Annotated in this window: 70 protein-coding genes, 2 pseudogenes and 1 riboswitch (1 of these 73 running past the window's edge); of the genes and pseudogenes, 25 read left to right on the top strand and 47 right to left on the bottom strand. The window is 72.7% G+C overall.

Features of this window, described 5'->3' with window-relative positions; all coding sequences use genetic code 11:
* Positions 1 to 432: 432 nt before the first annotated feature.
* Positions 433 to 882, top strand: a complete 450-nt coding sequence (locus tag ACF1DX_RS22485; RefSeq protein WP_391792899.1) for a PTS glucose transporter subunit IIA — start codon at positions 433 to 435, stop codon at positions 880 to 882.
* A 77-nt stretch (positions 883 to 959) separates the two neighbouring features.
* The gene (ptsP, locus tag ACF1DX_RS22480; RefSeq protein WP_391792898.1) at positions 960 to 2,630 is read left to right on the top strand and encodes a phosphoenolpyruvate--protein phosphotransferase; all 1,671 of its coding nucleotides are present in this window, start codon (positions 960 to 962) and stop codon (positions 2,628 to 2,630) included.
* 81 nt (positions 2,631 to 2,711) lie between these two features.
* Here the strand turns inward: ptsP and ACF1DX_RS22475 are convergent, their stop codons facing one another.
* Both ACF1DX_RS22475 and ACF1DX_RS22470 read right to left on the bottom strand, forming a co-directional pair.
* A complete protein-coding gene (locus tag ACF1DX_RS22475; RefSeq protein ID WP_391792897.1) occupies positions 2,712 to 3,599 on the bottom strand; it encodes a hypothetical protein in 888 nt (295 codons plus the stop codon).
* Between the two features lie 98 nt (positions 3,600 to 3,697).
* Positions 3,698 to 5,674, bottom strand: a complete 1,977-nt coding sequence (locus tag ACF1DX_RS22470) for an acetoacetate--CoA ligase (protein WP_391792896.1) — start codon at positions 5,672 to 5,674, stop codon at positions 3,698 to 3,700.
* A gap of 213 nt (positions 5,675 to 5,887) precedes the next feature.
* Between ACF1DX_RS22470 and ACF1DX_RS22465 the strand changes: the two genes are divergently transcribed.
* Positions 5,888 to 8,266: a glycoside hydrolase family 31 protein gene (locus ACF1DX_RS22465; protein WP_391792895.1), complete on the top strand. Its 2,379-nt coding sequence runs from the start codon at positions 5,888 to 5,890 to the stop codon at positions 8,264 to 8,266.
* On the opposite strand, the gene ACF1DX_RS22460 is transcribed toward ACF1DX_RS22465, so the two are convergent.
* Both ACF1DX_RS22460 and ACF1DX_RS22455 read right to left on the bottom strand, forming a co-directional pair.
* The gene (locus ACF1DX_RS22460; protein WP_391792894.1) at positions 8,257 to 8,793 is read right to left on the bottom strand and encodes an NUDIX domain-containing protein; all 537 of its coding nucleotides are present in this window, start codon (positions 8,791 to 8,793) and stop codon (positions 8,257 to 8,259) included. The genes ACF1DX_RS22465 and ACF1DX_RS22460 overlap by 10 nt on opposite strands.
* 45 nt (positions 8,794 to 8,838) lie before the next feature.
* Positions 8,839 to 9,648 carry a M15 family metallopeptidase gene (locus tag ACF1DX_RS22455; protein WP_391792893.1) on the bottom strand — a complete coding sequence of 270 codons (810 nt, stop codon included), beginning with the start codon at positions 9,646 to 9,648 and terminating at the stop codon, positions 8,839 to 8,841.
* Between the two features lie 390 nt (positions 9,649 to 10,038).
* On the opposite strand from ACF1DX_RS22455, the pseudogene ACF1DX_RS22450 reads away from it, so the two are divergent.
* Positions 10,039 to 10,143: pseudogene (locus tag ACF1DX_RS22450) on the top strand (aquaporin family protein); the annotation flags it as partial.
* 121 nt (positions 10,144 to 10,264) lie between these two features.
* On the opposite strand, the gene ACF1DX_RS22445 reads toward ACF1DX_RS22450, so the two are convergent.
* From ACF1DX_RS22445 to ACF1DX_RS22425, 5 genes are read right to left on the bottom strand one after another with little or no spacing between them, the layout of a single operon-like run.
* Positions 10,265 to 10,870 carry an ATP/GTP-binding protein gene (locus ACF1DX_RS22445; RefSeq protein ID WP_391792892.1) on the bottom strand — a complete coding sequence of 202 codons (606 nt, stop codon included), beginning with the start codon at positions 10,868 to 10,870 and terminating at the stop codon, positions 10,265 to 10,267.
* Positions 10,851 to 14,534: a hydantoinase B/oxoprolinase family protein gene (locus ACF1DX_RS22440; protein ID WP_391792891.1), complete on the bottom strand. Its 3,684-nt coding sequence runs from the start codon at positions 14,532 to 14,534 to the stop codon at positions 10,851 to 10,853. Before ACF1DX_RS22440 ends, ACF1DX_RS22445 begins: the two co-directional genes overlap by 20 nt.
* A gap of 24 nt (positions 14,535 to 14,558) precedes the next feature.
* Positions 14,559 to 14,954 (bottom strand): DUF742 domain-containing protein, encoded by a 396-nt coding sequence (locus tag ACF1DX_RS22435; RefSeq protein ID WP_030867943.1) that lies wholly within the window; start codon positions 14,952 to 14,954, stop codon positions 14,559 to 14,561.
* Between the two features lie 9 nt (positions 14,955 to 14,963).
* A complete protein-coding gene (locus ACF1DX_RS22430) occupies positions 14,964 to 15,398 on the bottom strand; it encodes a roadblock/LC7 domain-containing protein (RefSeq protein WP_391792890.1) in 435 nt (144 codons plus the stop codon).
* Entirely contained in the window at positions 15,395 to 18,388 is a 2,994-nt protein-coding gene (locus ACF1DX_RS22425; protein ID WP_391792889.1) for a nitrate- and nitrite sensing domain-containing protein, read from the bottom strand. The genes ACF1DX_RS22430 and ACF1DX_RS22425 overlap by 4 nt, the downstream gene beginning before the upstream one ends.
* 418 nt (positions 18,389 to 18,806) lie before the next feature.
* Here ACF1DX_RS22425 and ACF1DX_RS22420 point away from each other — a divergent pair, with 418 nt between their 5' ends.
* Both ACF1DX_RS22420 and ACF1DX_RS22415 read left to right on the top strand, forming a co-directional pair.
* The gene (locus tag ACF1DX_RS22420) at positions 18,807 to 19,388 is read left to right on the top strand and encodes a hypothetical protein (RefSeq protein ID WP_391792888.1); all 582 of its coding nucleotides are present in this window, start codon (positions 18,807 to 18,809) and stop codon (positions 19,386 to 19,388) included.
* Between the two features lie 106 nt (positions 19,389 to 19,494).
* Positions 19,495 to 20,292 carry an IclR family transcriptional regulator gene (locus ACF1DX_RS22415; protein WP_391792887.1) on the top strand — a complete coding sequence of 266 codons (798 nt, stop codon included), beginning with the start codon at positions 19,495 to 19,497 and terminating at the stop codon, positions 20,290 to 20,292.
* A gap of 23 nt (positions 20,293 to 20,315) precedes the next feature.
* Here the strand turns inward: ACF1DX_RS22415 and ACF1DX_RS22410 are convergent, their stop codons facing one another.
* From ACF1DX_RS22410 to ACF1DX_RS22395, 4 genes are all read right to left on the bottom strand, one after another.
* Complete coding sequence (locus ACF1DX_RS22410; protein ID WP_391792886.1) at positions 20,316 to 24,968, bottom strand: hypothetical protein; 4,653 nt, start codon at positions 24,966 to 24,968, stop codon at positions 20,316 to 20,318.
* A 34-nt stretch (positions 24,969 to 25,002) separates the two neighbouring features.
* The gene (locus ACF1DX_RS22405) at positions 25,003 to 25,884 is read right to left on the bottom strand and encodes a hypothetical protein (protein WP_391792885.1); all 882 of its coding nucleotides are present in this window, start codon (positions 25,882 to 25,884) and stop codon (positions 25,003 to 25,005) included.
* Positions 25,885 to 25,933: 49 nt separating this feature from the next.
* Positions 25,934 to 27,460, bottom strand: a complete 1,527-nt coding sequence (locus tag ACF1DX_RS22400; protein ID WP_391792884.1) for a hypothetical protein — start codon at positions 27,458 to 27,460, stop codon at positions 25,934 to 25,936.
* 69 nt (positions 27,461 to 27,529) lie between these two features.
* A complete protein-coding gene (locus ACF1DX_RS22395; protein ID WP_391792883.1) occupies positions 27,530 to 28,246 on the bottom strand; it encodes a GntR family transcriptional regulator in 717 nt (238 codons plus the stop codon).
* A 135-nt stretch (positions 28,247 to 28,381) separates the two neighbouring features.
* Here ACF1DX_RS22395 and ACF1DX_RS22390 point away from each other — a divergent pair, with 135 nt between their 5' ends.
* Genes ACF1DX_RS22390 through ACF1DX_RS22370 form a run of 5 tightly spaced genes read left to right on the top strand, consistent with a single transcriptional unit; the run spans position 28,382 to position 32,845 of the window.
* Positions 28,382 to 29,701: an MFS transporter gene (locus tag ACF1DX_RS22390; RefSeq protein ID WP_391792882.1), complete on the top strand. Its 1,320-nt coding sequence runs from the start codon at positions 28,382 to 28,384 to the stop codon at positions 29,699 to 29,701.
* Positions 29,698 to 30,543 carry a putative hydro-lyase gene (locus ACF1DX_RS22385; protein ID WP_391792881.1) on the top strand — a complete coding sequence of 282 codons (846 nt, stop codon included), beginning with the start codon at positions 29,698 to 29,700 and terminating at the stop codon, positions 30,541 to 30,543. The genes ACF1DX_RS22390 and ACF1DX_RS22385 overlap by 4 nt, the downstream gene beginning before the upstream one ends.
* 39 nt (positions 30,544 to 30,582) lie before the next feature.
* Entirely contained in the window at positions 30,583 to 31,341 is a 759-nt protein-coding gene (locus ACF1DX_RS22380) for a LamB/YcsF family protein (protein ID WP_391792880.1), read from the top strand.
* On the top strand, positions 31,338 to 31,961 hold the full coding sequence (locus ACF1DX_RS22375) for an allophanate hydrolase subunit 1 (protein WP_391792879.1): 624 nt from the start codon (positions 31,338 to 31,340) through the stop codon (positions 31,959 to 31,961). Before ACF1DX_RS22380 ends, ACF1DX_RS22375 begins: the two co-directional genes overlap by 4 nt.
* The gene (locus tag ACF1DX_RS22370) at positions 31,958 to 32,845 is read left to right on the top strand and encodes a biotin-dependent carboxyltransferase family protein (protein WP_391792878.1); all 888 of its coding nucleotides are present in this window, start codon (positions 31,958 to 31,960) and stop codon (positions 32,843 to 32,845) included. Before ACF1DX_RS22375 ends, ACF1DX_RS22370 begins: the two co-directional genes overlap by 4 nt.
* A gap of 85 nt (positions 32,846 to 32,930) precedes the next feature.
* On the opposite strand, the gene ACF1DX_RS22365 is transcribed toward ACF1DX_RS22370, so the two are convergent.
* The 5 genes from ACF1DX_RS22365 to ACF1DX_RS22345 form a co-directional block, all read right to left on the bottom strand.
* Positions 32,931 to 33,782 (bottom strand): SGNH/GDSL hydrolase family protein, encoded by an 852-nt coding sequence (locus ACF1DX_RS22365; protein WP_391792877.1) that lies wholly within the window; start codon positions 33,780 to 33,782, stop codon positions 32,931 to 32,933.
* Positions 33,779 to 34,960: a glycosyltransferase gene (locus ACF1DX_RS22360; RefSeq protein ID WP_391792876.1), complete on the bottom strand. Its 1,182-nt coding sequence runs from the start codon at positions 34,958 to 34,960 to the stop codon at positions 33,779 to 33,781. The genes ACF1DX_RS22365 and ACF1DX_RS22360 overlap by 4 nt, the downstream gene beginning before the upstream one ends.
* Entirely contained in the window at positions 34,957 to 36,081 is a 1,125-nt protein-coding gene (locus tag ACF1DX_RS22355; protein ID WP_391792875.1) for a glycosyltransferase family 4 protein, read from the bottom strand. Before ACF1DX_RS22355 ends, ACF1DX_RS22360 begins: the two co-directional genes overlap by 4 nt.
* Before the next feature lie 162 nt (positions 36,082 to 36,243).
* A complete protein-coding gene (locus tag ACF1DX_RS22350) occupies positions 36,244 to 37,662 on the bottom strand; it encodes a HEAT repeat domain-containing protein (protein WP_391792874.1) in 1,419 nt (472 codons plus the stop codon).
* Positions 37,663 to 37,962: 300 nt separating this feature from the next.
* Positions 37,963 to 38,355, bottom strand: coding sequence for an ankyrin repeat domain-containing protein (locus ACF1DX_RS22345; RefSeq protein WP_030867898.1), 393 nt, complete (start codon positions 38,353 to 38,355; stop codon positions 37,963 to 37,965).
* Between the two features lie 261 nt (positions 38,356 to 38,616).
* Here ACF1DX_RS22345 and ACF1DX_RS22340 point away from each other — a divergent pair, with 261 nt between their 5' ends.
* Both ACF1DX_RS22340 and ACF1DX_RS22335 read left to right on the top strand, forming a co-directional pair.
* Positions 38,617 to 38,811 (top strand): hypothetical protein, encoded by a 195-nt coding sequence (locus ACF1DX_RS22340; protein ID WP_030867896.1) that lies wholly within the window; start codon positions 38,617 to 38,619, stop codon positions 38,809 to 38,811.
* Between the two features lie 49 nt (positions 38,812 to 38,860).
* Positions 38,861 to 40,530 (top strand): annotated as a pseudogene (locus ACF1DX_RS22335) (hypothetical protein).
* A 325-nt stretch (positions 40,531 to 40,855) separates the two neighbouring features.
* Here the strand turns inward: ACF1DX_RS22335 and ACF1DX_RS22330 are convergent.
* Positions 40,856 to 42,355, bottom strand: a complete 1,500-nt coding sequence (locus ACF1DX_RS22330) for a PLP-dependent aminotransferase family protein (RefSeq protein WP_391792873.1) — start codon at positions 42,353 to 42,355, stop codon at positions 40,856 to 40,858.
* Positions 42,356 to 42,385: 30 nt separating this feature from the next.
* Between ACF1DX_RS22330 and ACF1DX_RS22325 the strand changes: the two genes are divergently transcribed.
* The 4 genes from ACF1DX_RS22325 to ACF1DX_RS22310 all read left to right on the top strand — a co-directional run bounded on the left by ACF1DX_RS22325 (position 42,386) and on the right by ACF1DX_RS22310 (position 45,933).
* Positions 42,386 to 43,120 (top strand): YitT family protein, encoded by a 735-nt coding sequence (locus tag ACF1DX_RS22325; protein WP_391792872.1) that lies wholly within the window; start codon positions 42,386 to 42,388, stop codon positions 43,118 to 43,120.
* Positions 43,117 to 43,884, top strand: a complete 768-nt coding sequence (locus tag ACF1DX_RS22320; protein WP_391792871.1) for a glycerophosphodiester phosphodiesterase — start codon at positions 43,117 to 43,119, stop codon at positions 43,882 to 43,884. The genes ACF1DX_RS22325 and ACF1DX_RS22320 overlap by 4 nt, the downstream gene beginning before the upstream one ends.
* Positions 43,885 to 43,934: 50 nt before the next feature.
* Positions 43,935 to 45,281: an MFS transporter gene (locus tag ACF1DX_RS22315; RefSeq protein WP_391792870.1), complete on the top strand. Its 1,347-nt coding sequence runs from the start codon at positions 43,935 to 43,937 to the stop codon at positions 45,279 to 45,281.
* Positions 45,282 to 45,558: 277 nt separating this feature from the next.
* On the top strand, positions 45,559 to 45,933 hold the full coding sequence (locus tag ACF1DX_RS22310) for an RNA polymerase-binding protein RbpA (protein WP_003977404.1): 375 nt from the start codon (positions 45,559 to 45,561) through the stop codon (positions 45,931 to 45,933).
* Positions 45,934 to 46,043: 110 nt separating this feature from the next.
* Here the strand turns inward: ACF1DX_RS22310 and fxsA are convergent, their stop codons facing one another.
* The 4 genes from fxsA to ACF1DX_RS22290 form a co-directional block, all read right to left on the bottom strand.
* A complete protein-coding gene (fxsA, locus tag ACF1DX_RS22305; RefSeq protein ID WP_391792869.1) occupies positions 46,044 to 46,625 on the bottom strand; it encodes an FxsA family membrane protein in 582 nt (193 codons plus the stop codon).
* A gap of 81 nt (positions 46,626 to 46,706) precedes the next feature.
* Entirely contained in the window at positions 46,707 to 47,579 is an 873-nt protein-coding gene (locus ACF1DX_RS22300) for a polyprenol monophosphomannose synthase (protein ID WP_391792868.1), read from the bottom strand.
* A 547-nt stretch (positions 47,580 to 48,126) separates the two neighbouring features.
* On the bottom strand, positions 48,127 to 49,731 hold the full coding sequence (locus ACF1DX_RS22295; protein ID WP_391792867.1) for an amidohydrolase: 1,605 nt from the start codon (positions 49,729 to 49,731) through the stop codon (positions 48,127 to 48,129).
* A gap of 244 nt (positions 49,732 to 49,975) precedes the next feature.
* Positions 49,976 to 50,416: an Lrp/AsnC family transcriptional regulator gene (locus ACF1DX_RS22290; protein WP_030867874.1), complete on the bottom strand. Its 441-nt coding sequence runs from the start codon at positions 50,414 to 50,416 to the stop codon at positions 49,976 to 49,978.
* Positions 50,417 to 50,683: 267 nt separating this feature from the next.
* On the opposite strand from ACF1DX_RS22290, the gene ACF1DX_RS22285 reads away from it, so the two are divergent.
* Entirely contained in the window at positions 50,684 to 51,118 is a 435-nt protein-coding gene (locus tag ACF1DX_RS22285) for a hypothetical protein (protein ID WP_391792866.1), read from the top strand.
* Positions 51,119 to 51,450: 332 nt separating this feature from the next.
* Here ACF1DX_RS22285 and ACF1DX_RS22280 read toward each other — a convergent pair whose 3' ends face one another.
* From ACF1DX_RS22280 to ACF1DX_RS22265, 4 genes are all read right to left on the bottom strand, one after another.
* The gene (locus ACF1DX_RS22280; RefSeq protein ID WP_391792865.1) at positions 51,451 to 52,623 is read right to left on the bottom strand and encodes an acyl-CoA dehydrogenase family protein; all 1,173 of its coding nucleotides are present in this window, start codon (positions 52,621 to 52,623) and stop codon (positions 51,451 to 51,453) included.
* 274 nt (positions 52,624 to 52,897) lie between these two features.
* Entirely contained in the window at positions 52,898 to 53,554 is a 657-nt protein-coding gene (locus ACF1DX_RS22275) for a TetR/AcrR family transcriptional regulator (RefSeq protein ID WP_391792864.1), read from the bottom strand.
* 94 nt (positions 53,555 to 53,648) lie between these two features.
* Positions 53,649 to 53,789, bottom strand: a complete 141-nt coding sequence (locus ACF1DX_RS22270) for an SCO1431 family membrane protein (protein WP_107062155.1) — start codon at positions 53,787 to 53,789, stop codon at positions 53,649 to 53,651.
* Positions 53,790 to 53,931: 142 nt separating this feature from the next.
* Complete coding sequence (locus tag ACF1DX_RS22265) at positions 53,932 to 55,314, bottom strand: peptidase C39 family protein (protein ID WP_391792863.1); 1,383 nt, start codon at positions 55,312 to 55,314, stop codon at positions 53,932 to 53,934.
* A gap of 152 nt (positions 55,315 to 55,466) precedes the next feature.
* Here ACF1DX_RS22265 and ACF1DX_RS22260 point away from each other — a divergent pair, with 152 nt between their 5' ends.
* Both ACF1DX_RS22260 and ACF1DX_RS22255 read left to right on the top strand, forming a co-directional pair.
* Positions 55,467 to 56,225: a uridine kinase gene (locus ACF1DX_RS22260; RefSeq protein ID WP_391792862.1), complete on the top strand. Its 759-nt coding sequence runs from the start codon at positions 55,467 to 55,469 to the stop codon at positions 56,223 to 56,225.
* 429 nt (positions 56,226 to 56,654) lie between these two features.
* On the top strand, positions 56,655 to 58,517 hold the full coding sequence (locus ACF1DX_RS22255) for an AAA family ATPase (protein WP_391792918.1): 1,863 nt from the start codon (positions 56,655 to 56,657) through the stop codon (positions 58,515 to 58,517).
* A gap of 166 nt (positions 58,518 to 58,683) precedes the next feature.
* Here ACF1DX_RS22255 and ACF1DX_RS22250 read toward each other — a convergent pair whose 3' ends face one another.
* The 9 genes from ACF1DX_RS22250 to ACF1DX_RS22210 all read right to left on the bottom strand — a co-directional run bounded on the left by ACF1DX_RS22250 (position 58,684) and on the right by ACF1DX_RS22210 (position 66,101).
* Complete coding sequence (locus tag ACF1DX_RS22250) at positions 58,684 to 59,760, bottom strand: hemolysin family protein (RefSeq protein ID WP_391792861.1); 1,077 nt, start codon at positions 59,758 to 59,760, stop codon at positions 58,684 to 58,686.
* The gene (locus tag ACF1DX_RS22245; protein ID WP_391792860.1) at positions 59,757 to 61,094 is read right to left on the bottom strand and encodes a hemolysin family protein; all 1,338 of its coding nucleotides are present in this window, start codon (positions 61,092 to 61,094) and stop codon (positions 59,757 to 59,759) included. The genes ACF1DX_RS22250 and ACF1DX_RS22245 overlap by 4 nt, the downstream gene beginning before the upstream one ends.
* Positions 61,095 to 61,362: 268 nt before the next feature.
* Complete coding sequence (locus tag ACF1DX_RS22240) at positions 61,363 to 61,833, bottom strand: PH domain-containing protein (protein ID WP_030867854.1); 471 nt, start codon at positions 61,831 to 61,833, stop codon at positions 61,363 to 61,365.
* Positions 61,834 to 61,852: 19 nt separating this feature from the next.
* Complete coding sequence (gene hisG / locus ACF1DX_RS22235; protein ID WP_391792859.1) at positions 61,853 to 62,701, bottom strand: ATP phosphoribosyltransferase; 849 nt, start codon at positions 62,699 to 62,701, stop codon at positions 61,853 to 61,855.
* Between the two features lie 47 nt (positions 62,702 to 62,748).
* Complete coding sequence (locus ACF1DX_RS22230; RefSeq protein WP_029383007.1) at positions 62,749 to 63,021, bottom strand: phosphoribosyl-ATP diphosphatase; 273 nt, start codon at positions 63,019 to 63,021, stop codon at positions 62,749 to 62,751.
* 34 nt (positions 63,022 to 63,055) lie between these two features.
* The gene (ribH, locus tag ACF1DX_RS22225; RefSeq protein WP_391792858.1) at positions 63,056 to 63,541 is read right to left on the bottom strand and encodes a 6,7-dimethyl-8-ribityllumazine synthase; all 486 of its coding nucleotides are present in this window, start codon (positions 63,539 to 63,541) and stop codon (positions 63,056 to 63,058) included.
* 21 nt (positions 63,542 to 63,562) lie between these two features.
* Positions 63,563 to 64,852, bottom strand: coding sequence for a bifunctional 3,4-dihydroxy-2-butanone-4-phosphate synthase/GTP cyclohydrolase II (locus ACF1DX_RS22220; protein ID WP_391792857.1), 1,290 nt, complete (start codon positions 64,850 to 64,852; stop codon positions 63,563 to 63,565).
* Positions 64,849 to 65,490, bottom strand: a complete 642-nt coding sequence (locus ACF1DX_RS22215) for a nicotinamide riboside transporter PnuC (RefSeq protein WP_391792856.1) — start codon at positions 65,488 to 65,490, stop codon at positions 64,849 to 64,851. Before ACF1DX_RS22215 ends, ACF1DX_RS22220 begins: the two co-directional genes overlap by 4 nt.
* Positions 65,487 to 66,101 (bottom strand): riboflavin synthase, encoded by a 615-nt coding sequence (locus ACF1DX_RS22210; protein WP_391792855.1) that lies wholly within the window; start codon positions 66,099 to 66,101, stop codon positions 65,487 to 65,489. Before ACF1DX_RS22210 ends, ACF1DX_RS22215 begins: the two co-directional genes overlap by 4 nt.
* A gap of 144 nt (positions 66,102 to 66,245) precedes the next feature.
* Positions 66,246 to 66,376, bottom strand: a riboswitch (FMN riboswitch).
* A 222-nt stretch (positions 66,377 to 66,598) separates the two neighbouring features.
* Here ACF1DX_RS22210 and ACF1DX_RS22205 point away from each other — a divergent pair.
* Both ACF1DX_RS22205 and ACF1DX_RS22200 read left to right on the top strand, forming a co-directional pair.
* The gene (locus tag ACF1DX_RS22205) at positions 66,599 to 68,920 is read left to right on the top strand and encodes a chitinase C-terminal domain-containing protein (protein WP_391792854.1); all 2,322 of its coding nucleotides are present in this window, start codon (positions 66,599 to 66,601) and stop codon (positions 68,918 to 68,920) included.
* 215 nt (positions 68,921 to 69,135) lie between these two features.
* Positions 69,136 to 69,894 (top strand): SDR family oxidoreductase, encoded by a 759-nt coding sequence (locus tag ACF1DX_RS22200; protein ID WP_391792853.1) that lies wholly within the window; start codon positions 69,136 to 69,138, stop codon positions 69,892 to 69,894.
* Between the two features lie 257 nt (positions 69,895 to 70,151).
* On the opposite strand, the gene ACF1DX_RS22195 is transcribed toward ACF1DX_RS22200, so the two are convergent.
* Positions 70,152 to 71,342 (bottom strand): ROK family transcriptional regulator, encoded by a 1,191-nt coding sequence (locus ACF1DX_RS22195; RefSeq protein WP_391792852.1) that lies wholly within the window; start codon positions 71,340 to 71,342, stop codon positions 70,152 to 70,154.
* A 132-nt stretch (positions 71,343 to 71,474) separates the two neighbouring features.
* Here ACF1DX_RS22195 and ACF1DX_RS22190 point away from each other — a divergent pair, with 132 nt between their 5' ends.
* Positions 71,475 to 72,680 carry an MFS transporter gene (locus ACF1DX_RS22190; RefSeq protein ID WP_391792851.1) on the top strand — a complete coding sequence of 402 codons (1,206 nt, stop codon included), beginning with the start codon at positions 71,475 to 71,477 and terminating at the stop codon, positions 72,678 to 72,680.
* Here ACF1DX_RS22190 and ACF1DX_RS22185 read toward each other — a convergent pair.
* Entirely contained in the window at positions 72,640 to 73,098 is a 459-nt protein-coding gene (locus tag ACF1DX_RS22185; protein ID WP_391792850.1) for an acyl-CoA thioesterase, read from the bottom strand. The two genes, ACF1DX_RS22190 and ACF1DX_RS22185, sit on opposite strands and share 41 nt — an antisense overlap.
* Positions 73,099 to 73,273: 175 nt before the next feature.
* Here ACF1DX_RS22185 and ACF1DX_RS22180 point away from each other — a divergent pair, with 175 nt between their 5' ends.
* Entirely contained in the window at positions 73,274 to 74,677 is a 1,404-nt protein-coding gene (locus ACF1DX_RS22180) for a uracil-xanthine permease family protein (protein ID WP_391792849.1), read from the top strand.
* On the opposite strand, the gene ACF1DX_RS22175 is transcribed toward ACF1DX_RS22180, so the two are convergent.
* On the bottom strand, positions 74,659 to 75,795 hold the full coding sequence (locus tag ACF1DX_RS22175; protein ID WP_391792917.1) for a glycoside hydrolase family 6 protein: 1,137 nt from the start codon (positions 75,793 to 75,795) through the stop codon (positions 74,659 to 74,661). The two genes, ACF1DX_RS22180 and ACF1DX_RS22175, sit on opposite strands and share 19 nt — an antisense overlap.
* A gap of 173 nt (positions 75,796 to 75,968) precedes the next feature.
* Here ACF1DX_RS22175 and ACF1DX_RS22170 point away from each other — a divergent pair, with 173 nt between their 5' ends.
* Entirely contained in the window at positions 75,969 to 76,655 is a 687-nt protein-coding gene (locus tag ACF1DX_RS22170) for a DUF5995 family protein (protein ID WP_391792848.1), read from the top strand.
* A gap of 21 nt (positions 76,656 to 76,676) precedes the next feature.
* Here the strand turns inward: ACF1DX_RS22170 and ACF1DX_RS22165 are convergent, their stop codons facing one another.
* The 8 genes from ACF1DX_RS22165 to ACF1DX_RS22130 form a co-directional block, all read right to left on the bottom strand.
* Entirely contained in the window at positions 76,677 to 78,374 is a 1,698-nt protein-coding gene (locus ACF1DX_RS22165; RefSeq protein WP_391792847.1) for a flavin monoamine oxidase family protein, read from the bottom strand.
* Positions 78,375 to 78,421: 47 nt separating this feature from the next.
* Positions 78,422 to 79,210 carry a carbon-nitrogen hydrolase family protein gene (locus ACF1DX_RS22160; RefSeq protein ID WP_391792846.1) on the bottom strand — a complete coding sequence of 263 codons (789 nt, stop codon included), beginning with the start codon at positions 79,208 to 79,210 and terminating at the stop codon, positions 78,422 to 78,424.
* Positions 79,211 to 79,728: 518 nt separating this feature from the next.
* Complete coding sequence (locus tag ACF1DX_RS22155; protein WP_391792845.1) at positions 79,729 to 80,922, bottom strand: MFS transporter; 1,194 nt, start codon at positions 80,920 to 80,922, stop codon at positions 79,729 to 79,731.
* Between the two features lie 160 nt (positions 80,923 to 81,082).
* Complete coding sequence (locus tag ACF1DX_RS22150; protein ID WP_391792844.1) at positions 81,083 to 83,254, bottom strand: bifunctional polysaccharide deacetylase/glycosyltransferase family 2 protein; 2,172 nt, start codon at positions 83,252 to 83,254, stop codon at positions 81,083 to 81,085.
* A complete protein-coding gene (locus tag ACF1DX_RS22145; protein ID WP_391792843.1) occupies positions 83,254 to 83,973 on the bottom strand; it encodes a hypothetical protein in 720 nt (239 codons plus the stop codon). The genes ACF1DX_RS22150 and ACF1DX_RS22145 overlap by 1 nt, the downstream gene beginning before the upstream one ends.
* Positions 83,974 to 84,002: 29 nt before the next feature.
* Complete coding sequence (locus ACF1DX_RS22140; RefSeq protein WP_391792842.1) at positions 84,003 to 84,455, bottom strand: Lrp/AsnC family transcriptional regulator; 453 nt, start codon at positions 84,453 to 84,455, stop codon at positions 84,003 to 84,005.
* A 10-nt stretch (positions 84,456 to 84,465) separates the two neighbouring features.
* Positions 84,466 to 85,944, bottom strand: a complete 1,479-nt coding sequence (locus ACF1DX_RS22135) for an amino acid permease (RefSeq protein WP_391792841.1) — start codon at positions 85,942 to 85,944, stop codon at positions 84,466 to 84,468.
* Between the two features lie 274 nt (positions 85,945 to 86,218).
* A protein-coding gene (locus tag ACF1DX_RS22130) for a GuaB1 family IMP dehydrogenase-related protein (protein ID WP_391792916.1) crosses the window boundary here: on the bottom strand, positions 86,219 to 86,679 show its 3' portion. It continues 982 nt past the right edge of the window; 461 of the gene's 1,443 nt are visible here — the last part of the coding sequence; its start codon lies beyond the right edge, outside the window; its stop codon occupies positions 86,219 to 86,221.

Raw genomic sequence — 86,679 nt, 5'->3', positions numbered from 1 at the left:
CTGGCGTTGACTTTTGGCACGCTGTTGAGTTCTCAAGGAACGGACGCTTCCTTCGTACTCACCCTCGCGGGCTTTCCTCCGGGCGCTTCCCTTCGTTGTTTCCAACTCTACCAGTGTTTTTCCGGCCCTCTGACCACCGTCCCGCAGACATGCAGAAGATGATCCAAAGTTAGGATCTGACAAGTTGGATTGCTGCCGAGTCGGGGGCGTCTGTTCGCGCCGCTCATCCCGAGCAGGAGTACGACTCTACACGGGGTCGCGGACCACGCGCAAATCGATTAGAGTGCGTGGTCTAGACCTCTCGTCTAGACCACTGATCCGGACCTGTCCCCCGGAACCGGTACGTCCTATGACATACGCTGCTGAACAGCGCGCCGGAGGCAGGCAGTGACGGCGGCGTACGTACAGATCTCCACGCCTGGGAGGCTCCCCATGACCACCGTGACGTCCCCGCTCGCAGGACGGGCCATCGGACTGGCGTCCGTGCCCGACCCGGTCTTCTCCGGGGCCATGGTCGGCCCGGGTACGGCGATCGACCCCGCGCGGGAGCCCTCCGAGGCCGTCTCCCCGGTCGACGGTGTGATCGTCTCCCTGCACCCGCACGCGTTCGTCGTCGTCGACGAGAAGGGACACGGCGTGCTCACCCACCTCGGCATCGACACCGTGCAGCTCAACGGCGAGGGTTTCGAGCTGCTCGTCAACAAAGGCGACACCGTGACGCGCGGACAGAGCATCGTGCGCTGGAACCCGGCCGCCGTCGAGGCTGCCGGCAAGTCCCCGGTGTGCCCGGTCGTTGCCCTGGAGGCCACGGCGGACGCTCTCTCCGAGCTTCGTGACGACGGTGATGTGAAGGCCGGCGACACCCTCTTCCTCTGGAAGTGACGCGGCGCCGTCCCGTGACGGCCACCAGGACAACCAACGCGGCGGCGGAGCCCGCCGCTCTACCGGAGACGGGTGAGATGGAGACAACGCTGCGAGGCGTCGGTGTCAGCCACGGTGTGGCGATCGGCGAGGTACGGCACATGGGTACGGCGGTGCTCGAGCCGCCGGCGAAGCAGATCCCGGCGGAGGAGGCGGAGCGCGAGCAAGGGCGCGCCCGCAAGGGCGTGGAGGCGGTCGCGGCCGATCTGACGGCGCGCGGCAATCTCGCCGGGGGCGAGGCCCAGGCGGTTCTCGAGGCGCAGGCCATGATGGCTCAGGACCCCGAGCTGATGGCCGACGTGGAACGGCGCATCGCCGTCGGCAGTACCGCTGAGCGTGCGGTGTACGACGCGTTCGCCGCGTACCGCGAACTGCTCGCGAATGCCGGTGAGTATCTGGCGGGCCGCGTGGCCGACCTCGACGACGTGCGGAACCGTATCGTCGCGCGGCTGCTCGGGGTGCCGATGCCGGGTGTGCCGGACAGCGACGAGCCGTACGTCCTCGTGGCCCGTGATCTCGCGCCGGCGGACACGGCGCTGCTCGACCCGACGCTGGTGCTCGGCTTCGTGACCGAGGAGGGCGGCCCGACCAGCCACAGCGCGATCCTGGCCCGCGCTCTCGGTGTCCCGGCCGTGGTCGCCCTGCCGGGTGCCGGTGAACTCTCCGAGGGCACGCTGATAGCCGTCGACGGCAGCACCGGTGAGATCTTCGTGAACCCGAGCGACGAGAAGAAGGCCCGGCTCGAGGCGGCGGCGGCCGAGCGCAAGGCGGCGCTGGCGGCGTCGACCGGGCCCGGTGCGACCGCCGACGGTCACAAGGTGCCGCTGCTGGCCAATATCGGTGGCCCGGCGGATGTGCCGGCCGCCGTCGAGGCGGGCGCCGAGGGGGTCGGTCTCTTCCGTACCGAGTTCCTGTTCCTGGACGACGACAAGAAGGCTCCTTCCGAGGAGAGGCAGATCGCGGCCTACCGTCAGGTACTCGAGGCGTTCCCCGAGGGCCGTGTCGTGGTGCGGGTGCTGGACGCGGGCGCGGACAAGCCGCTGGACTTCCTCACTCCGGCGGACGAGCCGAACCCGGCGCTGGGCGTGCGTGGTCTGCGGACGCTGCTCGACCACCCCGAGGTGCTGCGTACGCAGCTGACGGCGCTGGCCAAGGCCGCCGAGGGGCTGCCCGTCCACCTCGATGTCATGGCCCCGATGGTGGCGGACCGGACCGATGCCAAGGCTTTCGCGGACGCCTGCCGGGAGGCGGGGCTGCGGGCGAAGTTCGGCGCGATGGTCGAGATTCCGTCGGCCGCGCTGCGGGCGCGCTCGGTGCTGCAGGAGGTGGAGTTCCTGTCGCTGGGCACGAACGACCTCGCGCAGTACACGTTCGCCGCGGACCGTCAGGTGGGTGCCGTCTCCCGGCTGCAGGATCCGTGGCAGCCCGCGCTGCTCGACCTGGTGGCGCTGTCCGCCGAGGCGGCGAAGGCCGAGGGCAAGAGCTGTGGTGTCTGCGGTGAGGCCGCTTCCGACCCGCTGCTCGCGTGTGTGCTGACCGGTCTGGGGGTCACCTCTCTCTCCATGGGGGCCGCGTCCATTCCGTACGTAAGGGCGTCACTGGCTAAGTTCACGCTGGCGCAGTGTGAGCGGGCCGCGGCGGCGGCCCGGGCGGCGGACAGTGCCGCGGATGCCCGTGCCGCCGCTCAGGCGGTGCTGTCGGGCGAGTAGCCGGACCCGGGCCGGTCGGCGATGGGTGTCCCCCGAGGGGTGCCCCACCTCCAGGTGGGGCACCCCTCGGGCGTTTCCGGCTCAGTGGCTGTGGGCTTGGCCCGGTCCCTCGCCGAGGTCGGGTGGCGCGCAGTAATCGACGTTGGACTCCGGGGAGATGAGGTCTCCGGACTCGGCATCGGTGCAGTAGGCGTCGAAGACCTCGCCGGCGGTGAGGGGTTCGAGGCCGTAGGCGCGCAGTCGCCAGCCGTGGACGCGGTCGGGCCTGCCGGGTTCGCTGATCCGCATGACCAGTCCGCCGGGGCTCCCGGTGGCGAGGCCGACGGCCAGGACGGTGGTGAATTCGAGGGCTTCGGACTCGTCGAGTTCCATACGACCGGCGATGTCGTCGGCGTGCAGGACGGCGACGAGCGTTTCGGGTGGTCCGGAGACGCTGCACACGAGGTGCCGCTCGCCGGGCGGGGCCGTGTCGAGGATGCGGACGAGGAGGTGCGAGGCGCGGATGAAGGCGGCGCGGCCCAGGTCCTCGCCGCACGAGGCGCAGGTGCCGAGGCGGGCGAGGAGCGTGGTCGCGTACTCCCAGGTGGCGTGACGTACGGCCTCGTCGACGAGGGTGGGCAGAAGGTCGGCCAGTGGGCGGCCGTCGTAGGGGACCGTGGGGCCGGTGGAGGCGAGTGCGGCCGTGAACCGTGTGCGGCTGGTGTGGCTGTCGGGGTCGAGGCCCGTCTGCGCGCAGTACTCGGCGTAGTCCTCGGGGTCGAAGAGGGCCACCGTGGTGTGGGTGCCCTGCAGCGCGCGCGTCCTGAGGAGGGCTTCCATGTGTTTGAGGTAGGTGGTGTGGTCGTCGAAGACGAAGCTGTCGTAGCCCCGCATGGCGCGGAAGTCGTGCTCGTCGGCCAGCAGGCCGATGGTGCCCGCGACTTCGCGGCGCAGGGCGCGTCGCAAGGTTCGGTGGTCGGTGTAGGCCATGTCTCCCCCTGTGCACAGTCGATCAATGCTCACTCACAGTAATCGGCGGCACTGACAACGCGTGGGCAGAGGGGGAGCCGGTCCTGTTCCCGGGACCGTCAGGCGCGTTTGCGGGCGAGTTCCTCGTAGAAGGCGAGCAGGTCGAGGTTGTCGATGGAGCCCGGGTTGACCGCCTTTTCCAGCGGGGTGCCCTGGAGGAGCCGCTTGACCGGGACCTCGATGCGTTTGCCGGTGAGGGTGTGCGGGACGCCGGGTACCTCGATGATCTCGTCGGGGACGTGACGCGGTGACAGTTGCTCGCGGATGGCCTGCTTGATGCGGCCGCGCAGGTCGTCGTCGAGGGTGGCTCCGGGTACCAGGTGGACGAACAGGGGCATCCAGTAGCCGCCGTCGGGTTGTTCGACGCCGATGACGAGGGACTCCCTGATCTCGGGGAGGCGTTCCACGGCTTCGTAGATGTCGGCGGAGCCCATGCGGACTCCTTGACGGTTGAGCGTGGAGTCGGAACGGCCGTGGATGACGACGGAGCCGCGGGAGGTGATGGTGATCCAGTCGCCGTGCCGCCAGACGCCGGGGTAGGTGTCGAAGTAGCTGTCGTGGTAGCGGGTGCCGTCGGGGTCGTTCCAGAAGTGGATCGGCATGGAGGGCATCGGGTTGGTGACCACGAGTTCGCCGACCTCGTCGGTCAGGGGCTTGCCGCTGGGGTCCCAGGACTGCAGATCCGTGCCCAGGCCGGGGGCCTGGAGCTCGCCGATGTGGACGGGGAGGGTCGGTACGGCTCCGGCGAAGCAGGAGCAGACGTCCGTGCCGCCGCTGACGGAGGCGATCCACAGGTCGGCCCCGTTCTCGGCGAACTCGTCGTGCAGCCAGCGGAAGCCGTCGGGGGGCAGGGGGGAGCCTGTGGTCGCGACGCACTTCACCGCGGAGAGGTCGAAGTCGCGCGAGGGGTGCACGCCGGCCTTGCGGCAGGCCATGACGTAGGCGGCGGAGGTGCCGTAGAGGGTGGCGCCGGTGCGTTCGGCGATGCGCCACTGGGCGCCCGTGTCCGGGTGGCCGGGGCTGCCGTCGTACAGGACGATCGTCGTTCCGGTCAGGAGGCCGGAGACGAGGAAGTTCCACATCATCCAGCCCGTGGAGGTGTACCAGAAGAAGCGGTCCTCGGGTCCGAGGTCGCAGTGGAGTCCGAGCTGCTTGAGGTGTTCGACGAGGATGCCGCCTTGGGACTGGACGATCGCCTTGGGCAGTCCGGTGGTGCCGGAGGAGTAGAGCACCCACAGCGGGTGGTCGAAGGGCACCTGCTCGAAGACCGGTTCGGCGTCCGCGGCGGTGAGGGCGGACCAGTCCAGGGCCCCGTCGGGGGCCTCGGTGCCGAGCAGGGGGATGTGTACGACGGCGCGCAGGGTGGGCAGTTCGCGGCGGAGTTCGGCGACGATGTCGCGGCGGTCGTGTTCCTTGCCGCCGTAGCGGTAGCCGTCGATGGTGAACAGGACGACGGGTTCGACCTGCTGGAAGCGGTCGAGGACGCTGCGGGCGCCGAAGTCGGGGGCGCAGGAGGTCCACACGCCGCCCACGGCCGCCGTGGCGAGGAGGGCGACGACGGCCTGCGGGATGTTCGGGAGGTAACCGCTGACGCGGTCTCCGGGGCGTACGCCGAGGGAGCGCAGCTCGGCCGCCAGGGAGCCGACCTGGCGGCGCAGCTCGGCCCAGGTGACGGGTCGGGGGTCATGGGTCTCGTCGACGTACAGGAGCGCGGCTTCGTCCGCGCGGGAGGCGGTGGCGCGCAGCGCGTGTTCGGCGTAGTTCAGCGTGGCTCCGGGGAACCACTGGGCGCCGGGCATCGAGCGGTCCCCCAGCACCCGCGCGCAGGGAGTCGAGAAGCGGACGTCGAACCACTCCGTGACCGCTTTCCAGAAGGTGTCCAGCTCGTCCACGGACCAGCGGTGGAGTGCCGCGTAGCCGCCCCCGGCGGGGGCGCCGTGGTGTTCGGCGGCCCATGCCTGGAACGTGGTGATCCGTGCCTGGGCGATCTGGTCCCGGCTCGGCTGCCAGAGCGGCTGGGGGTTCACGGTCGACATGGGGCGGCTCCCGGACTGTGCGCGTCGTGTGCGTCCTCCGCGCACGGGCTGGGGTGTGCGCGTGACGCGGCTGACAGGGACGATGCCATGTGATCGACTTCCGCACCAGGGCGTCCCCCACATACTCCGTGTCGTGAAGATGTGGTCCGATCACGGGTGAACGGCAGTTGAACGACACGCACGCGGGGCGCGGTCAATGGCAGGGTGAGCAGCATGGACGGTCGTGACCTGGTGCGTTCGGTGAAATCGGTCGATTCGTTGGGGGCGGCTCAGGGGTTGCGTACCGTACGAGCAGCGTGGCGCAGGCGGCGGGCCGACGCCACCGGGCTGCCGCCGCGGGGGCCGGTGCGGGCGCGGGTGCCCGGGACCGTGCGGGAGGTGGAGCCGGGGCTCGGTGGGGGGCTGGTCAGGTTCGACCGCTCGGAGCTGCGGATCTTCGTGGCGGTGAACGGGGCGGTCTTCTGGGGCTGGGACGGGGCTGCTCCGGAGCCGTCGTACGCGCTGGCCGGCCGCTGTCCCGATCCGGATCCGCGGGCCGCGCTGGAGCCGGACAAGGACGGTGGCTGGCGGGTGGTGGCCGAGCGGGTGACGGTGGGGGTCTCGCGGCACGGTGCGGTGGAGGTGCTCACCCCGGGGGGTGTGATGCTGCGGCGTGATCTGCCGCCGCGGTGGTGGGAGCCGGCGGGTGGTGGTGCCGCGCACTGGATGCAGCGATCCGAGGTGCCGGCCGACGCGCGTTTCTTCGGGCTCGGGGGGCGTACGTCGGGTCCCCGCCTGCGGGACGGCACGTACAGGTTGTGGAACACCGCGCCCGGTCGTGCCGTCGGGCCTGGTGACGATCCGTTGTCCGTCACGATGCCGGTGCAGATGGTGGTGGCCGACGCGGGCACACACCTGGTGTTCTACGACAACGCGTGGGACGGCACCGTGACGCTGCGGGAGGGCGAGGAGGGCGCCGGTTCGGGACATGACCGGGCCGGGACGAGTGAGCTGCGCGTGGGTGGCGGCCCGCTGCGCTGCTGGGTGATGGTGGGTGCTCCCGCGCGGGTGCTGCTCGCCTGGGCCTCGCTCACCGGCGCGCCGGCGCTGCCGCCCGCGTGGGCGCTCGGTCACCATCACGTGCGGGGGTCTTCCGGCGGCGAGGAGGAGGTGCGGCGGATCGTCGCGGGGTACCGGGAGCACGGGCTGCCGCTCGACGCCGTGCACCTCGGCGCCGAGCACTTCGATGCCCGTCGGGTGTTCACCGTGGACCAGGAGCGGTTCCCCAAGCTGCCGGTTCTCGCGGACGAGCTGCGGCACGAGGGGGTCAGGCTGGTATCGGTCGTCGGTCCGGCGGTCGGCGCGGCGCCCGGCATCCCCGTGTACGACGAGGGGGTGGAGCGGGACGCGTTCGTACGGGACGCCTCCGGAGAGGTCGTGGAGGGGGTCGGGTGGGCCGGGGAGGTGGTCTTTCCGGACTTCACGCACGCGCGCGTGCGTGCGTGGTGGGGCGGCTTGTACACGGAGCGGCTGGCGCAGGGATTCGCGGGCGTCTGGCACAGCATGGACGAGCCGACGTCCTTCGCGGCCTTCGGTGAGCCGACGCTGCCGCGGTCGGCGCGTCATGCGCTGGACGGGCGCGGCGGTGACCATCGTGAGGCGCACAACGTGTACGGGCTGTGCATGGCCCGGGCGGCGTACGAGGGACTGCGGGAGCGGGCGCCCTCCGAGCGGCCGTTCGTGCTCTCGCGTTCCGGGTGGGCCGGTATGCAGCGTCACGGCGGGGTGTGGTCGGGCGGGGTGATGGCGGGGTGGCCCGGGCTGCGGGCTGCGTTGTCGCTGGTGGTGGGGCTGGGCCTGTGCGGTGTTCCCCACGCGGGCCCGGACGTCGGCGGCTTCGACGGGGAGGTGTCGCCCGAGCTGTATCTGCGCGGGCTCCAGTTGGGGGCCTATCTTCCGTTCTTCCGCACCCGTGCCGGTGCGCGGGCGGGCCGGGGTGAGCCGTGGGAGTTCGGCGCGGACGTGCTCGAGCACGTGCGCGCGGCGCTCGTCGAACGTCGGCGGCTGCTGCCGTACTTCATGACGCTGGCGCATCTGGCCCGGCGTACCGGAGCGCCGTATGTACGGCCGTTGTGGTGGTCGGCGGCCGAGGAGCGCGCGTTGCGCGACTGCGAGGACGCCTTTCTGCTCGGTGACTGTCTGCTGGTGGCGCCGGTGCTCGCGCCGGGTGTGGAGCGGCGGGCGGTCCCGCTGCCGCGCGGGCGGTGGTACGACACGGCGACGGGACGGGCGTACGACGGGCCGGCCCGGGTGTGGGTCGACGCGCCGCTGGGGCGGATACCGGTGTTCGCGCGCGGGGGCGCCGTTCTTCCGGTGCTGGGGGAGGACGGTGGTCCGGAGCTGGAGGTGTGGGCACCGGCCCGGGGGCGGACCGGGGGCGGGCTGGTGGTGCCGGATGCCGGCGAGGGATGGGAGGAGCCGGAGATCGAGCGTTACACGGTGCGGTGGTCGGGTCCGCGGGTCGTCGTCGAGCGGGAGGGCGAGGACGGCGGGGTCGAGCCGTCCTGCCCGGTGCGCGTCCGCGGGGCGGGCGCCGACGGGGGTCAGATGTAGCGGCCCTCGAACCAGGCCCGTACGGCCAGGGTGTGCAGGGGGAAGGCGAGTTCCTCCGGGCGGCGCAGCAGGTGGCGGTCCTCGGTCTCGTCGGTGGCGGTGAAGGGCGGCAGGTCTTCCGCGGGGCGTTCCGGGAGGAGTCCGAACAGCAGCAGGTGGCCGTCGGGCGAGCTCATGGCGTCGGCGAGCCGTACGTCGCGGCTCGCCGCGCTGATGCCGGTCTCTTCCTCGAGTTCACGGACGACGGCCTGGCGCCAGTCCTCCCGGTCGTCGATGTAGCCGCCGGGCAGGGCCGTACGCCCGCGCGCGGGTGCGATGGTGCGGGTGATGACGACGAGGCCGGTGCCCTGCGTGTCGTACACGGGCTGGAGGGCGACCGCGACCGGCAGCGGGTTGCGGTAGGTGACGGTGCCGCAGGAGGGGCAGGTGCGGGGCCAGCCGGAGACGTCCTCTCCGAAGGCCGTGCCGCAGCTCGAACAGTGGGAGTCCGGCGCGGCGTTGGGAGCCATGGCATGAGTTTCGGACACGCGCGGACTGTATCCGATCACGGTGGGGGCGTCTTCGGGGGCCGGTCAGTTGTGGCCGGTGAGTGACCTCCGGGACACCGTGAAGTCGAAGTAGGTGTCCGGGTGGGCCTCCGGCTTGAAGGTGTAGTGCCACCACTCCTCGGCGAGGTTCACGAAGCCGAGGTCCTCCAGGGTGCTCTTGAGGAGCAGCCGGTTGGCGCGTTGTTCGCCCTGGACGCGTGGGTCGAGGGTGTGGCTGAGGGTGTCGAAGCAGTCGTAGCCGGTGCCCATGTCGACGGAGGTGTCGGGGAACCGCTCGTCCTCGGGGGCGAAGCAGGGGGTGAGGGGCTGTCCGGGCCGGTAGGGCTTGGTCGGTTTCGTGGGGAGTTCCACGAGGGTGAGGTCGACGGTCGAGCCACGGCTGTGGCCGGATTTCTCCGCGATGTAGCCGTCGGTGAACAGCCGGGTCTTGTCGACGTTCGGGTAGAACTCGGCCTTCGTCCTCTGGTCGTCGAGGTCCTCGGCCCAGCGCACGAAGTGGTCCACCGCGCGCTGTGGCCGGTAACAGTCGTAGACCTTCAGGGAGTAGCCCTGGCGCAGCAGTTGCTGTTGCGCCGTGTGGAGGGCCTCGGCGGCGGGGCGGGTGAGGATGCACAGCGGCTGCCGGTAGCCGTCGATGGGTTCGCCGACGAAGTTGTGCGGGGTGAAGTAACGGATCTCCTGGATGATCGTCGGGTCCACGCTGTTCAGTGCCACGAAGTCGCGGGGCGCCTTGGGTTCGGGCTTCGCCTGGGCGGTGGCGGAGGCGGCGGTCGTGGCGAGCAGGGCGGTGACGGCGGTGACCAGACGGCGTACCGCGTGGGAGAGTCGTGTCATGTCTCCTGCATCTACCAGGAGTCGGCTCCTCCGGGGAAGGACCCGTCCCCTGGCCGCCGAGTGTCCGCGCCACCGCGGAGGTGACGCTTCCGGCCGGGTGGCCGATAACCGTTGCGGTCGGCGACCTTGACGCCCCCTGAGCGCCGGTGAACACTTCCCGGTGTCAGTCGACATCGCCGTACATCTCGGTGCATTCCGGCACGTCGCCGCTGAGGCCTCCTGCGGCACGGCCCACTCCCCCACGGGGCGATTCGGCTGCGACGGCACGCTCGTCACGGACGCCGGGCGGGGCGCGGATCCTCCCTGCCTCCGGCTGAAGTCGCCATGGGAAACGCACCCTGCACGCGAGGTCGGGGGCGGATCGTCCCGGGCCGGGGCCCAGGAGCCGCCATGAGCAACGGAGACATATTCGTCGGGGAGATCATCGGCACCGCGATCCTGATCCTGTTCGGCGCCGGAGTGGTCGCCGCCGTCGTCCTCAACTACTCGAAGGCGGGAGAAGGGCTTCGGCTGGATGGAGGAGGGTGACGGCTGACCACGCGCGTGGTGCGTCACTCTCCGCGCCGCGGCCCGTGCTCCGGTCGGCGGGAGTACGGGCCGCGGGCCTGCCGGCGTATCAGGTGGTGACCGTCTGGCGTCGCTGCGCGGCCTGGGCCATGGCGTGCTGGACGACGCCGATGAGAGTCTCCTTGACCGACTCGCGGTCCCGCGCGTCGCACATCAACAGCGGTACATGGTCGTCGAGGTCGAGGGCGCGGCGGACGGCGTCGGCCGGGTAGCGCGCCGCCCCGTCGAAGCAGTTGACGCCGACGAGGAACGGTATGGCACGTCGCTCGAAGTAGTCGATGGCCGCGAAACAGTCCTCCAGGCGCCGGGTGTCGGCGAGGACGACGGCTCCGAGGGCGCCCTCGGACAGCTCGTCCCACATGAACCAGAACCGCTCCTGGCCGGGCGTGCCGAAGAGGTACAGCACCAGGTCCTCGCGGAGCGTGATGCGGCCGAAGTCCATGGCCACGGTGGTGGTGTTCTTCGCTTCCACACCGGAGGTGTCGTCGACCGGGCGCCCGGCCTCGGTGAGGAGTTCCTCGGTGCGCAGCGGCCTGATCTCGCTGACCGCGCCGACGAGCGTGGTCTTGCCCACCCCGAAGCCGCCGGCCACCAGGATCTTGAGCGTGACGGGCTCGACCGGGGGCTTGCCGCGTTCAGAACGCCCGAAGATCATCGATCTCTTCTCCTGCTTGATGGGGGTCGGGCGGCGGGCCGTATCCCCCGCCGCCGGGGGTTTCGATGACGAGTACGTCGCCGGCGCCGACGTCCGCCGAGTCGCTGCCGGCGAGCGGGACGACCGTGCCGTCCGCTCGCTCGACCCGGTTGGCGCCCGGTGCGCCGGGGGCACCGCCCGCCATGCCGTACGGGGGCACCCTGCGGTGCTGGGACAGTGTGGAGACGGTCATCGGCTCCAGGAAGCGGATCCGGCGCACGGCCCCGTCCCCGCCGCGCCACCGTCCGGCGCCGCCGCTGCCGCGGCGCACCGCGAACTCCTCGAGGCGGACGGGAAGTCGCCACTCCAGGATCTCGGGGTCGGTGAGCCGGGAGTTGGTCATGTGGGTCTGCACGACGGAGGCGCCGGGGAAGCCGTCTCCGGCGCCCGAGCCGGAGGCGACGGTCTCGTAGTACTGGTGGCGGGCGTTGCCGAAGGTGACGTTGTTCATGGTGCCGGAGCCCTCCGCCTGGACGCCGAGGGCCGCGTACAGGGCACCGGTGATGGCCTGGGAGGTCTCCACGTTGCCCGCGACGACGGCTGCCGGCGGCTCGGGGGCCAGCATGGAGCCCGGCGGCACGATGATGTCCAGCGGGCGCAGACAGCCGTCGTTCAGCGGGATGTCGTCGGCGACCAGGGTGCGGAAGACGTACAGGACGGCCGCGTTGACGACCGAGAAGGGGGCGTTGAAGTTGGTGGACAGCTGGGCGGAGGTACCGGTGAAGTCGATGGTCGCGCGGCGGTTCTCGCGGTCCACGCGGACGCGTACGCGGATGACGGCGCCCGAGTCGGTCTCGTAGGCGTACGCGCCGTCGTCGAGGGCGTCGACGACGCGGCGCACCGCCTCCTCGGCGTTGTCCTGGACGTACTTCATGTAGGCCTGGACGACGTCGAGGCCGAAGCCGTCGATCATGCGGCCGACCTCGTCGACGCCCTTGTGGTTGGCGGCGATCTGGGCGCGCAGGTCGGCGAGGTTGGTCCTCGGGTTGCGGGAGGGGTGGGGGGCCTCGGTGAGGAGGCGGAGGGTCTCCTCCTCGCGGAATCGGCCGTTCTCGGTGAGCAGCCAGTTGTCGAAGAGGACGCCCTCCTCGTCGATGGTGCGGCTGCCGGCCGGCATGGAGCCCGGTGCGATGCCGCCGATCTCGGCGTGGTGGCCGCGTGAGGCGACGTAGAAGAGGACCTTCCGGTCACTCTCCGTGCCGTCGGTGGCCCCGGTGCCGAAGACCGGGGTGATGACGGTGACGTCGGGCAGATGGGTGCCGCCGTGGTACGGGTCGTTGACGGCGTAGGTGTCGCCGGGGCGCATGGCCGGGCCGCGCCGCCGGATGACCTCCTTGACGCTCGTGCCCATGGAGCCCAGGTGGACGGGGATGTGCGGGGCGTTGGCCACCAGGTTTCCGTCGGGGTCGAAGAGGGCGCAGGAGAAGTCCAGGCGTTCCTTGATGTTGACGGACTGGGCGGTGGACTCGAGGCGGGCGCCCATCTGTTCGGCGATGGACATGAAGAGGTTGTTGAAGACCTCGAGCAGCACCGGGTCCGCTTCCGTGTCCGCTTGGGAACTCTGCGTGACCGCGACGCGTTCCATGACCAGATGCCCGTCGTCGGTCGCCGCGGCCCGCCAGCCGTCGTCGACGACGGTCGTCGCGCCAGGCTCGGTGATGATCGCGGGTCCGGTGACGGTTTCGCCGGGGGGAAGGTCCTCGCGGCGGTGGAGGGGTACGTCACGCCAGGCGCCGCCGGTGTGGAGGCGGACGGTCCGTGGGTTTTCGGCGCGGCGGACGGGGGTGCCTTCGTAGGGAGCGAGGGCGGAGAGATCGGGGGGTTCGGTGATGCCGGTGGCTTCGACGGAGAGGGCTTCGACGACGATCGGGCGGTCCAGCGTGAAGGAGTACGTGGCGCGATGACGTTCTTCGAAGGTGTGCCGCATCGTGCCGGGATCGGTCAGTTCGACGGTGAGGGTGGTGTCGGTGCCGTCGTAGCGGAGCTGGGCACGGCGGGTGACCTCGATGCGCTCCTCGGGAACGTCCTCGGCGAGGAGTTCCGCGCGGGCCGCCGCTTCGAGGTCGTCGGCGGTCCGGTGGACGTCGGGCATGGAGGACGGTTCCAGGGGGGCCTCGACGGAGCGTTCCCGCATGGCCGTGGTGTCGGCGAGGCCGATGCCGAGCGCGGACAGGACGCCGGCCATGGGCGGGACGAGGACGGTGCGGATGCCGAGGGAGTCGGCGACCATGCACGCGTGCTGTCCGCCCGCTCCGCCGAAGGTGGTGAGGGCGTACCGGGTGATGTCGTGACCCTTTTGCACGGAGATCCGCTTCACGGCGCCGGCGATGTTGGCGACGGCGATCCGCAGGTAGCCCTCGGCTGCCTGCTCGGGGGTGCGGTCGTCGCCGGTCTGCTCGTGGATCTCGCGGGTGAGGTCCGTGAAGCGGTCGCGGACGAGCGCGGCGTCGAGGGGCTGGTCCCCGTCCGGGCCGAACACCGTGGGGAAGTGGGCGGGCTGGATACGGCCGAGCATGACGTTGGCGTCGGTGACCGTGAGCTGGCCGCCGCGCCGGTAGCAGGCGGGGCCCGGGTCCGCGCCCGCCGAGTCCGGCCCCACGCGGTAGCGGGATCCGTCGAAGTGGAGGACCGAGCCGCCGCCGGCGGCGACGGTATGGATGTCCAGCATGGGCGCGCGCAGCCGGACCCCGGCGATCTGTGTGGTGAAGACGCGTTCGTACTCGCCCGCGAAGTGCGAGACGTCGGTGGAGGTGCCGCCCATGTCGAAGCCGATGACGCGGTCGAAGCCGGCGAGCTGCGACATGCGGGCCATGCCGACGATGCCGCCGGCCGGCCCGGACAGGACGGCGTCCTTGCCGCGGAACTGGCCGGCTTCGGTGAGGCCGCCGTTGGACTGCATGAACATCAGCCGTACGTCGTCGAGTTCGTCGGCGACATGGCGGACGTAGCGGCGCAGCACGGGCGAGAGGTAGGCGTCGACGACGGCGGTGTCGCCGCGCGGGACGAGCTTCATCAGGGGACTGACCTCGCTGGACAACGAGATCTGCGGGAAGCCGATGCGGGCGGCGAGTTCCCCGACCGCCTGTTCGTGGGCGGGGTGGAGATGGCTGTGCACACAGACCACGGCGACGGCCCGGATGCCGTCGTCGTACGCCTGTCGCAGCGGCCCGGTGAGGGCGTCCAGGTCGGGTGCGCGCAGGACGGTGCCGTCGGCGGCGATGCGTTCGTCCACCTCGACGACCCGTTCGTGCAGCAGTTCGGGCAGGTCGATACGGCGGGCGAAGATGTGCGGGCGGTTCTGGTAGGCGATGCGCAGCGCGTCGCGGAAGCCGCGGGTGACGACCAGCAGAGTCCGTTCGCCCTTGCGTTCGAGAAGGGCGTTGGTGGCGACGGTGGTCCCCATGCGCACGGCGTCGACGGGGTCGTCGGATCCGGCCAGCAGTGCGCGGACGCCCACGACCGCCGCGTCGGTTCCGCGGGTCTCCCGGCTCCCGCGGTGCCGGGGGTGTTCCGGAGCCGGGTTGTCGGACAGCACCTTGTGTGTCAGCAACCGGCCGTCGGGGCGCCTCGCGACGATGTCGGTGAAGGTGCCGCCTCGGTCGACCCAGAACTGCCAGCCTGTCACGTCAGTATCCCGCTTCCGCGCCGGTCACAGCGCCCGGAGGCCGTTGATCACGTCGCGCAGAATACTCTCGTCCGGCAGCTCGGCCGGGGGTACTGGCCGGTTCACATGGACCCATTCCGATTCCACGAGGTCTCCGACGAGGACCCGGACCACTCCGATCGGCAGATCGAGTTCGGCGGAGAGTTCGGCGACCGTCTGCGAGGTGTCGCGGCACAGTTCGACGATGTCCACATGCTCCGGGGAGAGTGTGGGATCGTCCTCCGGATCGCCCGCGTGCGGCTCCGTGACGACCACCGCGATCAGGTCGAGGCGGTGCTGGGCCGCACTGGTGGTGCGGCCCCGCGTCATGGCGTACGGACGGACGACCGGTCCGGCCTCGTCGTCGAACCAGTGGCTCCTGCCCTGACCGTCAGCGCTCATGTCATCCCACTACCCGCCCGAGGGCAGATCGGTGCGCGGAGCGGCGCCCAGATGCACACCGACCCGCTTCACGAGGAGCGTCATCTCGTAGGCGACCTGTCCGACGTCCGAGTCGGCGTCCGCGAGGACGGCGAGGCAACTGCCGTCGCCGGCGGCGGTGACGAAGAGGAACGCCTCGTCGAGTTCGACGACGGTCTGCCGGACGTCGCCTGCCTCGAAGTGGCGGCCCACGCCCTTGGCGAGGCTGTGGAAACCGGAGGCGACGGCGGCCAGATGCTCGCTGTCCTCCCGAGTGAGGTCCTTCGACGCGCCCGTGGGCAGACCGTCGCCGGAGAGCACGATCGCCTTGCGGATGCTGGCGACGCGGTCCACCAGGTCGTCGAGGAGCCAGTTCAGCTCCCCCTTGTCGGTCGTGGTGTGGCCGGTGGCCCTCGGTTCGGTCATCGACCGTCCCCCTTGTTCGTTCGTCGTGGTGCTGTGCCGCTGTCGGCTTCTTCGCCGGCGGCGTTCTCCTCGCGGCCGCGCTGCCAGCCGCGCTGGAGCGAGGCCATGCGGCTGCGGACTTCGTCGGCATCCCGTTCAACGGGCCGGGCCCTGTCCTCGTTCCGAGGTTCGGCACTGCGCTTGAGCTGCGGGGCGAGGCTGGCCTGCCGTACACGCCGGGGCAGCGATCCGCCGTCGGGCCGTACGGCGTCGGTGTCCGTGCCGTCCGCGGCCGACGAGGAGTCGTCGGGGCCGCTCGCCGCGACGGCGGGGCGGCGGATGCGCTGGGGCAGGCCGTCAGGAGGCTCCGGCCGGTCGTCGCGCACGGGGCCGGGGGGCGCCGGAGTGTCGCTCCGGTCCCCGGTTCCGGTCCCGGGGCGGGAGGGGTCGGGGCTCCGTCGGCGGGCGGGCAGCGGAGGCAGTGACTCCGCGTCCGGTTGTTCGCGCTCGGTATCGGAGGAGAGCCGTTCGGTGCGGCGGCGTGCGAGGAGCGGGGAGCGTGCCTCCGCACCCGGGCGGCCGGGACCTCTGCGTCCCGCGGGGTCCTCGCCGCGGTGGCGGACGGGCAGCAAAGACGCCGCTTCCAGGTCGGGCCGGGTGGACGCGGCGGGCGTGCCCTCCTCGTCCGTGCGCTCCGCACGGGCGCGTGCGTCGCGGACCGGACGCCCGTGGGAGCTGACCAGCTTGGGTGCTCCCCTGCGGGTCAGCGGGACCGGGGCGCTCCCGTCGTTCCCACCCGGGTCCGTGCCCTCGGGCGTGTCGGAGGTCTGCTGATGGTGCTCGCGGCCGGGCCGCTCCTCCTGGGTGCCGGTGAGGGAGCGTCGGGGGCTGAAGAGGCCGCCGCGCCGGCTGTCCTCGGCGCCCAGGGCACCGGGGAAGCCGTCGAGCGCGTCCAGGTCGACGGGGGCCTCCAGTTCGACCGGCCCGTCCAGCAGCGAGGCGGGGAGCCGGGGCAGCTGTACGGGCACCTGGGAGAGCGCGGCGCGGCGGCTCTCCTCCGGTTCGCGGTCCGTGGAGCGCCGGGGGCGGTCGAGGCGGAACCCGACGCCGTTGGTGTCCGGGACGTCGTCCGTCAGCAGCGCGTCGGGGATGAAGACGACCGCTGTGGTGCCGCCGTACGGGGAGGGCTGCAGGGAGACCCGGACGTTCTGGCGCTGGGCGAGGCGGCTGACCACGAACAGTCCGAGCCGGTCGGTGTCGGAGAGTTCGAACTCGGGGGTCTCGGCGAGTCTGAGGTTGGCGTCCAGGAGGGCGTCGGCCGTCATGCCGAGCCCGCGGTCGTGGATCTCCAGAGTGAAGCCGTTGGCCACGCGCTCGCCGAGGACCTGGACGGCGGTGTGCGGCGGGGAGAACACCGTGGCGTTCTCCAGCAGTTCGGCCACGAGGTGGGTGAGGTCGGCGACGGCCGGGCCGGTGACGGCGACCCTCGGCAGCCGGCGGACCTCGATGCGTTCGTAGTCCTCGACCTCGGCGACGGAGGCGCGTACGACGTCCATGAGCTGGACGGGCTTGCGCCACTGCCGGGAGGGCGCGGCGCCGGAGAGGATCACCAGGCCCTCGGCGTGCCGGCGCATGCGGGTGGTGAGGTGGTCCAGCCGGAACAGGTCGGCGAGTTCCTCGGTGTCCTCGGTCCGGCGTTCCATGGTGTCCAGCAGGGTGAGCTGCTTGTGCAGCAGGACCTGGCTGCGGCGGGCGAGGTTGACGAACACCTCGGAGACACCGGCACGCAGTTCGGCCTGCTTGACGGCGGCCTCCACGGCGGCGCGCTGGAGGGTGTTGAGGGCCTGGCCCACCTCTCCCATCTCGTTCTTGTCGTACTCCAGGCGCGGGACCTCGGTCTCGACGTCGACCTGTTCGCCCGCCGAGAGGCGGCGCATCACGCTGGGCAGCCGCACACCGGACGCCTCATGGGCCTCCAGGCGCAGCTTCCTGAGGTCCCGGACGAGTCCGCGGCCCACGCGCACGGAGAGGACGAGGGAGACCACGAGGGCGATCAGGCCGAGGACACCGGCGATGACGGCCTGGGTGATGACGCCCATGGCGACGGGGCGGACGCGGTCCTGGTAGCGGTCGGCGGCCCGGTCGTTGAGGGTGCCGAGTTCGGAGAGCACATTGCCGGCGGCGATGTCCCAGCTCTTGGCCGTGATCCCGCGGGGCTCCCCGGCGCCGGAGGAGACGACCGCCTCCTCGCCGACGCGCAGCGGGGCGGACGCGGCGTTCTTCCAGAAGGTCTCGTAGCGGTCGCGTTCGGACGCGGGGAGCTGCGGCAGACCGGCGTCGTACATCAGGGTGCGCTGGGCCACGAGGTCGGAGATTTCCCGCACTTCGGCACGGGACAATTCGCCGACGATCAGGGCGGAGCCGAGCAGGGCGTCCTCGCGGGAGAGTAGTTCGCGGGCGCGGGCCAGACCGACCAGGGCGCGGTACTGCTTGTCGAGCTCGACGTCGTCGACCACGTGCAGACTGGCCAGCAGGATGTAGCACGGATCGATCAGCCGGTTGTAGAGGTCGAGGGCCTGGGAGCGGTTGACGGTGCCGTCCTCGACACTGCGGCGCAGGGACTCGATGCCCTCGAAGGAGTCCAGTACCGCGCCCAGTTCGTCGGAGTCCCCGTGCATGGCCTCGCGCACATCGATGTCCGTCGCGCTTCTGCGGACGCCGGCGACCGCGTCGTCGGTGGCGGAGCGACTGCGCCGGAGTGCGGCGAGGCCGTCGGAGGCGCGGGGGTCGGCGAGATAGACGAGGGTCTGCCGGCGCTCCTGCTGGAGGACGCGGACGGTGTCCTCGACGGGGTAGCCGACCTCCTCCATCACCGACGACACGTCGAAGAGGTGGCTTGCCTCGCGGCCCGTGAGCACCGTGGTGAAGGCCCAGATCGTCGTCAGGGACAACAGCGGCACGAGAAGCAGCGCCACGATCTTCCGGCGGATGGACTTCCCGCGAAAGCGCATGGCCTCCCCCAGCTCGGCCCCCGACCGGACGGGGGTACACATGTGCGTCAACAAACGGCGCGAGCCTACTACCGCGCCGGGGCGAACTCGAAGAGCCGTCCGGAAGCTGTAGTTCCGTACCGGGGACGGGAGATGGGGAGTTGTCCGGGCATTGCGGGAGATTGCCCACCGGAACCGGGGGCATCTTCCCGGGGCCGATCTCCGGGACAGGAGAGGACGGTTGGCCGGTTTCTTTCCCGACCGGGAATCTTCACGTCGTGCCGTTCGTCCTTCTCTGTGGGAAATGGGGGCGGAATCGGCCACAAGAGCCGTGTCCCGCACCTGGGCGGCGTAGAACGGCGCAAGCCGGGCAGCCACTGGAGAACCGGGTCTTCGGACACGAGTGAGCGGTCTGCTGGCGGTGGGGAGTGACACGTTGATGGGCACGGCGGAGCGGCGTGAGGCGCCCGAGGAGGGCGCGGCGGCGCAGGTGACGACGCGGTCGGATGCCGGGGCGCCCGGACCCGGTGCAGCCGCGTCCGGGCGCGGACCGGCCGGCGCACGCGGCGCCGCGGCGCGGGAGAGCGGAGGGAGCACAGGCGGGCCCGGCGGCTTCAGCGGGAAGGCCTCCTACCGGCCACTGTGGGTCGAGGAGCCGGCCCGGCGGCGCCGGCTGCCGGATCCGGTGCGGACGGCGGCCGTGCGGGCGGTGCTCGTCATCTCGGTGACGCTGATTCAGGCCATGGTGGCCTTCCTGTGCACGCTGGCCGAGTCCTGGCTGGCGTTCCCCATGGTCATCAGCAGTGTCGTCAGTACGATCCTGGCGACTTGGGGAGTCCTGGACGTCTGGGTGACCCGTCAGGTCTGGAATCAGCGCAACGGCGTGGTGTCCGCGCCCAGCAGCACCGCGCGGGCCCTGCGGCGCGAGCGGCGCCGCGCCCGCCGTCAGCAGCGGGCAGCCCAGCGGACACAGGCTCGAATACGCCGGCGGGGCGGGGCCGGGCAGCTGTCACACCCCTGAGACCGCTCGCTCGCCGGTACGCGGGCCCTCGGTACGCTGAAGTCGCGCAGGGCGCGCCGGCAGGCGCCCTGCGCGACGGTTACCGACAGATGGTGAGAGCCGAGCCATGACCGGCGAGCGGAAACAGCCCGGGGGGAACGGGAGGGGCACGACGAGTGCCGTGCAGTCGGTGGACCGTGCGGTGAGCGTGCTGGAGATCCTGGCGCGGCACGGCGAGGCGGGTGTCACGGAGATCGCCGGCGAGCTGGACGTGCACAAATCCACGGCCTTCCGGCTGCTCGGTGTCCTGGAGAACCGCGGTCTGGTGGCCCAGACGAAGGACCGCGGCAAGTACCACCTGGGTGCCGGTGTGCTGCGCCTCGCGGGGGCGGCCGCCGTGCGGCTGGACATCTCGCAGGAGGGCGTCCCGGTCTGCCGGGAGCTCGCCGACGAGCTGGGCGAGACGGTGAACATAGCGGTGCTGGACGACGACGCCGCCGTCAACATCATGCAGGCCCGGGGCACGGCGTCGGTCACCGCGCAGAACTGGCTCGGCAGGCGCACCCCGCTCCACGCCACCGCCGGCGGCAAGGTGTTCCTGGCCCACCTGCCACCCGCCGCTCGTGAGAGCCATCTCGCGCGCCCGCTGCGCCGGTTCACGGAGCGGACGATCGTCGCGGCGTCGGAGCTGCGCGGTGAGCTGGAGACGGTGGTCGAGCGGGGGTACGGCGCCACGCTGGAGGAGCTGGAGCTGGGACTCGCGGCCGTCGCGGCACCGGTCCGCTCGCACGACGGCACGGTGATGGCGGCGATCAGTGTCTCCGGGCCGGTGTACCGGCTGCGTGCGGACCGGCTGCTCGAGTTGGGCAGCCGGACGGCGACGGCGGCGGCCGAGCTGTCCCGGCGCATGGGCTACGGCTTCTGAGCCTCGTCCGGGGTGCCGCCTGATCAGCCGCTCGCCGCCGCGGGCCGCTTGAACATGCGGGTCGCCGTGATCTCGCTGTGCGCCTCCTCGGCCGGGTCCTGCTGCGGGAGCCCCGGCCGGAGGTGTTCCTCCACGCTGATGTACTTCAGGCCGGCCCGCAGGTCGGCGTCGTTCCGCAGTCGGATGACCAGCGGGAACTCCGCGAGCGCCGTGGTGTCGAACAGACCGGTGGTGTACAGGAGCTGGACGCCGAGCGCGTCGGAGACCGCGCGCTGGAGTTCCAGGAGGTAGGTGGCGTTGGCGCGGCCGATGGGGTTGTCCAGGAACAGCGTGCCGGCGTGGCGGTGCTTGTCCCGGCCGCGGTCGTTGGAGCGCAGCGCGGCCATCGTGCAGTACAGGGCGATGGCCGCGGTGAGCAGCTGGCCGCCGGAGAACACGTCGCCCATCTGGCCGACGGGTACGCGTTCGGCGCGCAGTACCGCGTCGGGCTTGAGGATCTCGACGGCGACGCCCTTGGGCTGGAGGGCGGCGGCTACCCCACGCAGCAGCAGGGACATGCCGTCGCGCCGCAGGTCGGAGTTCTTCTTCACGGCCGCCCGGGTCGCCTCGTCGACGACCTCGCCGAGCCGCTCGGTGAGGGTGGCCTGGTCGGGTTCCTCGAAGCGGATGCGCAGGAACTCCTGTCCGGACCACTCGCCGAGCCCTTCCGGCAGCCGGGACAGCCGCTGGGCGGAGCGGAGGGTGGCGAGGGCGGACTCGACCAGGCCCCGCAGCCGGTCCACGATCGAGTCGCGGTTGCGCTCCAGCTGCTCCAGCTCGTCGGTGAGGACCCGCAGCCGGGGGGCGAAGGCGTCCGCCCACTTCTGGGCGTGCTCGGGCAGCGCGGAGGCGGGCAGTTCGCGGATCTGCTGGCGCGCGGGGGTGCGGACCTGCTCGTAGCGCGTGGAGTTGGCGTGCCGGACGAGGACGTCGCTCGCCTCGCGCACGGCGGACTCGGCGGCGGACAGGTCCGCGGCGCAGCCGCGCAGGGAGCGGCGGGCTTCGGCGGCGGACTGCCGGGCGTCCTCCAGGCCGCCCGGATAGGGCTCGGGCTGCTCCTGCTCCTCCTCGCCCGCGTGCTCGCGCAGCAGATCGCGGAGCATGGCGGCGATCTCGTCGAAGCCGCCGGCCGCGTCCTCGGCGGCGCGGTGCGCGTCGAGCAGTTCGGCGTGGGCCTCCCGTGCCCGGCTCAGGGCCTCGCTGCGGGAGGCGAGTTCGGTGGTGGCGGTGCGCAGGAGGGCCTGCGCGTGCTCGGCGTCGCGCGGTACCAGTTCCTCGGGGAGTTCGGTGTGCGCCTCGCCGTCCTCGGGCGCGAGCCGTTCGGTCTCGCCGCGCAGTCGTCCGAGCTGCTCGCTCGCGCTGGACATGCGGGTCTCCAGGAGCTGCACCAGCTCCTCGGCGCGGGCGGCGGCGGCCTGCCGGCTGGGTCCGTCGGAGCCGTCGGGCGACTGGAGCAACTGCTCGGCGCGGGTGCGGACCTTGTTGCTGAGCCGGTCCAGTTCGGCGCGGGCGGCGCTCTCGTCGCTCTCCGCGCGGGCCTGTTCGGCGCGCAGGTCGGCGCCGACGCCGACCTTCTCGTACACCTGGGACGCGGCGCGGTAGGCCTCGCGCAGGGCGGGCAGGGACGCCTGCGGCGCTCCGGTGCCGTCCTCGGGCACGTCGTCGGGGGCGCCCGCGATCTCGGAGCGCTCGGCGCGCAGCGCGCGGGCGGTGCGCCGGGCGTCGTCGGCGGCCCGCTGGGCGCCGCGCCGGTCCTCGTCGGCGGCGCGCGCCCTTTCCAGGCAGGTCTGGGCGCGGGCCTCCGCCTCGGTCGCGTCGTCGGCGAGTTCCCGCAGCTTGACCTGCCAGCCGGCCCGTTCGCGCAGCCGGAAGGCGAGTCCGGCGAGGGCGTCGGCCGCGCGCCGGGCCTTCTGCGCGGCTTCCTGCCGCTCGTCACGGACGCCGACGGCCTCGGCGGCGGCCTCCTCGGCCTCCGCCCTCGCGGTGCGTGCCTCGGCCAGCTCGGCCTCGGACTCCTCGGCGAACGCCCGTGCCTCGTGGGCCGTGGCGGCCAGCTCCGTGAGCCGCCCGGCGGGGCAGCCGGTGCGCCAGGAGGCGAGCCGCGCGGCCAGCTCCCGGTCCTTGCCGAGCCGGGCGGCGAGCGCGCGGATCTCCTCGTCCCGCTCGGTGGCCCGGGCACGCAGGGTCTGCCGTTCCTCGTCGGCGGCGTGCTCGTCGTGCATGGCCGGGTTCGGCGGTACGAGGAAGACGTCCCCGGTGTCCGTGTCCGGCGCGGGGGTGGGGGCGAGCAGGGCGGCGGCGGTGCCGACGGCGACGGCGGACCGGGGCAGCAGGGCGGCGTCGCTCAGTGCCTCGCGGGCGCGGAGGTGGGAGTCGGGGTCGGTGATGACGACGCCGTCGACGAGTTCGGGGCGGGCGGCCAGCACGCGCGCGTGGTCGGCGGGGGCGACGGCCTGGGCGAGGTAGCGCCATCCCGGGAGGGCCGGGATGCCGTGTTCGCCGAGGAACTCGACCGTGGCCAGCACGTCCGGGCCGGGCGGCAGCAGCCCGCCGTCGCCGAGGGCGCCGAGGATGCGGGCGTCGTCCGCGGCGGCGGTCCGCAGGTCGAACAGCTGCCGCTCGGCGGAGGAGACGGCGTCGTCGAGCAGTTCGCGCAGCTCGTCGGCGAAGCGGTCGAGTTCCTCGGCGGTCAGGGCGCCCTCGCCCTGGGAGGACCCGGTGCCGGGATCACCCGCCGCGCGGTCGGCGTCCGTGCGCCGGTCCGGTACACCGGCCCGCTGCCTGCCGGTGGCTCCCGGCAGGCTCAGCAGTTCCGCCAGTCGTTGCTCTGCGGCGAGGTCCTCGGCCGTGCGGCGCTCGCCCTCGTGGGCGCGCTCGGCCGCCGTGGCCGCGTCCGCCGCGCGGGCCGCGGTGAGTTCCGCGCGGCTCTCGGCGGCGGCCGCCTCGCGCGCGTGCTCGGTGGCCCGGCGGGCCGCCTCGCGGGCGGTGTCCCAGGCGGCGACCGCCGTCTTCTCGGCGTCGCTGGCCGCGAGCGCGGCCCTGGCGGGGTCGGCGTCGGGGGCGCTGTCGTCGAGCCAGCCGGCCCGCACGGCCTCGGCGGTCTCCTGCTCGACCTCGGTGAGCCGCTGCCGCAGGTGCCCGACCTCGCTGCGGGCCCGCTGTGCCTCGGTGGCGGCGGCGGTGGAGTCGCGGTAGGCGCCGTCGCTGACCTCCTGGAGGGCGGCGGAGCGCTCCTCCTCCTCGTTGGCGAGGTTCTCGGCGTTCCGCGCGGCCGCGTGCAGGGCGCGGACGAGGTCGACGGCGGCCTTGGCGCGCGCGGCCAGCGCGGGGGCCGCGTCCCGCTCGGCCTCCTGGATGGCGGCGGACACCCTGGCGACACGGTCGGCGGCGGCGCGGTGGCGCAGCACGGCCTCTGCGGCCTGCCAGGCCGAGTACAGGGTGCGCGCGTCGGCGAGTTCGCGTTTCTGGGCGGCGGCGGACTTCTCGGCGGCGGCGAGCGCCAGGGAGGCGTGCCGATAGGCGAGTTCGGCGGAGATCAGCGCGCTGTGCTCGCGTGCCGACTCGGCGTGGGTGACGGCGTACGCGGCGGCGGTGACCCGCTGCGCCAGGTCGGCCGCGCGGACGCGTTCCCGGGCGCCGCGCGCGGAGAGCCTGCGGGCCAGGGTGCGGGTGCGGCGCTCGGCGGCGGTGTAGATCTCCCGCGCGCGGGTGCGGGCCTCGGCGGCCTCGACGATCCGGCCGAGCAGGTCGACGGATCCGGCGGTGAAGTCGCGTTCGGCGATCAGTTCGGCGCGCCGGCCCAGTTTGTTGCCGAAGCCGCCGACCAGGTCGGCGAGTCCGTCGGTGTCCCGGGTGTCGGTGACGGCGCGCAGCAGCAGATCGGTGAAGTCGGAGTCCTTCTTGACCGCGAAGAGACCGGCTGCCTCACCCTCGTCGGCGTTCATCTCCCGCTGGTAGCGGAAGAGTTCGGGGTCGAGTCCCAGCTCGCCGAGGTGTTCGGTCCAGCGCTCGTGGATCTCCTCCCAGTGCACCTCCAGGTGCGGGTAGTTCTTGCCGGCCTCCGTGAGGGCGTCCCGGAAGCCCTTCATGGTGCGGCGCCGTCCCCGCGCGCCCGACTGGCCCTCGACGGGCGGCCGTACGGCCGTGGACTCGGCGACGGGGAGGTTGTCCAGGCTGAGACCGGGGCCGGGCCGGAAGGAGTACCAGGCCTCGGCGAACTTCCTCGGGTCGTTGGAGACCTGGCGGCCCCGCCACTCACTGGCCTTGCCGACGACGACGCACTCGCCGGTCTGCACGTGCTGCCATTCCAGTGCCACATGGCCGCAGTCGTCGGCGAGCAGGAACTTGCGCAGCACACCGGAGCTGGCGCCGCCGAGGGTGTTGCGGTGGCCCGGGAGCATCACGGAGAAGATCAGCTTCAGCAGGACCGACTTGCCGCCGCCGTTCTCCAGGAAGAGCACCCCGGCGGGCGCCGGCCGGCGCGGCGGGCCGACGGGCTCCTCCTGGAAGAACTCCGCCTGCGTCGGCGCGGGGTCCGGCACGGGCCCGCCGACACCGCGCAGGTCGAGCACGGTGTCGGCGTAGCGCGCACCGGCCGGCCCGATGGAGTAGAGGCGGACCCGGGACAGCTCGTACATGGCGGACTCTCGTGAGGCTTCGTGAGACGGGGGTTCAGGCGGAGTGGAACGGCAGGCCGGCGTCGGCGACCAGTTCCAGGGCGTCGCCGTCCTCGGGCGGCAGCAGGGTGGGCGTGCCGTCGGTGACCGGGACGACGCCCAGCTCCAGCAGCTCGGCCATGGCGGCGCTGCCCGCCATGTCGCGGACCTGGAGCTGGTAGCGGGCCGTGGTGCGGTACGTGCCGCCGTTGTCGTCGCCGGTGCGCTGCAGGAAGCCGGAGTCGGTGAGGAAGCCGACGGCCTTGGCGACGATGCCGGTGGTCGATCCCGCGAGGCGGCGCGCGTCCTTGGTGGCGCCGGTCGAGCTGCGTCTGGCCCAGATCCGCCACGCGGCCTCCAGGCCGGGGGCGTCGCTGGCCGGGTCGGTGTTCTCGCCCTGCTCCGCGGCCCGCTCCTCCAGGCGGTGGCAGGCCTGGCGGACGAAGGAGTCGACGCCGTTGACCGTGACGCGCCCGATGTAGCCGTCGTCGGCGAGGTCCTCGGGGCGTGGGAAGGCCATGGCGGCGACGGCGAGGTGGGCGAGCCCGTGCAGGAACCGGTCGCCGCCGTCGGCGGAGGTGCGGCGCGCGTAGTCGCCCATGCGGACGGCGAAGACGGAGTCCTCGGCGGCGGTGACGGCCATGCCGGCGCGCGGGGACACTTCAAGCACGATCAGTCCGAGGCCGGTGGCCACGGCGTCGGCGAGCCGCGCGAACGGCGGGTCCTCGCGGTAGCGGCGCAGCAGGTCGGCGTACTCCTGGTCGCGGGCGGGCTGGAGTTTGGGCTGGAGGCCGAAGGCGACGAGCCGTGCGGCGTCGGCGGCGTCGGCGGGTGTGACGGCGGCGCTCGCCGGTGCGGCCACGGCCTCCGGCTCACTCCACTCGACGTGCTCGGTCACGGTCGGGACTCCTTGCTCTGGGACAGCTCGGTACGGACTGCTTGCTCCGTCATGCCGCCTCCGACCGGTCCGCGGCCATCCCCGCCGCGTCCAGCAGGGCCGTGCCGACGATGAGGTCGGCGCCGCCGAACTCGGGGTCGTCGAGTTCGGTTCCGTCGTCCACGGCGAACAGCAGTTTCGGTTCGCCCTGGCGGTAGGCGGTGCCGACCGGGGGGCTGGCGGCGTGGATGGCCAGCAGGGCGACCAGGTAAGGCAGTTCGGGGTCCTGGCGGCGGGCGTCGGCGAGCAGTCCGGACAGCCGGCGCGGTGCGTCGGCCGGCAGGTCCAGCAGCTCCGTGGCGGCCGCCAGCTGCTCCTCGCTGAAGCGGCTGTCGTCGGGCGTGGCGATCAGGTCGGGCTCGGGCATCTCGGCACCGAGGTGTTCGCGCTCCACGGGCGGTGTCAGCAGGATCTCGACGAGGTCGGCGACCCGGACGGAGACCGGGGTGCGCAGTCCGGTGCCGTGGGCGAAGAAGGCGTCGGTGACCCGGGCCGCCCGCTCCACGGGCAGCGGCAGCAGGGGCGCGAGGAGGTGGCCATAGAGGTCGGTGCCCGAGACCGACGTGGGGGTGGCGAAGGCCTGCCGGTCCTGTTCGGCGCGGAACAGCGGGCCGGCCTCCAGCAGCCGTGACTGCAGCTGGGTGTGGCGCCGGATGCAGTCCTTGACGATGTCCACCAGCTCGGCCGCCCGGCGCTTGTGCTCGGGGTCCTCGGACTCGTCGCGCGCCTTGCGGATGTTGGTGAGGATCGCGTTCTCGTGGCGGTAGCGGTCCGCCACGTGGTCGAGGGCCTCGGCGATCATGTCGGGCACGGCGCTCAGCCAGTCCACCGCGCGGACGTTGCGGCGGGTGGCGTCCAGGGCCCGGCGCAGGGTCTCGGAGTACTGCACGGTCCGGTAGCGGGCCTGCTCGGCGGCGAGCTGTGCGTCGGCGAGCCTGCCCCTGCTGATCAGCACCTCCAGCTTGACCTCGGCGGCGATCTGCGCGCTGGTGACATCGGTGTCCAGGGCGCCGACCAGGACGTTGACCGCCTCGTCGGTGGTCCTCAGGTACACCGTGCCGCCGGGGCCGGGGACCTCCTCGATCAGCTTGAAGTCGTAGTCGCGGCGCACATAGGTGCCGTCCGCCCCGAACATGCCGTACACCGCGCGGAAGCCGCGGTCGACGCTGCCGACGTTGATCAGGTTCTCCAGGACCCAGCGGGCCACCCGCTCGTGCTCGGCGGCGGGTCGGCGCGGAGCCTGGGCGGCGATGCGCGGGACGATCCGGGCGACTATCTGGTCGTGGTCCGCGCCCGTGTCGAAGTCCATGTTCAGGGTGACGAGGTCGATGGCCGCGAGGGCGATCTCCGCCATGCCGTACACCGAGTACTCGCCGGCGAGGTTGGCCTTGCGCGCGTCGAGGTCGTGCAGCGGCGCGGTGCACGCGAGCGCGCGCAGCCGCCGCGCCAGCCCTTCGTCGGCGGCCGGGCCCGGCGCGGGCCGCGGCCCCGCGCTGAGCTGGGGCGGAACGCTGTCCGTCGATGCAGGCGAAGTCACGGTGCACAGACTAGGTCCTCGGTCTGACAACGACCCAAACGACCGTGTTGCGCCCCGGCGCGACGGTCGTCACACTGTCGGCCGGCCGTCCTGTCCGTCCTCGCCGACGCGCCGCCGGTACACCTCGACGACCCGTTCCAGCGAGACCTCGAGGTAGGCCGCCAGCAGCGCCTCGGCCTTGTCGCGGTCCCCGTCCTGAAGCGCCTGAAGAATACCGATATTACGGGCGATATACGGTTCGTGCAGTCGCCGGGGTTCGTCCACGACGTGGAAGGCGAGCCGCAGCTCGGCGAAGACGCTGCGCATCAGCTCGTCCGTGCGCTCACTGGCGGCGAGGGCCACCAGTTCCCGGTGGAAGTGGATGTTGGCCGTACCCACGCCGTTCCAGTCACCTTCGCGCGCCGCCGTACGCCCCTGCTCCACCACCTCGGTGAGCGCGTCGAGCGCGTAGGGCGGGTCGCCCAGCCCGCGCACGACGGCGCACTCGACGAGGCGGCGGGTGCGGTAGATGTCCTCGACGTCCTCGACGGTCAGCACCCGGACGAACACGCCCCGGTTCAGCTCGTGGACGAGCAGCCGTTCGTGCGTGAGCAGCCGGAACGCCTCGCGCAGCGTGTTGCGGGAGACGCCGAGCGCACCGCCGATGCTGTCCTCCGACAGCCGCGTACCGGGCGGGAAGTAGCCCTCGGCGATACGGCTCCTGAGAATGTCCGCGACCCGCTCGGCGGTGCTGGTACGGCCCAACAGGGCACGATCGTCGGCCAGTCCGCCCATCTGCTCTGCCATGCCGGAATTCAATCGCACGAGGAAGTACGAGACAACATAGGTATTGAAGGATCGTTCAACGATCCTCTACCTTGCTGGGCAGTGGCACGGCTCACCCCTTCCCGCACCCTCCGTCCTCTTCTCTGCGAGGTGCCCATGAGCACGCCCCCTCCACCGCGGGCCCTGACCGACACCCCACGCCCCGTACCGCCCGAACACGCCGCCGGAGACGGGGCGTTCGGCTGGCTGCGCGCACTGGGGCCGCGCGGCCGGCGCGCCTTCGGCGGCGCGTTCGGCGGCTATGCCCTGGACTCGTACGACTACTTCACGCTGCCGCTCACGATGGTCGCGCTGTCGGCGTACTTCGGTCTGAACAGCGGCCAGACCGGTCTGCTCACGACCGTCACCCTGGTGGTGTCCGCGGTCGGCGGCGCCCTCGCCGGTGTGCTGGCGGACCGCATCGGCCGGGTCAGGGCACTGCTGCTGACCGTGATCACGTACGCGGTGTTCACGGTGGCCTGCGGCTTCGCGACCGACTACGAGACGCTGCTGGTGTTCCGCGCGCTGCAGGGTCTCGGCTTCGGCGGTGAGTGGGCGGTCGGCGCGATCCTGGTCGCCGAGTACGCGAGCGCCAAGCACCGGGGCCGCACCCTCGGCGCGGTCCAGAGCTCCTGGGCCGTCGGCTGGGCGCTGGCCGTGATCGTGTACACGGTCGTCTTCTCGCTGGCCGGCGACGACCTCGCCTGGCGCGTGATGTTCTGGACCGGTGCGCTGCCGGCGCTGCTCGTGGTCTGGGTGCGCCGCAGCGTGCAGGACGCTCCCGAGGCGGCCGCCGCGCGGGAGACGAGCGCCCGGAAGGGCTCCTTCGCGACGATCTTCCGGCCGGGCCGGCCGGGAGCACCGGGCCTGCTGCGCACCACGCTCTTCGCCGTGCTGCTCTCCACCGGCGTCCAGGGCGGCTACTACACCCTCGCCACCTGGGTGCCGACCTATCTGAAGACCGAGCGCGACCTGTCGGTCGTCGGCACCGGCGGCTATCTGACGTTCCTGATCTCGGGTGCCTTCATCGGCTACCTGACCGGCGGCTACCTCACCGACCGGCTGGGCCGCCGGCGCAACATCTGGCTGTTCGCGCTGCTGTCCGCGATCTGCATCCTGGCGTACACGAACATCCCGAACGGCGCCAACACCGTGATCCTCGTGCTCGGTTTCCCGCTCGGGTTCTGCATGTCGGCGATCTTCAGCGGCTTCGGCTCCTATCTGAGCGAGCTGTACCCGACGGCGGTGCGCGGTACGGGACAGGGCTTCACGTACAACACCGGACGCGCCGTGGGCGCCGTCTTCCCCACGACGGTCGGCTTCCTCGCCGACGGCTGGGGCGTGGGCGGGGCGCTGGTCTTCGGCGCGATCGGTTACGGCATCGCGGCGCTGGCGCTGCTGGGGCTGCCGGAGACGCGCGGGAAGGAACTGGAGTGAACCACACCGACGACCGTACGCCGACCGTGGTGGACGACCACCCTGTGACCCTGGCCGACGAGCACGCGCGCGCGTGGAGCCCGCGCACGGCGCGCGCCCGCTTCCGGGAGGGGCTGGCGGGTCCCACGGCCGGTGTGGCCGCGGGGCACACGCAGGCCAATCTGATCTCGGTGCCCGCCGACTGGGCGTACGACATGCTGCTGTTCTGCCAGCGCAACCCCAAGCCCTGTCCGGTCCTGGACGTCACCGACGCCGGTTCCACGGCCACCGTCCTCGCCCCGGACGCGGACCTGCGCACCGATCTGCCGCGCTACCGCGTGTGGGAGCACGGCGAGTTGGTGGACGAGCCGACGGACGCGCGGGCGTACTGGCGCGGTGATCTGGTGTCGTTCCTGATCGGCTGCAGCTTCACGTTCGAGTGGGCGCTGGCGGCGGCGGGTGTTCCGGTCCGGCACGTTGAGCAGGGCCGCAACGTTCCCATGTACGTGACGAGTTGGCAGTGCCGTCCGGCGGGTCGGCTGCGCGGGCCGATGGTGGTGTCCATGCGGCCGGTGCCGCCGGAGCACCTCTCCGCGGCGATCCGGGAGAGCAGTCTGCTGCCGGCGGTGCACGGCGGTCCCGTGCACTGCGGTGCCCCCTCCGGGCTGGGCATCGACGACCTCGGCCGGCCGGACTTCGGCGAGCCGGTGGACTTCGAGCCGGACGACATCCCGGTGTTCTGGGCCTGCGGGGTGACCCCGCAGGCCGCGGTCATGGCCTCCCGTCCGCCGTTCGCCATCACGCACGCACCGGGGCAGATGTTCCTCAGCGACGCCCGCGACGAGCAGTTCCGCGTGGCCTGACCGGCCTGTGCGGCACGAGGCAGGAGAAACGAAGGACCCATGACGTCGATCGATCTGAACGCCGACCTCGGCGAGGGGTTCGGCCGCTGGCGGCTCACCGACGACGAGCGGCTGCTGTCCGTGGTGACCAGCGCCAACGTGGCGTGCGGTTTCCACGCCGGGGACGCGGTCACCATGCGCCGGGTGTGCGAGCTCGCGGCCGGGCGGGGGGTGCGGATCGGCGCCCAGGTCTCCTACCGGGACCTGGCCGGGTTCGGGCGGCGCGCGATGGACGTGCCGCCCGCCGAACTGGCGGCCGAGGTCGCCTACCAGATCGGCGCCCTGGAGGTGTTCGCCCGCGCGGCGGGCGCCCGCGTGGCGTACGTCAAACCGCACGGGGCGCTGTACAACCGGGTGGTGCGCGACGAGGAGCAGGCCGGCGCGGTCGTCGACGGGGTGCTCCTGGCGGACGCCACGCTGCCCGTGCTCGGCCTGCCCGGCTCCCGGCTGCTGGAACTGGCCCGGAAGGCGGGGCTGCCGGTGGTCACGGAGGCGTTCGCCGACCGGGCGTACACCGACGGGGGCACGCTGGTGCCACGTGGTCAGGAGGGCGCCGTGGTCACCGACCCGGAGTCGGTGGTGGCTCGTTCGGTGGACCTGGCCCGCCACGGGGAGGTCGACGCGCACTCGGGACGGCGTATCGAGGTGCGGGCGCGCTCCCTGTGCCTGCACGGTGACACGCCCGGCGCGGTGGACCTGGCGCGACGGGTGCGTGACGCGCTGGAGGCGTCCGGGGTGCGGGTGGAGGCCTTCGTATGAGGGTGCTGCCCGTCGGCGAGGACGCGCTGCTCGTCGAGGTCTCCTCGGGCGACGAGGCCCAGGCGCTCCACGCGGAGCTGCTGCGGCGCCGCGCGGAGGGCTCGTTGCCGGCCGGTGAGATCGTCCCGGCGGCGCGCACGGTGCTGCTCGACGGCCTGTCCGATCCGGCCCGGCTGGCCGCCGAACTGACCGCCCTCCGTCTCCCGCCCGTGCCCCCGCACGCGCGGGAGACGGTCGAGATCCCGGTGCGCTACGACGGCCCTGACCTCGCGGACGTCGCCGCGCACTGGGGTGTCCCCGCGCGGGAGGTGGCCCGCGTCCACGCGGGCACCGAGTTCCGCGTCGCCTTCTGCGGGTTCGCGCCCGGCTTCGGCTACCTCACCGGTCTGCCGGCCCGCTACGACGTGCCCCGCCGGGCCACTCCGCGCACCGCTGTCCCGGCCGGCTCGGTGGCGCTGGCGGGTCCCTACACGGGCGTGTACCCGCGGTCCTCGCCGGGCGGCTGGCAGCTGATCGGTACGACCGACCTCGTGCTGTGGGACCACGCGCGCGTGCCGGCGGCGCTGCTCTCCCCCGGCACGCGGGTGCGTTTCGTCCCGGTGACGGGGTCCGCGGCATGACGGACCGTGCGCTCGCCGTCGTCCGCGCGGGAGCCCTCACCACCGTGCAGGACCGGGGCCGTCCTGGACACGCCCATCTCGGCGTCCCCCGTTCCGGGGCGCTGGACGGGCCCGCGGCGGCGCTCGCCAACCGGCTGGCCGGCAACCCGCCGGACGCGGCCGTCCTGGAGACGACCCTCGACGGCTGCTCCCTGCGGCCCCGTTCGACGGTCACCGTGGCGGTCACCGGGGCTCCCTGCCCGGTCGCCGTGGACGGCCGGCCGGCCGCCTGGGGAGCGCCGGTGCGCGTGCGTGCCGGGTCCGTGCTGGACGTCGGCGCGGCGGTCTCCGGCGTACGCGCCTACGTGGCCGTCTCCGGCGGGATCGCCGTCGAGCCGGTGCTGGGCAGCCGCTCCACGGACCTGCTCTCCGGTCTCGGCCCGGCGCCCCTCACGGACGGTGCCGTACTCCCCCTGGGAACGCCCGGGGAGCCCCACGCGCGCGTGGACGTCGCCCCGCAGCCGGCGCCCCCCGACGAGCTCGTGCTGCGGGTGACGCCGGGCCCGCGCGACGACTGGTTCACCCCGGCCGCCGTACGGCTCCTCACGTCCCGCGCGTACCACGTGTCGCCGGCGAGCAACCGCATCGGACTGCGCACGACCGGACCGGCCCTGGAACGGGCCCGCCGGGACGAACTCCCCAGCGAGGGCATGGTGCTGGGCGCGGTCCAGGTGCCGCCCGACGGCACGCCGGTGGTCTTCCTCGCCGACCATCCGACCACCGGGGGCTACCCGGTGGTCGCGGTCGTCCGCCCCGCCGACCTCCCGGCCGCCGCGCAGGCGCGCCCCGGCACACCGGTCCGCTTCGTCGCCGTACGGTCCCGTCGACGCCTCTCCGGCGGATGACACCCGGGTCGCGTGCGAGGCAGGGGGCGTCGGCACCGTGGCCCTCCCCGCGCGGGAGGGCAGGTGTACCCCGTGTCCGGACAGGTCAGGCGGCACCCGGGCGTCGTTCCCCCGTCGACAGCGCGGCCAGGGCCGCCGAAACGGCGGCGGAGGCACGCAGGTCGAGGCGGACGCTGGTGCCCCGCGCGTGGTGGCGCATCTCGTCGGCGGCCAGGGAGAGCAGTTGCGGCAAAAGGTCGGCGCACCGGCGGGCCACCCAGCCGGTGCCGGCCGTGGCCAGCCACCGCAGGCTCGCCCACGCGGTGGGTGCCGGGGAGTCCGGTTCGGGCGAGGGGGCCGGCCCGGTCGCGACACCGCGTTCCGTCAGCAGTGCGTGGAACCGCACGGCCAGTTGACGGTGTCCCGGCTCACCGGGATGCAGCCGGTCCGCGCTCCACATCGACCGGTCGCTGATCCAGTCCCCCTCGCCGGCGTGCAGATGCGCCGCGCCGTAACGGTCGGACAGGGCGTGCACGACGGTGTTCACCGCCCGTTGCCGCCGGGCCAGCGGGCGGGCCAGCGCGCCCGGCAGCCCCAGCATCCCGCCCGGATCGGGCAGGCACGCGGTGAGCAGCACGGCGCCCTGCTCGGTACAGGCCGCGTACACCTCGTCCAGCCTGGCCGCCACGTCATGGATGTCGAAGGTGCGGCGCAGGGTGTCGTTGACGCCGACGACGACGGAGACGAGGTCGGGCCGCAGTTCCAGCGCGGCCGGCAACTGCCGTTCGAGCACGTCGCGCGTCTGTGCCCCGCTCACCGCGAGGTTGGTGAACCGCACGGGCCCGGCACACAGCGACGGCGCGAGCAGCGCGGCCCAGCCGCGCCATCCGCCACCGGTCCGGTCCCCGACGCCCTCGGTCAGCGAGTCCCCGAGGGCCACGAACCGCAGCGGTCTCACGACAGCCCCCGGGACGCGACCGGCCGTACCGGGGGCACGGCTCCGTCCGCCGTCACCGGCGCGTCGAGGGCCGCGAGGAAGGCCGCCACGGCCGTCCCCCAGCCGAAACGCTCCGCACGCGCGCGTGCCGCCTCGCGCCGGACCGGCTCCGTCCGTTCCAGCAGGAGCTCGACGGCGTCCGCGAACGCCTCCCCCCGGTCCTCGGCGACCGCCCCCGCCGGGCCGATGACCTCCGGAAGCGCCGAGGACGCGCTCGCCACGACGGGCGTACCGCACGCCATCGCCTCCAGCGCGGCGAGCCCGAAGGTCTCGGCGGGCCCCGGTGCCAGGCACACGTCGGCGGACGCCTGGAGCGTGCCCAGCAGCCTCCGGTCGCGCACGTGTCCCAGGAAGGTCACCGGCAGTCCGCGCTCCCGCGCGCGCTGTTCGAGCCGTGCCCGCAGGGGCCCGTCCCCGGCGACCACCAGCACCGCGCGCCGTCCGCGCCGCAGCAGCGCCTCCAGCGCGTCCAGCGCGGTCCCGGGCCGCTTCTCCAGGGAGAGCCGGGAGCACATCACGAGCAGCGTCTCCGGCACGCGCGCGTGCCGGGCCCGCAGCCCCGGGTCGCGCAGCGCGGGGTGCCGTTCCACCAGATCGACGCCCAGTGGGGCCCGTACGACATTGCGGGCCCCTATGCGTACGAACTCGCGTGCGGCGAACTCGGTGGTGCACACCACGCGCGCGTACGCGTGTGCGGTGCGCGTGTTGAGGGCGTCCGCGGTGCGCCGGGCGGCCGGCTCGGGCAGTCCCCAGGTGCGCAGCACCCCGTCGGCGGTCTCGTGGGAGACCATGACCGCCGGGACGCGGGCCCGGCGGGCCCACCGTCCGGTCCAGCGCAGGGTCGTACGGTCGGACACTTCGAGCCGGTCGGGGGCCAGGTCCTGGAGCAGGGCGGCGATCCGCCGTTTGTCGGTGAGGACGCGGTAGCCGCCGGTGCCGGGCAGCAGCGGGCCCGGGAGGGTGATCACCCGCCCTTGCTCGGTGTGGTGGTCGCTCTCCCGTTCGCCGGGGACGATGAGCACGGGCCGGTGTCCCGCCTCCAGGTAGCCCTTGCCGAGTTCCCGCAGCGCGGTGCGCAGTCCTCCGGAGGCGGGCGCCACGAAGTTCGCCAGCCGCACGATCCGCAGCGACGCGCTCATGCCGCCACCGCCGTCCTGCGTCCGGCGAGCACATCGGCGTAGTGGCCGATGAGCTGGTCGCCGACGGCCGCCCAGGTGCGGCCCTCGACCGCCGCGCGTCCTGCCGCCCCGTACGCGGCCCGCAGGGCGGGGTCGGCGGCCATGGACCACACCGCGTCGCGTACGGCGGCGGCGTCGCGCGGGGGGACGAGGAGTCCGGTGCGGCCGTGCGCGACCAGGTCCAGCGGGCCGCCCACGGCGGGGGCGATCACGGGTACGCCGCTCGCCATCGCCTCCTGCACGGTCTGACAGAAGGTCTCGAACGGTCCCGTGTGCGCGAAGACGTCCAGTGAGGCGAAGATCCGCGCGAGGTCCTCGCCGGTGCGGCGGCCGAGGAAGGCCGCGCCGGGCAGCGCCTGCTCCAGGGCCGGCCGGCTGGGTCCGTCGCCGACGACCACGACCCGCACGCCGGGCAGCGTGCGGACCCCGGCCAACAGCTCGACCTGCTTCTCCGGGGCGAGCCGGCCGACGTAGCCGACGATCAGCTCGCCGTTCGGGGCGAGGGTGCGGCGCAGGGCCTCGTCGCGGAGGCCGGGCCGGAAGCGGACGGTGTCCACACCGCGCGGCCACAGCCGGACCCGGGGTACGCCGTGTGCCTCCAGGTCGCGCAGGGCGGCGCCGGACGGGGCCAGGGTGACGTCGGCGGCCGTGTGCACGGAGCGGATGCGCCGCCAGGCGGCCGCCTCGCCGGCGCCCATGTACGTACGGGCGTATCCGGCGAGGTCGGTCTGGTAGACGGCGACGGTGGGCAGGCCCAGGCGGGCGGCGGCCGCCATGCCGCGCACGCCGAGGACGAAGGGGCTGGCCAGATGGACGACGTCGGCCCGGTGCTCGGCGATCGCGGCGGCCGGGCGCCGGCTGGGGAGGGCGACACGGACCTGGGGATAGCCGGGGAGGGGGAGGGAGGGGACGCGGACGACGGGGCAGGGCACCCCGTCGCCGGGTTCGTCGCCCGCGACGGCGGGGGCGACGACGAGGGGGGTGTGACCGCGGTCGACGAGGTGCCGGGCGGTCTGGAGCGCGCAGTGGGCCACGCCGTTCACATCGGGGGGAAAGGACTCGGTGACGATGACGACACGCATACCGGTGTTGTCGCCGCGCCGGACGTGGTCACGTCAACGTGGATCTTTCCTCGCGGGGAACGCGCCGTGAGCGTTGCCTCCCTCACCCGCGCAGGTCAGGCGGCATCCACGCACACCTGACCCACGGGTCACCCGTCGTTCACACCGCGCGGGCGGAAGGGATCACACGGCGGTCTCCTCCGGGCCGATCCGGCTGCGTACGGCGGTCTGCACCTCGGCTTCCTCGGCCGGGTCCGCGGCGAGCCGGCGCAGGCGTTCGACGACCCGGGTGTCCCCGGTCTCGGCGTGCCGGGCGGCGATCTCGCGGGTGGTCTCCTCGCAGTCCCACAGGCACTCGACGGCGAAGCCGCTGCCGTAGGAGGGGTCGGTCGCGGCGAGGGCGCGGGCGGCGCGGCCCCGCAGATGGGACGAGGCGGTCTCGCGGTAGATGTGGCGGAGCACGGGGGCGGCGCAGGCGATGCCGAGGCGTCCGGCGCCGTCGACGAGGGTCCACAGGGTGGGCGCGTCGGGGCCCTCGCCCCGTACCGCCTCCCGGAGCGCCGCGAGGACCAGGTCGCGGTCCTGCAGACCGCCCCGGCAGGCGAGGACCCGGCCGGCGGCGGCGCCGAGCGGGTCGGGCCGACGGGCCCAGCCCCGCGCCCGGTCGACGGCGGCGAGACTGCGCATGCGTTCGAAGGCGTCGACGGCGGCCTCCACCACGGCCGTCGAACCGGTGGCCACGGCGCCCTCGATCAGGGCGAGGGCATCGGGATCGTTGCTGTCGGCGAGGTAGCGCAGGGCGGTGCACCGGGCTCCCTCGGTGCCGTCCTGGGCGGCCCGGACGATCTCGGGCCGGTCCTCGGGGCCCGCCACGGCGGCGAGGCAGCGGGCGGCCGGGACATGGAGCGCGGCGCCGCGTTCGACGCCCTGCTGGGCCCATTCGAACACCGCTCGCACGCTCCAGCCGGGGCGGGGCCCGCCGGGGCGCATCTGCCGCTGCCAGCGGTCGAAGGACCCGGCCTCCTGGGCGGCGCGCACGCGTGTGGCGACGGATGCGCGGGGATCGTCGGCCCACAGGCGCCAGGGCCGTGGCTCGAAGGCGTCGCGGACGGTGGCGGCGAGCTCCGCCTCGCCCTCGGCGTCGGTGGTGAACCGCGCGAGGACCGGGGCGGCCAGGGCGCGCAGGCCCGCGTCGTCGTCCCTCAGGGCCAGCTCGTCCAGGGCCCAGGCCCAGTTGGTGCCGTGGGCGGCGTACCTGCGCAGCAGGTCGAGAGCGTCCCGCCTGCCGTAGGAGGCGAGGTGCCCGAGGACCGCGAGGGCGAGTCCGGTGCGGGACTCGTCGGTGTCCAGGACGTCCTCGGGATCGAAGAGGTGGGCCTCGACCGCGTCCAGTTCGCCGTGCAGATCGAGGTAGAGGCGGGCGTAGTAGAGGGAGCGGTTCTCCACCTGCCAGTCGTGGCGCGGGTCGCGCAGCACACAGTGGTTCAGCGCCGCGAGCGCTTCGGAGCGCGGGGCGGTGAGCGCGTGCAGCGTGCCGTCACCACGGCCCCGCTGGAGCAGGCCGAGCAGCGTACCGCTGGGCGCTATGACCGGATCGAACATGGGAAACAGCCTCACATCAAGCGTCGACGCAACCGGGGACCTGCATTACCTGGCCGCGTGACAACACGTCGGGGCGCCCGCCGTTTCCTGCTTGCTGTAGACCATCTCTCTCTGCCTCTCGTCGGTGGCCCATGCGGACCGCATCACGGCCCGCGCGGTGCGGCAACACCTGCCCAGCCATCGCGTCCGTGAATCACGTCGTCATGATGACCCGGCGGTCACATCTACCGCGACCGAAATTTCGGCGGCCCTGTACCGCCTCCCCCGTTTTCTGTGTCTTCGCTGGTCAGAGCGGTTCGCTCAGCGCTCGCCGAACAGATCGAGCAGTTCCGTACGACCGAACATCCGGGCCGTGTCGACGGCCGAGGGGGTGCCCGCGGACGGGTCCGCGCCACCCTTCAGAAGGGCCTGGATCACCTCGGTCTCGCCCTTGAAGACCGCTCCCGCGAGTGGCGTCTGACCCCGGTCGTTGACGCGGTCCGCGTCGGCGCCGCGCTCCAGCAGCGCACGCACCGCCTCGGCGTGACCGTGGTACGCGGCGAGCATCACGAGGGAGTCGCCCCGGTCGTTGGTGAGGTCGGCCGGCACGCCCGCGTCGACGTAGGCCACGAGTTCCTCGGTCCGGCCGCGCCGGGCCAGGTCGAAGATCTTGGTCGCCAGCTCCACGACCTCGGGGTCGGGGGCATCGGTCATCGCCGGACCGCCTCTCACTGCACATGCTTCACGCATCGGGGACAGGACGTACGTCTGCGAGCGGTGCAGAGCCGTACGGGTGAATCGCCAGGGTACTGGCTCACCGGACACATGACCCGTCACGCCCGGGGCAATGATCACGGCAGACCCATTCGGGGGAAATGCCGAGAATCGAACCAGTTGCACCTTTTATCGTATGGATACATTCTGTGAGCCTGGCAGTACTCATGGTGACTGTCCCCGCGAACCAGGAGAACTCACATGATCGTCTCTATCTCATGCGTGGTGCTGCTCGGCATCGTCGTCTTCATCTTCTTCCGCAAGGACGGGCTGAAGGCGTCGCACGCCCTGGTGGCGATGCTCTTCGGCTTCTATCTGGCCAGCACGGCCATCGCACCCAGCATCAAGGCGGGCGGCGAAAGCCTGGCCGGCCTCCTGGGCGGATTCAAGTTCTGATCCGCCCGACCCCGCACCGCCCGCCCGTACGCACCCTCTGGAGACAGCAGTGGCCCGGCGCCCACTCCCCCGCATCCTGAGCAACGGCGGCGCACAGCTCGCCCGGAGCCGGGAACTGGCCAGGACGGCGGCCGAAGGCGCCACGGACGTCCTCCATCCGCTGATCACCATCACGCGCGGTCTGCGCCGGCTGGCCTCGGCCGGGCGGCGCAGGTGGGCCGACACGCCCAAGGACCGGCGTGGCGCGCTGCTCTTCCTGGTGGTGTCGGTCCTGCTGGTCGTGGCGCTCGCGCCGTACGGTCCCCTGCTCGCCGTCATCACCCTGATGGCGGCGGCGGCCTGGCAGGGCCGGGACCGTGCCCCCTCGGCGCCCGCCGGACCCGACGCGTCACAGGCCCAGCGCCTGAAGTCGCTCTACGAGGCCCTGGTGCCGTACTTCTCCGCCGCCGAGGACCCCGAACCGCTCTACGCCCACGGCGGCGACTGGGGAAAGGTCTTCTCCGAGTACGCGTTCGACTCCACCGGCCGGATCGCGCACCTGGTGATCGGCTACCCCGCCTACTTCACCGACGGCGAGCCGGAGTCACGGGCGCGGATCGAGCATCTGCTCGGCGCGAAATCGGGGCGGGGCCGTGAGTACCACTTCGCGTGGGACGAGGAGGCCAACCAGCTCACGGTCCGCGTCCTCGCGCCCCTGCCCACCGACATCGCCGCCCAGCCCTTCGTCACGGCCCCCGGTGAGACGGTCCTCGGCTTCACCGATCCCACCGGGGTGCAGCGGACGCTGCCGCTCACCCACGGCGCCCACGGCGAGGAGCGGCGCGATGTCCCGCCCGTCGTCTGGCGCACCGGCATCCGCTCCACCGAGTCCCATCTGCTCGTGGCCGGCCAGCCGGGCAGCGGCACCTCGACGCTGCTGCGCTCGATCGCCCTGCAGGCCCTGCACCACGGCGACGTGGTGATCGTCGACGGCGGGGGCACCGGCGAGTACGCCTGCCTGACCGGCCGGGACGGCGTGCTCGCCGTGGAGTGCGGGCTGACGGGGGCGCTGACGAGCCTGGAGTGGGCCGCGCACGAGACGGAGCGCCGGCTGATCGCGGCCAACCGCGCGCACCAGGCGGGCGACCCGCCGCCCGAGGACACCAGGCGTCCCCTGTGGCTGCTGCTGGACCGGCCGAGCGCGTTCACGCACCTGGCCGCCGCGGACGGCCGCGAGGATCCCCAGTCGCTGCTCCAGGTTCCGCTGCGGCACGGCCGTCCGGCGAACGTCACCGTGGTCGTCGCCGAGCAGCTCGACGGTCTGGAAGGCCTCAGCGATCCGGTACGGCAGCACACACGCGCGCGCGTGTCGTCCTCGGGTCCGCGACGGTGGAGGAGCTGAGGGCCGTTCTGGGAGCGCCGCCGCACACCACGCCGGTCGACCAGGTCCCGCCGGGGCGCGGCTACGCCCGGCTGGGCTCGGGGCCGGTCCACCGTCTCCAGGTTCCGGCGACGCCGGATCCGTACGACGACGCGACCAGTGAAGCGGAGCGGCAGGCGGTGCTGGAGCTGTTGCCGCCGCGGACGACGCCTGCGGACGAGGAGCCGGAGCGGCTGGAGGCGGGGGTGGCGGAGGCTGTGCGCCTCGACAAGGCGGCAAGGGAGAAGGCGGCCGGCGCCGGGACCGAGGGGGCGGCGGAGGCATCCGCCGAGGCGGCGGTGGCGGAGCCCACCACCTAGTGTGCCGCGCCGTTGACTCGCCGGTTCTTGGCGTCCCGGTGACGCCGGCTCGGCCGAGTGCTCCCAGGCCGAGGCCGAACGGGCGGCCGGCCGGCCCGGCCGGGCGAGGCGCGGATCCACCGACGGGCTTCGGGCGCAGCACACCAGCCGGCCGCCGGGGACGCCTTGTGGCACGTACCGCTGCGCCCACCCGTGCCGCCCCGGGGAATCTCCCAGGCCTTCGAGACGCTGGGGGAGGCACGGCTGCCCGCGGTCGCAGGAGCATCGTCCCCTCTCTGAACGTCCGGATGACCGCGCGCGGTCGCACCGGTACCGGCACCCCTGGTCACGCCACGAACGTGCGGGGGGTTTCCGTGCCGGACGTGCCGCCTGTCTCCACGATGCGGGCTGCTGCGGAGAGGCGTACCGCCGCCTCCTCCGCCACCGCGCCGCCCACCGTGAAGGGGAGGCGTATGTAGCCCTCGAAGGCTCCGTCGACGCCGAAGCGGGGGCCGGACGGGACCCGGACGCCCACCCGTTCGCCCGCCTCGGCGAGGCGGGAGCCCGAAAGGCCGCCGGTGCGCACCCACAGGGTGAGTCCGCCGCGCGGTACCTCGAACTCCCAGTCGGGCAGCTCCCGCCGTACCGCGGCCACCAGCTCGTCCCGGTTCTGCCGGGCCTGGGCACGCCTCACCTCCACCGCCTGTTCCCAGCCACCGGTGCCGAACAGCCAGTTCACGGCCAGCTGTTCCAGCACGGGCGTGCCCAGATCGGCATACGCGCGTGCGGCGACGAGGCTGCGGATGACGTCGGGTGCCGCGCGCACCCAGCCGATGCGCATACCGGCCCAGAAGGCCTTGCTCGCCGAGCCGACCGTGATCACCGTGGACCCCGCCGGGTCGAAGGCGCACACCGGGCGCGGCATCTCCACGTCCGGGTCGAGCCACAGCTCGCTCATCGTCTCGTCGGCGACCAGCACCGTGCCCGCGGAACGCGCCGCGTCCACCAGGCGGCGTCGCTGGTCCTCGTCGGCGAGCGCACCGGTCGGGTTGTGGAAGTCGGCCACGACGTACGCGATCCGGGGCGCCGCCTCGCGCAGCACCTGGCGCCAGCGGTCCAGGTCCCAGCCGGTCAGTCCCTCGGCCATGGCGACGGGGACGAGCCGGGCCCCGGCCTCCCGCATCAGCTGGAGGATGTTGGCGTAGGACGGCGACTCGACGGCGATGCGCTCGCCGCGTCCCCCGAAGAGGTGGCAGATGGCGTCGATGGCGCCCATGGCGCCGGTCGTCACCATGATCTGCTCGGGCATGGTCGGGATGCCCCGCGCGGTGTAGCGGTCCGCGATCATCGAGCGCAGCGCGGGCAGCCCGGCGGGATAGTCGCCGTGGGTGTGCGCGTACGGCGGAAGCTCCTCCAGCGCGCCCTGGACGGCCCGGGTGAGCCAGGGCTCGGGCGCGGGCAGCGCGGCACAGCCGAGGTCGATCATCGAGCCGAGGGCTTCGGGCGGCAGCGGTTCGAGCCCCCGCGCGGGCACCGGATTGCCGGCCGGGACCGCGGTCCAGCTGCCCGCGCCGCGCCGTGACTCCAGGAATCCCTCGGTGCGCAGCGCCTCGTAGGCGGCGGCCACGGTGGTGCGGCTGACGGAGAGGGCGAGGGCCAGTTCCCGTTCGGCCGGCAGCCGCGCGGCCACCGGGACGCGTCCCTCCAGCACCAGCAGGCGGACACCGTCGGCGAGCGCGCGGTAGGCGGGCGGACGGCGGGTCCCGGGACCGGCCGGGCGGTCCTGCTGGGAGTTGAGCAGCCGGGCGAGCTGCGCCGCACCCACTGCGGAGGTCCACTGCACCATGAGAATCAGTCCACCTTCCCCGGATTGGCCATGGATGACATCATCAGCCAAGCCACAGGGTGTCATGTGTCGGTCCACTTCCACCATAGGGGGCACGTTTTGGCCAGGTACTCCTCCCGGCACGGGCATCTCGCCCGGCGGCTGTTCCAGCTGTACGCGGGTCTGGCGCTGTACGGCGCGAGCTCGGCGCTGCTGGTGCGGTCGGGGCTCGGCCTCGAACCGTGGAACGTGCTGCACCAGGGCCTGTCCGAGCGGACCGGACTGTCGATGGGCGTGGTGCTGACCCTCGTGGGCGCGGCGGTGCTGCTGCTGTGGATCCCGCTGCGTCAGCGGCCGGGGCTTGGCACCGTCTCCAACGTGCTGGTGATCGGCGCGGCGATGGACGCGACCCTGACCCTGGTCCCCGACGCGCACGCCATGGCCGTACGCGGGCCGCTGATGGCGGCGGGCATCGTGCTCAACGGCGCGGCGACCGGACTGTACATCGCGGCGCGCTTCGGCCCGGGCCCGCGCGACGGGCTGATGACGGGACTGAACCGGCGCACCGGAGTGTCGGTCCGCCTGGTCCGCACGGCCATCGAGATCACGGTCGTCGTCACGGGCTTCCTCCTCGGCGGCACGGTGGGCGTCGGCACCCTGCTGTACGCGGTGACGATCGGCCCGCTCGCCCAGCTGTTCCTGCGCGCCTTCGCCGTCCCCTCGACATCCGGCGGCAGCACGGTCGTCGCCGGCGGTCGACCACGGCGCGCGATACTGCGTCCGTGACCCCGCGGATACGCCACTCCTACCTCGACCGTCCCGGCCCGATCGCCTTCGCCCACCGGGGCGGGGCGGCGGACGGCCTGGAGAACACCGTCCGGCAGTTCCGGTGCGCCGTCGAGGCCGGCTACCGGTACATCGAGACCGACGTCCACGCCACGCGCGACGGCCGGCTCGTCGCCTTCCACGACGCGACCCTCGACCGGGTGACGGACGGCGCGGGCCGGATAGCCGACCTGCCGTGGCGGGACGTGGCGCACGCGCGCGTGGCGGGCGAGGAACCGGTCCCCCTGTTCGAGGAACTCCTGGAGACCTTCCCCGAGGTGCGCTGGAACGTCGACGTGAAGGCCGAACCGGCCCTCCTGCCGTTCCTGGACCTCGTCGGGCGCACCGGTTCCTGGGACCGGATCTGCCTCGGCTCGTTCTCCGAGGCCCGCGTGGTGCGCGCCCAGCGGCTGGCCGGTCCCCGGCTGGCCACCTCCTACGGCACCCGGGGCGTGCTGAACCTGCGGCTGCGGTCCTGGGGGCTGCCGGCCGCGGTACGCCGGTCGGCCGTCGCCGCCCAGGTCCCCGAGCGGCAGTCGGGCATCCAGGTGGTCGACCGCCGATTCGTACGGACCGCCCACGCGCTCGGGCTCCAGGTGCACGTGTGGACGGTCAACGAGGCGGAGCGGATGCACCGGCTCCTGGACCTCGGGGTGGATGGCATCATGACCGATCACATCGACACACTGCGCAAGGTCATGGAGGACCGCGGCGTCTGGGTCTGAGACCCCGTGCCCGACCGCCTCCGCGCGCTCACGGGGAAGCGAGGGCACGGGTGGACACCGACACCGTGCGGTCACCGGCGCCGGACGAGGCCGCCGGCCGGCGGCGCGAGCAGCGCGGCTGGTACTTCTACGACTGGGCGTGCTCCGTGTACTCCACGAGCGTGCTCACCGTGTTCCTCGGCCCCTATCTGACATCGGTCGCCGAGGCCGCGGCGGACGCGGACGGGTTCGTCCACCCGCTGGGCATACCGGTGCGCGCGGGCTCCTTCTTCGCCTACTCGGTCTCCCTGTCGGTGATCCTGGCCGTGCTGGTGATGCCGCTGGCGGGGGCCGCCGCCGACCGCACCGGCCGCAAGAAGCCGCTGCTCGCGGCCGCCGCGTACACCGGGGCCGCGGCGACGACGGGCATGTTCTTCCTGGGCGGCGAGCGCTATCTGCTCGGCGGTCTGCTGCTGGTGGTGGCGAACGCGGCGCAGTCGGTGGCGATGATGCTCTACAACTCCTACCTCCCGCAGATCGCCCCGCCCGAGGAGCGCGACGCGGTCTCCTCGCGCGGGTGGGCCTTCGGATACGCGGCCGGGTCCCTGGTCCTCGTTCTGAACCTCGTCCTCTACACCGGTCACGAAAGCTTCGGCGTCTCCGAGGGGATGGCGGTGCGCGTCTGCCTGGCGTCGGCCGGTCTGTGGTGGGGCGCCTTCGCGCTGGTGCCGCTGCGCCGGCTGCGCGACCGCCGCGCTCCCGCGCGGGAGGCGGCCCTGCCGGGCTTCCGGCAGCTCGCGGCGACCGTCCGCGACATGCGCCGGCACCCGCTGACGCTGGCGTTCCTGCTGGCGTACCTGGTCTACAACGACGGCATCCAGACGGTGATCACCCAGGCCTCGGTGTACGGCTCCAAGGAACTGGGGCTCGGACAGTCGACGCTCATCACGGCCGTGCTGCTGGTCCAGGTGCTGGCGGTGGCGGGCGCGCTGGCGCTGGGCCGGCTGGCCCGGCGGTACGGCGCGAAGCGCGCGATCCTCGGCTCCCTGGCCGCCTGGACCCTGACCCTGGCCGCCGGGTACTTCCTGCCCGCTGAAGCCCCTGTGTGGTTCTTCGTGCTGGCGGCCGGAATCGGCCTGGTCCTCGGCGGCAGCCAGGCGCTGTCCCGCTCGCTCTTCTCCCATCTCGTACCGCCCGGCAAGGAGGCCGAGTACTTCTCCGCGTACGAGGTGAGCGATCGCGGGACGAGCTGGCTGGGGCCGCTGCTGTTCGGCCTCACCTACCAGCTCACGGGCAGCTACCGGGACGCGATCATCTCCCTGGTGGGCTTCTTCGTCCTGGGATTCGTCCTGCTCGCACGGGTGCCGGTGCGGCGGGCGATCAGCGAAGCGGGCAACCCGGTTCCCGAACGGATTTAGCGCTGGGCGCGAAAGGGCTGTAGTGTACGCGTTTGGCCTGCCAGGCGTACCGTTACTGCGCGTCAAAGATGCCGAACGCTGAGTCGCATCTCCTTATGGGTGTGACAAACCGGACGTCGGGGGGTACTGCACTGGTTGACAAGGCTGCGGCTACGACGGCGACGCATGACCCGGATCGGAACTCCGGACGGGAATCTTTACCGCCGCCCGGACGTTGACCGGATGACGACGACAGCGACACCTGTCCTGTGGGCGACAAGCCCGGGAGGCACGATTCATGAGTGAGCGAGCTCTTCGCGGCACGCGCCTCGTGGTGACCAGCTACGAGACGGACCGCGGCATCGACCTGGCCCCGCGCCAGGCCGTGGAGTACGCATGCGAGAAGGGGCACCGCTTCGAGATGCCCTTCTCGGTCGAGGCGGAGATCCCGCCGGAGTGGGAGTGCAAGGTCTGTGGTGCCCAGGCACTCCTGGTGGACGGCGACGGCCCCGAGGAGAAGAAGGCCAAGCCCGCGCGTACGCATTGGGACATGCTGATGGAGCGGCGTACCCGAGAGGAACTCGAAGAGGTCCTCGAGGAGCGTCTCGCCGTTCTGCGCTCCGGTGCGATGAACATCGCGGTTCACCCCAGGGACAGCCGAAAGTCGGCTTGATCCCGCCGGGGACCTGGGCGAGGCCACACACGCACAGCGGCACAGGACCGCGGGCGCCGTACGAGATGTACGGCGCCCGCGGTCCTGTGTGCGTGCGGGACCGGCCGCCCTCAGCGGGTCAGCGGCGGGCGCGGTCCCTGCGGGGTGTCCCGAGGAGCGCCTCCGGGTTCGTCCCGGACGACCTCGCCCTGGATGACCTTGCCGTCGGGCCGGCGCATACGAGCCTGTTGGAAGGCATCTCCGAGGGAGCCCTGCGCGGTCTCGCGGAGCTTGCGCTCGAAGGTGCGCTCGGCGTGACGGCTCACGGCCTTCTGCACCGGCGGCACCAGCAGGAGCAGCCCCACCGCGTCCGAGATCACGCCGGGAATGATCAGGAGCAGGCCGCCCAGCATCGTCAGGCCGCTGCCCTCGCTGTTCGGCCGGGCCTCGGACAGCATCCCGACCTGCTGCTGTTGCAGCGTCTCGGTCAGGTTCTTGAAGGCCCGCCGGCCGGCCCGCTTGATGACGGCCGAGCCGAGGACGAGGCCGGCCACCAGGATCAGGAAGACCACCAGCCCGTTCGACGCCCCGGCGACCATGGTGAGCAGCCAGATCTCCAGCACGAGCCATGCGGCGACACCCAGCGGCAGGAAGGTGCGCAGCCGGGAGCGCCGGGGCCGGGCGGAATACGGGGTCTGAGCGCCAGTCGTCATGCTCCCAGTGTGCCTGGGCCCGGCTCAGCGCGGGATAAGCGGGATCACCGGAACCACCAGGCTGAACAGATGGTCGTACGCCTACGGTTCGGACCGTTTGACGTCCGGCTCGGGCTGCTTGACGTCCGGTTCGGACCGCTTGATGTCCAAGTCGGACCGCTGTTTGTCGTCGCCGCGTCCGAGGACCTTGCCGACCCTCTCCCCCACACCCCACGCCGTGACCCGCCACAGCGCCTCGACGAGGATGTCGCGGCTCATCTTGGAGTCGCCGAGTTCGCGCTCGACGAACGTGATGGGAACCTCGACGACGTGATAGCCGGCCTTCACCGCGCGGCGGGCCAGGTCGACCTGGAAGCAGTACCCCTGGGAGGCCACGTCCTCGAGGCCCAGGCCCTCCAGCGTCTCGCGGCGGAAGGCGCGGAAGCCGCCGGTGATGTCGCGCAGCGGCAGGTCGAGCGCCACGCGCGAGTAGAGGCTGCCCCCGCGCGAGATGACCTCACGGGACTTCGGCCAGTTCACCACCCGGCCGCCGGGCACCCAGCGCGAACCGAGCACCAGGTCGGCGCCCTTGAGGGCGGTCAGCAGACGGGGCAGTTCCTCGGGCTGGTGGGAGCCGTCGGCGTCCATCTCGATCAGTACGCCGTAGTCGTGTTCCATGCCCCAGCGGAAACCCGCGAGATAGGCCGCGCCCAGGCCCTCCTTGCCCTTGCGGTGCAGCACCTGGACGTGGTCGTCCCCGGCGGCCAGTTCGTCGGCGAGCTTGCCCGTGCCGTCGGGGCTGTTGTCGTCGGCCACGAGAACGTGCGCCTCGGGAACGGCCTCGCGCACCCGGCCGACGATCGCCTTGATGTTCTCCGCCTCGTTGTAGGTCGGGATGATCACCAGAGCCGTGCCGAGCGGGCCGAAGTTCCGCCCCTGGGATCCTGCCGCGAGGGTCCCGTCGCCGTCGTTCACTGCTGCCCCTTCATGTCCTGTGCGCAGGGTCCCACCATAGTGGGCACGGCCCGCGCCGACGTGACGGGACGTTCATACGGTGGTGTCGTTTACCGAAGATCGGGTAGGAACATACTTTTTGGGCGTGCGGGAGAGAGCGCGGGACAGCGGATGGGGGCCCGGCGCCCTTCGGGCCGGCCCGGGACCCGCCGGCTGCGGATCGGCCTGGAGCCGTTGTCTACTGAGCGCCCGGGCCCCATCCGGGGGTCGCACCTCCCCGGCCGGTCGGCCCGTCCCTCGGTACCGCGCCGCCACTGGGCCTGGTTCCCAGTGACGGTGCCCCGGTGCGGCGCACCGTCCCTGACCCAGCGGTACCGACACGAGTGGCCGGACGTCCTCCGGTCGGGCGTCGGTGGTGGACCCGGCCGAACCTACCGGCCCCCCGCGGCCGCCTGTCAACAGCCGTCCGGCCTGCGCGATGCGGTTCGAATACCTGGTCGGCGAGGAGGACGCGCAGGTCGCGGGAGAAGGGCGCGGCACATGATCGTCACCGCGCCGCCCGCGTAGATCACTCGCCCGGCCGTACGAACACCGTGCGCCCGCCGACCACGGTCCGCAGGCAGACCGGCAGGTCACGGCCGGGGGCGAGGTCGGGCAGGCCGGGGGTGCCGGAGCGGGGGTCGGTGGACCAGCGCGCCACCCGGTCGTCGGGTGCCTGGACGACGAGTTCACCGGTGTGCCAGAGGGCGTAGTCGGCGGGCGCGCCGGGCACCAGGACGCCCGCGTCGTCGCGTCCGACCGCCCGCCAGCCGCCGCGCGTGTGCGCGGTGAACGCGGCGCGCACGGAGACGCGGTGCTCCGGTGTGCGGTGGAAGGCGGCGGCCCGGACCGTGCCCCAGGGATCGAGGGGGGTGACCGGACTGTCGGAGCCGAAGGCGAGCGGGACGCCGGCGCGCAGCAGCGCCGCGAAGGGGTTGAGGGTACGGGCCCGCTCCGTTCCCAGGCGCCGTGCGTACATGCCGTCCTCGCCGCCCCACAGGGCGTCGAAGGCGGGCTGGACGGAGGCGGTCAGGCCGAGTTCGGCGAAGGCGGCGACGGTCTCGGGGGTGAGCATCTCGGCGTGCTCGACACGATGCCGGGCGGCGCGGACGCGGGCGAGGCCGAGTGTGCCGGCGGCGGCCCGCACGCCGTCCACGACGGTGCTCACGGCGGCGTCACCGATGGCGTGGAAGCCTGCCTGGAGGCCCGCCTCGGTGCAGGCGACGACATGGGCGGCCACGGCCGTGACGTCCAGGTGGGCGATGCCGGTGTGGGCGGCGTCGGCGTACGGCTCGTGCAGGCACGCGGTGTGCGAGCCGAGGGCGCCGTCGGCGAACAGGTCGCCCGCGGCGCCGATCGCCCCCAGCTCCTTCGCCTTGGCGACGTCCTGTTCGGCCCAGTAGCCGACGACGCGCGGGCCGCTCTCCCCGGCGGCGAGCCGCAGCAGCCCGGTGAAGTCGTCCTCGGAGGAAATCTCCGGGCCCCCGCACTCGTGGACCGTGCCGATGCCGAGGGAGGCGGCGTGGGTGAGGGCGGCGCGCTGGGCCTCGGCGCGCTGGGCCGGCGTGACGGCGGCCAGGGCGGCGGCGCGCACCGCGTGGTGGGCGTCCCCGGTGAGCGGGCGGTCCTCGCGGGTGACCACGACCGGGACGAGGTCGAGGAGCGCCGTGGTGACGACCGCGGAGTGGACGTCGATCCGGCTCAGGTAGAGGGGACGGCCGCCGGTGGCCTCGTCGAGCTCGGCGCGGGTCGGAGGACGGCCGCCGGGCCAGCGGGCGGCGTCCCAGCCGTGGCCGAGGAGGACCCGGTCGTCCGGGCGGGCGGCGGCGAACTCCCGTACGCGGGCCAGCGCGGCCTCCAGCGAGGGGGCGGTGGACAGGTCGAGGCCGGTGAGGGCGAGACCGGTGGCCGTGGTGTGGACGTGCGCGTCGGTGAACGCGGGGGTGACCAGCGCGCCGTCGAGGTCGATCACCTCGTCGACGCCGTCCGCGAAGGCGTCGGCTGCGCCCTCGGAGCCGACCCAGGCGACCTGACCGCGCTCGACGACCATCGCGGTCGCGAAGGGGTCGGCGGGGCTGTGGACCTCGCCGCGGCGGAGGAGGACGGTGCGGGGCGGGGCAGGGCGTTCACTCATGTCCCACAGTCTCGCGCGTCGCCCGGCCTACGCCGCACGCAGGTCCCTCCCCGGGGGGCCGAACCACCCACCTCGATCGCCCCCGCCGCCCCTTCCCTCCCCCACTCTCGGCTTCGCTCGAGCGGGGGGACCCCCATGAGCGGGGGGAGACCCCATCGCCCCCGGGGGCGCTGCCCCAGGACCCCCGCTCCTCAAACGCCGGAGGGGCTGGTTTCTGCCGGGCGGACTGAAGTCTGCGAGGCGTTCAGATGCGCGGCGGGCGGGCTTCGTACGGGGTGGAGAGGACCACTGTCGTGCGGGTGGAGACGCCTGCCAGTGAGCGTACGCGGGCGAGCAGTTCCTCCAGTTCGTGCGGTGTGGACACGCGCACCTTGAGGATGTAGTTCTCGTCGCCCGCGACGCTGTGGCAGGCCTCGATCTCGGGGACGCCGGCGAGGCGGTCCGCGATGTCGTCGGGGGCGCTGGGGTCGAAGGGTTTGACCGAGATGAAGGCGGTCATGGGCAGGCCGACAGCCTCCGGGTCGACGACCGCGGCGTAGCCGCGGATGACGCCACGCTGTTCCAGCCGGCGCACCCGCTGGTGCACGGCCGACGTGGACAGGCCCGTGGCCTTGCCCAGGTCTGTGTAGCTCATCCGCCCGTCCTTGACGAGCAGCTGCACGATCTGTCGGTCCAGCTCCTCCATGACGCAAGAACCTACAGTGCGCTTGATCTCCTCGGACACCTGAGCCGCCCAGGTCATGCCCGGTTCGTGATGTCCCGGAGGCCACCGCGCACGGTCCGGGGGGACAAAGCCCCCGCACCGGGCACCCGCACCTGGCATGTGACGAACGCCACACCCTTCAAGTGGTCTCCGTGATGTTCCCGTGATTAGCCCGAAGGGGGGACGGGAAGTGCTTGCTGTGGTCGAGGCCGCAGTGCCTTCACGGCCCAGCCCGAGGGGGAGAACCCAATGCAGAGTCTTAAGCGCCTTGGTCGTACCACGTCCAAGCGGCAGCAGCCGGTCGTCGAGCTCGACCCGGAGTACGTCGAACCCGACGTCCCGGACGAGGAACTCGACGCCTACGACACCTTCGAGATGTACCGGGTCGTCTGCCCGGACTGCGCGCAGCCCATCGCCCTGCTCGCGGACGAGGACACCCTGCCGGAGCACGCGCTGTGCGCCTCGCCGTGGAACCCGTTCGGGCTCACGGTCTGCGCCGGCACCGGCCGCCGGGCCGACGAGGCGCGGCCGGCCGACGAGTCCGTCACTCCCCAGGAGCAGGACACGGCCCTGCTGCTGACGCTCCCTCAGGGACTCGACTGGCGCACCCAGCCCTTCTCGCACGTCGGCGGTCCGGGCTCGCGTCCGATCCGGGTCCCGGCGATGCGGCGGCACGCCGCCTGAGCGCACAACGGTGCGGGGGCGGCGCGGTTCGCCGCCCCCGTCCGTGCGGGACGGCCGCGAACGCACGTCCTGTTCCGGGGGTCGGTGACCCGTCCGGCCGCCCCCGCGTTGCCCGGGTATGACGACCCCCACGCACTCGACGACCGGGCGTCAACGCCGCGTCCTCGTGCCACCGCCCATGGAGGCGGTCGCACTCGCGCCGCCCCGGCTCCCGGATCCGCCGATCTACCGCGATCTGATGCGGACCTGGGCGGACCGGGGCCGCACGCTGCCCGGGCGGCACGACTCGGAGTGGACCCGGCTCACCGCGCCCTGGCGGGGGCTCGACCCGCTCAGCGGGTCTCCGGGCCCGCGAGGTGGCGGGCGATGACCATCCGCTGGATCTGATTGGTGCCCTCGACGATCTGCAGGACCTTGGCCTCACGCATGTAGCGCTCGGCGGGGAAGTCCGCGGTGTAGCCGTAGCCGCCGAGGATCTGCACGGCGTCGGTGGTGACCCGCATCGCCGTGTCGGTGCAGTGCAGCTTGGCCATGGCGGCCTGCTTGGCGAACGGCCGCCCCGCGTCACGCAGCCGGGCCGCCGTCAGATACAGCGCGCGCCCCGCCTCGATCTGCGTGGCCATGTCGGCGAGCATGAAGCGCAGTCCCTGGAAGTCGGCGATGGGCTTGCCGAACTGCCGCCGCTCGGCCGCGTAGCCGAGCGCCTCGTCCAGCGCCGCCTGGGCCAGGCCGATCGCGCAGGCGGCGATTCCGAGCCGGCCGCCGTCCAGCGCCGACAGGGCGATCGCGAAGCCCTGCCCCTCCTCGCCGATGCGCCGCGCGTCGGGAACCCTGACGCCGTCGAGATGGACCTGGGCGGTGGGCGAGCCCTTCATCCCCATCTTCTTCTCCGGCACGGCGGCGCTCAGCCCTTCGGCGTCGCCGGGCACCAGGAACGCGGTGATGCCGCGCGGGCCCTCCTCGCCGGTACGGGCCATGACGGTGTAGAAGTCGGCGATGCCGCCGTGGGTGATCCACGCCTTGGTGCCGGTGATCACCCAGTCGTCGCCCTCGCGCACGGCCTTGGTGCGCAGCGAGGCCGCGTCCGAGCCCGAGGCGGGCTCGGAGAGGCAGTAGGCGCCGAGCAGGCCGCCACCGAGCATCGCGGGCAGACGCTCGGCCTGCTGCTCCTTGGCGCCGAAGGCGGCGAGCGCGTAGGAGGCCAGGGTGTGCACGCTGACGCCGAGGCCGACGGTGAGCCGGGCCGCGGCGAGCTCTTCGAGAACCTGGAGGTAGACCTCGTACGGCTGGTCTCCGCCGCCGTACTCGGAGTCGTAGGGGAGGCCGAGCAGGCCGGACTCGGAGAGCAGGGTGAACAGTTCGCGGGGGAAGCGGCCCGCGTCCTCCTCCTCGGCCGCCCGCGGGGCGACCTCGCGCTGCGCGATGTCGCGGACGAGCGAGATGAGGTCCCGGGCCTCGTCCGTGGGCAGTTGCCGGTCCACCGGCTGCGGGGCGCGGTCGGGCATGGCGACGCTCTCCTCCCTGTTCGGGCACATCGGCGTGCGCCTTGGGTGGGGGCGGCTCCGCCGGGGTCGTATCGGTGCCTGGCCGATGCTCGCACTCCCGGGTCTCGGAAGCTGCTGACCAGCGGCTGTGCGCTGCGAGTATGCCCGATCGGCCGCGGCAAGTCACCAGTTAACGACCGCTCACTCAAAAAAGTTTTCACGCCCTCGCCGAACGGAACATTCCTCCGAAAGGCGACACCCGGAACGGGAAACCGATCAAGGGCCGGGGCCCGTCTCAGGCGTCGCGGCGAGCGGGCGCCGGGGCCGGGTGGGCGGGGTCCAGCTCCTCGATGGCGCGCATGGCCCCGCCGAGCGTCTTCACCAGCAGCTCGGTCATGGTCTCGCGGGACAGTTCGCGGCGGTCGATCCAGTCGAGCGCGGCGCCCTCCACGCTGCACACCCAGGCCAGCAGCCCCATCCGCGCCACCGGCGCGATGTCCGTACGGCCGTAGGCGCCCTCGGCGATGGTCGCGACGATGGCCTCGCGCACCCCGTCCCGGATGGCGTGCACCTCGGTGTCGAAGCCGACGCCGCCGCTGACGATCGCGCGGTAGGCGGCCTGGTTGTGCTCGGCGTACCGCAGATAACTGTCGACGGTGCGGTGCACCCGCTCCACGGGCGGCAGTCCGGCACCGCTCGCGGCGAAGCCGACCAGGCCGGCCACCGAGTCCTCGATGATCGCCAGGTAGTAGCCGCGCTTGGAGCGGAAGTAGTAGTAGATCAGCCCCTTGGCGACCTGCGCCTGGCGCGCGATGTCGTCCATCGAGAGCGCGTCGTACGACGTGTCCGCGAACAGCCTCCGCCCGATGGCGATGAGTTCGGCGCGGCGCGCGGACGAACGCTCGGTACCGCGCGCCGCCGGGCGTACGGCGGACTGCCGGCTGATGTTCAATGTCGACCCAGGTCTTCCTGCGGACGGTGGGACATCCCGCCGCAGTATGTCAGGTCATCCTGAAGGCTCGGGCCGGTAACCCCGCGACCTGGGGTCAGAGCAGTCCCAGCTGGGTCACGAACATCGCGAGGACCACGACGAGGGTCCATCCCATGGCGTGTTCGAGGATCTTCGGGCCGTCCTCCCGGGGGCCGCCGGTGCGGGCGCGGGTGACGGTGGCTGCGTTCGTGGTCATGTCTTCTCGCTGGTCTCTGTGGTGCGGTGGACTCCCCCTGCGACTGACGTCCACCTTGCCACCATGAGCGGCTTTCGCGGCCGAGACGTCGGTCACAGGCGTCCGGCGGCCCCGGTCGCCCGGGGCCGCCGGCGGGGCCGGCTCAGCGCACGCCCACCGCCGCGAGCGCCTCGCGCTGCCGCGGGGCCGGCCGGGCCGGGAAGTAGAGGTAGCAGACCCCTCCGGTGCCGGACACCACCTTCCCGGAGGCGTTGTACCGCTTGGTCCGCAGCCAGATGTTCTCCCACTCGCGCCGCCGGTAGACACGGCGCACGGCCGCGTTGTCGTCCGAGGCGGGGTCGTTGGCGATCACATCGCCGTCGGCGGTGAAGCCGATCACCGTCATCAGGTGCCCGGAGGTGCCGTACCCCGCCCCGGTCAGCTCCTCCGCCAGGAACGACTGCGACGTGATGGCCGGGACGCCCGCGGCGATCAGCGTCTCCAGGTCGGTGAGGGAGCCGAGGCGGGTGACCACGCCCGCCAGGCCGTCGAAGGTGGCCGCGTAGGCGGCGTTGAACGGCCAGTTGCCGCAGCCGGCGTACTGGTGGTCGTACGTGTACCGGGCCGCGTGGCAGATCTGCGGGTCGGCGTAGGACGGGTCGACCCAGGAGAGCTGCTCCTCGGTGAGCCGGCCGCCCCAGTACTCGATGATCATCTGCGAGGAGGTGGGGCTGCACCAGGCCTCGCCGCCGTTGTCGTACTCCGGGTACTGGCCCTTGTGGATCTCCTGCGAGTAACGCGGGACGATCAGCTCCTTGGCGAGACCGGGCCGGGAGGCGGGGACGGTGAACCGGTCGGGGACGTCGGAGCCCATCGCGCCGAGCCGCCACACGGTCGGGGTGAGCCGGGTGCCGGGGCGGCGGTGGAGGGTCAGTCGCAGCCGGTACGAGACGACGCGCAGGCCCGAGGCCGCGTCGTCCACGGAGAGCGTGTCCGTCCAGACGGTGCTCTTCCCGTCGCTCTGGCCGTCCACCGAGGTGCGCCGGATGTCCTGGTCGCCGGCGGCCCAGCGGCCCATGACGTACCAGGGGGTGTCCGTGCCGTCGGAGTACGTGCACTTCAGCTCGGTCTGGAGCCAGGTGCCCGCGGGGGTGTGCGCGTTCCAGGAGGCGATGACCTCCGTCGCCGGAACCCCGAGGCGGTGCACGGGCGAGGTCCAGGTCGCGTACTCCCAGGCGGCCGTGCGGCCGGTGTGCGGGTCGGTGTAGTCCGTGGTGCCGGCGGGCCTCGCGATCAGAAGGCCGGGGCGGACACCGGCGACGGCACGGGTCCCGGCGGCGGTGCCGCCGCGCCAGTCGCTGTACGAGGTCCAGGACCGGTTGTCGACGGGGCGGGCGGCGGTCCGGCCGGCGGTGTCGGTGGCGTGTCCGGCCGGGGTGCCGGCCGTCGGGGTTCCGGCGGACGCCGGGCCCGCGCTCCCGGCGACGGCGGTGACGACCGCCGCGGCCAGGAGGGATCTGCGGGACGGCGGTTCGGCTCTGCTCATGGGCGGGGGACCCCCAGGTGTCGGAGTCGGGACGGGACCACAGCACGGCCGGACGGACGGTGTACGTCCGCCGGGTGGAACGGGCGTGCGCCCACTATGAACGCAGCCGGGCGGATCCTGCCAGCACCCCGGCCGTACCACGTCCGACCAACATGGGACTCGACCAATGGCGGGCCCCGGAGGACCCGCCCGGCCGAGGGCCGGTCCGCCCGGGGGCCGGTCCGCCCGAAGGCCTAGAGTGCTCCGGTAGGCCCTTCCTCCTCTCCCCTCCCCGCCCCCAGGAACCAGCCATTCACGATCTCGCCTCCCGCATCCGCCGGCTCACCCCCTCGTGCGGCCCGGTCCGGCTCGTCGGCGTCGACGGGCACGCCGGCTCGGGGAAGTCGACGTTCGCCGTACGGCTGGCCGAGGCACTGGACGGCGCCCCGGTGCTGCGGCTCGACGACATCGCCAGCCACGCCGAACTGTTCGACTGGACCGGACGGCTGCTGAGCCAGGTGATCGAGCCGCTCGGCCGCGGCGAGACCGCGCGCTACTCCCCCTACGACTGGCGGACCCGCCGCTTCGGACCGCCCCGCCCGCTGCCGCCCGCCCCCGTGATCGTCGTGGAGGGCGTCGGCGCGGGGCGCCGGGCCCTGCGCCCGTATCTGGCGCTGCTGCTGTGGATGGACCTCCCCCGGGAGGAGTCCTGGTCGCGGGGGCGGGCCCGCGACGGCGCGGAGCAGCGGGAGTTCTGGGACGGCTGGGTCCGCGCGGAACACGAGCACTTCGCGGGTGACCCCTCACGCCCCTTCGCGGGGCTTCTGGTGCGGCAGCGCCCGAAGGGATACGAGCTGCTTCCCGGGCCCGCCGGGGCGGGTGAATCACCCCCTCCACTCACGCAGGGTGATGGGCCACCCGCGTTGTGGTGAACCCGTGAAGAGCGGTCCCGGACAAGTTGCCGGAGTACCCCAACTCCGCTTGACCGGGGGCGCGTACAGGTCTTACGTTCTCAATGTGCGGCCCTTCGGAGCCGCCGGCAGACGCGAAGCCCCCGGTTGTTCCCCCGTGATCGGGGGCTTCGTTCTGCCCTCTCCGCACTTTTCGGACGCTCAGCGGCATATGACGATCACCCTGGGTCACCACACAGGGGCCGCGCTCCCCCTCCCACCTCGCCCTTCGGCGGGTACGGCACCCTACGGACGTACCGCCGCCGCGGGTACGATGCCCTCGGTGCGACCTACGGACGCTACTTCGCGCACCTTCCAACTCCGGTCCGCGGTACAGCGGTTCGACCAACGGGAGCCAACGGACGAGGGCCGGCCGGCACACCGACGGGGGCACGGTTCGTGGGGGACGTGATGGACTTCGGCACGCAGGGCCCGCAGGCCCCGGCCGACCTCGCCTGGCTGCGGGGCGTGGACGCCTACACGATGGGCGCCTATCCGCAGGCGGAGGAGGAGTTCCGGGCCGCGGTGCGGCTCGACCCGGGGATGGCCGACGGCTGGCTCGGACTGCACGCGCTGCGCGTCGACACGACGACCGCGCTGCTCAGGATGTTCCGGCACCGGGAGCGCTTCGGCGAGCAGCGCGCCCGGCACCGCCGCACCCTCAACTCCTGGTACTGGCTGGGCTGGTGGGTGCAGCCGGTGCTGGAGAGCCCCCGCGATCTGCTGCTGGCGCACGCCTCCCACTGGCTGGACGGACGCCACGTCCCCGAGCTGGACCGGGCGCTGGCCGGACTGCCCCCGGTGGACACCGATCCGCAGGTCCGCTTTCTGCACGCCTGCCGCGCCTACCTGGTCAAGGACTGGGAGCAACTGGTCCGGTACACGGACTCCCTCGTGGAGGACCCGCTGCTGGGCATCGAGGCCGGCCTGTTCGGCGGCATGGCACGGGTGCGGCTGGAGATGTACGGGCAGGCCGAACCGCTGCTGTCGGCGGCGCTGATGCGGTGCCGCAGCGAACAGCCGCAGCGAAAGGAGCTGCGCTACTGGCTGGCCCGCGCCCACGAGGGGACCGGTCGCAGCGCCGCCGCGCTCCCCCTGTACCGGGCCGTGCACCGGGTCGATCCGGCCTTCATGGACACCTCCGCCCGGCTCGCCGCGATCGCCGAGGGCGACGGGTACGACGACTCCGCCGATCTCGCCGCGATCACGCTCACCGGGGCCGGGCAGGACGTCATGGACGGCCCCGACATGCTCGATCCGCTGTTCGGCACCGAGGGACGTGACCTGCGGCTGTCCGAGCCCGAGCCCGTGCCGGGTCCGCTGCCCCCGGTCACCGCTGCGGGTGTGCGGGAGCGGACGGGCTCCGGGGCGTCACCGCTGCCCACCGGGCCCACGGACCCCGCCTTACTGGAGGAGGCGCTCGCCGAACTGGAGCGCATGGTGGGCCTGGAGCCGGTGAAGCGGCAGGTCAAGGCGTTGTCGGCGCAGTTGAACATGGCGCGGCTGCGGGCCGGGCAGGGGCTGCCGGTGCAGCCGCCGAAACGCCACTTCGTCTTCTCCGGGCCGTCCGGGACGGGGAAGACGACGGTGGCCCGCATCCTCGGCCGGGTGTTCTACGCCCTCGGGCTGCTCGGCGGTGACCATCTGGTGGAGGCCCAGCGGGCGGATCTGGTGGGTGAGTATCTGGGGCAGACCGCGGTGAAGGCCAACGAGCTGATCGACTCCGCGCTGGGCGGGGTGCTGTTCGTGGACGAGGCGTACTCGCTGTCCAACTCCGGGTACGGCAAGGGGGACGCGTACGGGGACGAGGCGCTGCAGGTGCTGTTGAAGCGGGCGGAGGACAACCGGGATCACCTGGTGGTGATCCTTGCCGGGTATCCGGAGGGGATGGACCGGCTGCTCGCCGCGAACCCCGGGCTGTCGTCGCGGTTCACGACCCGGGTGGACTTCCCCTCGTACCGGCCGCTGGAGCTGACCTCGATCGGGGAGGTGCTGGCGGGGGAGAACGGGGATGTGTGGGACGAGGAGGCGCTGGACGAGCTGCGGTCGATCGCCGGGCACGTGGTGGACCAGGGGTGGATCGACGAGCTGGGGAACGGGCGGTTCCTGCGGACGCTGTACGAGAAGAGCTGTGCGTACCGGGATCTGCGGTTGTCGGTGTATCCGGGGGCGTTGACCCGGGATGATCTGGCCACGTTGCGGTTGCCGGATTTGATGCAGGCGTATGGGGAGGTGCTGTCGGGGCGGGGGCCGACGGACCCACCGGGGCTGTGAGGCCCCGGTGGGGTGGCCGACGGGGGTGGTTTCCGCTCGCCCCGCTGGAGGGGGTGCCTCCCCCACTCCCGGCTTCGCTCGGGCGGGGGGACCTCCATCGCCCTGGGGGTACCTCCCAGGCCCTTAAGGCACTGGGGGAGGCAACGATTGCCCGCAGCTACGGCAGCTACGTCGCCAGGGCCTCCTCCGGGGTTCCGCTCGCTCTCTGGGGGGTGACCGTCACTTCTCGGTGGGCCGGGTCGCGCACCTCGCCCACCAGGAGTTCCAGGACGTCCTCCAGGGCCACCAGGCCCAGGACCTTGCCGGAGGAGTCGGAGACCTGGGCCAGGTGGGTCGCCGCGCGGCGCATCACCGTGAGGGCGTCGTCCAGGGGGAGTTCGGGACGGAGGGTCGTCATCGGACGCCACAGGTGCTGCGGGACGGCCCGGTCGGAGTCCTCCAGGTCCAGTACGTCCTTGACGTGCAGGTAGCCCATGAAGGCACCGCTGTCCGCGGCCACCGGGAACCGGGAGTACCCGGTGCGGGCGGTGAGCTCCACGATCTGCCCGGGGGTGACCGCGGGCGTGACCGTCACCAGGGACTCGCGGTCCAGCAGGACGTCCGTCACCGGGCGGGAGCCCAGTTCCAGCGCGTCCTCCAGGCGCTCGGCCTCCTCGGGGTCGAGGAGGCCCGCCTGACCGGAGTCCTCCACCAGCCGGTTGAGCTGTTCGCTGGTGAAGACGGCCTCGACCTCGTCCTTCGGTTCGACGCGGAACAGCCGCAGGACGGCCTGGGCGCAGGCGCCGAGCGCGATCGTGACCGGCCTGCACAGGCGGGCGAACCAGACCAGGCCGGGGCTCAGCCACAGCGCGGCCTTCTCGGGGGCCGCCATCGCCAGGTTCTTCGGGACCATCTCGCCGATGACGAGGTGGAAGAAGACCACCGCGGCGAGCGCGATGACATAGCCGAGCGGGTGGATCATGCCGTGCGGCAGGCGCATCCACGCGAAGACCGGCTCCAGCAGACGGGCGACCGTCGGTTCGGCGACCGCGCCCAGGGTCAGCGAGCAGACGGTGATGCCGAACTGGGCCGCCGCCATCATCTGCGGCAGGTGCTCCAGGCCGTACAGCACCCGGCGGGCGCGGGCCGTGCCGAGCGGTTCGATCTGGCTGCGGCGGACCGAGACCAGCGCGAACTCGGCGCCGACGAAGAAGCCGTTGGCGAGCACGAGCAGCGCGGCGAAGAGGAGTTGCAGCACGCTCATCCGGCCACCTCCACCAGCGGCAGCGGCAGCGGGGCCGTTCTGACCAGACGGACGCGTTCGGCGCGGTAGTGGCCGACCCTGCGCACCGACAGGCGCCAGCCCGGCAGTTCCGTGCGGTCGCCGACGGCCGGGATCCGGCCGAGCAGATCGGCGACCAGGCCGGCCACCGTCTCGTACGGGCCCTCGGGCACCTCCAGGCCTATGCGCCGCAGGAGGTCGACCCGGGCGCCGCCGTCCACGTCCCAGGCGGGGTTGCCGTCCTCGGGCGGGGCGGGGGCGAGTTCGGGGACGTCCTGCCCGTCGTGCTCGTCGCGCACCTCGCCGACGATCTCCTCGACGATGTCCTCCAGCGTGACGACGCCGGCCGTGCCGCCGTACTCGTCGACGACGACCGCGATGGGCTGCTCGCTGCGCAGCCGCGTGAGCAGCGGTCGTACGGGCAGGGTCTCGGGGACGAGCAGCGCCGGGCGGGCGATGCGGCCCACGGGGGTGCGCAGCCGGTCGTGCACGGACACCGCGAGGGCGTCCTTGAGGTGCACCATGCCGACGATCTCGTCGATCCGCTCCCGGTAGACGGGGAAACGGGACAGACCGGTGGCCCGGGTCAGGTTGACCACGTCCTCGGCGGTCGCCGAGGACTGCAGGGCGCTGACCTTCACGCGCGGTGTCATGACGTGCTGTGCGGTCAGTCCGCCGAGGGACAGGGTGCGGACGAAGAGGTCCGCCGTGTCCTGTTCCAGGGCGCCGGCCCGGGCGGAGTGCCGGGCCAGGGAGACGAGTTCGCCGGGGGTGCGGGCGGAGGCCAGTTCCTCGGTGGGCTCGATGCCCAGGGCCCGCACCAGACGGTTGGCCACGGCGTTCAGCCCGGCGATGACCGGGCGGAAGAGCCGGGCGAACACGTGCTGCGGGCCGGCCACGAAGCGGGCGACCTGCAGAGGGCGGGACACGGCCCAGTTCTTCGGCACGAGTTCGCCGATCACCATCTGCACCGCGGAGGCCAGCAGCATGCCGACGACGACGGAGACACCGGCGACCGCGCCCTCGGGGACACCGATGCCGGTGAAGGGGCCGTGCAGCAGTCCGGCGAGCGCCGGCTCGGCCAGCATGCCGACGACGAGGGAGGTGATGGTGATGCCGAGCTGGGTGCCGGAGAGCTGGAAGGAGAGTTCCCTGAGCGACTCGACGACCCGGCGGGCACGCCGGTCGCCGCCCGCGGCGGCCTCCTCGGCGTCCGGTCGCTCGACGGTGACCAGGCCGAACTCGGCGGCCACGAAGAATCCGTTGGCCAGGATCAGCAGGAAAGCGGCTGCCAGAAGCAGCAAGGAGGTGGTCATGATGCCGCCGCCTCCACATGCGCGCGGACCTGGAGACGCGGGTCCGCGCTATGTCGGTAGGGGGCGGCGCAGGTACTACAGGACGATCCGTCCATCGCCGGAGAGGGTCACTCCTCGGATAGCTGGAGCCCCTGTGCACCGGGCGGGGCGGCAGGGGCACAGGCGCGGTCGTCGCGCCTGTGCCCACCAGATTAATCAAGACATCGGCGACTGTGGCAGGTGGACGTCCCCGACGTCTCCCGGAGCCGGGCCCCGGGGCGGCTCCGGGTCAGCTCCGGGGTGCCTCGGGCCCGGCCGTGGAGCGGACCTCGATGAGCGCCCGCAGGGCCCGCGCGTCGGCGACGGCCCGCTGTCTGGCGATGCCCGGCTGGATGCCGAGCGCGGGCAGGCTGGTGCCGTCGCTGAGGTCGAGGAAGACCCAGGGATCACCTGAACGGAGGTTCACCTGAAGGATCTCCGCCCATTCCAGGCGGCGCCGGCTCACGATGTTGACGACGGTGACGCCCGTCTCGTCGGCGACGACCTTCGGCCGGGCCAGCAGGAGCAGCACGCCGGCCAGCAGCGCGGCGGTGAACACGAAGCTGATCCGCTCCCCCGGGCTGAGCTGCTCCAGCAGCAGCGCGATCAGGGTGATGACCACGAAGAGCGCGGCACCGGCCGTGAGCAGCACCGCGCGGGTGCGGCCCGGGCGGAAGGTGACGGGCAGGTCGGGCAGCCGGCCCGCGGTCGTGTCGGACATCGTGGTGCTCCGGGTCCGGTCAGAGGCGGCAGGCGTGGATGGCCGTGGTGAGGATGGCGCGGGCGCCGATGTCGTACAGGTCGTCCATGATCCGCTGGGCCTCCTTGGCGGGGACCATCGCGCGGACGGCGACCCAGCCCTCGTTGTGCAGCGGGGACACGGTGGGGGACTCCAGGCCCGGGGTGAGGGCGACGGCCTTCTCGAGCTGTTCGACGCGGCAGTCGTAGTCCATCATCACGTACGTCCGGGCGACCAGGACGCCCTGGAGGCGGCGCAGGAACTGCCGCACCTTGGGCTCCTCGCCGTCCGCGCCGGTGCGGCGGATGACGACGGCCTCGGACTTCATGATCGGTTCGCCGGCGATCTCCAGGCCGGCGTTGCGCAGCGAGGTGCCCGTCTCGACGACGTCCGCGATGACCTGGGCGACACCGAGCTGGATGGCGGTCTCGACGGCGCCGTCGAGGTGGACGACGGAGGCGTCGATGCCGTGGTCGGCGAGGTGTCCCGCGACGATGCCCTCGTAGGAGGTGGCGATCGTCTTGCCCTTCAGGTCCGCCAGGCCGCCGAGGGTGCCCGGTTTGGTGGCGTAGTGGAAGGTGGAGCGGGCGAAGCCGAGGGGAAGGATCTCCTCGGCGTCGGCGCCGGAGTCGATCAGCAGGTCGCGGCCGGTGATGCCGATGTCGAGCTGTCCGGAGGCGACGTAGATGGCGATGTCGCGCGGGCGGAGGTAGAAGAACTCGACCTCGTTCGCCGGGTCGACGATCCGCAGTTCCTTGGACTCGCGGCGCTGCCGGTAGCCGGCCTCATGCAGCATCTCCCCCGCGGGGCCTGACAGGGAACCCTTGTTGGGGACGGCGATGCGCAGCATGAGGTCGGCTTCCTTCGTGTGAGGGGGTGTGTCGTGGACGCGGGGGTTCACAGGTGGGCGTAGACGTCGTCGAGGGAGATGCCGCGGGCGACCATCATCACCTGGACGTGGTAGAGCAGCTGCGAGATCTCCTCGGCGGCCGCCTCCTTGCCCTCGTACTCGGCGGCCATCCAGACCTCGGCGGCCTCCTCGACGACCTTCTTGCCGATGGCATGGACGCCCTTGTCGACCAGCTCGGCGGTGCGGGAGGTGGCGGGGTCGCCGTGGGCGGCCTTCTGCTGGAGCTCGGTGAACAGCTCCTCGAACGTCTTCTTGGACATGGTGGTCCTTACCCTACGCGGTGACGGGGGCTGCTCACCGCCAGGGCTCGGATACCGAACGCAAGCAGGCCGCGGTGGCCACCGCGGCGGTGACCGCCTCGTGCCCCTTGTCCTCGCTGGAGCCGGGCAGTCCGGCGCGGTCCAGGGCCTGCTCCTCGTCGTCACAGGTGAGCAGGCCGAAACCGACGGGGACTCCGGTGTCGACCGAGACCTGGGTGAGGCCCTGGGTGACGCCCTGGCACACGTAGTCGAAGTGGGGCGTGCCGCCCCGGATGACGACGCCGAGGGCGACGACCGCGTCGTAGCCGCGGTCGGCCAGGACCTTGGCGACGACCGGGAGTTCCCAGCTCCCGGGGACCCGGAGCAGGGTCGGCTCGTCGATGCCGAGGTCGTGCAGGGCGCGCAGGGCGCCGTCCACCAGTCCGTCCATCACCTTCTCGTGCCACTGCGCCGCGATGACGGCGACCCGCAGGTCCCCCACGTCGCGTACGGACAGTTCCGGTGCACCCTTGCCGCTCACGTCTCTCCTCGCTGTTTCTCGTTACTGGTTGCCGCAGGCGGGCACGGTCGGCGTGTCCAGCCAGGGCAGGTCGTGGCCCATCCGGTCCCGCTTGGTGCGCAGGTAGCGGAGGTTGTGCTCGCTCGCGGTGACGGGCATCGGCTCGCGTCCGGTGACCTCGATGCCGTGGCGGGCGAGCGCGTCGGACTTGTCGGGGTTGTTGGTCATCAGGCGGACGCCGCGGACGCCGAGGTCGGCGAGGATCTGCGCGCCGGCGCCGTAGTCGCGGGCGTCGGCGGGCAGACCGAGTTCGAGGTTGGCGTCGAGGGTGTCCCGGCCGCGTTCCTGGAGTTCGTAGGCGCGCAGTTTGGACATCAGGCCGATGCCGCGGCCCTCGTGTCCGCGCAGGTAGACCACGACTCCGCGGCCCTCGGTCTGGATGCGGTCCAGGGAGGCGTCGAGCTGGGGGCCGCAGTCGCAGCGCCGGGAGCCGAAGACGTCGCCGGTGAGGCATTCGGAGTGGAGGCGGACGAGGACGTCCTCGCCGTCGCCGAGGTCGCCGTGGACGAGGGCGACGTGTTCGACGCCGTCGACGGTGGAGCGGTAGCCGTACGCGGTGAAGGTGCCGTGGGAGGTGGGCAGATGGACCTCGGCCTCGCGGCGGACGGTGGGTTCGGCGGAGCGGCGGTAGGCGATCAGGTCCTCGATGGAGATGATCGTCAGGCCGTGCTTGCGGGCGAAGGGGATCAGCTCGGGCAGCCGGAGCATGGTGCCGTCCTCGCCGGCGATCTCGACGATGGCGCCGGCCGGGCGCAGGCCGGCGAGGCGGGCCAGGTCGACGGCGGCCTCGGTGTGTCCGTTGCGTACGAGCACGCCGCCGGGGCGGGCGCGCAGCGGGAAGACGTGGCCGGGGCGGACGAGGTCGGTGGGTTCGGCGGTGCCGCTCGCCAGCAGTCGGAGCGTGGTGGCGCGGTCGGCGGCGGAGATGCCGGTGGTCACGCCGTGGGCGGCACAGGCGTCGACGGAGACGGTGAACGCGGTCTTCATCGACTCGGTGTTGTCGTCGACCATCTGCGGGAGGCGCAGCCGGTCCAGTTCCTCGCCCTCCATGGGGGCGCAGATCAGGCCGCGGCACTCGCTCATCATGAAGGCGACGATCTCGGGGGTGGCCTTCTCGGCGGCGACGACGAGGTCGCCCTCGTTCTCGCGGTCCTCGTCGTCGACGACCACGACCGGGCGGCCGGCCGCGATGTCGGCGATCGCCTGCTCGACCGGGTCGAGCAGGAGGTCCTCGACGCCGTCGGTGCTGTACAGGATCGGTGCCGTGCTCATGCGGGCGCTCCTTCCAGAGTGGGCCGCGCGTCGCGGGAGCGCAGCCACCAGTCGCGCAGTCCCCACAGGACGAGCGCGCCGTAGATGACGTAGACGAAGCCGGAGAAGGCGAAGCCGTTGGCGAAGTTCAGGGGGACGCCGACGAGGTCGACGAGCAGCCAGGCGAACCAGAACTCGACCATGCCGCGGGCCTGCGCGTACATGGCGACGATGGTGCCGACGAAGATGTAGGCGTCCGGCCAGGGGTCCCAGGACAGGGACGGGTAGAGGGTGAACAGCCCGCCGACGGCGAGGGTGCCGAGGGCGGCCCCGGTCAGCAGTGCGGCGCGCTCGCGCCACGTCGCGAACCGTACGGCGACGGAGCCGTCCTGCGCCTGTCGCCGGCCGCGGTTCCACTGCCAGAAGCCCCAGGCGGCGACCAGCATGACGACGACCTGCTTGCCCGCGCTGCCCGAGAGGTGGGCGGTGGAGAAGGCGGCGAAGAGGATCAGACCGGAGACGAACTGGGCGGGCCAGGTCCACAGGGAGCGGCGCCAGCCGAGGGCGAGGGCGATCAGACCGATCACGTTGCCGAGCATGTCCGACCATTTGATGTGCTGGTCGAAGAGGGTGAAGGCCTCGGAGTTGAGCCAGTTCACCGGGAAGCCCCCTCACCGGTGACGCGGTCGCCGAGCATCCGCTCGACGTACTTGGCGATGACGTCCACCTCGAGGTTGACCGGATCGCCGGGCTGCTTGAGACCCAGGGTCGTCAGGGCGAGCGTGGTGGGGATCAGGCTGACGGTGAAGAAGTCGGGCCCGGCGTCGACGACGGTGAGGCTGATGCCGTCGACGGTGATGGAGCCCTTCTCCACGACGTAGCGGGAGAGGCCGGTGGGGAGGGAGATCTTCACGATCTCCCAGTTCTCCGACGGCTCGCGCCCGAGGATCTCGCCGGTGCCGTCGACGTGTCCTTGGACGATGTGGCCGCCGAGGCGGGAGCCGACGGCCGTGGGGCGTTCGAGGTTGACGCGGGAGCCGACGGCGAGGACGCCGAGGCTGGAGCGCTTCAGGGTCTCCGCCATGACGTCGGCGGTGAACTCGTCGCCCTCGTGCTCGACGACCGTGAGGCAGACACCGTTGACGGCGATGGAGTCGCCGTGCTTCGCGCCTTCGGTGACGACGGGGCCGCGCAGCCGGAAGCGACAGGCGTCGTCGAGGGTCTCGACGGCGGTGATCTCGCCCAGCTCTTCGACGATTCCGGTGAACACTTCCCGGGTCCTCCTGCCTCTTCGGGCACGGACTCCGGGGCTGTCGATGACGACAGAAACCGCGGACGACGACACCGGGGCGACGCCGGACAGAGCCCGCCCAGAGGGCGAACCGGTACGGCGGCGCGCATGGATGCCCGCCCGCCGCGCACTGCCTCCCATCCGGACTTTAACCGTCGGTCCAGGAATTTCACCTGGTCAACCGGCCACTGGAGGCGACCGGGTCGCGGACTGTAACCGCCGGTTCGGACTTTCACCGACCCCGGAGTGCGCTGCTACTGGTACAGGGCCAGTGTGCCACGGCCGGCCGCACTCCATGCGGGCGAGGAGTGTGGAGTGGCTCACAGGAAGTGACACGGAGACCGCCGAGGGTCGCGCGAGGAGCAACTCCCCCGCCGGGAAGCTTCCTTGACGGCCCGCCCAATTGGTCCATACCTATTGACGCTTTGGTCTAGTCCTCTTAGGGTCCGAGCCAACTTCCCCGGAGAGGACCCCCTGTGCCGTCCCCCTCACGCCCCGGAGCGAGACCCGCGTTGCTCGCCTCCGCCGCCGTCGCCGGCCTGCTGCTCGCCGCCCTCCCGGCCACCGTCTCGCACGCCGCCGACCAGGAGTCCTGTCGTCCCGACGGGCTGTACTCGACGCTGGGCGTCGACGTCCCGTACTGCTCGGTCTACGACTCGGCCGGCCGGGAGAAGATGGGTGCCGACCACCAGCGCCGGGTGATCGGCTACTTCACCGGCTGGCGCACCGGCAAGGACGGGAAGCCCGCCTACCTCGCGTCCGACATCCCCTGGGACAAGATCACCCACATCAACTACGCGTTCGCGCACATCGACAAGGGCAACAAGATCTCCGTCGGCTCGGACAGCGCCACCAACCCGGCGACCGGGATGACCTGGCCGGGCGTGGCCGGCGCGGAGATGGACCCGCACCTGCCCTACCAGGGCCATTTCAACCTGCTCAACAAGTTCAAGAAGCAGCACCCGGACGTCAAGACGCTGATCTCGGTGGGTGGTTGGGCCGAGACCGGCGGTTACTTCGACGACGGCGGAAACCGGGTGGACTCCGGCGGCTTCTACTCGACGGCCACCAACGCCGACGGCTCGGTCAACCAGGCCGGCATCGGCACCTTCGCCGACTCGGCGGTCGACTTCATCCGGACGTACGGCTTCAACGGCGTCGACATCGACTACGAGTACCCGACGACGATGAAGGACGCGGGCAACCCGCTCGACTGGTCCTTCGCGGGCGCCCGCCGGGCCGGTCTCGTCAAGGGCTACGCGGCGCTGATGAAGACGCTGCGCGAGAAGCTGGACCGCGCGGGCGCGGCGGACGGCAGGCACTACATGCTCACCGTGGCCGCCCCCTCGTCCGGCTACCTGCTGCGCGGCATGGAGACCTTCCAGGTCCAGAAGTACCTGGACTACGTCAACATCATGTCGTACGACCTGCACGGCGCCTGGAACGAGTACGCCGGCCCGAACGCCTCCCTGTTCGACGACGGCAAGGACGCCGAGCTGGCCGCCGCGAACGTCTACGGCAGCGCCCAGTACGGCGGCATCGGCTACCTCAACACCGACTGGGCCTACCACTACTTCCGCGGCTCCCTGTCGGCCGGCCGCATCAACATCGGCCTGCCGTACTACACCCGCGGCCACAGGAACGTCCAGGGCGGGACCGACGGCCTGTGGGGCAGGGCGTCCGCCTCCTCCTGCCCGGCGGGCTCCGGTCTGACCAGGTGCGGTGACGGCGCCGTCGGCATCGACAACCTCTGGCACGACCTCGACACCGACGGCAGGGAGTCCCCGGCGGGCTCCAACCCGATGTGGCACGCCAAGAACCTCGAGAAGGGAATCGTCGGCGACTACGTCACCGACTACGGCTTCCCGGCGGACACGAAGCTGACGGGCACGTACGCCCGCAAGTACGACCCGACGCTGGCCGCCCCCTGGCTGTGGAACGCCGAGAAGAGGGTCTTCCTCTCCACCGAGGACGAGCAGTCGGTCGGGGCCAAGGCCGACTACGTCGTGGACCGCGGCATCGGCGGCACCATGATCTGGGAGCTGGCCGGCGACTACGACCGGAACGCCGCCAAGGGCCAGTACGAGACGGGCGACACGCTCACCTCGCTGATGTACGAGAGGTTCAAGTCGGCCGCGCCGTACGGCGCGAAGAAGTCGAACGCGGACCTGCCGGCGGAGGCCGTGAACGTGGACGTGGAGTTCACGGACTTCAAGCTGGGTGACTCCAACTACCCGATCACGCCCGAGCTGCGGATCACGAACCACACGAGGACCGCGCTGCCGGGCGGCACGGAGTTCCGGTTCGACTACGCGACCTCGGCTCCGGGGAACGCCTCCGACCAGTCCGGTTTCGGCACCGAGGTCATCAGCAGCGACCACACGGGCGGCAACGTGGGCGGCCTGAAGGGCGACTTCCACCGGGTGTCGCTGAAGTTGCCGGCGTGGCAGTCGCTGGCGCCGGGCGCGACCGTCGACCTGTCGTTCACCTACTACCTGCCCGTGTCGACCCCGTCGAACTGGACGGTGACGATCGGCGGCAGGGCGTACGCCCTCGCCGGGGACCTGGCGCGCGGGACGACCGTCGTCGAGCCGGGCGGCGGCACGACGCCGACCGACCCGCCCACGACGCCGCCCGGCGACTGCGCGGACCCGGTCTGGGACGCCTCGGCCGCGTACGGCGGAGGCAGCGTGGTGTCCCACGGAGGCCACGTCTGGAAGGCGCAGTGGTGGACGAAGGGCGAGGAGCCCGGCACCACCGGCGAATGGGGAGTGTGGCGGGACCAGGGAGCCTGCTGACCCTCACGGACCGGCCCGGCGGCGGTGACGACGGCCCTTGCCCGCCGCCGGGCCTCACCACGCGCGGATGCGCCCGGTGCCGGACCCGGAGAAGCTGGACTCCGTACGGGGGGCGGGTCCCCGGACCGATGTCACGTCCGGCGGTGGTCGATCCGTCCCAGCAGACGCGGGGCGCTCCGTCGGGGAGCGCCGGGTGCCCGGAGGGACGGAACAGCATGAGCACGATCCTGGTGACCGGCGGTACCGGAACGCTCGGCCGGCACATCGTCGCGCGGCTGCGGGCGGGCGGACACGAGGTACGGGGGCTCAGCCGGCACGCTCAGCCGTACGCCGTCGATCTGCGCGAAGGCGGGCCGGCGCTGGACGAGGCCGTCACGGGCGTGGACACGATCGTGCACTGCGCGACATCGGCGCGCGGTGGCGACGAGGAGGCCGCGCGGAACCTGATCGCGGCGGCCCGGCGGGCCGGGGTCGGACACCTCGTGTACATCTCGATCGTCGGTGTCGACCGGGTGCCGTTCGGCTACTACACATCCAAGCTGGCCGTGGAGCGGCTGGTCGAGGAGTCGGGGCTGGGCTGGACGGTGCTGCGCGCCACCCAGTTCCACGACCTGGTGTTCACGGTCCTCCAGGTCATGGCCAGGATGCCGGTCCTGCTGCTGCCGGCCCGGGTGAAGGACCAGCCGGTCGACGTCACGGAGGTCGCGGACCGCCTGGCCGAGCTGGCCCAGGGCGCGCCGGCGGGCCGCGTCGACGACATGGGCGGTCCGGAGGTCCGGACGTTCGACTCCCTGGCCCGCGCGTATCTGAAGGCCACGGGCCGCCGCCGCGCGGTGGTGAAGGTCCCGCTGCGCGGCGCGTCCTACGACGCCTTCCGCGCGGGCGGCCACCTCGCCCCGGAGCGAGCGGTCGGCAAGGGCACGTTCGACGAGTACCTGGCGAAGCGGTGTGCGGTGCGCGCCGGCCGCCGGTGAGCGGGACGTCCGCCTCCTGCCCGCCCCTGGAGCGGGCACGCGGGCGGGCCGTCCGCAACCGGACAGGGTGAGCACCGGCCCGGTTGATGACCTCCAACGGCCGGCGGCCGGGCCGTGAGCGGGGGCCGGGCGCTCCGCCGAACGTGCGGTGCGGTGCCGTCGATCGTCCGCGGCGCCGTCGTGGCCGGCCGCGCCCACGCGGCGGTAGCCGCACACCGGTACGGTCCCGCGCCCCTTCAGGGCGCTGCCGGGGCTCCTCAGTGCTCGGGTACGCCGAACAGTTCGTCCTGGGCCCGGTCGCGGGCCGTCAGGAGGGCTCCGCGGAGTACCGCGCCGCCGCCCAGGGTGCTGGGCCGTACGTCGGCGGGCAGGGGGGACAGGGCGGCCAGGCGGTCCCGTACCCGCGCGGCGAGTGTCTCGCCGCCGGCCTGGCCGATCTCGCCGCCCAGGACCACGTGGCCGGGGTCGAGCAGCGCGACCACCGAGGCGACGCCCACCGCGATCCGGTCGGCCAGGGTGTCGAGGAAGCGTGCCTCCGGGGAGGCGGGGCCGGCCGACGCGACGGCCGTCCGTACCGCGCCCGCCGCCGGCGGCTCGATGCCCGTCTCCGCCACGACGCCGTACTCCTCCGCCAGCTCCGCGACCGCCGCCGCCCCCACCAGGGAGTGGTAGCCGCCCCCGCAGTCGGTGGCCGAGGGCAGACCGCGGGTGCCCGGGACCGGGAGGAAGCCGATCTCGCCCGTGCCGCCGGAGGCGCCCCTGCGCAGGGTGCCGTCGAGGATCACGGCGGCGCCGGTGCCGTGGCCCAGCCACAGCAGGACGAAGGTGTCCCGGTCGCGGGCCGCTCCGTCGCGCTGCTCGGCCAGCGCGGCGAGGTTGGTCTCGTTCTCCACGCTGACCCGGGCCTCGGGGAACCGTTCCTGGAGTACGGCGACCAGGCGCCGGTGCCACTCGGGCAGGCCCGTGGAGTCGCGCAGTTCGCCGCTCGCGGGGTCGATCAGCCCGGGGGCGCCGATCCCGACGGTGTGCAGCCGGTCGGCGCCCGCCTCCTTCGCCGTCCGCTCGACCAGCGCGACCGCCTGTTCGACCGCCGGTCCGGTGCCCGTCTCCCCGGTGATGGGCAGGGCGGCCTCGGCCAGCACCTCGCCGACGAGGTCGGACACGACCACGGTGACGCCCTCGGTGCGGACGTCCAGCGCGGCCAGGTGCGCCCGGTCCGCGACGATGCCGTACAGCTTGGCGTTGGGGCCGCGCCGCTGCTCCCCCGCCTCGCCGGCCACCGCGATGAGCCCGGCGGCGGTGAGCCGCTCGACGAGGTCGGCGACGGTCGGCCGGGACAGTCCGGTCAGCTGCTTCAACCGTCCCGCGGTCAGCGGGCCTTCCTGCTGGAGCAGACGCAGGGCGAGCCGGTCGTTGATGGCTCTGGCGGTGCTCGGGGATGCGGCCATGCCGGGATCCTTCCAGATCGGCGGGGCCGGCCGGCGCATGCTCCGTCCCCGGATACCCCATATCTTTCAGGCAGGGTTCCTGATAGTTTACGGCGGCGCATACGGAAACCGACGGCCGGGAGGGGCGGGACGATGAGCGCAGTGGTCCATCAGCAGCGCGACGTGAGGCGGGCGCGGTACGCCGTGGCCGCCGTGTTCGCCGTACACGGCGCCGTCACCGGCTCGTTCGCCACCCGCGTCCCCTGGATCCAGGACCACGCCGGGGTGAGCGCCGGGCAGTTGGGTCTCGCGCTCGCCTTCCCCGCGCTCGGGGCGTCCCTCGCGATGCCGCTCGCGGGAAGCATCAGCCACCGCTTCGGCGCCCGCACGGCGCTGCGCGGCCTGATCGCGCTGTGGACGCTCGCGCTGACCCTGCCGTCGATCGCCCCGAACCTGCTCACCCTCTGCCTGGCCCTGTTCGTCTACGGCGCCACGGCCGGCATGTCCGACGTGGCGATGAACGCGCTGGGCGTGGAGGTGGAGAACCGGCTCGACAAGTCGATCATGTCGGGGCTGCACGGCATGTGGAGCGCCGGCGCCCTGGTCGGCTCGGCGGCCGGCACGCTCGCCGCCCATCTGGGCACGGACGCCCGACTGCACCACGCGCTCGCGGCCGCCGCCTTGACGGTGATGGGCGTGACCGCCTGCACCTGGGTGCTCGACCTGCAGCCCGCCGCGGACGAGGAGCCGCCGCCGCGGTTCGCGCTGCCGCCCCGCTCCGCGCTGCTCATCGGCGCGATCGGCTTCTGCGCGGTGTTCGCCGAGGGCGCGAGCCTGGACTGGTCGGCGGTCTATCTGCGCGACCAACTGGAGACCTCGGCCGGTCTCGCGGCCGCCTGCACCACCGGTTTCACGCTCACCATGGCCCTCGCCCGGATCGCCGGCGACCACGTGGTGGACCGCTACGGCGCCGTGCGCACGGTCCGCGCGAGCGGCGCCGTCGCCCTGCTGGGCGGACTGCTGATCGTGTTCGCCGGGCACCCCGCGGTGGCGATGGGCGGGTTCGCGCTGATGGGGCTCGGCATCGCGGTGGTCGTGCCGCTGTGCTTCGCCGCCGCCGGCCGCAGCGGCTCCAACCCGAGCCTGGCCATCGCGGGCGTCGCGACCATCACCTACACCTCGGGCCTGGTCGCCCCGAGCGCGATCGGCCTGCTGGCCCAGGCGACCAGCCTGATGGTGTCGTTCGTCCTGGTGACGGTGTTGTCGTGCGGCATCGCGGGCTTCGCCGGCGTGCTGCGCGCGGGAGACCGTACGAAGATCACGCGTCCGGAAGCAGCAGTTCCCGAGCCCCGTCCCTGAACGTCTCGCTCCAGGGCGCCGGGCGCAGGGTCGTGGCGTCCAGCCGCACCAGCACCCGGCTGCCCCGCGCGTAGGTCACTTCCCCGTCCTGCGAGCAGAAGCGGAAGCCGTACGTCAGTCCGGTCCTGCCGAGCCGCTCCAGCCACAGGTGGACCGCGTACGTACCGGCGCGGGTCACCGGGGCCTCGTAGCCGATGCGCAGTTCCCGGACCGCGTTGCAGGCGTCGCCGGCCGCCGCCCAGTCGCCGTCGAAGCGGACGCCCTTCTCCTGCCACAGCTCGGTCCACGCCCGCTCGACGAGCAGCGGATAGCGGGCGTTGTGCAGCAGCCCCAGCGCGTCGAGGTCGTCGAAGTGGACGGTCACGGGGATCAGCCGCCCGTGGAGCAGGGCGGGGGCGAGCGGGGCTTCGGCGGTCACGGGCGGGACTCCTGGGACGTACGGGATGAGTGCCGCTTACATCGAACAGCGGCGCGTCCTCATCCTAAGCAGACGCTCAGCCGGGTCGGCCACGCCCGTCCACCTGTCCGAAGCACCGCTGCCCAGCCCGCACAATGGTCCGGACACGCTGCACGTACGACGAAAGCGACAGCCCATGAATCTCGGCGTCCGGTGGAAACTGCACGGCGACGGACGCACCCCGGCCCCCGGCGCGGTGGTCCGCCCCGACGAACGGCTCTCCTGGCCCCGCACGGCCGGACTGGGCGCCCAGCACGTCGTGGCGATGTTCGGCGCCTCCTTCGTCGCGCCGGTGCTCATGGGTCTCGACCCCAACCTCGCGATCATGATGTCGGGCGTCGCGACGATCGTCTTCCTGCTGGCCACGCGCGGCCGGGTGCCCAGCTACCTGGGCTGCTCGCTCTCCTTCGTCGGCGTCGCCGCGGTCATCCGGGCCCAGGGCGGCTCCAGCGCCACCGTCACCGGCGCGGTGTTCGTGGTGGGGGCCGCGCTGTTCCTGGTGGGTCTCGCGGTACGGCGCTTCGGGGCGCGGATCATCCACGCCGCGATGCCGCCGATCGTGACCGGCGCGGTGGTGATGCTGATCGGCTTCAACCTGGCGCCGGTGACCGCCTCCACCTACTGGCCGCAGGACCAGTGGACCGCCCTGTCCGTGATGCTGTTCACCGGGCTCGCCGTGGTCTGCCTGCGCGGCTTCTGGTCCCGCGTCGCGATCTTCCTCGGGCTGGTCTTCGGATACGTCCTGTCCTGGGCGCTCGACCGGATCTTCGGGAAGATCCACTCGGCGGACGCGAGCGGCAAGGTCACCGACCACTGGCGTCTGGACCTGTCCGGCGTGGGCCAGGCCGACTGGATCGGCCTGCCGACCCTGCACGGCCCGTCCTTCGAGTGGTCGGCGATCCTGGTCGCCCTGCCGGTGGTCATCGCGCTGATCGCCGAGAACGCCGGGCACGTCAAGGCGGTCGGCGAGATGACCGGCGACAACCTCGACGACAAGCTCGGCACGGCCATCTCCGCCGACGGCGTCGGCTCCATGCTGTCCACCGCGGTCGGCGGCCCGCCCAACACCACCTACTCCGAGAACATCGGCGTGATGGCCGCGACCCGCGTCTACTCCACGGCCGCCTACTGGGCCGCCGCCGGCTTCGCCCTGCTGTTCGGCGTCTGCCCGAAGTTCGGCGCGGTCGTGGCGGCCGTCCCGGGCGGGGTCCTCGGCGGGATCACCGTCATCCTGTACGGCATGATCGGCCTGCTCGGCGCGCAGATCTGGACCAACGCCAAGGTGGACCTGCGCAATCCGCTGAACCTGGTGCCGGCCGCGGCGGGCATCATCATCGGCGTCGGCAACGTCTCGATGGAGTTCACCGACACCTTCTCGCTCAGCGGCATCGCGCTCGGCACGCTGGTCGTCATCACCGGCTACCACGCGCTGCGCGCCTTCGCGCCCGCCCACCTCAAGACGCAGGAACCGCTGCTCGACGAGGGCACGTCCTCCTACGACACCGACGGCACCGAGGGTGATCAGCGCGCCAAGTCGTAGGCGTACGACGGGGTGAAGGTGCCCGGCGCCCCCTTGCAGCCGTCGGACTCCCCCGGCAGCTTCACCCACAGGTAGGCGTCGATGCCGGCCTCCCCGGTGCTCAGCGTCGGGGTCCGGCCGAGCTTGCGGCCCGCCGGGTCGCACCACGCGCCGTCCGCCGGGGCGCCGTTGCCGTTGCGGCTGGTGTCGATCACCGCGCCGAGGCCCGGCGGTCCGCCGAGGGCGTCGAGCACGGCACGGTCGTAGGCGACCTCGTCGGCGGTGGCGTGGAAGTTGGAGACGTTGCTGAAGACGCCGTCGGAGGAGGCGGCCGAGGCGGCCCCGGCCTGCCGCAGCAGGGCGGCCTGCTCGGCGGGCGCGCGCCAGCCGGAGTGCCCGGCGTCGAAGTAGACCCGCGCCCGGGGGTTGGCGTCCTTCAGCACCCGGCCGGCCCGGGCCAGCGAGGCGAAACGGTCGGCGCGCCGGCCGGCGGAGAGGCACTCGGACTGGGCGATCGCGTCGGGCTCCAGGATCACGATGACCTCTCCGTCGCCCAGTCCGGCGGCGAACCGGTCGATCCAGGCGTCGTAGGCCGCCAGATCGGGCGCCCCGCCCTCGGAGTGCCCGCCGCAGTCGCGGTCGGGGATCGCGTACGGCACGAGGACCGGTGTCCGGCCCCGTGCCGCGCCGCCCGACGTCACGGCACGCACCCGGGAGGTGATCGACTCCGGGGAATGGTCCGCGAACCACACGGCCGCCGGCCGGTCGGCTATCCGGGACTCGATGACCGCGCGGCGCGGGTCGTCGGGGTGGGTCCGCACCCAGTCCAGGACCTGGGAGTCGGGGTGGCGGTAGAGGCGGGTGGACACGGGGGCGGTCCGCCGCTTCTTCCCGGTCCCGGACGCGGACGCCTTCGGGCTCGCCTTCTTCGCCGGACCGGCCGTGGGAGAAGGGGACGTCGTCGCCGACGGGGAGGGCGAAGGCGAGGGCGGGAGCGACGGCACGACGGACAGCGGTTCCAGGCGGGGCGAGGAGGTCACCTCGGGGCGTGCCTCGTCCACGCCGCGTCCGTCGCCGACCGCCGACATCATCCCCGTGACGGTGCCGACCGCGACCACCACGGAGGCCGCCGCGACCATCGTGCCGCGCCGGACGGCACGCCGTCGCTCGGCCCTCCGCGCGGACAGGCGCTGGGCACGCGAGCCTGACACAGTACTGCTCCCCCTCCCCCACGACGGGCGCGTTCCCCCGTTCCGGGGAAGCGCCGGGCCCGCCGCCACTGACGCCACCCTAAAGGTGCGACTCTGCGCTCATGGTGCGATGCGAACAAGTCCTCACCGCCGTGGACGGGGTCGTCTCCCGTATGCGCGCCCTCGACGCGGCCCTGCCCGCGCGGGACGGGGTCGCGGTGTTCAACCGTGTCTACCTCGCCGTCACGGAGGCCGTGGACCGGCGGATCGACGCGGGCCGGTTCCCGGACGCGCGGGCGGCGATCGCGCTGGACGTGCGGTTCGCGGAGCGCTATCTGGCGGCGGTGGACGCGGTGTCGCGGGAGCGGCTGCCACCGGCCTGCTGGCGTCCGCTGTTCCAGTTCCGCCGGCACCCCGGTGTACGTCCGCTGCAGTTCGCCCTCGCGGGCGTCAACGCGCACATCGGCCACGATCTCGCGCTCGCCGTCGTGGACACCTGCCGTACGCTCGCCTGCGAACCCGTCGACCTGGAGGACGAGTTCGACCAGGTGGGCGAACTCCTCCTCTCGATGGAGGACCGGATCCGCGAGGAGCTGACACCGGGTCCCGAACTGCTGCGGATCGCCGACCCGCTGACCCATCTGCTGGGCGCGTGGAGCCTGGAACGCGCCCGGGAAGCGGCCTGGACGGCGGCCCGCGCCCTGTGGGCGCTGCGCGGACTGCCGGACATCGCCGGGGAGTTCACCGAACGCCTGGACACGGCGGTGGGCTTCGCCGGCCGCATGCTGCTCACCCCGCTGCCGGACTGACCCGGCGGCGGGGAGGCGGGCTCAGTCCTCGGGGAGCTCCACCGGGGCGATCTCGTCGTAGAGGTCGCCGGGGCCCGGGTTGGTCGGGTCGGTCTCGCCGCCGAAGTGGTGCATGACGCCCCAGACCGCGTTCAGAGCGGTCTGGACGGCGCCCTCCGCCCAGCCGGCCGTCCAGGAGATGTCGTCGCCGGCGAGGAAGATGCCCCGCTTGTCCTCCGGCAGCGCCTCCTGCATGAAGTGGGTGAACAGGCGGCGCTGGTAACGGTAGTGGCCGGGCAGGTTGGCCTTGAACGCGCCCATGAAGTAGGGCTCGTTCTCCCAGGAGACGGTCACCGGGTTGCCGATGATGTGCTTCCGGATGTCGGCCTTCGGGTAGATCTCGCCGAGCGACTTCAGCATGACCTCCATCCGCTCGTTCGCGGACAGCGGCAGCCACTTCAGGCTGTCGTCGCACCAGGTGTAGGAGAGGCAGATGACGGCGGGCTTGTCCGGGCCGTCGTCGAGGAGGTACGTGCCGCGCGTCATGCGGTCGGTGAGCGTCATCGACATGACGTCCCGGCCGGTCTCCTCGTCCTTGTCCAGCCAGAACGGCCGGTCCACCGGCACGAAGAGCTTGGAGCTCTCCATGTAGTGGGTGCGCTCGATGGCGGTCCAGTGGTCGATCGGGAAGAGCGAGTCGTCGCAGGCGATCTTCGAGAGCAGCATCCAGGACTGGGCGGTGAAGATCGCCGCCCGGTAGGTACGGATGTCCCCGTCGGCGTCCGTCACCGTGATCCGGTTGCCGGCGGTGCGGTTGAGCCGGGTGACCGCCGGGCGGGGCTCGCCGTCCTGGTGCAGGGACTTCAGCGAGGTGCCGTACGGCCAGTGGACGATCTTCTCCGGCTCGCGCTCCCACAGGCGCAGGGGCAGCTGCTGGGAGCCGCCGACGATGCCGCGGTGGTGGTCGTCGGCCTCGGTGTAGACGACACGGAGGATCTCCAGGATGGAGTTGGGGAAGTCGGTGTCCCAGCCGCCGGTGCCGAAGCCGACCTGGCCGAAGATCTCGCGGTGGCGGAAGGACTTGAAGGCCTCGGAGTCGCAGAGGAAACCGTAGAAGGTCTGGTTGTCGAGCTTCTCGACCAGCTTCGCCCAGATCTCCCGGATGCGGGGGACGTCGCGCTCGCGCAGGGCGCGGTTCATGTCGGAGAAGTCGGCGCCCTCTTCGAGGCACCTGCCCCAGGCGTCGGCGACGTCCCGGTAGACCTGGGGCAGGTCGTCGAGGGTCTCGGCGTAGTGCGACTCGCCCTTGAGGTCGACGACGGTGGACGGTGTCGCCTCGGCGAGGGGATTGGGGAAGGGACGGGTCTGCAGTCCGACCAGGTCGATGTAGTGCTGGAGCGCCGTGGAGGACGGCGGGAAACGCATCGCGCCCATCTCGGCGGTCAGGGAGTCGTCGCACCCGTCGAAGCCGACGGTGCGCAGCCGGCCGCCGATCCGGTCCGCCTCGTACACGACCGGCTTGAGGCCCATCTTCATCAGCTCGTACGCGGCGACGATGCCGGACAGGCCGCCGCCGATGACGGCGACCTCGGTGCCGTGCTCGGTCGCCGGTATCTGTCCGAGGCCCGCCGGGTGGGCGAGGAAGTCGTCGTACGCGTACGGGAAGTCCGGGCCGAACATGGTGATCGGCGGCTGCTGCTCGTCGGCGTGCTCGATCGCGTTGGGCACGGTGGACGTCATGGGGTACGGACTCCTTGCACAGGTGAAGCGGAGGTGGGGGCGGGGGCTCAGACGAGGGACCCGTACAGGCCGGGGCGGCGGTCGGTCAGATACGGGTTGTTCTCACGGGACGCGGCGAGGAGGACGGGGTCGGCGTCGGCGACGACGAGTTCCTCGGTGCGGCCGGCCCGGGTGCGGGCGACTCCGTCGGGGGCGGCGAGCGTGGACAGGCCCACGAACTCGAACTCGCCCTCCCGGCCGACCCTGTTGACGTACGCGATGTACATCTGGTTCTCGAACGCCCGCACCGGTACGACGGACTCGGCGACGAACTGGAACGGGTGCAACTGTGCCGTGGGCACCAGGAGGAGGTCGGTGCCGGCCAGCGCGTGGGCGCGCACGTTCTCCGGGAACTCGACGTCGTAGCAGATCATCAGGCCGATGGTGAGGCCGTCGAGCTCGGCCTGCACGACGGTTCGCTCTCCCGGGGTGAAGTGGTCCCGCTCGAAGCAGCCGTAGAGGTGGGTCTTGCGGTAGTTCGCGAGACGGGTGCCGACGGCGGAGATCAGCTGTACGGAGTTGAAGACGCGCTCGCCGTCCCGCTCGGGGTAGCCGTAGGCGATCGCGAGGCCGTGCCGGGTGGCGGTCTCCGCGATCGCGTCTGCCGCGTCGCCGTCGGCGGGCTCGGCGAGCCGGCCGAGGTCGTCACCGATCGCGTACCCCGTGAGGAACAGCTCCGAGGTGACGAGCAGCCCGGCGCCCGCGGCGGCGGCACGGGCGGCCGCCTCGTCGAGGACCTTGAGGTTCTCGGCGACGGATCCGGGGCGGCCGGAGCTCTGGAGCAGGGCGGTGCGCATGCGTGTTCCTCACCGGTACGCGGGGGTTTCGGGGGGTCGGATAGACGGTACGGGCGGGCGGCTCGGGGGGACAAGGCGGAGCCGTTGCGCGTCGGTGAGGGGTTTGTTGCGTGCGGGGTGGGGGTGGCGGCGATTCGTTGTGCGGCGCTTGTCGCTTCCGCGATGGGCGGTGGGTTCGCGTGGCCGGGTGCCGTGTGGGGTGCGTGACCCGGTGCCGTATGGGTGCCCCATGTTGTGTGGGCCGGGGGTGGGGTTGCGCGGCCCGGCGCTTGCGGGGTGCCGTCGCGCCCACCCGTGCCGCCCCAGCGGCACGACTGCCCGCGGGAACGGCGGGGCGGCGTCACGACTGCCCGCGGTGGGTGGGCGCAGCCGCCTGCGGCGGGAAGGGGACGGGGCGGGGGTGGTCGCCCGCAGTGGCCGGCGTGTCCGCGCCCCGCACCCCCTCCAAGTGACGTGATCCGCGCCGGTCCGAGGACGGACACCCCCGACCCACCCACCGTGAGCGCTACGGCGGGTCCTCACTCGCGGCGTGCCCTGACGGCCCCGGTGAACAGCATGGCCGCCGTCGCCAGGTAGGGCACCGCGAACACCGCGAAAGCGGTGCTGTGGGCGCCGCCCGAGGCGATCAGCGCGTAGCCGCCGTAGACCGCCACCGTCGCCAGTTCCGTGCCCAGGCCCGCCACCGAGGTGAGGGTGGCCCGGCCGGTGTCCTCGATGCGCCGCTGGAGACGGGCGTCGGCCAGCACCGTCGCCGCCTGGAAGCCGCCGAAGGCGAGGGCGACGAGCCCCAGCCCCCAGGGGGTGCCGTCGGCCGCGCCGGCGGCCAGGGCGAGACCGGAGCCGGCCAGCAGCGCGGCGAGTCCGGCCGTGCCGAGCCGCTCGCCCTCACCGGCCAGCAGGCTTCCGGCGGTGGCGCCGGCCCAGATCAGCAGGAGCAGGTAGGGGACGGTCCCGTCGGCGGCCCCGGTCTCCCGCACCAGCAGGGGCGTGTACTCGTCGAGGGCGCCCCATACCGCGCCGACGGCCGGGACGAGCAGCAGCGCCCCGCGTACCGACCGGTCGGCGCGGGCCCCGGCGAGCCCGGCGCGCAGGGTCGCCGTCCGGCTCCCGTGCCCGGTCTTCGGCGAGCGGTGCTCGGGGAACCGGAGCGCCGTGGCCGCCGCCAGCAGGCACACCAGCACACTGGCGGCCCCGACGGCGGTGTGGCCGCCCCGGGTGAGCACGGGGCCGGCGAGCCCCATCGCCGCCATCACCGCGACCAGCCCGGCCGCACGGGCCCGGCCCATGATCCGGGCGTAGCGGCCGGCCGCGTCGAGCCGTTCCAGCTCGTCGTAGACCAGCGCCTCCAGCGCACCGGAGCCGAGCGCCCCGCCGGCGCCCCACAGCACGAAGCCGAGGGCGAAGGCGCCGTACGACGGGACGAGCACCCACAGGGCGAAGCCGGCGGCGGTGAGCAGCGGGCCGAGCCACAGCAGCAGCCGGCGCGAGACGGCGTCGGCCCAGACACCGGAGGGGACCTCCAGCAGCACACCGGTCACCGACCAGAGGGCGAACAGGGAGGAGATCTGCCCGACGGACAGGCCGGTGTCGCTGAACAGCAGCGCGTACACCGGGTAGAGCAGGACGAAGTCTTCGAGGAACGCGTAGCCGTACAGCGTGGTCGTCAGCCGTCGCACGCGGACGTCGGTGGCACGCGTGGGCGTGAGAGTCATGAGGCCTTCCCGTAGGGGCGGTTCGGACACCGGACGTGGAGGACGTACGGCGGCCGAGGCGGCCCTCGGGAGGCGCGGCCGGTGGATCAATGTCGCCAGGTCATGACCCTCATGCTAGACCGGCCGTGAGGGGTCCCGCCCGGTGTTTCCCCGCCCCGGCTCACCGCTCCCGGGCGGGGAGCCGGGGCGGCAGCACGACGTCGCCGCTGCGCTTGAGGCGTTGCCAGGGCAGCCGGTACCCGTTGGCCGCGGTGAGGCAGGCCTGGACGAGCACCAGGTACATGAGCTGGCGGTAGACGATCTGCTGCAGCGGGAGCGTCCACAGCGGCCGGAGGCTCTCACCGTCGAGGCGGAAGGCGTAGGCCGCGCAGAGGGTCTGCACGGCCAGCACACCGGTCCACGCCAGCATCGTGCGGAGCGGGTTCCCGAAGACCAGGCCGTAGACGGTCAGCAGGTCGATCAGCGGGGCGAGGAGCGGGGTGAGGATCTGGAAGACGGCCAGCAGGGGCAGCCCGAGGCGGCCGAAGTGTCCCGCGTGGCCGCGCTCGACCAGCGCGTGCCGGTGCTTCCACGCGGCCTGCAGGGTGCCGTAGCTCCATCGGTAGCGCTGGCGCCACAGTTGCCGCAGGGTGGCCGGCGCCTCGGTCCAGGCGAGCGCGTCCTCGGTGTAGCGGACCTCCCACCCGGCCCGGTGCAGGGCCATGGTGATGTCGGTGTCCTCGGCGAGGGTGTCGCCGCTCATCATCCCGGCGTCCCGCAGGGCCGTGACGCGAAAGGCCCCGACGGCGCCGGGGACGGTCGGCATGCAGTGCAGCAGGTCGTAGGTGCGGCGGTCCAGGTTGAAGCCCATCACGTACTCGATGTGCTGCCAACGGCCCAGCAGGCCCCGGCGGTTGCCCACCTTGGCGTTGCCTGCGGTGGCGCCGACGGCCGGGTCGGCGAACGGCTGGACGAGGCGGTGGACGGTCGAGGGGGCGAAGACCGTGTCGGCGTCGAGCATGACGACGAGGTCGTGGGAGGCCCGCCGGACGCCGGCGTCGAGGGCCGACGCCTTTCCGCCGTTCGGCCGGCGGAGCACCGTGGTCCCCGGGAGGCCGAGTGACTCGGCGACGTCGGCGGTGCCGTCGTCGGAACCGTCGTCCACGACGATGATCTCCACGGGGTGATCGCTCGCGGCGAGCGAGCGGAGCGTCTTGGCGATGCACAGTCTCTCGTTGTACGCGGGGACGACGACGCTGACGGGCCGGGTGACGGGCCGGCCGGCGCCGGGGGGCGGGCGCCGGTGGACGTGATGGTGGGCGAGGACCAGCATCAGCGCGCACCGTGCGAGGACGAGCGCCCCGGCGACCAGCAGCAGCACGCCCACGACCGACACCGCCGTGTCGGACACGGCCACGGCGGCCACGAACACCCGGCCCTTCCACAGGGTTCCCGTGTCGACGGGGCTGGTGAGACCGTCGGTGCCGACGAGGCCGGCGATCGTGGTGAAGCGGTAGCCCTGGGCCTGGAGCCGGGGGATCAGGATGTCCAGCGCCCGGACGGTCTGCGACCGGTCCCCGCCCGAGTCGTGCAGGAGGACGACCGCTCCCCGGCCCGGCACGTCCGGTGTGGCCGCGTCGGCGATCGCCCGCACGCCCGGCCGTCGCCAGTCCCTGGTGTCCCGGTCGACGAACGCCAGCACGTAGCCCTTCCCGCCCAGGTGCCGGGCGACGGACCAGGCCGGTCCGTCCAGGGCCGTGGTGGTCGAGGAGTAGGGCATCCGCAGCAGCGAGCTGTTGACGCCCCCGGCTCCGGCGAGGGCGAGCTGGGTCAGCGCCAGCTCGCGGTCGGTCTCGGCGGCGGACAGGGTGGCCAGGTCCCGGTGGGAGAAGGTGTGCACCCCGATCTCGTGACCGGAGCGGATCAGATCCCGCAGGATTCCGGGGTGGCGCACGGCCTGCCGGCCGGTGACGAAGAAGGTGCCGGGCGCGCCGTGGCGGTCGAGAACGGCCCGGATCCGGGGTGTCCAGACGGGGTCGGGACCGTCGTCGAAGGTCAGGACCACCGTTCTGTCCGGTGCCCGGTAGGTGCGCGGGGGGTCCTGGGTGGTGTCGACGACCGGGCCGCCGCCGGTGACCTCCCGGGGGACGCCGGTGGCCGGTTTCCCGGCGCGTCCCTCCTGGTCCCCGGGGAAGCCCCGGGTCGTGTATCCCTCGACCAGGAGCACCGAGACGACGAAGGCCAGCAGGACGAGTGGGACGACGACGCGGAAGCGGTGCCGGGACGGCAGGGGCGCCCGGGTCCGCCGCGGCCCGGGTGTCACCGGCGGGGGACGGACCGGCCGGCGGCGCATCAGGGGGTCCCGGTCACGGGCGCGTCACCGTCCGGGGCGTCGGAGGGTGCCTGCGGCGGCTCGGACGGACCGGGGGGCGGGGTGGGCGGGGGCGTCTTCGGCGGGGGCTCCGAAGCGGGCGGCTCGTCCGTCCCCGGGGGCGGACCGTCCGGGGGCGGTTCAGGGGCGGGCTCGCTTCCGGTGCCGGGACCGGGTGCGGACGGATCGTCGGGAGCGGGGACGGGGGCGTCGGGCTCCTGCGGTGCCGGAGGAACGCCGGTCGTGGGGGAAACCGGTTCGGCCGGGACCGGGGGCACCGGTCCACCGGGGACGAGCGGGGCCGCGGGGGCGAGGAGCGGACCGCCGGGCGGTGTGAACAGGGGAACCGGCGGGGAGCCCGGGCCCACCGCCGTGCCGGCGCCGCCGAAGTCGCTCCGCCCCGGGTCGGGCACACCGCCGGGCGGCCGGGGTCCGTCGTCCGGTTCCCCTTCCCGGTCCGGCGCCGACGGGGCCGTGGCCTCTCCGGGCAGGGGCGGCAGCAGGACGCCCGGGGCGAACGGGGTCGCCCCCATGAGGCTCAGTACCAGCACCATCAGGTACGCGGCCGCCAGCCCGGCCACGCCGTATCCGGTGCGCCGGAGCATCCGCGCGCGCCTGCCGGTGGAGTCGACGAACACGGGGAAGCACGGATCAGCCGGGGAGACGGTCCGCATATATCCGGAATCATCCTGACTCCGCATGGAGTCAGCGTACGCCGGAACGGGCCTCCCTACGCGGGCGATCCCGACGAGAACCGGCGCAGCAGCGGGGACAGCACCAGCACGGACTTCGTCCGCTCGACGAACGGTTCCCCCGCGATGCGTTCCAGGACCCGCTCGAAATGGCGCATGTCGGAGGCGAAGACCTGGGCGACCGCGTCCGCGTCACCGGTCACGGTGGAGGCGGCCACGACCTCCTGGTAGCGCTCCAGGCCCCGCCGGATGGTCTCCGGGGAGGTGTTGCTGCGGCAGTAGATCTCGACGAACCCCTCCGTCTCCCAGCCGAGGGCGGCCGGGTCCACCCGTACGGTGAACCCGGTGATGGCCCCGGTGGCGCGCAGCCGGTCCACGCGCCGTTTCACGGCGGGCGCGGACAGGCCGACGAGCTGGCCGATGTCCGCGTAGGAGCGGCGGGCGTCCTCGGCGAGGGCGTGCACGATGCGTTCGTCGAGATCGTTCAGCACTGCGGGTGGTTCACTTCGCTTCTGGTGCGGCGGGGGCGGCGAGCCGGGAGCGGCGGTGGCCGTACAGGAAGTAGAACACGAGCCCGGCGGCCATCCAGACACCGAAGACCACCCAGGTGATCGTGGACAGGCTGCCCATCATCCACAGGCAGAACACGAAGCCGAGGGCCGGCATGAGCGGGGACAGCGGCACGCGGAAGGTACGGGGCATCTCCGGACGCGTCCGGCGCAGCACCACGACGGCGACGTTGACCAGCGCGAAGGCGAACAGGGTGCCGATGCTGGTGGCGTCGGCGAGCTGGCCGAGCGGGATCGCGGCGGCCAGCACGCCGCAGAAGAGGGAGACGATCAGGGTGTTGGCGCGGGGGGTGCCGGTCTTCGGGCTGACCTTGCCGAACACCTTGGGCACCAGTCCGTCCCGGGCCATGGCGAACAGGATGCGGGTCTGGCCGTAGAGCACGGTCAGGACGACGCTCGCGATGGCGATGACGGCGCAGAACGCCAGCAGGGTGCCCCAGAAGCTCTGGCCGGTGACCTCGCGCATGATCTGGGCGAGCGTGGCCTCGGAGTCGGTGAACTGCCGCCAGGGCTTGGCGCCCACGGCGACGGCGGCGACCAGGACGTACAGCGCGGTGATGATGGCGAGCGACAGCAGGATCGCGCGGGGCAGGTCGCGCTGGGCGTTCTTCGCCTCTTCGCCGGCGGTGGAGGCGGCGTCGAAGCCGATGTACGAGAAGAAGAGCGTCGCCCCGGCGGCGCTGACGCCGGCCATGCCGAGCGGCATGAAGTTCTCGTAGTTGCCGGAGCGGAAGCCCTGGACGCCGATGGCGCAGAACAGCACCAGCGCGCCGATCTTCACGACGACCATGATCGTGTTGGCGCGGGCGGACTCGCGGGCGCCGCCCATCAGGAACGCCATGGCGAGCAGGACGACGATCAGCGCGGGCAGGTTGAAGACGCCGCCGTCGCCGGGCGGGGCGGAGAGCGCGGCCGGGATGGTGACGCCGATGGTGCCGTCGAGGAGTTCGTTGAGGTACTCGCCCCAGCCGACGGCGACGGCGGCGACCGAGACCCCGTACTCCAGCATGAGGCACCAGCCGCAGACCCAGGCGACCAGCTCGCCCATCGTTGCGTACGCATACGAGTAGGAGGAGCCGGAGACCGGGATGGTGCCCGCCAGTTCGGCGTAGGAGAGGGCGGAGAAGAGGGCCGTCAGACCGGCGATGACGAAGGAGAGCGTGACGGCCGGGCCGGCCTTGGGGACGGCCTCGCCGAGGACGACGAAGATGCCGGTGCCGAGGGTGGCACCGATGCTGATCATGGTCAGCTGCCACAGCCCGAGGGACCGCCGCAGGGAGCCGCCCTCACCCTGGCCACCCTCCGCGACCAGGTGTTCCACGGGCTTGCGGCGCATCAGGCGCGCGACGGGGCCAGGGGACGGCGGGGCGGCGGGGCGGCCGTTGTGCGGGGGTGCGCCTTGGTCGAGCACGCGCTGACTCCTTTGTCGCTGCCGGTCTTCCGCGGCAGGGGACCGACGGCGTCCCGCGACAGCCGGGACCCGTCGAGCGGAGTCCCCGCCACACACGTACAGCGCGTAACCCTACGAGGTTCTTCGTTGCTCCTGAAATGCAGCAACCTTGCGCACCCCCGCAAGATCATTGCGTTGCCGACGGGGACGCGGATGTTCGTTGCGCGGGGGCTTTCGACCGTTGCGCACCGGCCCCCGCCGGTCCCGGGGCGGGGTCGGCGGGGGTGAGGGGCCGTCAGCTCCAGCTGGCGTGCAGCGGCTTTCCCTCGGCGTAGCCGGCGGCGCTCTGGACGCCGACGACGGCCTTCTCGGCGAACTCCTCGAGCGATCCGGCCCCGGCGTAGGTGCAGGAGGAGCGGACGCCCGCGATGATCGAGTCGATCAGGTCCTCGACACCGGGCCGGGTGGGATCGAGGAACATGCGGGAGGTGGAGATGCCCTCCTCGAACAGCGCCTTGCGGGCGCGGTCGTACGCCGACTCCTCGGAGGTGCGGTTGCGCACGGCGCGCGCGGAGGCCATGCCGAAGGACTCCTTGTAGGGGCGGCCGTCCGCGTCGTGCTGGAGGTCGCCCGGGGACTCGTAGGTCCCGGCGAACCAGGAGCCGATCATCACGTTGGACGCGCCGGCGGCGAGCGCCATCGCCACGTCGCGCGGGTGGCGGACACCGCCGTCGGCCCACACGTGCTTGCCGTACT

Origin of the sequence: Streptomyces sp. NPDC014676, from assembly GCF_043084105.1 — a bacterium.
Classification (GTDB): domain Bacteria; phylum Actinomycetota; class Actinomycetes; order Streptomycetales; family Streptomycetaceae; genus Streptomyces.
This window is presented reverse-complemented; position numbering and strand designations above follow the sequence as displayed.

Excerpts from the sequence above, each read along its gene's own strand:
- ACF1DX_RS22485 (WP_391792899.1), top strand. The coding sequence starts at position 433 with ATGACCACCGTGACGTCCCCGCTCGCAGGACGGGCCATCGGACTGGCG.
- ptsP (WP_391792898.1), top strand. The coding sequence starts at position 960 with ATGGAGACAACGCTGCGAGGCGTCGGTGTCAGCCACGGTGTGGCGATC.
- ACF1DX_RS22475 (WP_391792897.1), bottom strand. The coding sequence starts at position 3,599 with ATGGCCTACACCGACCACCGAACCTTGCGACGCGCCCTGCGCCGCGAA.
- ACF1DX_RS22470 (WP_391792896.1), bottom strand. The coding sequence starts at position 5,674 with ATGTCGACCGTGAACCCCCAGCCGCTCTGGCAGCCGAGCCGGGACCAG.
- ACF1DX_RS22465 (WP_391792895.1), top strand. The coding sequence starts at position 5,888 with ATGGACGGTCGTGACCTGGTGCGTTCGGTGAAATCGGTCGATTCGTTG.
- ACF1DX_RS22455 (WP_391792893.1), bottom strand. The coding sequence starts at position 9,648 with ATGACACGACTCTCCCACGCGGTACGCCGTCTGGTCACCGCCGTCACC.
- ACF1DX_RS22445 (WP_391792892.1), bottom strand. The coding sequence starts at position 10,870 with ATGATCTTCGGGCGTTCTGAACGCGGCAAGCCCCCGGTCGAGCCCGTC.
- ACF1DX_RS22435 (WP_030867943.1), bottom strand. The coding sequence starts at position 14,954 with ATGAGCGCTGACGGTCAGGGCAGGAGCCACTGGTTCGACGACGAGGCC.
- ACF1DX_RS22430 (WP_391792890.1), bottom strand. The coding sequence starts at position 15,398 with ATGACCGAACCGAGGGCCACCGGCCACACCACGACCGACAAGGGGGAG.
- ACF1DX_RS22425 (WP_391792889.1), bottom strand. The coding sequence starts at position 18,388 with ATGCGCTTTCGCGGGAAGTCCATCCGCCGGAAGATCGTGGCGCTGCTT.
- ACF1DX_RS22420 (WP_391792888.1), top strand. The coding sequence starts at position 18,807 with ATGGGCACGGCGGAGCGGCGTGAGGCGCCCGAGGAGGGCGCGGCGGCG.
- ACF1DX_RS22415 (WP_391792887.1), top strand. The coding sequence starts at position 19,495 with ATGACCGGCGAGCGGAAACAGCCCGGGGGGAACGGGAGGGGCACGACG.
- ACF1DX_RS22410 (WP_391792886.1), bottom strand. The coding sequence starts at position 24,968 with ATGTACGAGCTGTCCCGGGTCCGCCTCTACTCCATCGGGCCGGCCGGT.
- ACF1DX_RS22395 (WP_391792883.1), bottom strand. The coding sequence starts at position 28,246 with ATGGCAGAGCAGATGGGCGGACTGGCCGACGATCGTGCCCTGTTGGGC.
- ACF1DX_RS22390 (WP_391792882.1), top strand. The coding sequence starts at position 28,382 with ATGAGCACGCCCCCTCCACCGCGGGCCCTGACCGACACCCCACGCCCC.
- ACF1DX_RS22380 (WP_391792880.1), top strand. The coding sequence starts at position 30,583 with ATGACGTCGATCGATCTGAACGCCGACCTCGGCGAGGGGTTCGGCCGC.
- ACF1DX_RS22375 (WP_391792879.1), top strand. The coding sequence starts at position 31,338 with ATGAGGGTGCTGCCCGTCGGCGAGGACGCGCTGCTCGTCGAGGTCTCC.
- ACF1DX_RS22370 (WP_391792878.1), top strand. The coding sequence starts at position 31,958 with ATGACGGACCGTGCGCTCGCCGTCGTCCGCGCGGGAGCCCTCACCACC.
- ACF1DX_RS22360 (WP_391792876.1), bottom strand. The coding sequence starts at position 34,960 with ATGAGCGCGTCGCTGCGGATCGTGCGGCTGGCGAACTTCGTGGCGCCC.
- ACF1DX_RS22355 (WP_391792875.1), bottom strand. The coding sequence starts at position 36,081 with ATGCGTGTCGTCATCGTCACCGAGTCCTTTCCCCCCGATGTGAACGGC.
- ACF1DX_RS22350 (WP_391792874.1), bottom strand. The coding sequence starts at position 37,662 with ATGTTCGATCCGGTCATAGCGCCCAGCGGTACGCTGCTCGGCCTGCTC.
- ACF1DX_RS22345 (WP_030867898.1), bottom strand. The coding sequence starts at position 38,355 with ATGACCGATGCCCCCGACCCCGAGGTCGTGGAGCTGGCGACCAAGATC.
- ACF1DX_RS22340 (WP_030867896.1), top strand. The coding sequence starts at position 38,617 with ATGATCGTCTCTATCTCATGCGTGGTGCTGCTCGGCATCGTCGTCTTC.
- ACF1DX_RS22330 (WP_391792873.1), bottom strand. The coding sequence starts at position 42,355 with ATGGTGCAGTGGACCTCCGCAGTGGGTGCGGCGCAGCTCGCCCGGCTG.
- ACF1DX_RS22325 (WP_391792872.1), top strand. The coding sequence starts at position 42,386 with ATGGATGACATCATCAGCCAAGCCACAGGGTGTCATGTGTCGGTCCAC.
- ACF1DX_RS22310 (WP_003977404.1), top strand. The coding sequence starts at position 45,559 with ATGAGTGAGCGAGCTCTTCGCGGCACGCGCCTCGTGGTGACCAGCTAC.
- fxsA (WP_391792869.1), bottom strand. The coding sequence starts at position 46,625 with ATGACGACTGGCGCTCAGACCCCGTATTCCGCCCGGCCCCGGCGCTCC.
- ACF1DX_RS22295 (WP_391792867.1), bottom strand. The coding sequence starts at position 49,731 with ATGAGTGAACGCCCTGCCCCGCCCCGCACCGTCCTCCTCCGCCGCGGC.
- ACF1DX_RS22290 (WP_030867874.1), bottom strand. The coding sequence starts at position 50,416 with ATGGAGGAGCTGGACCGACAGATCGTGCAGCTGCTCGTCAAGGACGGG.
- ACF1DX_RS22285 (WP_391792866.1), top strand. The coding sequence starts at position 50,684 with ATGCAGAGTCTTAAGCGCCTTGGTCGTACCACGTCCAAGCGGCAGCAG.
- ACF1DX_RS22280 (WP_391792865.1), bottom strand. The coding sequence starts at position 52,623 with ATGCCCGACCGCGCCCCGCAGCCGGTGGACCGGCAACTGCCCACGGAC.
- ACF1DX_RS22270 (WP_107062155.1), bottom strand. The coding sequence starts at position 53,789 with ATGACCACGAACGCAGCCACCGTCACCCGCGCCCGCACCGGCGGCCCC.
- ACF1DX_RS22265 (WP_391792863.1), bottom strand. The coding sequence starts at position 55,314 with ATGAGCAGAGCCGAACCGCCGTCCCGCAGATCCCTCCTGGCCGCGGCG.
- ACF1DX_RS22260 (WP_391792862.1), top strand. The coding sequence starts at position 55,467 with ATGGGACTCGACCAATGGCGGGCCCCGGAGGACCCGCCCGGCCGAGGG.
- ACF1DX_RS22255 (WP_391792918.1), top strand. The coding sequence starts at position 56,655 with ATGGACTTCGGCACGCAGGGCCCGCAGGCCCCGGCCGACCTCGCCTGG.
- ACF1DX_RS22250 (WP_391792861.1), bottom strand. The coding sequence starts at position 59,760 with ATGAGCGTGCTGCAACTCCTCTTCGCCGCGCTGCTCGTGCTCGCCAAC.
- ACF1DX_RS22245 (WP_391792860.1), bottom strand. The coding sequence starts at position 61,094 with ATGACCACCTCCTTGCTGCTTCTGGCAGCCGCTTTCCTGCTGATCCTG.
- ACF1DX_RS22240 (WP_030867854.1), bottom strand. The coding sequence starts at position 61,833 with ATGTCCGACACGACCGCGGGCCGGCTGCCCGACCTGCCCGTCACCTTC.
- hisG (WP_391792859.1), bottom strand. The coding sequence starts at position 62,701 with ATGCTGCGCATCGCCGTCCCCAACAAGGGTTCCCTGTCAGGCCCCGCG.
- ACF1DX_RS22230 (WP_029383007.1), bottom strand. The coding sequence starts at position 63,021 with ATGTCCAAGAAGACGTTCGAGGAGCTGTTCACCGAGCTCCAGCAGAAG.
- ACF1DX_RS22220 (WP_391792857.1), bottom strand. The coding sequence starts at position 64,852 with ATGAGCACGGCACCGATCCTGTACAGCACCGACGGCGTCGAGGACCTC.
- ACF1DX_RS22200 (WP_391792853.1), top strand. The coding sequence starts at position 69,136 with ATGAGCACGATCCTGGTGACCGGCGGTACCGGAACGCTCGGCCGGCAC.
- ACF1DX_RS22195 (WP_391792852.1), bottom strand. The coding sequence starts at position 71,342 with ATGGCCGCATCCCCGAGCACCGCCAGAGCCATCAACGACCGGCTCGCC.
- ACF1DX_RS22190 (WP_391792851.1), top strand. The coding sequence starts at position 71,475 with ATGAGCGCAGTGGTCCATCAGCAGCGCGACGTGAGGCGGGCGCGGTAC.
- ACF1DX_RS22180 (WP_391792849.1), top strand. The coding sequence starts at position 73,274 with ATGAATCTCGGCGTCCGGTGGAAACTGCACGGCGACGGACGCACCCCG.
- ACF1DX_RS22175 (WP_391792917.1), bottom strand. The coding sequence starts at position 75,795 with ATGGTCGCGGCGGCCTCCGTGGTGGTCGCGGTCGGCACCGTCACGGGG.
- ACF1DX_RS22170 (WP_391792848.1), top strand. The coding sequence starts at position 75,969 with ATGGTGCGATGCGAACAAGTCCTCACCGCCGTGGACGGGGTCGTCTCC.
- ACF1DX_RS22165 (WP_391792847.1), bottom strand. The coding sequence starts at position 78,374 with ATGACGTCCACCGTGCCCAACGCGATCGAGCACGCCGACGAGCAGCAG.
- ACF1DX_RS22160 (WP_391792846.1), bottom strand. The coding sequence starts at position 79,210 with ATGCGCACCGCCCTGCTCCAGAGCTCCGGCCGCCCCGGATCCGTCGCC.
- ACF1DX_RS22155 (WP_391792845.1), bottom strand. The coding sequence starts at position 80,922 with ATGACTCTCACGCCCACGCGTGCCACCGACGTCCGCGTGCGACGGCTG.
- ACF1DX_RS22150 (WP_391792844.1), bottom strand. The coding sequence starts at position 83,254 with ATGCGCCGCCGGCCGGTCCGTCCCCCGCCGGTGACACCCGGGCCGCGG.
- ACF1DX_RS22145 (WP_391792843.1), bottom strand. The coding sequence starts at position 83,973 with ATGCGGAGTCAGGATGATTCCGGATATATGCGGACCGTCTCCCCGGCT.